The organism is Shewanella piezotolerans WP3 (assembly GCF_000014885.1).
GTDB lineage: Bacteria > Pseudomonadota > Gammaproteobacteria > Enterobacterales > Shewanellaceae > Shewanella > Shewanella piezotolerans.
This window is the reverse complement of the sequence record NC_011566.1, coordinates 2,337,501-2,452,843: the sequence shown is the minus strand read 5'-3', so window position 1 is coordinate 2,452,843 and position 115,343 is coordinate 2,337,501. Positions and strand designations below refer to the sequence as shown.

At 42.7% G+C, this 115,343-nt stretch carries 95 protein-coding genes, 3 tRNA genes, 2 rRNA genes, 1 pseudogene and 1 riboswitch (2 of these 102 cut by a window edge); of the genes and pseudogenes, 41 read left to right on the top strand and 60 right to left on the bottom strand.

Annotated elements, in window-relative coordinates; all coding sequences use genetic code 11:
- Positions 1 to 279 carry the 5' end (the start) of a diguanylate cyclase domain-containing protein gene (locus SWP_RS10510; protein WP_020912455.1) on the bottom strand. The gene continues 2,544 nt to the left of window position 1, outside the view, so 279 of the gene's 2,823 nt are visible here — the first part of the coding sequence; its start codon is at positions 277 to 279; the stop codon falls past the left edge of the window.
- 151 nt (positions 280 to 430) lie between these two features.
- Between SWP_RS10510 and cmoA the strand changes: the two genes are divergently transcribed.
- From cmoA to SWP_RS10470, 8 genes are read left to right on the top strand one after another with little or no spacing between them, the layout of a single operon-like run.
- Positions 431 to 1,162: a carboxy-S-adenosyl-L-methionine synthase CmoA gene (cmoA, locus tag SWP_RS10505; RefSeq protein WP_020912454.1), complete on the top strand. Its 732-nt coding sequence runs from the start codon at positions 431 to 433 to the stop codon at positions 1,160 to 1,162.
- Positions 1,159 to 2,151, top strand: a complete 993-nt coding sequence (gene cmoB, locus SWP_RS10500; RefSeq protein ID WP_020912453.1) for a tRNA 5-methoxyuridine(34)/uridine 5-oxyacetic acid(34) synthase CmoB — start codon at positions 1,159 to 1,161, stop codon at positions 2,149 to 2,151. Before cmoA ends, cmoB begins: the two co-directional genes overlap by 4 nt.
- Before the next feature lie 34 nt (positions 2,152 to 2,185).
- On the top strand, positions 2,186 to 2,938 hold the full coding sequence (locus SWP_RS10495) for an ATP-dependent zinc protease family protein (protein WP_020912452.1): 753 nt from the start codon (positions 2,186 to 2,188) through the stop codon (positions 2,936 to 2,938).
- A gap of 14 nt (positions 2,939 to 2,952) precedes the next feature.
- The gene (locus SWP_RS10490) at positions 2,953 to 4,458 is read left to right on the top strand and encodes a UUP1 family membrane protein (RefSeq protein WP_020912451.1); all 1,506 of its coding nucleotides are present in this window, start codon (positions 2,953 to 2,955) and stop codon (positions 4,456 to 4,458) included.
- Position 4,459: 1 nt separating this feature from the next.
- Entirely contained in the window at positions 4,460 to 5,410 is a 951-nt protein-coding gene (locus SWP_RS10485; protein ID WP_020912450.1) for an alpha-L-glutamate ligase-like protein, read from the top strand.
- Entirely contained in the window at positions 5,370 to 7,121 is a 1,752-nt protein-coding gene (locus tag SWP_RS10480; protein ID WP_020912449.1) for a M3 family metallopeptidase, read from the top strand. Before SWP_RS10485 ends, SWP_RS10480 begins: the two co-directional genes overlap by 41 nt.
- Positions 7,066 to 8,142 carry a DUF3541 domain-containing protein gene (locus tag SWP_RS10475; protein WP_020912447.1) on the top strand — a complete coding sequence of 359 codons (1,077 nt, stop codon included), beginning with the start codon at positions 7,066 to 7,068 and terminating at the stop codon, positions 8,140 to 8,142. Before SWP_RS10480 ends, SWP_RS10475 begins: the two co-directional genes overlap by 56 nt.
- On the top strand, positions 8,142 to 9,041 hold the full coding sequence (locus tag SWP_RS10470) for a LysR family transcriptional regulator (protein ID WP_020912446.1): 900 nt from the start codon (positions 8,142 to 8,144) through the stop codon (positions 9,039 to 9,041). Before SWP_RS10475 ends, SWP_RS10470 begins: the two co-directional genes overlap by 1 nt.
- A 35-nt stretch (positions 9,042 to 9,076) precedes the next feature.
- Here SWP_RS10470 and SWP_RS10465 read toward each other — a convergent pair whose 3' ends face one another.
- Positions 9,077 to 9,337 (bottom strand): hypothetical protein, encoded by a 261-nt coding sequence (locus SWP_RS10465; RefSeq protein ID WP_044555842.1) that lies wholly within the window; start codon positions 9,335 to 9,337, stop codon positions 9,077 to 9,079.
- Positions 9,338 to 9,718: 381 nt separating this feature from the next.
- Between SWP_RS10465 and SWP_RS10460 the strand changes: the two genes are divergently transcribed.
- Positions 9,719 to 10,084, top strand: a complete 366-nt coding sequence (locus SWP_RS10460) for a response regulator (RefSeq protein WP_020912443.1) — start codon at positions 9,719 to 9,721, stop codon at positions 10,082 to 10,084.
- Positions 10,085 to 10,090: 6 nt separating this feature from the next.
- Here the strand turns inward: SWP_RS10460 and SWP_RS10455 are convergent, their stop codons facing one another.
- From SWP_RS10455 to SWP_RS23040, 8 genes are all read right to left on the bottom strand, one after another.
- The gene (locus tag SWP_RS10455; protein WP_020912442.1) at positions 10,091 to 10,534 is read right to left on the bottom strand and encodes a GNAT family N-acetyltransferase; all 444 of its coding nucleotides are present in this window, start codon (positions 10,532 to 10,534) and stop codon (positions 10,091 to 10,093) included.
- Positions 10,535 to 10,626: 92 nt separating this feature from the next.
- On the bottom strand, positions 10,627 to 11,736 hold the full coding sequence (gene thiH / locus SWP_RS10450) for a 2-iminoacetate synthase ThiH (protein WP_020912441.1): 1,110 nt from the start codon (positions 11,734 to 11,736) through the stop codon (positions 10,627 to 10,629).
- 36 nt (positions 11,737 to 11,772) lie between these two features.
- Positions 11,773 to 12,537, bottom strand: coding sequence for a thiazole synthase (locus SWP_RS10445; RefSeq protein WP_020912440.1), 765 nt, complete (start codon positions 12,535 to 12,537; stop codon positions 11,773 to 11,775).
- A 2-nt stretch (positions 12,538 to 12,539) separates the two neighbouring features.
- Positions 12,540 to 12,743, bottom strand: coding sequence for a sulfur carrier protein ThiS (gene thiS, locus SWP_RS10440; protein WP_020912439.1), 204 nt, complete (start codon positions 12,741 to 12,743; stop codon positions 12,540 to 12,542).
- Positions 12,744 to 12,792: 49 nt separating this feature from the next.
- Complete coding sequence (locus tag SWP_RS10435) at positions 12,793 to 13,608, bottom strand: HesA/MoeB/ThiF family protein (RefSeq protein WP_020912437.1); 816 nt, start codon at positions 13,606 to 13,608, stop codon at positions 12,793 to 12,795.
- Complete coding sequence (gene thiE, locus SWP_RS10430) at positions 13,608 to 15,191, bottom strand: thiamine phosphate synthase (protein WP_020912436.1); 1,584 nt, start codon at positions 15,189 to 15,191, stop codon at positions 13,608 to 13,610. The genes SWP_RS10435 and thiE overlap by 1 nt, the downstream gene beginning before the upstream one ends.
- A gap of 2 nt (positions 15,192 to 15,193) precedes the next feature.
- A complete protein-coding gene (gene thiC / locus SWP_RS10425; protein ID WP_044555841.1) occupies positions 15,194 to 17,206 on the bottom strand; it encodes a phosphomethylpyrimidine synthase ThiC in 2,013 nt (670 codons plus the stop codon).
- A gap of 156 nt (positions 17,207 to 17,362) precedes the next feature.
- Positions 17,363 to 17,461: riboswitch (TPP riboswitch) on the bottom strand.
- 165 nt (positions 17,462 to 17,626) lie between these two features.
- Positions 17,627 to 18,622: a hypothetical protein gene (locus tag SWP_RS23040; protein ID WP_020912434.1), complete on the bottom strand. Its 996-nt coding sequence runs from the start codon at positions 18,620 to 18,622 to the stop codon at positions 17,627 to 17,629.
- A 358-nt stretch (positions 18,623 to 18,980) separates the two neighbouring features.
- On the opposite strand from SWP_RS23040, the gene trhA reads away from it, so the two are divergent.
- Complete coding sequence (gene trhA, locus SWP_RS10415; protein ID WP_044555840.1) at positions 18,981 to 19,670, top strand: PAQR family membrane homeostasis protein TrhA; 690 nt, start codon at positions 18,981 to 18,983, stop codon at positions 19,668 to 19,670.
- 131 nt (positions 19,671 to 19,801) lie between these two features.
- Here the strand turns inward: trhA and SWP_RS10410 are convergent, their stop codons facing one another.
- From SWP_RS10410 to def, 6 genes are all read right to left on the bottom strand, one after another.
- Positions 19,802 to 20,296: a DUF2059 domain-containing protein gene (locus tag SWP_RS10410; RefSeq protein ID WP_020912432.1), complete on the bottom strand. Its 495-nt coding sequence runs from the start codon at positions 20,294 to 20,296 to the stop codon at positions 19,802 to 19,804.
- Between the two features lie 244 nt (positions 20,297 to 20,540).
- Positions 20,541 to 21,044 (bottom strand): tRNA-uridine aminocarboxypropyltransferase, encoded by a 504-nt coding sequence (locus tag SWP_RS10405; RefSeq protein ID WP_020912431.1) that lies wholly within the window; start codon positions 21,042 to 21,044, stop codon positions 20,541 to 20,543.
- A 63-nt stretch (positions 21,045 to 21,107) separates the two neighbouring features.
- Complete coding sequence (locus SWP_RS10400) at positions 21,108 to 24,281, bottom strand: error-prone DNA polymerase (protein WP_020912430.1); 3,174 nt, start codon at positions 24,279 to 24,281, stop codon at positions 21,108 to 21,110.
- Positions 24,281 to 25,864, bottom strand: a complete 1,584-nt coding sequence (locus tag SWP_RS10395; RefSeq protein ID WP_020912429.1) for a Y-family DNA polymerase — start codon at positions 25,862 to 25,864, stop codon at positions 24,281 to 24,283. Before SWP_RS10395 ends, SWP_RS10400 begins: the two co-directional genes overlap by 1 nt.
- 18 nt (positions 25,865 to 25,882) lie before the next feature.
- A complete protein-coding gene (gene imuA / locus SWP_RS23035; RefSeq protein ID WP_020912427.1) occupies positions 25,883 to 27,397 on the bottom strand; it encodes a translesion DNA synthesis-associated protein ImuA in 1,515 nt (504 codons plus the stop codon).
- A 209-nt stretch (positions 27,398 to 27,606) separates the two neighbouring features.
- A complete protein-coding gene (gene def, locus SWP_RS10385; protein ID WP_020912426.1) occupies positions 27,607 to 28,098 on the bottom strand; it encodes a peptide deformylase in 492 nt (163 codons plus the stop codon).
- 229 nt (positions 28,099 to 28,327) lie between these two features.
- Here def and SWP_RS10380 point away from each other — a divergent pair, with 229 nt between their 5' ends.
- The gene (locus tag SWP_RS10380) at positions 28,328 to 30,049 is read left to right on the top strand and encodes an MFS transporter (protein WP_044555839.1); all 1,722 of its coding nucleotides are present in this window, start codon (positions 28,328 to 28,330) and stop codon (positions 30,047 to 30,049) included.
- A 606-nt stretch (positions 30,050 to 30,655) separates the two neighbouring features.
- Here the strand turns inward: SWP_RS10380 and SWP_RS10375 are convergent.
- Positions 30,656 to 31,324 (bottom strand): hypothetical protein, encoded by a 669-nt coding sequence (locus SWP_RS10375; RefSeq protein ID WP_020912424.1) that lies wholly within the window; start codon positions 31,322 to 31,324, stop codon positions 30,656 to 30,658.
- 211 nt (positions 31,325 to 31,535) lie between these two features.
- On the opposite strand from SWP_RS10375, the gene SWP_RS10370 reads away from it, so the two are divergent.
- The 4 genes from SWP_RS10370 to SWP_RS10355 all read left to right on the top strand — a co-directional run bounded on the left by SWP_RS10370 (position 31,536) and on the right by SWP_RS10355 (position 39,600).
- Positions 31,536 to 31,889 (top strand): MGMT family protein, encoded by a 354-nt coding sequence (locus tag SWP_RS10370; protein WP_020912423.1) that lies wholly within the window; start codon positions 31,536 to 31,538, stop codon positions 31,887 to 31,889.
- Between the two features lie 35 nt (positions 31,890 to 31,924).
- Positions 31,925 to 32,713, top strand: coding sequence for a DUF3108 domain-containing protein (locus SWP_RS10365; protein WP_044556380.1), 789 nt, complete (start codon positions 31,925 to 31,927; stop codon positions 32,711 to 32,713).
- Between the two features lie 268 nt (positions 32,714 to 32,981).
- A complete protein-coding gene (locus tag SWP_RS10360) occupies positions 32,982 to 38,477 on the top strand; it encodes a response regulator (protein WP_020912420.1) in 5,496 nt (1,831 codons plus the stop codon).
- A gap of 31 nt (positions 38,478 to 38,508) precedes the next feature.
- The gene (locus SWP_RS10355) at positions 38,509 to 39,600 is read left to right on the top strand and encodes a response regulator (RefSeq protein WP_020912419.1); all 1,092 of its coding nucleotides are present in this window, start codon (positions 38,509 to 38,511) and stop codon (positions 39,598 to 39,600) included.
- A 229-nt stretch (positions 39,601 to 39,829) separates the two neighbouring features.
- Here SWP_RS10355 and SWP_RS10350 read toward each other — a convergent pair whose 3' ends face one another.
- Complete coding sequence (locus SWP_RS10350) at positions 39,830 to 40,606, bottom strand: class II glutamine amidotransferase (RefSeq protein WP_020912418.1); 777 nt, start codon at positions 40,604 to 40,606, stop codon at positions 39,830 to 39,832.
- A gap of 233 nt (positions 40,607 to 40,839) precedes the next feature.
- On the opposite strand from SWP_RS10350, the gene fadE reads away from it, so the two are divergent.
- Positions 40,840 to 43,287 (top strand): acyl-CoA dehydrogenase FadE, encoded by a 2,448-nt coding sequence (fadE, locus tag SWP_RS10345; RefSeq protein WP_044555838.1) that lies wholly within the window; start codon positions 40,840 to 40,842, stop codon positions 43,285 to 43,287.
- Positions 43,288 to 43,395: 108 nt separating this feature from the next.
- On the opposite strand, the gene SWP_RS10340 is transcribed toward fadE, so the two are convergent.
- The 4 genes from SWP_RS10340 to SWP_RS10330 form a co-directional block, all read right to left on the bottom strand.
- Entirely contained in the window at positions 43,396 to 45,204 is a 1,809-nt protein-coding gene (locus SWP_RS10340) for a cation:proton antiporter (RefSeq protein ID WP_020912416.1), read from the bottom strand.
- Positions 45,205 to 45,291: 87 nt separating this feature from the next.
- Positions 45,292 to 45,441: a hypothetical protein gene (locus SWP_RS24170; protein ID WP_187148550.1), complete on the bottom strand. Its 150-nt coding sequence runs from the start codon at positions 45,439 to 45,441 to the stop codon at positions 45,292 to 45,294.
- 507 nt (positions 45,442 to 45,948) lie between these two features.
- Positions 45,949 to 49,017 carry an efflux RND transporter permease subunit gene (locus tag SWP_RS10335; RefSeq protein ID WP_020912414.1) on the bottom strand — a complete coding sequence of 1,023 codons (3,069 nt, stop codon included), beginning with the start codon at positions 49,015 to 49,017 and terminating at the stop codon, positions 45,949 to 45,951.
- Position 49,018: 1 nt separating this feature from the next.
- Positions 49,019 to 50,143, bottom strand: a complete 1,125-nt coding sequence (locus tag SWP_RS10330; protein ID WP_020912413.1) for an efflux RND transporter periplasmic adaptor subunit — start codon at positions 50,141 to 50,143, stop codon at positions 49,019 to 49,021.
- A 342-nt stretch (positions 50,144 to 50,485) separates the two neighbouring features.
- Between SWP_RS10330 and soxR the strand changes: the two genes are divergently transcribed.
- Together soxR and SWP_RS10320 are read left to right on the top strand one after the other, a co-directional pair.
- On the top strand, positions 50,486 to 50,977 hold the full coding sequence (gene soxR / locus SWP_RS10325) for a redox-sensitive transcriptional activator SoxR (protein ID WP_020912412.1): 492 nt from the start codon (positions 50,486 to 50,488) through the stop codon (positions 50,975 to 50,977).
- 921 nt (positions 50,978 to 51,898) lie between these two features.
- On the top strand, positions 51,899 to 52,891 hold the full coding sequence (locus tag SWP_RS10320) for a DHH family phosphoesterase (RefSeq protein WP_044555837.1): 993 nt from the start codon (positions 51,899 to 51,901) through the stop codon (positions 52,889 to 52,891).
- Positions 52,892 to 53,185: 294 nt separating this feature from the next.
- Here SWP_RS10320 and SWP_RS10315 read toward each other — a convergent pair.
- The 4 genes from SWP_RS10315 to dnaQ all read right to left on the bottom strand — a co-directional run bounded on the left by SWP_RS10315 (position 53,186) and on the right by dnaQ (position 55,609).
- Positions 53,186 to 53,263, bottom strand: a tRNA-Asp gene (locus SWP_RS10315).
- 83 nt (positions 53,264 to 53,346) lie between these two features.
- Positions 53,347 to 53,423 (bottom strand) — tRNA-Asp (locus SWP_RS10310).
- Positions 53,424 to 53,550: 127 nt separating this feature from the next.
- Entirely contained in the window at positions 53,551 to 54,870 is a 1,320-nt protein-coding gene (locus SWP_RS10305) for a TIGR03503 family protein (RefSeq protein ID WP_020912409.1), read from the bottom strand.
- 10 nt (positions 54,871 to 54,880) lie between these two features.
- Entirely contained in the window at positions 54,881 to 55,609 is a 729-nt protein-coding gene (gene dnaQ / locus SWP_RS10300) for a DNA polymerase III subunit epsilon (protein ID WP_020912408.1), read from the bottom strand.
- 71 nt (positions 55,610 to 55,680) lie between these two features.
- Here dnaQ and rnhA point away from each other — a divergent pair.
- Positions 55,681 to 56,159, top strand: a pseudogene (gene rnhA / locus SWP_RS10295) (ribonuclease HI).
- Positions 56,160 to 56,175: 16 nt separating this feature from the next.
- On the opposite strand, the gene SWP_RS10290 reads toward rnhA, so the two are convergent.
- Complete coding sequence (locus tag SWP_RS10290; RefSeq protein WP_020912406.1) at positions 56,176 to 57,072, bottom strand: LysR substrate-binding domain-containing protein; 897 nt, start codon at positions 57,070 to 57,072, stop codon at positions 56,176 to 56,178.
- Between the two features lie 16 nt (positions 57,073 to 57,088).
- Positions 57,089 to 57,823 carry a class I SAM-dependent methyltransferase gene (locus tag SWP_RS10285; protein ID WP_044555836.1) on the bottom strand — a complete coding sequence of 245 codons (735 nt, stop codon included), beginning with the start codon at positions 57,821 to 57,823 and terminating at the stop codon, positions 57,089 to 57,091.
- 107 nt (positions 57,824 to 57,930) lie between these two features.
- Here SWP_RS10285 and gloB point away from each other — a divergent pair, with 107 nt between their 5' ends.
- Positions 57,931 to 58,707, top strand: a complete 777-nt coding sequence (gene gloB / locus SWP_RS10280) for a hydroxyacylglutathione hydrolase (protein ID WP_044556378.1) — start codon at positions 57,931 to 57,933, stop codon at positions 58,705 to 58,707.
- A 90-nt stretch (positions 58,708 to 58,797) separates the two neighbouring features.
- Entirely contained in the window at positions 58,798 to 60,360 is a 1,563-nt protein-coding gene (locus SWP_RS10275; RefSeq protein WP_020912403.1) for a lytic transglycosylase, read from the top strand.
- Positions 60,361 to 60,447: 87 nt separating this feature from the next.
- Here SWP_RS10275 and SWP_RS10270 read toward each other — a convergent pair whose 3' ends face one another.
- From SWP_RS10270 to SWP_RS10260, 3 genes are all read right to left on the bottom strand, one after another.
- Positions 60,448 to 60,888 (bottom strand): YcgN family cysteine cluster protein, encoded by a 441-nt coding sequence (locus tag SWP_RS10270; protein ID WP_044555834.1) that lies wholly within the window; start codon positions 60,886 to 60,888, stop codon positions 60,448 to 60,450.
- Positions 60,889 to 61,404: 516 nt separating this feature from the next.
- Positions 61,405 to 62,406 carry a lytic murein transglycosylase gene (locus tag SWP_RS10265; protein WP_020912401.1) on the bottom strand — a complete coding sequence of 334 codons (1,002 nt, stop codon included), beginning with the start codon at positions 62,404 to 62,406 and terminating at the stop codon, positions 61,405 to 61,407.
- Between the two features lie 31 nt (positions 62,407 to 62,437).
- Positions 62,438 to 62,719, bottom strand: a complete 282-nt coding sequence (locus tag SWP_RS10260) for a YcgL domain-containing protein (RefSeq protein ID WP_044555833.1) — start codon at positions 62,717 to 62,719, stop codon at positions 62,438 to 62,440.
- Between the two features lie 159 nt (positions 62,720 to 62,878).
- On the opposite strand from SWP_RS10260, the gene minC reads away from it, so the two are divergent.
- Genes minC through minE form a run of 3 tightly spaced genes read left to right on the top strand, consistent with a single transcriptional unit; the run spans position 62,879 to position 64,642 of the window.
- Complete coding sequence (minC, locus tag SWP_RS10255) at positions 62,879 to 63,544, top strand: septum site-determining protein MinC (protein ID WP_020912399.1); 666 nt, start codon at positions 62,879 to 62,881, stop codon at positions 63,542 to 63,544.
- 25 nt (positions 63,545 to 63,569) lie between these two features.
- Positions 63,570 to 64,379, top strand: coding sequence for a septum site-determining protein MinD (minD, locus tag SWP_RS10250; RefSeq protein ID WP_020912398.1), 810 nt, complete (start codon positions 63,570 to 63,572; stop codon positions 64,377 to 64,379).
- A gap of 2 nt (positions 64,380 to 64,381) precedes the next feature.
- Positions 64,382 to 64,642: a cell division topological specificity factor MinE gene (minE, locus tag SWP_RS10245; RefSeq protein WP_020912397.1), complete on the top strand. Its 261-nt coding sequence runs from the start codon at positions 64,382 to 64,384 to the stop codon at positions 64,640 to 64,642.
- A 76-nt stretch (positions 64,643 to 64,718) separates the two neighbouring features.
- On the opposite strand, the gene rnd is transcribed toward minE, so the two are convergent.
- From rnd to SWP_RS10205, 8 genes are all read right to left on the bottom strand, one after another.
- Entirely contained in the window at positions 64,719 to 65,828 is a 1,110-nt protein-coding gene (rnd, locus tag SWP_RS10240; protein ID WP_020912396.1) for a ribonuclease D, read from the bottom strand.
- A 121-nt stretch (positions 65,829 to 65,949) separates the two neighbouring features.
- Positions 65,950 to 67,623, bottom strand: coding sequence for a long-chain-fatty-acid--CoA ligase FadD (gene fadD / locus SWP_RS10235; RefSeq protein ID WP_020912395.1), 1,674 nt, complete (start codon positions 67,621 to 67,623; stop codon positions 65,950 to 65,952).
- Positions 67,624 to 67,802: 179 nt separating this feature from the next.
- Positions 67,803 to 68,684, bottom strand: a complete 882-nt coding sequence (locus SWP_RS10230; RefSeq protein WP_020912394.1) for an alpha/beta hydrolase — start codon at positions 68,682 to 68,684, stop codon at positions 67,803 to 67,805.
- 8 nt (positions 68,685 to 68,692) lie between these two features.
- Positions 68,693 to 69,526: a class I SAM-dependent methyltransferase gene (locus SWP_RS10225; protein WP_020912393.1), complete on the bottom strand. Its 834-nt coding sequence runs from the start codon at positions 69,524 to 69,526 to the stop codon at positions 68,693 to 68,695.
- An 89-nt stretch (positions 69,527 to 69,615) separates the two neighbouring features.
- The gene (locus tag SWP_RS10220; protein WP_020912392.1) at positions 69,616 to 70,344 is read right to left on the bottom strand and encodes a M50 family metallopeptidase; all 729 of its coding nucleotides are present in this window, start codon (positions 70,342 to 70,344) and stop codon (positions 69,616 to 69,618) included.
- A complete protein-coding gene (locus SWP_RS10215; RefSeq protein ID WP_020912391.1) occupies positions 70,337 to 70,645 on the bottom strand; it encodes a hypothetical protein in 309 nt (102 codons plus the stop codon). The genes SWP_RS10220 and SWP_RS10215 overlap by 8 nt, the downstream gene beginning before the upstream one ends.
- Before the next feature lie 57 nt (positions 70,646 to 70,702).
- A complete protein-coding gene (gene tsaB, locus SWP_RS10210; protein ID WP_020912390.1) occupies positions 70,703 to 71,419 on the bottom strand; it encodes a tRNA (adenosine(37)-N6)-threonylcarbamoyltransferase complex dimerization subunit type 1 TsaB in 717 nt (238 codons plus the stop codon).
- 253 nt (positions 71,420 to 71,672) lie between these two features.
- Entirely contained in the window at positions 71,673 to 73,169 is a 1,497-nt protein-coding gene (locus SWP_RS10205) for a dipeptidase (RefSeq protein WP_020912389.1), read from the bottom strand.
- A 215-nt stretch (positions 73,170 to 73,384) separates the two neighbouring features.
- On the opposite strand from SWP_RS10205, the gene SWP_RS10200 reads away from it, so the two are divergent.
- The gene (locus tag SWP_RS10200) at positions 73,385 to 75,562 is read left to right on the top strand and encodes a M3 family metallopeptidase (RefSeq protein ID WP_020912388.1); all 2,178 of its coding nucleotides are present in this window, start codon (positions 73,385 to 73,387) and stop codon (positions 75,560 to 75,562) included.
- A 592-nt stretch (positions 75,563 to 76,154) separates the two neighbouring features.
- A complete protein-coding gene (locus SWP_RS10195; protein ID WP_052634169.1) occupies positions 76,155 to 77,033 on the top strand; it encodes an MBL fold metallo-hydrolase in 879 nt (292 codons plus the stop codon).
- A gap of 74 nt (positions 77,034 to 77,107) precedes the next feature.
- Here SWP_RS10195 and SWP_RS23450 read toward each other — a convergent pair whose 3' ends face one another.
- From SWP_RS23450 to SWP_RS10180, 4 genes are read right to left on the bottom strand one after another with little or no spacing between them, the layout of a single operon-like run.
- Positions 77,108 to 77,281 carry a Trm112 family protein gene (locus SWP_RS23450; RefSeq protein ID WP_020912385.1) on the bottom strand — a complete coding sequence of 58 codons (174 nt, stop codon included), beginning with the start codon at positions 77,279 to 77,281 and terminating at the stop codon, positions 77,108 to 77,110.
- Positions 77,282 to 77,285: 4 nt separating this feature from the next.
- The gene (gene lpxK / locus SWP_RS10190) at positions 77,286 to 78,284 is read right to left on the bottom strand and encodes a tetraacyldisaccharide 4'-kinase (protein WP_020912384.1); all 999 of its coding nucleotides are present in this window, start codon (positions 78,282 to 78,284) and stop codon (positions 77,286 to 77,288) included.
- Positions 78,285 to 80,108: a lipid A export permease/ATP-binding protein MsbA gene (gene msbA, locus SWP_RS10185; protein ID WP_020912383.1), complete on the bottom strand. Its 1,824-nt coding sequence runs from the start codon at positions 80,106 to 80,108 to the stop codon at positions 78,285 to 78,287.
- Positions 80,109 to 80,141: 33 nt separating this feature from the next.
- Positions 80,142 to 82,487 (bottom strand): DNA internalization-related competence protein ComEC/Rec2, encoded by a 2,346-nt coding sequence (locus tag SWP_RS10180; protein WP_020912382.1) that lies wholly within the window; start codon positions 82,485 to 82,487, stop codon positions 80,142 to 80,144.
- Between the two features lie 44 nt (positions 82,488 to 82,531).
- On the opposite strand from SWP_RS10180, the gene SWP_RS10175 reads away from it, so the two are divergent.
- Positions 82,532 to 83,038, top strand: a complete 507-nt coding sequence (locus tag SWP_RS10175) for a DUF2062 domain-containing protein (RefSeq protein WP_020912381.1) — start codon at positions 82,532 to 82,534, stop codon at positions 83,036 to 83,038.
- 69 nt (positions 83,039 to 83,107) lie between these two features.
- Here SWP_RS10175 and SWP_RS10170 read toward each other — a convergent pair whose 3' ends face one another.
- The 3 genes from SWP_RS10170 to yejK form a co-directional block, all read right to left on the bottom strand.
- Positions 83,108 to 83,950, bottom strand: a complete 843-nt coding sequence (locus SWP_RS10170) for a M23 family metallopeptidase (RefSeq protein ID WP_020912380.1) — start codon at positions 83,948 to 83,950, stop codon at positions 83,108 to 83,110.
- A 15-nt stretch (positions 83,951 to 83,965) separates the two neighbouring features.
- Positions 83,966 to 84,847: a 6-carboxytetrahydropterin synthase gene (locus SWP_RS10165; RefSeq protein WP_020912379.1), complete on the bottom strand. Its 882-nt coding sequence runs from the start codon at positions 84,845 to 84,847 to the stop codon at positions 83,966 to 83,968.
- A 596-nt stretch (positions 84,848 to 85,443) separates the two neighbouring features.
- Positions 85,444 to 86,472 carry a nucleoid-associated protein YejK gene (yejK, locus tag SWP_RS10160; protein ID WP_020912378.1) on the bottom strand — a complete coding sequence of 343 codons (1,029 nt, stop codon included), beginning with the start codon at positions 86,470 to 86,472 and terminating at the stop codon, positions 85,444 to 85,446.
- A 467-nt stretch (positions 86,473 to 86,939) separates the two neighbouring features.
- Between yejK and SWP_RS10155 the strand changes: the two genes are divergently transcribed.
- From SWP_RS10155 to SWP_RS10145, 3 genes are all read left to right on the top strand, one after another.
- Positions 86,940 to 87,158, top strand: coding sequence for a YejL family protein (locus SWP_RS10155; RefSeq protein ID WP_020912377.1), 219 nt, complete (start codon positions 86,940 to 86,942; stop codon positions 87,156 to 87,158).
- 84 nt (positions 87,159 to 87,242) lie between these two features.
- Positions 87,243 to 89,027 (top strand): DUF3413 domain-containing protein, encoded by a 1,785-nt coding sequence (locus SWP_RS10150; protein WP_020912376.1) that lies wholly within the window; start codon positions 87,243 to 87,245, stop codon positions 89,025 to 89,027.
- A 135-nt stretch (positions 89,028 to 89,162) separates the two neighbouring features.
- A tRNA-Pro gene (locus SWP_RS10145) sits at positions 89,163 to 89,239 on the top strand.
- Between the two features lie 65 nt (positions 89,240 to 89,304).
- Here the strand turns inward: SWP_RS10145 and SWP_RS10140 are convergent.
- On the bottom strand, positions 89,305 to 89,529 hold the full coding sequence (locus SWP_RS10140) for a cytochrome c3 family protein (RefSeq protein WP_020912375.1): 225 nt from the start codon (positions 89,527 to 89,529) through the stop codon (positions 89,305 to 89,307).
- Positions 89,530 to 89,981: 452 nt separating this feature from the next.
- On the opposite strand from SWP_RS10140, the gene SWP_RS10135 reads away from it, so the two are divergent.
- Positions 89,982 to 92,144: a diguanylate cyclase gene (locus tag SWP_RS10135; protein WP_020912374.1), complete on the top strand. Its 2,163-nt coding sequence runs from the start codon at positions 89,982 to 89,984 to the stop codon at positions 92,142 to 92,144.
- A gap of 13 nt (positions 92,145 to 92,157) precedes the next feature.
- Here SWP_RS10135 and SWP_RS10130 read toward each other — a convergent pair whose 3' ends face one another.
- Positions 92,158 to 93,597, bottom strand: coding sequence for an alpha/beta hydrolase (locus SWP_RS10130; protein WP_044556376.1), 1,440 nt, complete (start codon positions 93,595 to 93,597; stop codon positions 92,158 to 92,160).
- 111 nt (positions 93,598 to 93,708) lie between these two features.
- Between SWP_RS10130 and SWP_RS10125 the strand changes: the two genes are divergently transcribed.
- Complete coding sequence (locus SWP_RS10125; RefSeq protein ID WP_020912372.1) at positions 93,709 to 94,170, top strand: DUF6942 family protein; 462 nt, start codon at positions 93,709 to 93,711, stop codon at positions 94,168 to 94,170.
- A gap of 12 nt (positions 94,171 to 94,182) precedes the next feature.
- Here SWP_RS10125 and nadE read toward each other — a convergent pair whose 3' ends face one another.
- A complete protein-coding gene (gene nadE / locus SWP_RS10120; RefSeq protein ID WP_020912371.1) occupies positions 94,183 to 95,013 on the bottom strand; it encodes an ammonia-dependent NAD(+) synthetase in 831 nt (276 codons plus the stop codon).
- Positions 95,014 to 95,200: 187 nt separating this feature from the next.
- Here nadE and SWP_RS10115 point away from each other — a divergent pair, with 187 nt between their 5' ends.
- Positions 95,201 to 96,016 carry a helix-turn-helix transcriptional regulator gene (locus SWP_RS10115; RefSeq protein ID WP_044555829.1) on the top strand — a complete coding sequence of 272 codons (816 nt, stop codon included), beginning with the start codon at positions 95,201 to 95,203 and terminating at the stop codon, positions 96,014 to 96,016.
- Positions 96,017 to 96,242: 226 nt separating this feature from the next.
- Here the strand turns inward: SWP_RS10115 and SWP_RS24165 are convergent, their stop codons facing one another.
- A complete protein-coding gene (locus tag SWP_RS24165) occupies positions 96,243 to 96,392 on the bottom strand; it encodes a hypothetical protein (protein ID WP_187148514.1) in 150 nt (49 codons plus the stop codon).
- 91 nt (positions 96,393 to 96,483) lie between these two features.
- On the opposite strand from SWP_RS24165, the gene SWP_RS10110 reads away from it, so the two are divergent.
- On the top strand, positions 96,484 to 97,122 hold the full coding sequence (locus tag SWP_RS10110) for a LysE family translocator (RefSeq protein ID WP_020912368.1): 639 nt from the start codon (positions 96,484 to 96,486) through the stop codon (positions 97,120 to 97,122).
- Positions 97,123 to 97,197: 75 nt separating this feature from the next.
- Here SWP_RS10110 and SWP_RS10105 read toward each other — a convergent pair whose 3' ends face one another.
- Together SWP_RS10105 and SWP_RS10100 are read right to left on the bottom strand one after the other, a co-directional pair.
- A complete protein-coding gene (locus SWP_RS10105) occupies positions 97,198 to 98,553 on the bottom strand; it encodes a sigma-54-dependent transcriptional regulator (RefSeq protein WP_020912367.1) in 1,356 nt (451 codons plus the stop codon).
- Complete coding sequence (locus SWP_RS10100) at positions 98,550 to 100,124, bottom strand: sensor histidine kinase (protein WP_020912366.1); 1,575 nt, start codon at positions 100,122 to 100,124, stop codon at positions 98,550 to 98,552. Before SWP_RS10100 ends, SWP_RS10105 begins: the two co-directional genes overlap by 4 nt.
- 369 nt (positions 100,125 to 100,493) lie before the next feature.
- On the opposite strand from SWP_RS10100, the gene SWP_RS10095 reads away from it, so the two are divergent.
- Positions 100,494 to 101,225 carry a hypothetical protein gene (locus SWP_RS10095; protein ID WP_020912365.1) on the top strand — a complete coding sequence of 244 codons (732 nt, stop codon included), beginning with the start codon at positions 100,494 to 100,496 and terminating at the stop codon, positions 101,223 to 101,225.
- A 299-nt stretch (positions 101,226 to 101,524) separates the two neighbouring features.
- Complete coding sequence (locus SWP_RS10090; protein WP_020912364.1) at positions 101,525 to 101,869, top strand: hypothetical protein; 345 nt, start codon at positions 101,525 to 101,527, stop codon at positions 101,867 to 101,869.
- 62 nt (positions 101,870 to 101,931) lie between these two features.
- On the opposite strand, the gene SWP_RS10085 is transcribed toward SWP_RS10090, so the two are convergent.
- From SWP_RS10085 to SWP_RS10075, 3 genes are read right to left on the bottom strand one after another with little or no spacing between them, the layout of a single operon-like run.
- Complete coding sequence (locus SWP_RS10085) at positions 101,932 to 103,440, bottom strand: PhnE/PtxC family ABC transporter permease (RefSeq protein ID WP_020912362.1); 1,509 nt, start codon at positions 103,438 to 103,440, stop codon at positions 101,932 to 101,934.
- The gene (locus SWP_RS10080) at positions 103,433 to 104,143 is read right to left on the bottom strand and encodes an ATP-binding cassette domain-containing protein (RefSeq protein WP_020912361.1); all 711 of its coding nucleotides are present in this window, start codon (positions 104,141 to 104,143) and stop codon (positions 103,433 to 103,435) included. The genes SWP_RS10085 and SWP_RS10080 overlap by 8 nt, the downstream gene beginning before the upstream one ends.
- A gap of 3 nt (positions 104,144 to 104,146) precedes the next feature.
- The gene (locus SWP_RS10075) at positions 104,147 to 105,001 is read right to left on the bottom strand and encodes a putative selenate ABC transporter substrate-binding protein (protein WP_020912360.1); all 855 of its coding nucleotides are present in this window, start codon (positions 104,999 to 105,001) and stop codon (positions 104,147 to 104,149) included.
- A gap of 273 nt (positions 105,002 to 105,274) precedes the next feature.
- Between SWP_RS10075 and SWP_RS10070 the strand changes: the two genes are divergently transcribed.
- Entirely contained in the window at positions 105,275 to 105,949 is a 675-nt protein-coding gene (locus SWP_RS10070) for a response regulator (protein WP_020912358.1), read from the top strand.
- On the top strand, positions 105,940 to 107,292 hold the full coding sequence (locus SWP_RS10065) for an ATP-binding protein (protein ID WP_020912357.1): 1,353 nt from the start codon (positions 105,940 to 105,942) through the stop codon (positions 107,290 to 107,292). Before SWP_RS10070 ends, SWP_RS10065 begins: the two co-directional genes overlap by 10 nt.
- Here SWP_RS10065 and SWP_RS10060 read toward each other — a convergent pair.
- A complete protein-coding gene (locus SWP_RS10060; protein ID WP_020912356.1) occupies positions 107,285 to 107,977 on the bottom strand; it encodes a 2OG-Fe(II) oxygenase in 693 nt (230 codons plus the stop codon). The genes SWP_RS10065 and SWP_RS10060 overlap by 8 nt on opposite strands.
- A gap of 121 nt (positions 107,978 to 108,098) precedes the next feature.
- Here SWP_RS10060 and SWP_RS10055 point away from each other — a divergent pair, with 121 nt between their 5' ends.
- Complete coding sequence (locus SWP_RS10055; RefSeq protein WP_020912355.1) at positions 108,099 to 109,358, top strand: HD-GYP domain-containing protein; 1,260 nt, start codon at positions 108,099 to 108,101, stop codon at positions 109,356 to 109,358.
- Positions 109,359 to 109,460: 102 nt separating this feature from the next.
- Positions 109,461 to 109,799 carry a DUF3135 domain-containing protein gene (locus SWP_RS10050; protein ID WP_020912354.1) on the top strand — a complete coding sequence of 113 codons (339 nt, stop codon included), beginning with the start codon at positions 109,461 to 109,463 and terminating at the stop codon, positions 109,797 to 109,799.
- A 16-nt stretch (positions 109,800 to 109,815) separates the two neighbouring features.
- On the opposite strand, the gene corA is transcribed toward SWP_RS10050, so the two are convergent.
- Both corA and SWP_RS10040 read right to left on the bottom strand, forming a co-directional pair.
- Positions 109,816 to 110,763 (bottom strand): magnesium/cobalt transporter CorA, encoded by a 948-nt coding sequence (gene corA / locus SWP_RS10045; protein WP_020912353.1) that lies wholly within the window; start codon positions 110,761 to 110,763, stop codon positions 109,816 to 109,818.
- Positions 110,764 to 110,868: 105 nt separating this feature from the next.
- Positions 110,869 to 111,234 carry a hypothetical protein gene (locus tag SWP_RS10040; protein ID WP_020912352.1) on the bottom strand — a complete coding sequence of 122 codons (366 nt, stop codon included), beginning with the start codon at positions 111,232 to 111,234 and terminating at the stop codon, positions 110,869 to 110,871.
- Between the two features lie 168 nt (positions 111,235 to 111,402).
- Between SWP_RS10040 and SWP_RS10035 the strand changes: the two genes are divergently transcribed.
- Positions 111,403 to 112,059 carry a YccT family protein gene (locus SWP_RS10035; protein WP_020912351.1) on the top strand — a complete coding sequence of 219 codons (657 nt, stop codon included), beginning with the start codon at positions 111,403 to 111,405 and terminating at the stop codon, positions 112,057 to 112,059.
- A 650-nt stretch (positions 112,060 to 112,709) separates the two neighbouring features.
- On the opposite strand, the gene rrf is transcribed toward SWP_RS10035, so the two are convergent.
- Together rrf and SWP_RS10025 are read right to left on the bottom strand one after the other, a co-directional pair.
- A 5S ribosomal RNA gene (gene rrf, locus SWP_RS10030) occupies positions 112,710 to 112,825 on the bottom strand.
- Between the two features lie 154 nt (positions 112,826 to 112,979).
- Positions 112,980 to 115,343, bottom strand: a 23S ribosomal RNA gene (locus SWP_RS10025); it runs 531 nt beyond the window's last position.

The window sequence follows — 115,343 nt, the reverse complement described above, 5'->3', positions numbered from 1 at the left end:
CATGTGGATATCAGTTAAACCACTTTCGACATCTTTCAAGGACTGCTGCCAATTTGTAGGCCGAAACTCAATCTGACGTTGGTTTGTCTTCGCCCACAACAACCAATAATCAACCAGTAAACCACTTTCAACACCATTTTCATCAACATACTGAAAGGGGTAAGAGTCATCACTCATTGAGATCAGCAGTGGCTTGATATTATCATTTTGCGCCGAAAACACTGGATAGGTATAAAAGAGCGATAAAACAATGATCAACACGTAAACGTTATATTTCAATTACAATCCCTATAAAAGGTCAAACATCTGTAAATAATTTGTATCAATATGGCTATTAGACAAAATTTTATGAGGAATTTCCAGTACTAGTCTTGCTGGTTGCGGATATGTTTAGCTAGAATAAAGAGTTGAACTCCCACTATTTGATCACATGAAATCTTCACAAGACGACTTATACGCGAAACCTTACCAACAAGTCAGCGACTTTCAGTTCGACAATAAAGTTGCTGGTGTGTTTAATGACATGATCCGTCGGTCGGTACCTGGTTATGGGCAAATCATTAATACTATTGGAGATTTAGCGCAAAAATATGCCACTCCAAACAGTAAAATATATGATCTTGGCTGTTCATTAGGTGCTGCAACATTGAGTGTTCGCCGCCGAGTAGAGGGACGAAATTGTCAAATTATCGCCGTTGATAATAGTGAATCTATGATCGAACGCTGTAAAGAGAACTTGTCAGCCTACGTCAGTGAAACGCCAGTAAAATTAGTTTGTGGTGATATCCGTGATATTGAGATTGAGAATGCATCACTAGTGATCCTCAATTTTACCATGCAATTTTTAGCGCCTGAACATAGACAAAGCTTGCTTAAAAAAATCTACGATGGTCTCCAACCTGGCGGCTTGCTCGTGCTGTCAGAGAAACTTTACTTCGAACAAGACAAAATACAATCGACATTAGATGATTTACATCTCGATTTCAAAAGAGCAAATGGTTACAGTGAGTTAGAGATCAGCCAAAAAAGAAGTTCGCTCGAGCATGTGATGAAGCCTGACACGCTTGAACAACATAAAATACGGATAAAACAACAAGGGTTTAGCCAATTCAGTGTTTGGTTCCAATGTTTTAACTTTGCATCAATGGTGGCAATTAAGTGATAAGTTTTAGCTCTTTTTATAAACAAATTTCAGATTCTAGCCTACAGCATTGGCTAGAAACGCTACCAGCTATTTTAGGCGAGTGGCAACGCGAGCATAAGCATGGCTCACTTCCTAAGTGGGAAAAAGTGCTTAATAAATTACACTACCCACAGCCCGATACTATCGATTTCACAACGAGTGTCACCATAGGTTCTGGCGAGCAATTGTCAGCTGGTGAACGAGAAAAACTCGAAAACTTACTCGCAATATTCAAACCTTGGCGTAAAGGTCCTTACTCTATTCACGGTGTCGAAATCGATACAGAATGGCGCTCAGATTGGAAATGGGAGCGTATTGCACCGCATATTTCTCCTTTAGCAAACCGTACAGTACTTGATGTAGGCTGTGGCAGTGGTTATCACATGTGGCGCATGCTTGGAGAAGGCGCAAAACATGTGGTTGGGATCGACCCGTCACCAATGTTCATGTGCCAGTTTGAAGCTGTAAAAAGAATCGCAGGTAATGAGCATCCAGTTCACTTCCTACCATTAGGTATTGAAGAGCTACCACCACTGGATGCATTTGACACTGTTTTTTCGATGGGAGTACTTTACCATCGTCGTTCTCCGATTGACCATCTCATTCAGTTAAGAGATCAGTTAAGAACAGGTGGGGAACTCGTTTTAGAAACCTTGGTCATAGACGGTGACGAGAACACTGTTTTAGTCCCAGAAGACCGCTACGGAAAAATGAACAATGTGTGGTTTTTACCTTCAGTAAAAGCACTCATGTTGTGGCTAAAAAAGAGTGATTTTATCGACATCCGCTGTGTAGATGTTGATGTGACTTCTCTAGCAGAACAAAGAAGTACACATTGGATGCCTAATGAATCATTAGTTGATTATTTAGATCCTAATGATGTTAGCCTTACCGTTGAAGGTTACCCCGCTCCAAAGAGAGCAACTATAATCGCAACAAAGAACCAACCAAACAAAGAAACCAAATAAAGATTTAATCTAGCCGATAGTAATGGGAAGCACTATGTTTAAGCAGATAATTTGTATCGCCGCCATCGCAACAGCCATCACTGGTTGCGCAACAACTAAAGACGCAAATGCGCCAGTTCCTGTCGATGCAACAGCGTTAGAAGCCAGTTTGAATCAACAGCAAGTCAATATTGTAAATGCTATCGATGCTTGTAAATCACAACAAGCGGCAAGCATGACCACACTCTCTGAACAACTAGCACAGCTCGACGCTAAAGTTTCAACACTAAAACAACAAGAAAAACCAGCGGTGGTCCCGGTTGTGGCTCCGGCTCAATGCCCTCCTTCTCCGCTGCAAGGTAAGTTTATTCTAGGCGCAGTTGAGGATGTTTTTGTTGATGAATTAAAAGCAAGCTTTAATACTCGTATCGATACCGGCGCAGAGTCGTCGTCACTCGATGCCCACAATATTATCTTGTTCGAACGTGATGGCAACCAATGGGTACGCTTCGACGTATTTACCAGCGGTGCAAAGCAGCCAGCCCAAACATTTGAGTCGAAAGTCGAACGCTTTGTAAGAATCAAAGAAGCGGATGATAAGACTGATAGACGTCCAGTGATCCATGCTCATCTAGAGATAGGTAAATATAAAGCGGAAACAGACCTTAACCTAACAGATCGTAGCCATTTGGAATTCCCGTTATTACTGGGACGAAAATTTATGCAAGATATAGCCGTGGTAGATGTAGGCCAGACCTTTATTCACGGAAAGAAGAAAGGCGGTAGTACATCGTCTGCTTCTAAATAATAGGAATAATAATAATGCATTCAAGAAAGCCTTTTTATATTTTGGTTGCCCTGCTCTTTATTGCTGGGATTTCCGCAAGCATTTATCGTGGCATTGAACATAGCGTGCCATTTTTACCGGGTAAACAAGTTCAGAGCTGGGCTGTAGACGCTAAAGTCAGCTTCCAAGGAACTATGGAACCTGCTGAAGTTTCCTTCTCTTTACCAGAAGATCCAGCTTATGAAATCTTAGTGGAAAACGCCACTTCTCCGGGTTATGGCTTGACGATCACTAACAATAAGGTTGATCGTCGTGCAATATGGTCTATTCGAAGTGCTACAGGCCGCCAAGACTTATATTATAAAGTTACGTTGATCCCAACAGGGCAAACACAGCTACTCACCGATGTTGAACCAGAAGCGCCAACGCCATATATGTGGCCTGCAACAGAAAGTGCCGCGGCTGCACAGGCAGCGGAGGAAGTTTGGGCCAAAAGTGCAACCAACCTATCATTCGCACAACAACTCAATAAAGATCTCAATGCAGAAGAACGTAGCCAAAATATTGAGCTTCTTTTAGCAGGCAACTCGCCGAGTAAATTGTTTATTAGAATGCTGCACAGCAAGGGGATTCCAGCTCAAGAAGTCAGTGGTTTGTTCCTTGAAGATCAACGTCGTAGACAACAGCTATCAACGTTTGTTGAAGTCTACAATGACGGCGAATGGCATCTCTTTAACCCTGCAAATGGCACCCAAGGTCGCCCGGATGACCTATTGCTGTGGGATCGTTCAGGTAAGTCAGTACTCGATGTCATTGGTGGCGTGAACTCTCAAGTTAACTTCTCCATGTTGCAAGATACTCGCTCGGCGCTTGCGACTGCGATCGATGTGATGAAAAATGATAATGCATTAGACTTTTCATTGTACCAATTGCCGCTTGAAGAGCAGAGTTTGTTTAAAGGAATTCTACTTATCCCTATCGGTGTTTTGATGGTGGTATTCTTGCGAGTCTTAATCGGTATTAAAACCTCAGGTACCTTTATGCCCGTGCTAATTGCGCTGGCGTTTATACAAACGACTCTTTTTACGGGTCTGATAGGCTTCTTGTTAATTGTAGCCTTTGGTCTGATGATCCGCTCATATCTGTCTGAGCTCAACCTATTGCTCATATCCCGGATCTCGGCGGTCATTATCGTGGTTATCGGCATTATTGGTTTATTTACCCTGCTCTCTTACAAATTTGGCTTAAGCGAAGGGCTAACAATTACCTTCTTCCCAATGATCATCTTAGCTTGGACTATTGAAAGAATGTCTATTCTGTGGGAAGAGGAAGGCGCCAAAGAAGTTGTTATTCAAGGTGGCGGCAGTTTATTCGTTGCGACATTGGCATACCTAGCGATGAGTGCGACTTGGGTGCAGCATTGGGTGTTTAACTTCTTAGGGATCCACTTAGTCATTTTAGCTCTCGTACTATTGATGGGCCAATATACTGGTTACCGTTTGCTTGAGCTGAAACGCTTTAAGCCTCTGGCTGGAGAATAATATGTTTCTCGCAAACCCTTCGGCTCTCGCCCGCGGCGGTATTTTGGGCATGAACAAACGTAATATCGACTATATTGGACGATATAATCCACGTAAGTTCTATAAACGAGTCGATGACAAGCTAACGACAAAACAGTTGGCGCTTGCCAATGACATTGCTGTGCCCGACCTTATTGGTACGGTTACAGAGCAACACGAAATTGGCGAAATACCGGCAATGGTTAATGATAAAGACGGTTTTGTCATTAAGCCTTCAAAAGGTTCTGGTGGTAAAGGGATCTTAGTTGTTACAAAAGTAGAGAATGGTCGTTATTACAAGCCAAATGGCCAGGAGGTAACCCCTTCAGAAGTCTATCGCCATGTGTCTAACGTGCTCAGTGGACTTTTTTCGCTAGGTGGTAATCCTGATGTCGCCATTGTCGAGGGTCTTATACAATTTGACCCTGTATTTGATGGCTATTCTTATGAAGGAGTGCCAGATATTCGACTAATTGTCTTTAAAGGCTTCCCAATTATGGGAATGATCCGTCTATCCACGGCAGCATCTGACGGTAAGGCAAATTTGCATCAAGGTGCAGTTGGTGTTGGAGTTGATATTGCTACCGGTAAGGGCCTGCATGCGGTGCAGTTTGATACACCTATAGACTTGCACCCGGATACACAGAAAGAGCTGACAGCAATTCAAGTTCCACAATGGGATACGCTGTTACATACAGCATCTAAAGCTTATGAGATGTCAGAGCTTGGGTATTTAGGTACCGATATGGTACTCGATAAATACAAGGGACCGTTATTACTGGAGCTAAATGCCCGTCCAGGCCTTGCGATTCAAATCGCCAACGGTCGTGGGATCTTAGGTAATTTACGCCATGTTGAGCAGATGAAACACCACAATATGTCAGTTGAAGAACGTGTGGCATATTCAAAAATCCATTTTAGTGCTAACAGCTAAATTCAAAGCACACCTTGTAGGACTCTTTATCGTCCTCACAGGCTTGGTAAATACGGCAGCTTACGCTGCCGTATCTCCAATCCCACTCTTAGTGGAGCAATGTCTTCGCTTCGACTTTCCAACGCTAGCCATTGATCCAAGCTTAGATAGTAAAACCAATGCGATAACCCTTGAAAGGCAACTTATTGGTTTTTTCAACATCAATGACCGCATTAAGTATTACCGCCATTTCCCACTCTCCTATGCCGATAGGGAACAGCTATTGCAGTGTCAACTCTACCTAGCAGATGAATTGGCACTTTACCTAAATTCAGTCCCTTTCCAATCATTACAGTTTAGCTTTGCTGAAAATCAACAACCACAAATTAGCGCATTACTGAGTAGGATAAATTACTTATCAAACAACAGCATGTCACCCACGCACAAAGCACAATTACATACAGCTCAAGCCGCTTTTAAACAGGAGGTAAGCTCGCAAGCACTTAGCTTAAATATTACCGACTCAAACTGCCGAATCTCTGAGGCTGGAACAGTCTCTGTATCGAGAGGCTTCAATGGAACATTAGCCAGTTACCTGATTAAGCAGGACAACGAGCAATGTAGAAAGCGAGTCTGGCAAGCTTATCAATCACGAGCCTCCGGTAAAAATAAGCTCGCGTTAACAACAATTAAGCAGCTTAGGCAGCAACAAGCTATTCAGGCAGGTTTTGCTAATTACAGTGAGTACCGATTACAACGACAAGTGCTGCACTCTCCAGAGTTAGTAGAACAGTTTTTACTGACTCAAACTGATAATATAGCCATCGCGCCTTGGAATATCGGCAGCGAACTTGCAAACTCCCCGTCGACAAAAGTTAGCAACATTGCTCCTAAACAATGGTTAGTTTTGGTTGAAAAAGAGTTGTTGGCCTTTGAAGTTCGTTTTGATTGGATAGACAACAAGATAATACGGGTATGGCATAGAAATCGCCTTCTTGGTGATATCTATCTATCTGAGAGTAACAAAGTCGCAGTAAAGCCAATCAGACAGCTCGTGGTTGGACAACAGTTTGGACAAATTGAGTTGTCATTCCCTACCAGACTCGCTAACTACCAGCAGCAAAAACAAGCGATAAAAGCTGTCTCAACCGCAATCAAAAAGTTAGCTAAAGGGCAGCAATTCTACTTACTCAATACCATAAGCCAAACAGACGATACGAGTAATTTGGATGCGTTGTGGTTAGAATATTGGCTAGCCGACAGACTGCTTCCGCAGATAATGGAAGGTTCTCGTGAAGAACTTTTACAAATCTACTCAAAGCAACTTTATGTTTTTAGATCTAAAATCGCAGTAAATCTATACAAAGCTCCTCAGCAAAAAAAGCTGCTTGATCCACATCAGCAATTTTATCTTAGCTTCGGTAAATTCTGGGATAAGACAGAAGATGCACCATACACCTTTAGCGCCATTGTTTATCAAGGACCACTTTATTACCAAAAGCTATGGCAACAGAAAGTAGCTGAATATATTTATCACTCCACCAAAAACTGCCAAGATCAAGCAGCCGTTTTTGATATGTTAGTTGTTAACGAGGCATCAAATAGCATTGAAACAGTTCTTAAAATGCTTTTAGGCTCGCCCGTTACCGCCGATTCACTTATAAAAAGGATTAAACATGCCTTCGATGCTCAGAATAAGCACGCTAGCAGCTGCACTTTTTTGCGCCAGTAGTTTTGCAGCGCCAACAGCCACTGAAGCAGAAAACGCTGAAGTCTATCACGCTATAAAAGCAAACCTTGAAAAGCACCTTTTTGAGCTACCGCCGCGCATTCAAGGACATTATGGTATTAGACAATACCGTATGACAGGTGAAGTAAAATACGCTAATGCAGCTTTAGTTGATCTTTATGCTGTCACTGAGGCCCAAGCGTTTTACGCTTGTAATCTGGATAAAAAGGATTTCATCATCAATGAAGCCAATAAGGCTATCTCTGTTTTAGGAAAAGGCCCTCGTGCCAAAGCACGTAAAAAAGCATTGAAACCATTTCCTGAGTTTATTTTCTATACCGACGTACTTCTGCGTTACTCCAGTCGCATTAATGAATTTGATTTAACGGGTCCTTGTCATGAGCAATTAGTCGAAACGCTCAAAAAGGCCGATCTAAAGACTGGCCTTACAGATGAAGCTATGATTAAGACTTGGGCTGCTCAGTTAATTAACTATGTTTATTGGGCAAAGCAGATTGGCGTAGGAGATTATTTAGCTGACTACAAAACAGCCTTCATTGGCGTTTATCCTGATAACAAAGACAATCAGCTAGATAAAAAGCAGTACCGAAACAAGCTCTACGGTATGACTCATTTTATATTCGCAGCCAGTGAGTATTACCAACATAATGTTGATGCTAAAGAGTTCGCCTGGATATTAGATCATTTTGAGCAAAACATTGATCGCATTTTAAAAGATGCCACTGATGACATCATTGCCGAGGTCGGTATTAGCTTTCTTTTAGCAGGACAACCAGATAACCCTGTAGTGGCTAAAACCCAACAGCATATCGTCAACGCTTTTGACAAAAAAGAGCAGATAATTCCCTCACCTCGTGGCAACCCAGATCTAGTCATGGGTGAACACCGAAATGTATTGGCAATGATGTTGCTTGATTGGCCAGAGAAACTTCACAAAGGCCCTCACCTTGCGACACTGAAAGCAACCAAGAAGTATCTGCCAAAACAGGTGAAAGCTAAATAATGGACAGAGCAAAATCAACATTAGAGCAATGGCGAATTATCCAAGCTGTTGTCGATTATGGCGGTTACGCCCAAGCTGCTGAGAAGCTAAATAAGAGTCAATCGTCACTTAATCATGCAGTTGCTAAACTCCAGTTTCAGTTAGGTGTTCAGTTACTGGAGGTCAAGGGGCGTAAAGCCTACCTCACTGAATGCGGCGAAGTATTGCTTCGTCGTTCTCGACATATTACCCAATCAGTAACTGAACTAGAGTTATTGGCCAATAACCTGGAAACAGGCTGGGAGCCGTCACTCACAATCGGCCGCGAGATCATCTATCCAATGGATGATCTTGTTGATGTACTTAGTCAGTTCTACCCCGTTAGCCGAGGCACAAGGGTCACGGTGCTGGATACCGTCCTAACAGGCACTGCTGAACTTATCAATAATGAAACGGTAGATATTGCTATTTGTGGCGGGCCACCGCCAAAGGGATATTTAGCTGAGCCCTTAGTGGATATCAATTTTAATCTTGTATGTCACTCTAACCACCCTTTAGCTCAGTACGACGTCATCGAAGAAGATCAAACACTTGCCCAGCACCTTCAGCTTGTGATCAAAGATACGTCCCTAGGTCCTAATACAGACCTAGGCTGGCTTAAGGCTGAACAGCGCTGGACCGTGGCAAATTTTCATGAAGCTATTGTGATTTTACAAAAAGGACTCGGCTTTTGCTGGGTTCCAGAACCACTAGTAAAAGCTGCAATTGAAAATGGTGAACTGAAAAAGCTTAACTTGAAAGGGTCAACAAAACGCAAAGCCACACTTAGTTTAGTGATCCCCAACCGAGATAAGCAAGGCCCTGCGAGTGAAATGATTGAGCAATTATTTAAAAAACACCATCAAATTGAGTCAATCTAACCAATAAAAAACGCTCGCTAGAGCGTTTTTTATTTTCAGACTTTGATATTAATGATAGTGCCAATCATCTCAGAGGAAGCTTCAATGACTTCAGCCGATGCTTCGGCATGATTAACGGCCTGAACCGCGTTGATTAATGCGCTATTTATATCTCCACTACTACCGCCAACACTTGCACTTGTTGTCGCCACAGCGGACTGACTTGAACTTGCGACATCAACAGTTGCTTGAGTCAAATCAGACTGCGCACTTTGAAAGCCATTGTGTCCTGAAATAATACTAGGAGGAATTTGCATAACAGCGCTCAATTGTAATTAGAAATTGGATTATCAAGTAACGCATGAAAAATGTACAGACATTCTTAACATAATTAACCGTTCCAATAAGTTAACCAGCTATACTCGTATATACATTCATCGATGTTGACAGCATTTTACGGCTTGGGCTCAAATTAAAATAACCTCCATATAGTCAGCTGTTCAGCATGAGTACAAGTTAATTGGTGTAGTATTTTGCATCATTCGTTAAGCGCAGTAATAAAGAGTTTTCACACTGATGAGTTCGCTCTAAAAGCGAGTCGTTGGATCGGTTAAGCCCTTTTAAAATTAGCTACTAACAGATTAAAATGATACGGTAAAAACTAAATCATTCGATATGAAATAAAGGTCAGCCTGAATATGGAAAAACCCAAAATATTAGTGATTGATGACGACCCAATCTGCTCAAGCCTTTTACTTTCAATATTAGGTGATGATTATCATGTCACCACTGCCAATTCAGGCATTCAAACGACAGAACTTGCCACCAGTTTGCAGCCAAACTGTATTTTTCTCGACATCATGATGCCAGATAAAAATGGCTATCAAGTGCTAAAAGATATCAAGGAAAATGACTTAACTCGCGCTATCCCTGTCATTATCATTAGTAGTTTAAATGAAAATTCAGATGAAAACTTAGCGCTAAGGTTAGGGGCTCAAGATTACATATTTAAGCCCATCACCCCCGCTGAAATTTACAGAAAATTAAAAAAACATCTTGGTTAAAGTCACTCAAGCAACTGATAAGCTATAAGAAAAAAACTCAGTATCTTTGACAAAACCAATCTTTTCATACAATGCCTGCGCAGTGTAATTATCGATAGCGGTACCTAGGTCAATTCGTACCGAGTGAGACACTTTGGCTAGCTCTATAACGTTTTCAATCAACTTATTTGCTATACCATGCTTTCTATGTGATGCACTGATAAATAAATCATTTAGAACGATAACTCTTGCCAATGCAACTGAAGAAAAAGTGTGGTAGTTAAGCACAAATCCGACCGGCTGATTATCGATATAGGCAATAAAGACTGTCGCTTCTCCATGACTCAAACGCTCTTTTAAATAGTCACGATACTTTGTTGGTGCAGAATCTTGCTTATAAAATACCATGTATTGATCGAACAAAGGCACTAAGTCATCGAGCTGCTCAACTGAAATTTTTTCTATATTCACTCTGCTTCCCCTTTAACGTCATGATTAAATAGCAGCGCCTTAGTCTCAGAGTATCACCCTCACCTAATAGGCTGTGTTTTATCCCCTAGAAATTACCTCCAACCTCGCTCCCAGTCTTTCCATACAGGATTCAAACCTCGAGCACTGATTGCTGCCGCAACTTCATAAGGCGTGCGTTCATCACTTATCTCAAACTGATCCAACTGCGAATTAGGTTCATCATAACCACCGGGCTGTGTTGAACTACCGGCACTGACATTGGTTACACCAAGCGCAAACAGGTTATCACGGAATTCAGGGCTTTCTCGGGTAGACAAACTTATTTCAAGTTGTTGGTTAAATAGCCTAAAAGCACAGATCATCTGCACTAAACCTTTATCGGTCAACTCAACCTTGGGTGGGACTCCGCCAGTACAGGGTCTTAAACGTGGTAATGAGATGCTATAGCGACTGCGCCAATAGTGCTTTTCTAAATAAGCTAAATGATGCCCCATAAGCAACGCATCTAAACGCCAATCATCAAGGCCAAGTAATACCCCTAAGCCTACTTTATCAACTCCAGCTTGAGCTACTCTCTCAGGGGACTCTAGTCGAAAACTGAAATCTTTCTTCTTACCACGAGTATGGTGGTTAGCATATGTCACGGGGTTGTAGGTTTCTTGATAAAGCATTACCGCATCAAGACCATCTTCCATCAAAGATTGGTAATCTGTTTGCTCAAGCGGCTGAACTTCCAACGCAACATGGCTAAATTGCTGCTTAACCAATGGCAGCATCTGCTTAAAATAGTCTAAACCAACTTTTGTTTCATGCTCTCCTGAAACCAATAGTACCGAGTCATAGCCCATCTTTTTGACTAATGACAGCTCTCTAACCAACTCTTTTTCAGACAAGGTTTTGCGCTTAATTTTATTGCTCATAGTAAAGCCGCAATAGTCACACTCATTGGCACACAAGTTAGACAGGTAGAGCGGAATATACATACCAAGGCTCGCGCCAAAACGTTGCCGAGTGAGTGCTACTGATCGCTGCGCCATCTGCTCAAGATAAGGTTCAGCAGCTGGCGACAGTAATGCAAGTAAACTCGATAAATTGCCCTCTGGATTGATAAGTGCTCGCTCAACATCTTGCTTAGTTGTTGAATACAAAGACATCTGTAATTCACTGCGTGACAGTTTTTTAAACTCGTCGACAAAACTCATGAGGCCGCCTTTGTGTTAACTCGCAGACTTACATTGTTAGACATTTAAAAATCCCGTTAAAGGGCTGGTACTATTAGCCTGTTCGCTGACATTCCCTAATCCCGCAATAAATGCTGCTCGCCCGGTATCTACCGCCTGAGCGAAGCAACGCCCCATCGCAACGGGATCGGCACTGCTTGCAATAGCCGTATTGACCAGGACTGCATCTGCGCCAAGTTCCATTGCCCTCGTCGCTTGTGAAGGAGCCCCAATGCCAGCATCAATCACCACAGGTACTTGTGACTGTTCGATGATGATTTTTAAAAATGGCTCTGTAGCTAAACCTTGATTTGAACCTATAGGGCTGCCCAGAGGCATCACAGCAGCGCAACCAACCTCTTCTAAACGCCGACACAAGACAGGATCGGCATGCACATAAGGTAAAACAACATATCCTTGTTCGCATAAAATACGTGCAGCTGCCAATGTTTCGATAGGATCTGGCATCAGATATTTAGGATCTGGGTGGATTTCCAGCTTGATCCAATTAGTCCCCAACATCTCTCGTGATAGATGCGCCGCAAAGATGGCTTCTTTAACATTACGCGCACCGGCGGTGTTTGGTAGCAATTTGACTCTACGCTGCTGCAGCGGTTTTAAAATATTATCGCTACCGGTTTTCAGATCAAGCCGCTTAACCGCCAGCGTGACCAGTTCAGAATTTGATGCGCCAATAGCGGCAAGCATATTTTTATCATTTGCAAACTTGCCTGTACCAGTAAACAGCCGAGAGGTAAACTCTGTATCACCAATTTTCAGCATGACTAACCTCCTGCTACAACGGAAAAAACTTCTAACATATCGTCTTGCTGACACATGATATGTGGCCAGCGACTTCTCGGTACCACTTCAGCATTGAGTACTAAAGCAACACCATTTTCTGCGATAGTTCGCCCCTTTAATACATCTGTTAACGACGAACCATCAGCGATACTCATCACTTCGTCATTCAAAAAAATGCTAATCATTTATCATTCTCCTCATTCTGTTTCGCTATCAACTTCAGGGTGAAATACATCAAGCGCTACAGACGCTGCAGTTTGGGTCGCGTAAAAGAGATGCTTGTCGCCAAGTAAATTTGCCACCATCAAAGCGAAATAACTTCCCCAGTAATTGATTGCCGTTAATCTTTGTTTTTGCTGTAGTTTCGTCTAAAGATGGTTTCAGAACATCAACATCCAACAACAGATTTAAACTCATCAATGCCTGCATTGACGCTAATGTCCCCACCATGGGCCCTAACACGCCGATAGTTTGGCAGGTTTGACTCACACTCATATCACTAGGGTATAAGCAGTGGTAACAGCCTGACTCAGGCGAGATTTGTTGGTTAATACTCAATAGCTGACCTTGAAAGTGAGCAGCGGATGCTGAAACTAAAGTGATCCCCTGCTCTATAGCTTGTTGATTAACCAGTTGCCTCACTTCAAAGTTGTCGCTGCAGTCGAGTAGCAAATCAAACTTAGAAATCTGGGAGCAAAACAGCTCTTGCGTATTAGCTGCGTTTAGATAGTTCTGATAGCAATAAATTTCGGAGCCTTCATAAGCACGCATCAGTTTTATAGCTGCAACTTGCGCTTTATTGGCGCCTAAGTCCTCTTTAGAGAACAGTAATTGCCTAGGAAGATTCGATAGCTCAACAACATCGCCATCTACCAGCGTTATTTTGCCAATGCCAGCAGCAGCTAGATACTGCGCCGTCAATGTGCCTAACCCCCCAACACCTATGATCAATATATGGGATTGCTTAAAGCGATTTTGCCCCTGCTCACCGACTTCAGGTAAAAGAATTTGCCGGGAATAGTGCAAAAACTCCTTATCAGTAACGGCCATTATTCCCCCTCAGTCCACTGTTTAACTAAAGCTTGATAGGCAGCTGCCGGATTAACTGCTTCAGTGACGGCACGCACTACTGCAATATCATCCACACCGGTTTTTTTCACCTTAGCGAGTGTACTTGAGTCGATACCGCCAATCGCCACCAAAGGCAGTTCGCCCTGCATCAAGTCTACGTAGCGAGCTAACTTATCAAGCCCTTGGGGCGCGGATGGCATCTGTTTCGTCGTTGTCGGGAAAATATGCCCAAAAGCGATATAGGAGGGTTTATGCTGCATCGCTAACAAGATCTCAAAGTAACTATGACTCGACAATCCCAATGCGATATTAGCTTCACTCAGCTGCTTTAAATTACTAGCAACTAAATCTTCTTGGCCTAAATGAACCCCGAACGCGTGATGTTTTATGGCTAACTGCCAATGATCATTGATAAAGACCTGAGCCCTATAATCTCGCCCGAACGCAATTGCTTGTACAATTTTTTGCTCAAGTAGCTGATCTGCGGGATCTTTTACTCGTAGTTGAATCGTCTTCACTCCCGCTTTAAGCAGTTGCTGCAACATATCAAGCTCAGCAACCACAGGGTAGACGCCTAACTGCGTAGTGAGTTTCATAAAACCACAAGCATTCAGATTGTTAGAACTTGTTTTCGCTGTAGCTTCACAAAGCGGTTGGATAAATGGATAAACAGACAGCGTATTTGGCCAACCGCAACGCGCTAAACAGCCCGGACCGCTGCCAGGCTGATAGCTTTGAACTAACCCTTGAGAAACATAAGCTTTAGCCACCACCACCGCGTCATTTAACACAAAGCCATGTGCCATCACCGCCGCGATCGCCGAAGACAACGTACAACCAGTTCCATGGTTGTTGTTGGTATTTATTCTGTTTGAGGTGAGCCAAAAGGCATGCTCACTATGTAAACTCGAAATTCCTGTAACCTGATGGCAAACCAGTAGATCTCGAGCTAGCCCCTCATCCCAATTAGGTCCAATATCGCCACCTTTGGCAATGACTGACACTTGTAGCTGTGCCGCTAGCGTTTGAGCGGCTTGAACACTCTGCTCCGGTGTTATCAACTGACGTCCGGCTAACGTGGCAAGCTCTGTAACATTGGGAGTTATCAATGTCAGCAGCCCTTTAAATGGTGTAAAGTCGAGTGCTTCTGAGCCTGTAAGCGCATCTCCACAAGTCGCTACCATCACGGGATCAAGAATAACTGCGACCGTTAAGCCACGCTCTCGCCACTGCAATAAAATTTTATGTAACCAGTTTGCCACCAAATTTATCTGCTGTTGGTTGGCTAACAGGCCAATTTTAATTGCTTGTGGAGCAAGGTCTGCCGTCAACACATCAAGCTGCGCGATTAATATCTGTGGTGATACCGCTTCAACTGATGCGACAGTGACAGAGCTTTGCGCTGTCACTGCTGTAATAACACTGCAGCCATGAGCGTCTAAATCATTGATTGTCGCCAAATCAGCTTGAATGCCCGCCCCGCCGCCACTATCAGATCCCGCAATCGTCCATACAATAGGACGATTGCGCGTTGGCATCGGGTTAGAATTAACCTTTGCCATGCTTACTCCTCTAGTGCAGCTTCTTTACTGTTTTGTTCAACGCTCGCTTCATGGTAAAGCTCTGCGCCTTTGGCTTTAAATTCGGCTGACATTTGCGCCATACCACTATTGATATCAGTATCAGATAACCCAGTAGGCGTGACCTGTTTACTGTATGCTTGATATTCAGCAGCAGACTTTACTTCCAAGGCGCTCGTTTCCAGAGCCTGTTTCTCTTGGGCAGCCGCATAATCTCGCACTTCTTGGGTGATTTTCATTGAACAAAACTTAGGACCACACATAGAGCAGAAATGCGCCACTTTAGCTGACTCTTGTGGCAGTGACTCATCATGATAAGCACGAGCAGTATCAGGATCTAAACCTAAGTTATATTGATCTTCCCATCTAAATTCAAAACGCGCTTTTGACAATGCATTATCACGAATTTGTGCGCTCGGATGGCCTTTAGCCACATCACCAGCATGGGCAGCTATCTTGTATGCAATTAATCCCTGTTTAACATCCTCTTTATTCGGCAACCCTAAATGCTCTTTTGGTGTGACATAACAAAGCATTGCACAGCCATACCAAGCAATCATCGCCGCACCTATGCCAGAGGTAAAGTGATCATAACCAGGCGCTATATCTGTCGTTTGAGGGCCTAAGGTGTAGAACGGCGCTTCATCACAAAGATCTAGCTGTTTATCCATATTCTCTTTGATCAAATTCATTGGAATATGGCCTGGGCCTTCTATGATAGTTTGCACATCATATTGCCAAGCTATTTTAACCAGTTCGCCTAAGGTTTCTAATTCTGCAAACTGCGCTTCATCATTGGCATCTGCTATCGAGCCTGGGCGCATTCCGTCACCCAGTGACAGTGAAACATCATAGGCAGCACAAATCTCACAGATCTCTTTAAAGTGCTCATATAGAAAGTTTTCTTGATGATGCGACAAGCACCATTTTGCCATGATGGAACCACCACGAGATACGATACCAGTCAGACGTTTTGCCGTCATTGGTACGTAACGTAATAATACGCCAGCATGGATAGTAAAGTAATCTACGCCCTGCTCTGCTTGCTCTATCAATGTATCACGGAACGTTTCCCAATTAAGATCTTCAGCGACGCCGTTCACCTTCTCTAATGCTTGATAGATAGGGACGGTACCAATAGGCACAGGAGAGTTACGAATAATCCACTCCCGGGTTTCATGGATGTAGCGACCAGTAGATAGATCCATCACAGTGTCTGCGCCCCAACGTGTCGACCAAACTAGTTTTTCAACCTCCTCTTCAATTGATGAAGTCACTGCAGAATTACCAATGTTGGCATTAACTTTAACTAAAAAGTTACGTCCAATAATCATAGGTTCAGCTTCAGGGTGATTAATGTTTAATGGGATAATCGCGCGGCCACGGGCAATCTCACTACGTACAAACTCAGCAGTAATTGGCTCACTGATTGAGGCACCAAAGCTTTCACCTACATTTTTTTGAGTCAAAGTTGGATCGGTCACTTCTGCCATCGCCATATTTTCACGGATCGCAATATATTCCATTTCAGGAGTGATAATACCTTGACGTGCGTAGTGCAGTTGGGTGACGCGCTTACCCGTTTTGGCGCGGCGAGGAGGCAATAAAGATTCGAAGCGTAGATGGTCTAAACCATCATCAGCTAAACGTTGTTGAGTAAAACCAGAGCTAACAGCGCTCAATTGCTCAGTGTCATCTCTTTCAATGATCCAGTTATTACGAAATTTATCTAAGCCTTTACGCACATCAATATCGGCATCTGGATCCGAATAAGCACCAGCGCAATCATATACTTTAAGCGGCGGGTTAGCTTCAAATTGAGGGTTACTCTCATCTCCTCCAAGCAGCGTGTCAGCTTGGTGAATTTGGCGCATACCCACTTTCAGATCTGGGCGGCTGCCTTGCAGATATACTTTCTCTGAATTGGGATGCTGTAGCGGTTTTAAGTTATCGATGAATTGTTGAGCCTGAGCTCGGGTTTCGCGGCGTTTAGACATTAGCAAACTCACTATTATAAAAATGAAGTTGCTTGTCAGGAGAGTTGAGAATATAAAAGTTGAAAGCTCAAAATTAAACAGCATTTACACGCAGTTTACAGATGCACTTAACCACCGAAATATTGCAGATAACTATTTTAATATAGCTTTTAACATGCAAAAATTTCGCTTGTTTCCTTCGCAGGTTCTAGCCTGATCAGGTTCAACGGATCCCGAATAAACGGTCTCAGCCATATGGCACTCCGACAAGATGAGGCTGCAGTATAAGCCTATCTCAGGCCTAGACACAAGTTAACCATCACAATAAAAAACTAAACTACAATCAATTAAAAGCATACATTAATACATTGTAAATAAAGGACTATATTCCAAATCATTTCATATTTTAACTTTAGAGTGAAAAATTATCATATAAATAGATCACTTTTTTCGGCTAATCATCCGCTTTTCTAACCGAGCAGAGATAGCTGCATTGATAGCTTCCTTAACTTTATCGCCACCACAATTGAAGGGGAAACCAATATTCTCAGCATAAGGGTTAATCTGAGTTGGGGTCTTTACAATCCGATAGCAAGTATCACCTTGGCGCACCACTCGGTTAGGGTCGAGTCGATGATCGTTGGTTGGAACCTTGCTATACTTATCCACTTCAGGAAACACCAACTCTTCCATGTCACCATCCATAACACTCAAGGAATGAGGGCCAGTGTACTCATTCGCTTTGTCGATGATTAGGGCATCTAGCGCTGCATCGTTCTGACGTTGTAAATATGATTGTGCGGCTGCTATGGCGTTATAACGATTGCTTTTACTTGCTATTTTAGCACTAGTCTCTATAACACTCTCTTTAGTCACTTCAGCACTGCCGTTTACCGCTGTTTGGCGATCTAATACTACAGGTAAACTCTCTACTGGTGTGTCAGGCTCAAGTTTTTCATTTATTTCTGCTGCTTTCTCAACAAGCACTTTGTCTACAGTCATCTTTTTTGAGATAGCTTCATCATCAATAGGCTCTAACTGTACTTTTTTAGGTGCAACATAAAGATAAGAGCTAATTTTCACAGGCGCTAAATCTGGCAGTTGCAAATCTTGTTTAGTCCAAGACTGATTAATTATTGCGATGACTAAAGCGTGCATAGCAATAACCAGCAAAAATAGAAAAATCGAAGGGTAATAGCTCTTTGATGATGCAGGATTTAAAGGCTGTTTGCTTTCGTTGATTCTTTTTATCGGCGTGGGTATCTTTGCGACTCCATCTGTAGCGTTACTTCCATATATCGGTGCTAATAACCGATGACAATCAGCTTCAGCAAGATCTCGGCTGGCACTGATCTGTCCTATTCCGCTGTAGCGTTGCTTAGATTTTGAATCATTTTGCGCTTGTCCATTAGCGCTAATCGCCGTAAAAGATGGCATAACAGATCTCTTCAAATTTTCAGTCCGGTGATTTATTTGTTGTCCATAAAAAGCTCTGAGATAAGTAACTTAACGGCTTATATTCGAGTGTTCTCTAGATGCCTGATTTAGTATCCCTCTAATCCAAAGTCAAACTTCAAGCACTACTTTTATTGCAGTTTAAACCATTAGAGACAGCTTTATTACAAAAGTTCAACATCTGTATGAAACAACAATGTTTTTAGTAAAATGACTAAATATCAATACGATGCATTGAGCAACACTTTAAGCTAACACGTGTACGCTAAAACTGTGGCTTTTATGATTAAAGCTGATACACTGCAATCAATCGTGGTCTAACCAGAAGTCGTTTCCCCCTATGTCGAGTCAAGAGTCAACCCTTTCTTCAAAACCTAATATGGTCACTAGCGCGAGTTATAGCGTTAAAGAGGAGCTTGCGAACAGCTTAAGCCACGGACTAGGCGTAGTAGCAGGTGTCATAGGCTTGATCATGTGCGTCATCAAGGGTTATGAGCATTTATCTTTTATACAGATGACTGGGGTTGTTGTTTATTGCGCCAGTATTATTTTGCTATTTCTTTGCTCAACGCTGTACCACAGCGCAACAGATGTTTCTTTAAAACATAAACTTAAAGTTGCGGACCATTGCGCTATCTACTTGTTAATAGCGGGAACCTACAGCCCTTTAATGTTAATTAGTTTGAACAATGAAAGTGGGAATGGAAATGCCAACCTTGTACTAATAGCCATTTGGTCACTTGCCGTTGGCGGCATTCTTTTTAAGACATTATTTATCAACCGCTTCAAAGTCTTCAGCCTCACCTTATACCTTGCGATGGGATGGCTTTGCGTGACCGTAATGAAAGAGTTGATTGCAGGCATGTCGCCTTTGGGCTTTAACCTGTTAATTATTGGCGGATTATTTTATAGCTTAGGGGTTATATTCTATGTTGCTAAACGCATTCCTTACAATCATGCCATATGGCACCTTTTTGTATTAGGCGGTGCGATCAGTCACTTTTTGTGTATCTATTTGACCGTGATTTAAATAATAATACCGCTACTCTCTTCAATCGCATTTGATTGCTAAACTCAAGCTATCAATGGTGCAACTTAGCTGTACTAAGTCGCACCGACTCATTCAATATTAGCGAATGTATTAATTTTCGCTTGCTCCCATTAGATCTCTTCTTGTTCTCGCAATTCTCTTTGGAACTCTTCTTGCAGTGCTTGCATCTGAGGGATTAAACTCATCGATGTTTCTTGCATAACTTGCATTGAGACTTGCATCAATTCAGGCATTTTCTTAATCATTTTCTGACCTAATGGAGACTCATAGAAAACGATTAACTCATCAATCTCCGCTTTAGTATAAACTTGAGAATAGGCTTCAATGATTGGCTCTTTAATCTTATCCCAACTCAATGATTCGACTAACATGCGCTGCAGCTTTTTTCTATGTTTTTCAAAGATAACCTTTTGTTCATCTGAGATATTCTGCTCTTTTGCCATTTGAGAGAACATCTGATTAATTTGAGCATGAGAGCTATCTATCATTGCTTGCATATCAGTTAGCTCAAACATTCTTTCTAACGAATCTCTTACTCCTGAATCAGCATAACTATTGGCGGGAAAAGATAAAATAAACACCAAAGATAATAATAACTTTTTCATAAATATTCCTTTATTTATTAACTTTTTATAATCATAGTCTGTAGCAGTGTACATACAGCTACTACAAAAGAGCATCTCACTATCGAACAGCCTTTGTAAATCAATTACTATTCATATTTGTAATGCCAGCATGGTATCCCCCCAATTGAGAAGCTAGCAACTTACAAACTACTTATCACTGAGGGCTGTGCATGCTTTGTTTGGTGTGAAAGCATTAGCGCAGAGATATAAACACCTTGTGCACTTATTTTTGCAAAATTGAAAAGGCTTTAGATAAGCAGATAGCCTCTTCAGCCATACCAACCTCTTTGAATATCGCAATAATACACTCTACTGTACACAAGCCGCCTTCGACTTGATTGCGCCTTAAGTTAAATAAAGAATCTTGGTTGCTAGTTAACGCATACTTTCTCGCATCTTTTAAGTACTGGCTGCGACGGATCATCTTACGAGCCTCCTGCCACGTTGCATCAATAATCACTAAGGTCGATGGCATCGATTCAGTCGCGTCGTATTTACGCTTTTCAGTACCATGTAGCTTTTCTGAGTCAGTCTCTCTATGTCTAGCTTCGTCAGGGAAAAGTAAAGCGGTGTCATTTGCTTGAAGTAGCTTTAGCAAAGTTTCATCAGGTGCCGTTCTTGCCCAGATTATTCGCTTACAATGTTCAGGAAAGGCTTTGATGGCAAGCTGTCCAGTATTAGTTGGACGCGAGACTTCTCGTTCATGGGTTAATAAAATAATTTGCAATGGTTCTACCTCATACAATTCTCATTGAATTATATACCTATTACAAAAGATTAGGGGCGGTTGCTAATGGAAATCTCGTGAAGGGACAACGAGTTCATTGAGTTCCGTAGAAATATCAGTCAACCTGCCCGCGACCACATGAGTCACGCCCGATTTACGCTCTAGAACCCCTGTCACCTTCATGATTTTTGCAACTAAATAAGCTTGTCTTTGTGCTCTTGCCGTCGCGCTCCATACAACTAAGTTGACGTTGCCAGTTTCATCTTCTAGCGTAATAAAAGTCACGCCAGAAGCCGTACCTGGGCGCTGTCGTCCAACCACAAGTCCAGCCACTGTGACCACTTGCCCACTACGACATTCATCCAATTGCTCAGCAGTCAAACAATGATGTAAGCAAGATTGCTCCCGTAATAGGCTCATGGGATGTTGGCCTAGTGTCACTCCTGTATAGGCGTAGTCAGCCTGCATAGACTCTGCAATACTAGGGCTTGGGAGAGTAACGTCTGCAACCGAATTCAATCCGCCGGAAGCTGGTAATACTCGTTCTCCTTCCTGTTTACAGTTCATGCCAGCTTCTAACACATCATCAAATAACGGCAAACTTGGCTGGCATGCAGAGAGTTGCCAGCGCACTTGATGACGATGGCCCGCAATTTGGCTAAACGCATCGGCACTAGCAAGTGTTTCCAGTTCATGACGTGCAATACCTAAGTAATAAATTTGATCGATGTGTGTAAAGCCTTGCTCAGGTCGCTGCTTAATCAGCTTCTCGATCTCTTGTCTATTTAGGCCTTTTACCAAGCGAAAACCTAGGCGGATCGCGATACGGTTATCTGCTATTGTCACTAATGTATGCTGCCACTGGCTACGATTCGCACACACAGCGAGTACCACTACCCCATGGCGCTGCACGTCTTGGATCAGTTGCGAAGGACTATAAAATCCCATAGGTTGGCTATTAAGTAACGAACAGCAAAATGCTGCCGGATGATGAAACTTCAGATAAGCAGAGACATACGCCAACAATGCAAAACTTGCTGAGTGAGACTCTGGAAATCCATACTCTCCAAACCCCCTTATTTGTCGATAGATCTGTTTAGAAAACTCAGCCGAATAACCACGGCTCAGCATCCCTTTAAGCAGCTTATCCTCAAACTGTTGCAGTTCTCCAGTCTTTTTCCAGCTCGCCATTGCTCGTCTTAATTTGTCAGCTTCACCGCCAGAAAAGCCAGCTGCAACCATCGCTAGTTGAATCACCTGCTCTTGGAAAATAGGCACCCCCATGGTGCGCGATAATACCGACTCAACCTCTTTACTTGGGTAGGTCACTTTTTCTAAGCCATCTCTACGCTTTAGATAGGGGTGTACCATATCGCCCTGAATAGGTCCTGGCCGAACGATGGCAATTTGGACCACTAAGTCATAATAACAACGGGGTTTAAGCCTTGGTAACATTGAGGTTTGCGCTCTGGACTCGACCTGAAACACTCCAATGCTATCGCCACGCTGCAGCATCTGATACACAGCTGCTTGCTCCCACTTAACCTGCTCCATAGTAAAGCGCTGCTCGGGCGTACTGATAAGCTCAAAACACTTTCTGATAGCCGTTAGCATTCCTAGTGCTAGCACATCAACTTTTAACAGCCCTAAGCTCTCTAAATCATCTTTATCCCATTGAATAACCGTTCTGTCCGCCATTGATGCATTTTCAACAGGTACCAACTCACTTAACGGGCCAGAGGAGATAATAAAACCGCCAACGTGCTGTGACAGGTGCCTTGGAAAGCCCAAAATGCTCTGCACTAATGGAAACAGGTATTTTCCCATTCCTTCGCGAGGTAACAGTGATTTTTCCTGTAGCTGCGTCAACCAGTCAACTTCAGTGTCGCGCCTATCGATACTGTGTTGCATATGATCTAAATATTGCTTATCGATCCCCAACGCCTTGCCCACATCTGCGAGTGCACTCTTAAAGCGATAACTTATCACTGTCGCCGCTAATGCTGCCCGCTCCCGACCATACTTACCATAGATATATTGAATGATCTCTTCACGGCGTTCATGCTCAAAATCAACGTCAATATCGGGTGGTTCATTGCGCTCTTTTGAGACAAAGCGCTCAAACAACATATTAACTTTAGTTGGGTCGACCTCTGTGATCCCAAGACAGTAACAGACGACTGAGTTTGCCGCAGAGCCGCGGCCTTGATGCAAAATCTGTTGTGACTTTGCGTATTGAACAATGTCGTAGATAGTTAAAAAAAAGTACTCATATTGCATCGCTTTAATCAAAACCAGCTCTTTTTCATATTGCGCTGTGACACTTGCTGGTACTTGATGGTTAAACCGACGCAATGCACCTTTATAAACCTCTTGGGCTAAATATTCACTTGCGGATAATTCACTGGGCACCACCTCACTTGGGTACTCATACTTAAGCTCCTCCAAACTAAAGTTGCATCTTTCGGCAATCAATAAACTATTCTCAATCCATTCCTTTGGATAGCGCTTATAAAGGGTAGCTGTCGGCTTTAGCGCGGTTTCAGCATTAGCCAGCAGCAACTCCCCAGCTTGTGCCAGCTCAGTGCCGTATCGAATACAAGTAAGCACATCTAGTAACTTTTGCCTCTGCTGACAATGCATGCGCACGCTACCGGCTGCCACGCAAGGCATATCCAGCTGCTTGGCAATCTGTGTCCAAAGTTGGATTTTTAAAGCTTCACCGGCCACTAAGCTTCGTTCCATCAACAGATAGCAACGCTGAGGAAACTGCCGATAAAGAGATTGTCCAACCGTTAATACATCAGCCTGGTAAGTAGCAATTTGTGTCGGAAGCTCGCCAAGGGTACTGTTGATCGATTTTAGCGAAGCGGGTTGCCATAATAAGATTGTGTTGTCTAAGCCCTGCTGCAATTCACTGAGTTGCAGCTGATACTCGCCTTTTTCAGCTCGACGGCGACTAGTGGTGATCAACTGGCTGATCTGACCATAGCCTTTACGATTCATGGCAAGTAATACGAATATGCCTTCAGCTAACTGAAACTCAGTGCCCACCAGCAGCTGTATTTGACATTTTTTAGCAGCCTCGTGCGCTTTGACTATCCCGGCAAATGAACACTCATCTGTAATGGCAATCGCTTGGTAACCAAGCTCAGCGGCTTGTTCAACCAGCTCATGGGGGTGAGAGGCACCTTTAAAAAAAGTATAATTGGAGATAGCATGTAACTCGGCATACATTAGCCAAACCAGCCTTGTAAGAAGAAGCGATTACCTTCTTTGAAGACCCAACACAGTCCACCTTGATAATGGCTGGCAACATAGTAGTCTCGAGATATTTGCGGCTCTTGCCACCATAGGGTTTGCAGCCTTTCAGGTCCTTTTAAAAGCTCAATATTTTCAATTGCGATCAACTCTGGTGTGGTTAACAACCAGCTTGGGCGACATGCTCCGGCGCACAGAGCACCTGAGCCAGATGCAGCTTCAGACAACCTTTGCTGCCGTATAGACTGCTCTTTAGCTGTGACCGACAGTTCGGTAGCCATCCAACTATCCTCTGGCAGGTGCGCTGAACTAGCCTGTAACCCTTTTACTTTTCCTTTACCAAGCCTTGCTTCCAGCAGGGCCATTAGCCGCTGTGTTTTTTCTGACCTCTGCCCCTGTGCAGCTTTTTGCTGTCCAAACCAACAGTCATGATTAACTGCAATGGGTACGAACTTGTCGACATGAATAACCATTTCAACCACAGGTTGATACAGAGTGACACGTTCAAGCTGCATACGGCATAAATTCAGTAAACTATCACTACGATGCTCTGCAAAAGGATAATGAATAACAATATCGAGCTGACTTCGATCGCTGTCACGATAGATAAGACTCAATTTAAGTTTTTGAATAGCAAGCTGACGCAGCTGTAAATAGCTTGCCATCTCTTTTAGCATTCTGCCCAAGGGGAAAACGATCCCCTGCATTAATTCAACCTCATGCAATAAGGTGAGCTTTTGTTGATAGCTTTCTTCTGGCTCAACATAGCTTAACGGTTGAGGTAAACGACCTGATATTTTAGCCAATAACTGCAACAGCTTTGATCCAAAACGTCGTCCAAGCTCTTTATCAGGTAAAGCAGACAGTGATGCAAAAGACTTAATGCCAATATCGTGCAAACTCTGTTTTAAAAAATCTGATAAGGGCAATAAAGCAATTGGTAGTTGATTAAGTAACAGCAAAGTTTTATCGGTATTAAGATAGTCATTTGAACTAAAAACTTCAGTAGCGAGCTTAGCTTGTTGATTTTCCATTGAAGCATGACACGCAAGTAGCTGCGCGGCTAAAGGGGTCTTGGCGAGCGCAAGTGAAACCTCTAACCCTAAGGCTTTAGCACGTTGGCGATACTGCTCAATAAGCTTATCGATGCCATTAAAAATAAGTGCCATTGAACTGACTTCTAGTAGCAGTGTATTCGACACAAATTCATCAACATCAAGCTTAATTTTCGACGTTTTCTTTTGATCCTCATTGCTTAATGAACAGCGTAGCGGTACGACTCGAGCACTAAACTCGTAGCTCCATTGACACAACCAGTCTGAAGCCTGTTGACTAATAGTGGCGTCAAACTCCACCAACATCGCCGATGGCATTAAACTTTGTGCAGTAGACAGGCTCATTCCCAATTTTACGCCAGCTTGTTCACTCAGACTATCAAGCGCAAGCACTTGCAGTGACTTCGGCTCATACAGTAATACTGCTGTGCTTTGCTCCAGCTCATTACGATAATAAAAATATTGCAATGCCCATTGTGGGTAATGGGCTGCTAGCCATAACATATCAATCAACGACCTTTATTAATGGATCTTGTGAGAAAGATTACCTACTGCAGCTAGCGGGCTATAATAGGGTTCAGCCCACAAATCAGCAGTGGAGCTAACCGCAGCGTCTTCAAGTGTATCTTGAAGCCAATCTCCAACATTAGAAAATGAAGTAGCGGCTAGTTCATCACCTTGCTTAATGGATCCCTGCACAAACTCACTAAAGGAACTTTTAAGAGAGCTTCTAAGAGAACCTGTAGCTTGTAGGCTTAACCTGCGTATAGGTTCAAGGGATAAAGCAGACTCTTTATCCTGTGCCGAGTCTTGATAAACAGGTTGAAGATTAAAGCCCTTCTGCTCTTTAATGCGATTAACAGTGCGATGCCTGGTAACTCTTGTCGTGGTCATGACAGTCGTAGTCAGCGTTATCATGGCGATCCTCGCATTCGTCACATTGATAAGTGCATGCTGATAACTAACAGTAATCGGTAACTGTGGCCGACTAAACACCACACTATAATCGGCAAGCCCTTCCTCAATGCTCATCGGTAACGTTTCAAAAGGTGCTTTATTGTGCGCTTGAGTAAACAGCTCACAACTGTGCGGCTCAACATCATTGCTCACTTCCTGTAAGGTATTTTGCATCGGGTAAGCATCGACTCCAAGTAGGCTTTCCTTAATATGTGGCGGTAGCAAGGGTAAACTAAACATAGGGCTAGGCCAGCCTCCTCTGCGTTTAATAATGTTGACCTCGGTCATACCTAAGTGACTACTAAAAAATGGGCTTGATGCGGCTTGCTTAGGCACCAATTTCAACATAGAAGCTGCTGCGCTTGAGTCTGCATGGTCATGGTGGTTAACGTTATTTCGAGCCGAAAAAAACTGTCGTTGCAGCGCTAAGCGTAAGTTCACTGGGTGTGACAGCTGTGCACAACGGGTTGGCAAATAGAGCATGCATAGCGACTCCCCCTTCTCAGCTGCCAGTTGTAAACGTCTTGCTTCAGTGGTCGACAAGTTATCTAACCAAGCCAATACTAGCGGTACAGAACCATTCGAAAGTGCCTGCTCAATAGCCCACAAACGCTCTTTCCTTTCTTCTGTATCAATCCAGATTAAACGTGCGAGTTCAAGCCCTTGCTGCAATAAAGCCTGCGCTGAAGGTATGTGAGGTGGCGCCACCAACATAACCATCGAATCTTGCTCTTGCGCGGCGTCTTTTATTGAAGATTGCCCCTGCCCTATCAATTGGCTGAGCATAGGTAATACCATACTCAGTTCGCCTTGACCGACACCGTCACACAACACTTCACATACACCAATTTGTGGCCAACCATTATCTGCGAGATGTACATCAAGTAATGAGAAACCCGTTGGATATGCCAATTGTTGCTGCTGCCATTGCTGCCCACGCCAAATATCTTGCCGCGCCAATAATTGACCCAATGAGCTAGCATTATCTTCAGCTGGGATTATGAGTGGCACACTATCAACCCGCTCTGATGCCATCGTATCTTGAAATACCGAGTATGCCTTCGCACTTGAACGCCCCATATCTACACCTTTCTTCATGATAAAAGCGTATTTATTTGAAGGGGGTCACCTGTATATAAACCAGGAAGATTCCAACACAACAAATACTGTACATACATACAGTATAATTATCTTTATTAAGATCGCAAGTACTCGATTGAGATCTTTAAGCCAAAAAAAACGCCCCTCTAAAAAGAGGGGCGTTAGCAAAGCGGGTTACAGTGAATGAACTATTTATACTTCTTCACTTTTTTAAGCGCTATTTGTTGTTTCAGCATTGATAGGTGATCGGTAAACACTATACCTTTAAGATGATCCATCTCATGTTGTAGCACAATTGCAAGAAACTCATCAGTATCGATTTCAAATGCTTGACCAGTGCGATCTAATGCAGTGACCTTAACACCTTCATGACGATTCACTTTAGCGCGGTAACCAGGGATAGACAAACAACCCTCCTCACCTTGAAACTCTCCACGAGTTTCAACAATTTCAGGGTTAATTAATACCATAGGCTGATCGCGTTCTTCAGACAAATCGATAACCAAAATAGCATGTAAGCTACCCACTTGTGTGGCCGCAAGCCCAATACCGTCATCGGTGTCGTACATGGTTTCAATTAAGTCATCAATAAAACCCTGTACTGCATCGATGTCTTTAACAGGCTCCGCTTTACGCTTAAGCCGAACATCAGGAATGGTTAAAATGTCTAACACTGCCATATCATTATCACACTAGTATTAACTAAAAAGTTCGCGCTATTATGACCGAATCAACAACAAAGGCAACTCCCTCTAGATTTAGAGGGATAAATTTACGAGTTACTCTCATCTCATAATGACAAACCCACTATTAGCTTTTCGCTAAAAATTCAAAAATCCACTAATAGATCCATTTCATTAACAAGTTATGATATATTCGAATAAATGTATAAAATATACGGATAATAATATGTCACAAGCTGTGCGATCTCCTTTACCCCCTACATTCTTCGTCGCAAATACGATGGAGATCTTCGAACGACTTGCTTGGTATGGCTTCTTTGCCTTGTCTTCGCTTTACATGACCTCACCACAAAACCAGGGCGGACTTGGGTTTTCAGACCAAGAGCGTGGCCTACTACAAGGTATGATCCCTTTTTTCTTATACCTATTTCCGGTATTGACTGGCGCACTTGCCGATCGATACGGTTATCGAAAAATGTTCTTGGTCGCCTACGCGATCATGTGCCCCAGCTATTACTTACTTGGCCAGGTCGATAGCTTTACAGGTTTCTTTGTCGCCTTTATGGGTGTGGCTGTAGGCGCTGCATGTTTTAAGCCTGTAGTAACCGGGACTGTGGCTCGCACAACCGATGACACTAACCGTGGCCTTGGCTTTGGGATCTTTTACATGATGGTCAATATCGGTGGATTCTTAGGTCCATTCATTGCAGGTTATGTGCGTGCCATCAGCTGGGACTGGGTGTTTATTATGTCCGCATTCTGGATCGGGCTTAACTTCATTCCTGCACTATTTTTCTATAAAGAACCAACGGATCAGAATAGCCAAAAAGGAAAGCCACTCAAAGCAGTGTTTGCCGATATTCAAGAAGTACTCGGCAATGCCCGTTTTGCTATTTTGTTTTTTGGCACATTAATCATTCTGATGTCTTATGGCGCTAAATGGATCACTGGTGAAACCACTCTGATTATCTACGCAGCTTGGTTCAGCACTCATCTTGTTTGGGATAAGCTTGCTTCTTCTAAAAAATCAGCGCCGTGGTATGGTCAGAAAATAAGCTTAGGTAATAAACCCTTTGTGATCTACCTGCTTATTCTATCGGGCATGTGGATGGTCTATCAGCAGATCTTTATTACTTTACCTATTTTTATTCGCGACTTTGTCGACACTACAGATCTCGTTTTGATGCTAGCCAATTATCCTGACTTACAGCAATTCTTTGCTCCTGTTGATACCACTTTATTACAATCGGAGTTAACTCGTTTAGCACAAGAGTTCAGTGCTGGAACACTGAGTGCCAAACAAGCCTATTTTGAATTAGTTCATGCCAAGGTAATGGTGCCTACCGCAGAGATAAGCCAAGCATTTACCGCAATAGGTCAAGCTCCCGCCTTAGCTGCGCAATATGCTCAAAGCTGGGCCAATGACTATCGCCAAGTGAATCCTGAGTACCTAATCGGACTTAACTTTTTGTCTATTGTGTTAATGCAGTTGTTGATCAGTCGTTTCGTTGAACGCTTCCAAGCACTGCCGGTATTGGTCGGAGGCACCATTATTCTTGCTCTCGGGACAGCTATTGGTGGGTTTGCACATGGCGCAGTAATGGGCGGCGCAATGGTACTCACTTCCATTTTGGTATTCTCAATTGGTGAAATGGTTGCGTCACCAAAGAGCCAAGAATATGTTGCGAGTTTTGCACCAAATGATAAGAAAGCCATGTTTATGGGCTACTACTTTGTATCATCGGCTATTGGATTTCTGCTTGCAGGCCCGCTGTCAGGCTACCTATACAGTGAAGTTGCTAAAGGTGCTGAACGCCCAGATCTGATGTGGTTCATTATTGGCGGGCTTGGTCTACTCACAGCCTTTGGTCTGGTCATTTTTCATAAGTTTGGTGTGACACCACAAGCCCAAGATGAAGTTAATGGCGAGCTTGCTCAAGCAAATTAAATCGATATAAGCTCTAAATCGTCATTATAAAGCCCGCGCAAATACTATTTGCGCGGGCTTTATCTATACCCGAACTGCCTGAAAATGCAAGATTCAGTGGAATTTAATAGATGTTAATCAATAACACTGAGTAAAGCCCATCGCAGAAGGCTTTGTGCCAGCCCACTTCGTTGTTGCACTCACTTAAAAGGGAATAAACATTTCTACGTTAATACGCCTAGAATTGAACTGGTACATAGCCTCTTAAACCAATTGCATTAAAAGTTTGACCATTCAGCGGGAATTCAAAACGCTGTAGGCAAGTAGTGGAATTTGAGCTAATAGTTATTCTCGGCTCTGGCATCCTGCTTCGCTCTACCTCCTAAATCCATTTAGTCGTATATCCAAATCCCATAGCGAAGCATACAGCGTTTGCCAATTTGTTTAACCTCAGCCGCACTACGTGAGCCCTTCAGTCTTTCCACTTCTGCTTTGCATTGGCTTAAAAGGGAATAACCATTTCTTTACCAATGCGCTTTGAATTGAAAAGGCTGAGGGGCTCTGAATTGGTCAAATACTTAATGCAATTGGTATTAAACGAGCATATTTAAGTAGAACGGGTATAAATTAGAACTGCGAACGTACTGCAAACACCCACTGAGTATCATCGCTTTCAATATTCTCAAGTTTTTCCCAATCATACTGATAGCGTATGACCCATGACCACTGCAGGTTAACTTGATAACCCATTGCCAACCAAGCGCGAGCATCAAAACGCTCAACGCCGTCAATACCCGCATTCGCACTGGCGTACAATTCGCTATACCAATGTTCTGTGATAGGTTTAAGTACTGTCATACTGGCATTGGCTGCAGTGCTATCAGTGTAGGATTTAACCGCCAAATGGTTAACCGCTAACTCAGTAAAGACTTGGGTGTTTAGCCAACCTTTGTGCTCATGCATTAAGCCTAGTTGATATTGATAATGACTCGATCTACCGTCTGGGGTATCGGTTTTACCATGATCAATCGACGCTCGCAGGTGCCACTGATCCGTTGAGTAAAGGTAACCCAAATGCCATTTATCTCCTCCGGTATTAGTATTGCCCGAAAATTTTTGATGGCTAGTGGCCAAACTACCACCTACTTTAAGCACATCGCCATCAAATCCCACATAGAGCGAATCACTGAGATTCAGTGGGTCAGCAATATGGCGATACTGTTCAGCTAAAGCAGGCACGGAGAAAGTTGACAGCAACAATGAACAAATAAGAGGCTTGGTAACCTGCATAGACATGATATATACCGTGAAAAAGCGCTATTATTACGTCAGCCTCAACTACCTTCAAGAACTTTTACCTTATATTACAACAAGCCAAAAAGAATGCAGCATCCACAAAAAACCTTAACAGACGTTACACCTCTATAAGCTATCTACGTGCCCAAAAGCGCTGGAGAGTGAAACAAATTAACGCTAGAATTTAGCTATAGAAAAGGGATAGTGATTAATGCAAGACAATGTAAAGCCTTCACCTATGACGCAAATATGGCAAATTGTGTCTATGATCCCAGAAGGGAAAGTCAGTTCATACGGAAAGATTGCGGATTTAGCAGGCTTACCAGGTAGAGCTCGTTATGTTTCAAAAGCCCTCAAGGCAGCACCGAATTCACTGGCACTCCCATGGCATAGAGTCATCAATAGCCAAGGTAGGATTTCATTTGCAGAGTACAGCCAATTTTACATTGAACAGATGGAGTTACTTCGCAGTGAGGGAGTAATCGTCAATCGTGGTAAGGTGAAGCTATCTGAGTACGAATGGCAACCTGACATGGCAACATTAGTACTTTCTATTCCGTTCTAAAGCACTCTTAGCACAGTTTTAAGGAGAGGTTCTTGATTAAAAGGTCACGTATTTTACTTACTGTTTGTTTGCTCATTGCAAGCCAAATAGCTCATGCGGGCACGACACCATTGACACCTCACACCGCCGAATATCAAGTCAATTATGGCAGCATTGAACTCGGTCGAGCACGCTATATTCTATCTGTTGGTGACAGTAATCAATTCCACTATCGATTTGATAGTGACGTCAGTTTATTGATGCTCTCTGATCAACGCCATATTCGCAGCGAATTTACTCTGGAAGGTAATCAGCTCGTCCCGATGCGTTACTCAGTAGAAAGGACTGGAACCGGACCAAATTTTAGAGAACAAATAGCCTTTGCTAAAGGGCAAAACGTGGTTCATAGTCGCTATAAGGATGAACGGGCAAAATTTCCTTACGACGGACAACTTTTTGATCCTCTCATGGTACAGCTGCAGTTTAGAATCGACATGGAAGCTAATAAAAAGGAACTGCATTACACCATGGTAAAAGAGGGGGAAATCGATGATTATGGCTTTAACATCGTCGGTAAAGAGCGTGTTAATATAGATAGCGGGAGCTACCAGACTCTAAAATTTGAAGTTAAACGAGACAGTACTAAACGACAAACTTTCTTTTGGATGGCACCAGAAATGAGCTACCTTCCGATCCGCTTAACTCACTTTGAAAAAGGCAGTAAACAATTAGATATAACGCTGCTCAACTATAAGTATCAACCAAAAACCACAACAGCGATAAGAGAGTCGAATCAAGCAACTCATATCACTGACAAAGCTGCTAATTCAAACGCTGACAACTAAGCCCACGCCTTTCTAATTGAGCGCAACTAGCAATTATTTCGCACTTAGCAGATGACTCTGACTCATGGTGGGCATGAAAGCCTCCGCCGAGATTCAGCATTAACGTCGACCAAAAACAAAACCAATCAATCAATCATTGCTAAGCTTTATGACGCTAAGTTAAAACTATTAGCAGCCCAAAGATAAACGTGATCTTTTTCTTGTTCGTAATGTTATTTTTGTGTAACTTTAATTGAGCTGCCAACCATATATTACTCGGAAGTAAAATATGCGCTCTGCAAACCGAAAAAATAGAAAACCGACCACCGGACTGTTCTGGAGCACTTTATTGTTAGTGCTGCTAACAAACATTACATGTTCTCGAGTCTATGCGGCAGAGCCCCCCCTACCACATCAACAGTTAACCACCGCTGATATTAAAAACATAGCGATTGAACTAAAATACTATGATGAAATCCTCACCTCCTCAGTACTCAGCTACGGATTTTCTGGCGATGAAAAGTGGCTCAACCGCTATCATCAATACGAGCCCAAACTAACAAAACTAATTAACCAGCTTTTATCAGAGCAAACCCCAGAAGATCTGCAGCTCATAAAAGCATTAGAAAGCACCAACCTCAAGCTAGTAGCTCTAGAAAGCCAGATGATTGATGCCATTCAACAAGGTAATCGTAAGCTGGCGATGACGCTCATCAACAGCGATGAATACCTGAAATTAAAAAAAGATTACCTGCACAATCTTGGCTTATATACACAAACGCTAAGTACTAGGGTCAATACTTCAGCCAATGACACGCCCGAAAAAGTAAGTCTAACCGCTGCAGAAACAAAATGGATCGCTGAAAATAAAGTCGTCATCGGTATCGACCATTGGCCGCCGATGTTATTTATGCTGGAAGATGGCAGTATTGGCGGCTTCGCCGGCGCTATCGTGAATAAAATAGTTAACGAAACTGGCTTACAGTTTGAGATAAAGCAAGGCGACTGGAACAGTAATCTAGAAGCCTTCAAACGGGGTGAGATAGACCTATTACCTGACGCATATTATGCCGAGGATAGAAAAGCATTTGGCAATTACACTACCCCTTTCTTTTTAGTGCGTGAATTATTCCATGTCCAAAACAAAAACACCCACTTAATCACCAATGATGATCTGGCGAATGCCAGCATCGCTTTACCACAAGGGTACACCAGTCGCAAGAAACTACTACGTCTCTACCCCAATATAACCATCATAGACACAACCGACATCAATGAATCCATTAATAAAGTAATATCAGGGGAAGCTGATGCGCTACTCGACTCTGAGTTAGTCATTCAACATGTACTGCGTCAGCAAGGCAAAACAGAAGAAATAAGAGCGATAGATGAAGATGTGTTCCCCCCCACATCAGTGCACCTCTTTAGTACGAATCGGCAGCCTATTTTGCATTCAATATTACAAAAAGGGTTAGACTCACTGAAATTAAGAGATCTGATGTTAACTAAAGATGATTGGTTAACATCAGATGTAAAAACGGTTAGCGAGGAGCAACCCGAGTACCTTTACTCTTTATTCGCTATAATCATCATAGTCGTCGCACTGTTTGTCTTTGCGATCATTATCAGCTCTCGAATTTTAAAAGCCAATGACAAAGAGTTAGCCACTAGATTTAGCTCAAAAAGCTTTAAACGCTCAATTTATATTGGCCTGACAATTTTATCCATTGTGCTTATTGCAGTTATTGCCATGGTCACTCGCTTTGCCGAGCAAAAGACCTTGAGCGAATTAGAATATAATTTACAAACTTTACTCGACTCCACTCATCAACGGTTATTTTTCTGGGTGGACTATGAATTAAATAGTTTACAACATGTAGGTAAAAACAAGGAGTTAGTCGATTTAGTAGAGCAGTTACTCATTCTACCAAGAGACAAGAAGTCCCTTGTTGAAGCAAGTATTCAAGCACAAGTTCGCAAGTTTTTTAGTGATCGAGAACGTGAGTCGAACTCCTTTGGTTTCTTTATTATCTCCCCAGATAAAATTAGTTTATCTTCTCGTCGAGACGCTAACGTCGGCGGTATCAATATTATTCAACGGCAACGTCCAGCCTTATTAGAAAAAGTACTACAAGGCGAGAGCGTATTTGTGCCCCCCATCAGATCAGATGTTTTCTTCGATGGGAAGTTGAACACCAGCATCGTCGATAAGCCCCCCACCATGTTTTTTGCAGCACCGGTGATAAATAAAAACAATCAAGTCATTGCCATTATTACAAAACGGGTGAATTTTGGTGGTGAATTTTCTACTATCCTCTCGGCAGGCTTTATAGGTCACAGTGGTGAGACTTATGCGGTAGATAAGACAGGATTGCTATTATCAAAAGTTCGCTTTGAAAGCCAACTTCGAGATATCGGACTTATTAATCAAAAGCAAGATGCTTCACTAAATGTGCGCATCGCCAACCCTGGTACTAATCTCCTTAACGCAAATGAGGCGGTTAGCCCCAATCCGAATTGGCCATTAACCCTGATGTCAGCTGGGATCGCCAATAAACAGTCTGGTATGAATTTAGAGGGCTACAATGACTACCGGGGGGTCAAAGTGGTGGGGAGCTGGCTATGGGATGAAAACCTCGACATGGGTATCACAGCAGAGGTCGATGTTGAAGAGTCGTTTGCTCTTATTCGCATATTTAAATACACCACTTGGTCGATAGTCTTTATTTCTCTCGCACTTCTGCTTGGAAGTACTCTGTTTACCTTAAGGGTCGGCACCCGTGCCACGCGCGCCCTAACCCGCTCTCGCATAGAGCTAGAGCAGCTGGTAAAAGAGAGAACTGAAGCACTAAAAGCGGCAATGCAAAAAGCCGAAGCCGCGACCCTTTCTTTAGCTGAGCAGATGAAGTTTCAACAGTTACTGATAGATACCGTGCCAATTCCACTTTTCTATAAAGATGCAAACGGGAAATTCTTAGGCTTCAACAAAGCTTATGAAGAAACATTTCAAGTCGAATCTAAAGATTTAGTCGGATTAACAGTTAGTGATCTCACCTACTTAAGTAAAAAAGACCGTCAACTTTATCAAGCTGAAGATACCGAAGTTATCGCCAATCAAACCACCATAAAAAAGGAGATGCCGATCCCCTTTGGCGATAACAAGATCCACCACACGCTATATTGGGTTACCGGTTTTAAAGACAGTAATGGCAACCCTGGCGGTCTCGTTGGTAACATCATTGACATTACCACCGAGAAAGAGAACGCCAGACAGCTAGAAATTGCAGTGAAGACTGCGGATGAAGCAACTCGCGCTAAAAGTGACTTCCTAGCCAATATGAGTCATGAGATACGTACACCGATGAATGCCATCATAGGCATGAGCTATTTAATTCAACAGACGGACTTGAATAGAAAGCAATCCGATTACGTAACTAAAATCCAAAACTCAGCAGAGTCATTGCTGGGGATCATTAATGACATTCTCGACTTTTCAAAAATAGAAGCAAGTAAATTAGAACTCGAAATGACGCCGTTTAACTTAAACGATAGTTTCGACAACTTAGTCCAGATAATCGCCCATAAAACTCAACAGAAAGGGCTAGAGCTACTGATCGATATCGAGCCAAATCTACCAGTAGATCTAATCGGCGACCCGTTGAGGCTTGGGCAAATATTAATCAACCTTGCCAACAATGCCATGAAGTTTACAGATGAAGGTGAAATCATCATTAAGGCACGTGCAGTTGAGCAACACGAACAACAGGTAACCATAGAGTTTGCAGTTAAAGACACTGGCATAGGCATGACGCCTGAACAACTGAACAAACTGTTTAAGTCATTTAGCCAGGCAGATGCGTCCACCACTCGAAAATATGGTGGTACAGGGTTGGGGTTAACCATTAGTAAAACACTTACGGAATTAATGGCTGGTAAGATCTGGGTAGAGAGTAGCTATGGCGAAGGCAGTACCTTTCTATTCACAGCGAAATTTGCTATTGCAGCTGTGAATAGTGCCATAGAAAAGGCCTCATCGAAGAGCTTATTAGGTCTGCCGTTGCTCATTGTCGACGATAGTGTCGCTGCAAGAGAGATCTTGTTTACCCTATCAAAAAGCTTAGGGTTCCGCCCTGATTTAGCCGCCTCAGGCAGCGAAGCCATTGAAAAAGTAAAACTTGCTCACAGTCAAGGCAACCCCTACAAACTGCTGTTAGCTGACTGGAAGATGCCACAAATGGATGGCCTCGCACTTTGCGGGGCAATTCAGGGTGATCTCAGCTTAGTCAATCAACCTAAATTGGTTATAGTCACCGCCTATGATCGTGATGAAATGCTCAAACAAGCAGGCACAGCGGAGCTTGACAGCGCGATAACCAAACCCGTCAGCGCCTCTACCTTACTTGACACCGTAATGGCCGTTATGGGTAAAAAATCCTCCCAACCAAAGGTGACTGAGAGTGGCAAACTGAATATAAGCGCAGCAAAAGACATTGTCGGTGCCCATGTATTGCTGGTGGAAGACAATGACATTAACCAAGAGATAGCCACTGAATTACTTAATATGGCGGGCATTGAGGTGTCTACAGCATGTAATGGTCAAGAAGCCGTCGATATGGCGATAGCTAATTCATATGACGCGATCTTAATGGATATTCAGATGCCGATTATGGATGGTTATGAAGCAACTAGAAATATTAGACTCAATCCAGATAAACAGTTAATCCCAATTATCGCCATGACAGCCAACGCCATGAGTGGTGATCGAGAAAAATGCATAGAAGCGGGAATGAATGAACATATACCTAAACCAATTAATCCCCAAGAGGTATATCAAACATTAGCGAAATGGATAGAGCCAACAGGTAAAACGTTATCGCAAGCTAAAGAGCAATCCTTTGTGACTGATGAAGTTGAGGTTATTGAATTAGCAGATTTTGAGGTTGACAGAGCGCTGGCACGTCTATCTGGTAATCGTCAGGCTTACCATAAAATGCTCGCTAAAGTGGCCCAATCGCAAGCTGGTACACTTGATAGCGTTATCCAAGCGATTGCCAGCAAAGATATCAGCGCAGCGATTATTGCCATACATACATTAAAAGGTGTGGCTGGCAATGTCGGCGCGATGTTTGTGGTGCCAGCAGCACAACAGATTGAAACCATGCTTAGCCAGCAAAAGCTTAACGATAACTGTAGCGTTACACCCGAGCTAACACTGCTTATTAACGAATGCCAGCTACAATTGGAGAAAATGGTCAACACCATAGAGTGTGCATTACCTCAAACGAACACTACCACAGTCGACTGCAATTTATCTCACGGCGAGATATTGAAGCAACTTGAAACCCTAGCTGAACAAATTGGGCTCCTAGACTGCACCGCAATCGATAACCTAGATAGCCTATTTGAGCAACTTAAAACAGCGGCTGATTCTCAAATAGCCCAGTCACTGCACAAAGCGCTTGTGCAATATGATTTCGACGAAGCAGAAACGCTTATCGCTGCTTTTAGCAATGAAATTTTGTCGCTGTATGAACAAACTGACAGTCCACAACAAATTGATTATCTCCCCAGCAGCGAGATAATCAGCCAGCTTAATGTCATTGCCACTCAAATTGAAGATTTTGATTCTGCTGCCGTTGATGGTATCGAAGCCTTACTCGAATCCCCACTCCCCCCTAACATACAGCAAGCAGCGGAGTCACTGCTCAATACCTTAAGTCGCTACGATTTTGAATCCGCCGACTCACAACTTGAGCAGTTACTCATTGAGGTTGATAAAAACTGATGCCATATTCAAACAATAAAGGATTAAACAAATGGTCGATGTAAAAAAGGCAACCATTCTAGCCGTAGATGATACCGCTACCAACATTGAAGTGGTAAAAGGAATATTATCTCAAGATTACCTTATTCAGGCTGCTTTAAGCGGTAAGATGGCATTAAAAATAATCGCGAAGCGTCTGCCAGATCTCATCTTACTCGATGTCATGATGCCTGAAATGGATGGTTATCAAGTATGTCAGCACTTAAAATCCCAACCGTCGACTAAAGATATTCCTATTATATTTTTAACCGCAAAAGTACAAGAAGATGATGAAACCAAAGGCTTAGCACTTGGCGCTGTAGACTATATAACGAAGCCTATCAGCCCGGCAATTCTCAAGGAACGCGTCAAGAACCACTTGCTGTTAAAGGCTTCAAGAGATTTAATGGAAAGGCAAAACGATATACTCGAAGAGCGCGTTAGAGAACGCACAAAACAACTGGCTGAAATACAAGACGTAGCAATGGTAGCAATGGGAGCCCTAGCAGAATCTCGTGATCCAGAGACTGGAAACCACATTCGACGCACCCAACATTACGTGCGAGTCTTAGCTCAAGCGCTAGCGAAAAACCCGCAATATCAACAACAGCTCACCCCAGAAGTTATCACTGCCATGTATAAATCAGCGCCACTGCATGATATTGGCAAAGTAGGCATTCCTGATCACATTTTACTTAAGCCGGGCAAACTCACCGACGAAGAATTTGAGATAATGAAGAAACACACTACCTATGGTCGTGATGCCATTTCCGCAGCAGAGAAATCTATGGATGTGGCAGACAACTTTCTTATTTTTGCCAAAGAAATAGCCTATTCGCATCAAGAGAAATGGGATGGCTCAGGTTACCCCGAAGGCTTGGCAGGTGAAGATATTCCATTATCAGCAAGATTAATGGCCGTCGCTGATGTTTATGATGCACTGATTAGCAAACGGGTTTATAAGCCTGCTTTTAGCCATGAAAAAGCCATAAATATTATTGCAGAGGGGCGTGGCAGCCACTTTGAACCAAGCATGGTTGATTGTTTTTTAACAATAACCGATCAGTTTGACGAAATCGCAAAACGCTTCCTCGATCAAGAGTAGCCACTCAGTATAACATTGTGACAGTAGATAAAAGCTGAGCTGATGCAATTTACTCGTTGGCGTTTTCACTTTTGCAAAAAATATAACCACTGATTTTTGGCCATTCATACAACGAGTTTCACTACAGATGAGAGTCGACGATACAAAGCTAACACCGATTAATTAAGCTTAAGCAAAACAAGCTGTAACCCATTTAAATATCGACGACTTACTGTAGTGGAAACCAACACTAGCCTATCAGCAACTCACCCTTTTTAAACAGTTTCCACTCTCCAGCAGCGAGCACATTCCACTGCTCATCTTTTGTCAGCGGACGAGTGGCGATAACGGTAACCACATCATTAGGAGTTGTCTCTTTGTCAAAATCAATAACCACATCGGTATCGATAAGCTTCGCCTTGCCAAAAGGCGCACATCGAGTGATATAACACAAGTTATTACTGCAATAGCTCATTAAATGTTCGCCGTCACTTAAGATCATATTAAAAACCCCAAGCGCTCTGATCTCATCCGCTAAGGTTGCAATAAAGCGATACACTAAGAGCATATCTGCAGGCGCGTTATCACCAAACTGCTCAACCACTTTATCCATTATCCAGCAAAATGCCATTTCACTGTCAGTATCGCCAACAGCATTAAAGCGCGTTGAAATAAACTTATCTTGATAATCACTCAGCTGACCATTATGAGCATAAGTCCAATACTGTCCCCAAAGTTCACGAGTAAAAGGATGAGTATTTTCAAGCGATACACCACCGCGATTCGCTTGCCTTATGTGACTTACGACAACTTCGCTTTTTATTGGGTACGATTTAATAAGCTTTGCAACATGGGACTCGCTACTTGGACGTGCATCTTTAAATGTTCGATTGCCTTTACCTTCATAAAAAGTGATCCCCCAACCATCAATATGTGGTCCTGTTACACCACCTCTTTCAGCAAGGCCTGTAAAACTAAACACTATATCAGTCGGTACATTGGCACTCATGGCCAGCAACTCGCACATTAATCTTATTCCCGTTCAATAATATAAGCCCATTCTAACCAGTTGCTGCGCATAGTGGAATGCTCCCTTCGCACAAAAAATTTAAACATTTGTTTGAAAAAGGCTTGTATTAAAACTGACTTGGGTTTAGATTTTATGAGACACAGGTCTGACCACAGTCTATAATTGTGACGTAGACCCGCAAATAAGTGACTCGCTGCAAGTGATAAGTCACAACTAAAAGGAGAATTACAGTGACTACCCTACTTTGGATCTTGGCGATGATTTTTACCATAGGCGCTTTTGCCTATTTAAGAGTCTCCCTACTCACTGCGACCATAGGCGCAGCCATCGTGATGGCTATCGGCACAGGTACTGCCGTTGTCAGCCCGCTATTATGGGTTGCGTTTCTTGTTATCGCCCTACCGCTTAACCTTAGCTCTTTCAGACAAAATGTTATTACCCGCCCGCTACTAAAAATGTACCGCGGGATCATGCCTGAAATGTCGACCACAGAAAAAGAAGCGATTGAAGCGGGTACAACATGGTGGGAAGCAGACCTATTTGCTGGAAAACCTGATTGGAGCAAACTCCATAACTACCCAAAAGCAACGCTAAGTGCTGAAGAACAAGCCTTTTTAGACGGTCCAGTTGAAGAAGTCTGTAAGATGCTTAATCAGCATCAAGTATCCCATGAGATAGCCGATCTACCTGAAGAGATCTGGCAGTATTTAAAAGATCATGGTTTCTTTGCCATGATTATCAAAAAGAAGTATGGCGGTTTAGAGTATTCAGCTTATGCTCAATCACGAGTCCTACAAAAGCTTGCAGGTCTAAGCAGCGAACTTGCATCAACCGTAGGGGTGCCTAATTCACTCGGCCCAGGCGAATTACTGCAGCATTATGGTACGACCGCTCAGCAAGATCACTACCTACCGCGCCTTGCAAAAGGCTTAGAAGTTCCCTGTTTTGCACTGACTAGCCCAGAGGCAGGCAGTGATGCAGGCGCAATCCCTGATTTCGGCATCGTTTGTAAAGGCCAGTGGGAAGGTGAAGAAGTGCTAGGTATGAAACTAACTTGGAACAAACGCTATATTACCCTAGCGCCAGTCGCGACTGTGCTCGGTCTAGCCTTTAAACTGCGCGATCCAGACCAGTTACTCGGTAAACAAGAAGAGCTAGGCATTACCTGTGCACTTATCCCAACCGATATTGAAGGGGTTGAAACAGGCCGTCGTCATTTCCCGCTTAATTGTATGTTCCAAAATGGTCCAACCCGCGGTAACGAAGTATTCGTACCCTTAAGCTTTATCATCGGTGGTCCAGAAATGGCCGGCCAAGGTTGGAGAATGTTGGTTGAATGTCTATCAGTTGGCCGTGGCATTACCCTGCCTTCTAACTCTGCGGGGGGAATTAAAACCGCAGCATTAGCCACAGGAGCATACGCTCGCATTCGTCGTCAATTCAAGCTGCCTATTGGTAAGCTTGAAGGGATTGAAGAGCCAATGGCACGCATCGGTGGTAATGCTTACCTCATGGATGCGGTAACAAGCTTAACCACTACTGGTATCGATTTAGGTGAAAAACCTTCTGTTATCTCAGCGATTGTGAAATACCACTTAACCGACAGAATGCAAGGTTGTGTTATTGATGCAATGGATATTCACGGAGGTAAAGGTGTCTGTTTAGGCCCTGGAAATTATCTAGGTCGTGGCTATCAAGCAGCGCCTATCGCCATTACGGTTGAAGGTGCAAACATTCTTACCCGTTCAATGATTATTTATGGTCAAGGCGCAATCCGCTGTCATCCTTACGTATTAGCAGAAATGGAATCAGCGTTTGATCCTGATGCAAACAAAGGTCTGCGTGACTTTGATGCCGCTATTTTTGGTCATATTGGCTTTACCACTAGTAACTTAGTCCGTAGCTTCTGGTTAGGTCTTACCTCAAGCCGCTTCTCTAATGCGCCTTATTCAGATAAAACTAAGCGTTACTACCAGCAAATGAACCGCTTCAGCGCAAACTTGGCACTACTGTCAGATCTTGCTATGGCGACACTCGGTGGCAACCTTAAACGTAAGGAGCGCATCTCGGCTCGTTTAGGTGACCTGCTCAGCCAGTTGTATCTTGCCTCTGCCACATTAAAACGCTATGAAGATGAAGGTCGTCAATCTGAAGATCTACCTTTAGTACAGTGGGCTGTTGAAGATTCACTGCACAAACTTCAAACATCACTGGATGATCTATTAGACAACTTCCCTATGGGTCTTGGTCTACCACTGCGTGCCATTATTTTCCCATTTGGTCGCCCATTAAAACGCCCTACTGACGTGCTAGACCATAAGGTTGCAAAGATCATGCAAACACCTTGTGCTAGCCGTGAGCGCATGGGTAAAGGCCAATTCTGGACACCAAGTGAGCACAACCCAGTTGGTATTCAAGAACAAACCTTTAAGGATATCTTAGCGTCAGAGCCTATCTACGACAAAGTCTGTAAAGCTGCTGGTAAGCGTCTACCGTTTATGTGGTTAGATAAGATAGCCGCTGAAGGTAAAGCTTTAGGTGTTCTGAGTGAAGATGAAGTGGCGCTATTAGAGCGTGCTGAAATCGGTCGAATGAAGTCTATCAATGTCGATGACTTTGACCCTGAAGAGCTAAAAGCCCGAGTGCTTGAGTTTGCTAAGCAGGAACAAGCTGCATAGCAAAACCTTGTAAAACTAAGCTCACGCTAAAAAGCCAGTCGATAATCTCGACTGGCTTTTTTAATGGTTTTGAAAGAACGAACCTTGATTGGCACTATAACAATGGTATTAAGCCTCTTTCCCATTCAACTCAATACCAGCTGGTATTAAACTTATCAACTCCACACCGTGGCTCAATACTGTATCTGCAGCACTAAACACTTTAACTTTACCCTCTTGCAGATAAATCAAAGGAATTGCAGTTTGACCGTACTGCTGCATGAACATCGAATAATCAAAGTTCTCTGTGAGGTTAGTACTTTTTATTGTGGCCCCTTTGGCCATCAAACTGGCTAACTTTGAGTATGACACTGCATCTCCAAATAAGCATAAACGCTTCAGGTATGACTCCGATAATTGATGCCTAGCACTGCCATTACTGCTATCACCGTTATTGAGTCCGTAGACTTTTTCACCACCAAATACGTCTTGAAAGTAAAAACTCACCAAGGGGTTAAGTTGACGATAAGGCGACATGACTAATACTCGTCCTATTCCGCTCAAATCCATATGGTTTTCTGCATGCTCAGAAGCTGGATTACCAAAATACACAGGAATATTATCCATTCTTGCCAAACGGATATTGTCCCAGTTATTGTCAGCAAGCAACACTGTAACGCCTTTCGACATCAAAGCTTTAGCAACGGCCCGTGAAAACTGCGACGCACCAAAAATAAGTAAGCCTTGAGAAGATCCAGCCGTCACTCCTAATATTTTAGCCCAGCGACCAGCCGTTAAGCTCTGGATCACTACAGTGCCAATAATAATTAGAAACACCAAAGGCACAATCAACTCAGCACCAGCAACGCCAGCCTTTTCAAGTTTAATCGCAAATAACGAAGAGATAGCTGCCGCAACAATACCGCGAGGAGCAACCCAACTTAAAAACCATTTATCGCCACTAGAAAGAGACGTACCAACACCACAGCACCAAATACTAAGCGGCCTTGCGACTAGCATCACTACAGCTAACAGCGCTAAACCTTGCCACCCTAAACTTAATAACGCGTCAGCGTTTAGCCTAGCCGCTAGCAGAATAAACAGTGCGGAGATCAACAGTACTGTGAGCGTTTCTTTAAATTCAAGAATATCGCTGATCTCAACCCCTTTCATATTTGCCAGCCAAATCCCCATCACAGTCACTGACAACAAGCCCGCTTCTTCCTGCAATAAGTTAGAGCCGACAAACACCGCTAACATTAAGGTCAGTACCGCGGTATTGCGCAAGTAATGGGGTAACAAATTTTTTCGCAAAATAAGCCCGACTAGATAACCACTTAATGCGCCAAAACCTAAACCAACAATGAGCATAGCCCCTAGTGCATGCAGTACGTGAGTCGTTGGATCAGCAGCGACAACTATGTATTCAAACACCAGCACCGCGAGTATGGCGCCGATAGGGTCAATAACAATACCTTCCCAGCGCAGAATACTCGCAAGCTCGGTTTTAGGGCGAACACTGCGCAGCATGGGCACGATAACCGTCGGTCCAGTCACCACCACTAATGCGCCAAACAGAATAGCCATCAGCCAGTCAAACCCCAATAAGTAATGTGTCGCCACGCTGATACACGCCCATGTAATTGCCGTACCTAAAGTGACTAAACGCGTAACCATGCCTCCGTGTTCACTGATCTCTTTGAAGTTTAACGTGAGCGCGCCTTCAAACAGGATCACCGCAACACCTAGAGAGATAATCGGGAAAAGCAGGTTGCCAAAAATTGCGTCTGGGTTTAAAAAATCCAGCACAGGCCCTAATAGCAGCCCACACAGTAATAGCGGTAAAATGGCAGGAAGCCTAAGTCGCCAGCCAAGCCACTGACAAAATAGCGATAACACTCCCAATAAAGCCAGCATTGCGGTGATATGCTCCAGCATATAATTTCCTTATTCAATAATAGGCATCACTAATTTACTAGGGGCTGTTGATCTTTCGAGCTTAGTTTTTGTTCGAATTCAATGCTTCTAGTACAAGGCTTGAGCGATAAAGCTTAGCTGGCTAAGTGAAAAGCTCATAACACCGTAATAGAAGCATTGAAGCGAACCCAAAGGGCCGCGTTTCTTGGCTATTTTTACTATGTTGTAGACTATTTGTTGAGAATAACTAAACGGCATAGCCTCCGCCTTGTCAAAATAGCCAATAAACTGCGGCAAAAACAACCGTGAAAGATCAACAGCCCCTAATCTAACGACATTAAAGAGAGTAGATGAAGCGCTTAAAAATCAAGCGTCTTAACCTAAATACCGCTACTCCCAGCACACTACGGTACCAAATTAGATAAATCAGTAGATGTGTCTAGTGTGGGAAAAACAGCCAATCCATCAATTTACGAATAGTGAGTCAAGCTCTCATCGAACAATTAGTTTTTATAGCGATGTAATTAACATAGGAGCATTAAGCGCTAAAGTAAAAATATTAGGGATAAGATTTAAGCTAGAAGAGATTGAGTAGACTGACGCAGGGAAAACATCGTCTCTCACTGCGCAAGCTTTGTAGCGAATCAACAGGACGGCTGCTGGCGCTCGGCGCAACTTCTTATCCCGATAAGAAGTTGCGCGTATCAAATTGTTTGGTTTAACTCACCAACGTAAAAATTGCCAGTCCAATTTACAGCTGTATTTTCAAATGACCTTCGCTAACGAGAGATCAGCCATATTGTCAGTTAATTTATTTGTTTTTTTCGCATAATCTTCGCCGATAAGCAGATACACAGTAGGCAGTACGAACAAAGTAAATACAGTGCCAATAACCATTCCTGCCACCAAAATAATGCCGATACTGTTTCTTGACTCAGCCCCCGCTCCAGTCACCAATACTAATGGGAAGTGGCCCAAAACCGTTGCTGCTGTTGTCATTAAAATAGGTCGTAACCTGACTTTCGCAGCTTCAATAATCGCATCGAGTTTACTTTTTCCCTCTTGCTGCAGCTCATTAGCAAACTCAGTGATCAGTATGCCATTTTTAGCAATCAAACCAACTAAGGTAATAAAACCTATCTGCGCATAGATATTCATACTGGTTAGGCCTAAAAATGTGAACGACAGCGCACCAGATAAGGCTAATGGCACTGAGCCTAGCAGCACCACGAAAGGCGATCTAAAGCTATTAAACTGTACCGATAGCACTAAATACACCACAAAAATGGCAATGCCAAGCACAGATATCATACTGTTCCCTTCAGCGCGAAGCTGCCGACTATTACCCGCATAGTCAATCACATAGTTTTGCGGTAACACCTCAAGGGCAGCGGACTCTAGCGCAGCAAGTGCTTGATCACTGGTCCCCCCTGGTGCAATGCCTCCATAAATTCTAAATGCATTTTTTTGATTAAACTTACCCATCTTCCGTGGACCAATAGTATGCTCTAGACTGGCTATATTGTGTAAAGGAACCAATTCACCATCTGCGGTTTTGATTTGTAAGTCCATCACAGCCTGAACATGATTTCGATTACTGTTTTCAACCAGTGGTATAACGCGATAAGCACGTCCATTAGCGTCATAACGATTAACCTCTTCCTCTGCAACCATAGTAGAAACTTGACTGACGACTTCTGATACATTCATTCCTAGATCGGTGATCCGTGCATGATTAAAAACAAGCTTTGCCTGTGGCTTATCAATCTTAAGATCAGTGTCAACAAACATGAATTGATTACTCGCATAAGCCGCTGCCACTAACTGATAAGCATAGTTAAGCATCTGCTGATAACTATCTTGAGCCTGCACTACCATTTCGACTTCAAACTGACCGGCTGTAGGTAAAGGTAATGGCAAAACAGGTAATATTCGTACTCCGCTGACTTGCGATAATTGACCATAAACCTCTGGCAATAATTCCTGCACCGATTGTTCACGCTCCGAGAAGTCGACAAAGTTTATTCCGCCAAATGAACTGCCGCTGTTAACGATATGCCAAATTGAATCAGCATCTTTACCCGCTAATATCATGGCAACGGCTTCATTTAGATAGGGTGTGCTGTACTTCAAAGTTGAGCCTGCAGGCGACTCACCAATCAAATAAATAGAGCTTTGATCTTCTATTGGCGCAAGCTCTTTAGCTGAGAAGAGATAAAACGGAATAACAAGCAGTGCAATAATGACCGCTGCCATAGCTATTTGTGGCTTATATGAAAAACTCCTAAGTAGCGCTTTTGAATAACGTCGGCCTAACCTATCAAAGAAACGATTCACTCTTTGGGTAAACGCCCCTTCAGCGCCTTTTTCAGCTAATACGTAAGCGCTCATTATCGGTGATAGCGTAAGCGCGACAACCCCTGAAATTAAAACCGCAGTGGCTAATGTAAAAGCAAACTCCTTAAACAGCGCTCCTGTAATACCGTCAACGAAACCAATTGGCGCATATACCAGCGCCAACGTAATCGTCATTGCGACGATTGGAGCCAGTAGTTCACGCGAGCTAATGAGCGCAGCTTGAATCCGACTACGTCCCAGTCTCATGTGACGTGCTACGTTTTCAACCACCACAATAGCATCATCGACCACTAAGCCCACAGACAGGACAATTGCAAGAATAGTTAAAAGGTTCATGGTAAACCCCATCACTTGCATCATGGCAATACTGCCCAAAATAGAGATAGGGATAGTGATTAATGGTACCAAAGCAGAGCGCAGAGAGCCCATTAAGAGCAGCACCACTATGCCAACGAGGATCACGGTCTCAAGTAGCGTTGTAAAAATCTCCTTAAGCGCATCTCGCATGTAGAGTGTGCCATCATAGGCAATCGATATATTCGCGCCATGGGGTAAATTGGCGTTAATTTTTTCAAGACGCTGATATAGCTCGTCACCTATCTCAATCTCATTGGCGCCAGGTAAAGGCGACACAGCAATATATATCGTTTGCGAGAGATCCACTCTTCCATCAGTAATGCCTCTATCTTCCCCCTCTTCAACCCGAGCAACATCGCCTAAATGGATAGATCCGCCATCAAAACTCTTAATACTTAAGTTTTCGAAATCTTTAGCCGTTTTTAAAGTGGTATTGCTGAGAAGATCAATCTCGTAGGCGCTATTCTCGGTTTTTCCTAACGGTGCAATCACGTTATTTTGCTGTAGTGCAGTAAACACTTCATTACTACCGATGTTCATTGCTGCCAGTTTTACCGGATCAAGCCAGACTCGCATCGCGGGATTTCTTGCGCCTTCGAGGTTGATTTTTTGCACACCTTCAATAGATGCCAATTGAGGATTCACTTCTCGGCTCAAAAAATCAGTCAATTCTGCACGGGTCATAGCATCGGCGCGAACATCAAGATAGAAAGTCGCTCCAGCACGATCGACCCGGGCAACATTAACCGAAGGGTCTTGTGCACCTTGTGGCAGCTCATAACTTATCTGGCTTAACCTTGAAGTCAATTCTGACAGAGCAGCAGTACTGTCTTCATTTAACCTCAGCCATGCAGTAACTGTTGAACTTCCTGCGGTAGTTGATGAGTCAACATAGTCAACACCGGGTATTGTCATCGCAACGCGCTCTATAGGCACGGTGACAAAGCCTTGAACCGTTTCGGCTGACACTCCAGTATATTCGGTGGTAATCACCAAAGAGGAGCTCTCTATCTGCGGAAACTGCAAAACAGCGATATTCTTAGCCGCTAAAAGCCCAGCAGCTACAATCACCAAAGAGAGTACAATGGCTAGTATTGGTTTTTTTACAAAAATATCCATATTAGTGCACACCCATTGAGGTTTTATTGGCTGAGATTAGTTTGCCTGCTTGCTGCACATTAACTAATACCCCTTCAAACAACTTAAAAGCCCCGGCCGAGGCGATAACATCATCCGAGTCTAGCCCTTGACTCACCATGGTTGTTATTGCATCAGAAGCTAGCACTTCAATAGGCTGGTATTTTGCTCGATAGCCCTTTCCATCTGCCTCTGCGACAACCAAGTAAACATATTGCCCATTTTGATCGCTAAGAACAGCTTGATTTGGCACTGTAAACACTTCGGCCACTTTATTAACAGGGACCGAAACCGTGACTGCAGTATTAGTATCAAGTACCATTGAACTGATAGGCAATTTTGCTCGATATAAACGACTTCTAACGCTAGCGTTTACCGCATCATTAGCCGCTAAAATCACAGCCTGCATAACATCATTGCCACGACTGTTCATTGCAGATATCGTCACTTGGCTACTGACAGCTAATTTGGAATAAGGTTGCGGCACATAAAAATCAACCCAGACAAAGCCTGTATCGCCGGAGACTGACACCACTTTACTATTACTATCTAAGAAGGCGCCTATTTTAGCTGTATGAATACCTAGTCGACCATCAAAGGGAGCTTTGATGGTTTTCTTACGGATCTTATCCTTTAAGACTTCAATTTCCGCCTTAATCACCGCTAGTTCAGCAACGGCTTTATCAAGCTGCTCTTGGCTAATAGCTTCACTATGACGTAATTTTTGGCTGCGATTGTAAATCGATTGCGCTAAAGTCTCTCTTGCTGTTGCTGAGCGAATATTAGCTAACTCAGCATCAACATCTAGTTGAATAATAATGTCACCTTGCTTAACGCTATCACCTGAGTCAAAATTAACGCTGGCGACCACGCCAGAAGACTCATTGCGTAAAACGACATGATGAGGCACGACAATATTACCTATCACCTCAACTGTTTTTGTATATTCAGCGCTATCAGCTTTCACCGTTTCAACTGTTTCTGAATACTCTGGCATTGCACTTGCGTACGCCATCCCAGCAGAAATCTCTAAGTACTTTACCGTAGCTAAAATGATAACTAATGTGCTCAAAGCCAAACCCGTAAACAGCCATGCTTTTATCTTCATCTATCCTCCAAACAAACCTTAATTAAGCTGATCTGTCGCGTAGGGTAAAACATCAAGTTAACTTGAGGTCAATAGCATTTTTCAGGTTTTTACCTTTAAAAAATTCACCAATAATAGCGAGTAAGCGATGTCATCTTGTTTGGTGCTCACTAGCAATCCTAATTAGTCGCGAATTTACTATTGCGTTATTTGTATAGGCTATGCCGTTTTAAGCTACGGATAGCACGACGAAAACATTGCAAGCCAGAACATCCCTTCACTGATTTTTGCAATCGAAGAGTATTCAGCCTAATATCTCAAGTTAACTTTAGATATGATATCTTGGTATGAAGAGGAACGATTATGCCTAACAGTGATATGTCTGTCGGTGAAGTGTCAAAAAGAACTGGTGTTGCAATATCTGCATTGCATTTTTATGAAACCAGAGGCCTAATAAAATCCACTCGCAATACCGGCAATCATCGCCGTTATAGCCGTACGGTATTAAGGAAAATATCAGTCATTAAAGCGGCACAACAGGCTGGGATCTCTTTAACTGAAATTGCCGAGCAACTAGCAGCCATTCCTAACAATGATAAGGTGACAAGTACTGCATGGGAGACACTGTCTTCTAGTTGGAAGGTAAGTTTAGATGAAAAAATTGAGCGGCTAACTTTACTGAGAGACACGCTATCCTACTGCATTGGTTGTGGTTGCCTCTCCGAGAAGTACTGCAGCCTTATTAACCCAGACGATCAATTAGCCAGCAAAGGGACTGGAGCCCGTTTATTAGATCCTAAAGAAGCTGACACGATTCGCGAAATAAAAGCGCGTTATGCAGCGGAGCAAGACTAACCACAGCAATTATTTCAGCGCACTTAGTTAACAAACATTAAGTTATCCCCATAGGTATAAGAAGTTGATCTACCCAGAGTGTTTTTTCAAGAACTAATTAAAAATAAGCCAATCCAAAGTGATGAATGACACAGTGATGATTCCTTATGGGTTTATTCAGCGCAGAAGTAGCAAACTCAAAACACTCCAACAGGCGAGTTTTAGTGGTTATGATGTTGCGTTAACGAACTTGAACCTTTAAACATTCTTAGCCAACCACATGGCCAAGCATGTTCCTGACATGCTTAAGGCATTCCCGCCATCCTTGGAGGTCAGATGTAATGAATGTCATTAATGCAGGAGTATTTAATGACATTACCTCAAAGTCGCTAATCTCTCGCTGAGCGAGCAATTCTTTATACCGATTGGTATTAGGAGGCGTGAACGTGGATTTTTGCTCGGCTTTCAAGCTAGGCTATTCAATTTTTAACAATTGCCTCTAGATCTGCACAGATGATACGACGGCTCTTTTAATTCGTAGCTTTCAACAGATAAACCAGCCATGTCGCTAAGCACAGTCTAAGAATTTAAAGGCTTTAAGAGTGCCATAATCGCTGCTAAGCACATGTCCATATCATGTAGAAGTGTTCAATCACTTAACTACTACAACTTGCACAAAAAAGACTTAAGCTATCGAAAAATAAACATAAATGAGGTATGGTGGCGAAGGAAAATCAATCGTTATTAGTCATAAAGTCGCGTAGCATCCAGGATAAGCTACTAGCTCATATTGAATTTTCATTTTCTTCATAAATTCAATTTTCAGCAACCATTCGCAACGAGAGCTCAGCTAAACATTAAAAACTAAAACAATGCTGCTAGGTAACTTGTTAAAGCTTGAAATTTGGCACTAAACATTCCTTAACAATAAAAGTAACTCATATGATACAAACCTCGGACCTTGTTAATTTTGTTCAAAAGTTATCTCCACTACAGCGTGTGGTAATTCAAGCGCATGATTACCCAGATCACGACGCTATCGCTTCAGCCTATGCCATGTCAGTGCTACTCAAAGAGCTAGGGATTGATTCTATTATTGTTTATAACGGCGAAATTGACCGTATATCATTATCTAATATGATTGAGTGGCTAAATATTCCAGTGAGTCATTGCAGCAAAGCTCAACTCACTACAATGGACAAAATTATTACCATTGATGGCTGTATTGGGGAAAGAAATGTCACCGACATGCCCGGTGAAGAAATAGCAGTCATTGACCACCATGTGGTTACCCCACCAAAGAATTTATGGTTTTGTGATGTCAGAGAAGAGTATGGGGCAACGGCAACAATAATGTTCGAGTACTTTCAGGCTTTCAACATTAGTATGCCCAAAGACGTTGCTACCGCCTTATTAGTCGGTCTTAAGATTGACACCGCACATATGACCCGAGGTGTGTGCTCAGCCGATCTAAAAGCCTTTGTGATGTTCAATCAACAAGCAGATTTGGCATTAGTTAATAAAATCTGCCGCAATGAAATCACCTATTCTGAGCTTAAATTATTTGAGCACGTATGTCAGTCGGTAGAACAAACCGAAGGCGTCGGCTTAGCTACAGTGTCTATAGATTGCCCTAAAAACATGTTAGGGATTTTAGGAGACTTTCTGCTAACAGTTAACGAACTGGACGTTGTAGTCGTCGCGCAGTCCAGCCAACGCGGCATTCAGCTCTCTCTGCGCTCAGAATGCCAATATGTTGATGTTGCCAAAGTGATGAGAGAACAATTGAACATCAAAAACTTTGGTTTTGGTGGGGGCCATTCGCACATGGCTGGTGGCGTCGTGTTTAAAGAATTTCTTGATGAATTCATCGATGAAGAAGAGCTTCACCTATCTCCGATCATAGATTCGATTTTAGCTCTGAGAAGCTTCTAGTAAAGCCAGAGAGTGAAAACAGCAATGTTGCACTCATGCTTATCACAAAATGTGCTACAACGAAAAAAGCCCCATCTTTGATGAGGCTTTCGTCTTTGTATTACCGGAGCGGACGAGACTCGAACTCATGTGCTTTCTGCACAGGAAACAGACCGCTTTCTATTACAAGGTAACTAACCGACTGAACTACTGGACTACTGCTTAGTAGTTCAGTAGTAAATGGTTAGTCGCTTTAAAAGAGACAAAATGTAAACGAAAAAAGCCTCATCTTTCGATGAGGCTTTCGTCTTTTATTGGCGGAACGGTACGAGACTCGAACTCGCGACCCCCGGCGTGACAGGCCGGTATTCTAACCAACTGAACTACCGCTCCAAAACTCTTTATAAAAACTAACAATCTTAGTTTTTATTCTATTTGCTATGTCACTAACAAATAGCTTAAATTTGGTACTTGATTGGCGGAACGGACGAGACTCGAACTCGCGACCCCCGGCGTGACAGGCCGGTATTCTAACCAACTGAACTACCGCTCCACATCAAGTGCGATGAATAATACGTAGACTGTTAAACTCCGTCAATAAGTTTTTGCAGCAAATATTATCAACCAGGTAAAAAATACACAATTTTGATGTTTAACGTACAACAATCGCGATTTATGGTTTAGTTTCCAGCTTTAGGGTCATCAAAATCTTCCGGCATCATCAGATCAATCTCATCAAGCTCCATGGTTATCTCCTGCTGACGGGACTCTTTATCTATTCTTGCTTGGGTTGCAGCGAGTGCTTTTTTCAAGTTACTGCGTTTACGAACAAACAGTAAAATCAAAATACCCAGAATAAGTAAAACCGTATTGATAGTAATCAACCAAAATATTGCATCTTGTTTTGCCGAGTCTTCTGCCTGCTTGGCTTGCAACTCTGCCTTGGCTGCGAGTTCCTCTTTTGAGGGGGGGGGCTCTGGTGGTTTAACAAAATTAAAAAACAGCTCAGGCAAAGTTAAATAGATCTCCCGCCCTGCTTTAGTGGTGCTCACTGCCGTTAACTTGATTCGGTAACTACCAAAATCATTCACAGGTTTTAACTGAAACCGACTATCAGCTTCAGTTATATCTGAAATTGATTCTAATAATCGCATTCCAGCAGGCCCCATAATTTCTGCTTCAATGTGCGTCTGTGATAACAGCAATTCATTATCATCGACAGTTAGGTGCAGATCCCATCGCCCTGCTTGTGCATTTTCAGGCGCGACAATCTCCACATTAATAGGTCGAGTAGACAAGGTAAATGCTTCAGAATATTGACGCTCAAGCACGGCGTTCTTAGCATCTACCTGTAAGGTATAACCGCCCCAAGCTTGGGTTAGGTTTATTTTACTGGTAAACACACCGTCATCAGGCGTTTCATCAAGCTTTTCACCATTATCTCGATAGTTACCTACCATAAAACTGCCTGCCGCAAAGTTTTCATCACTAGGATTGTTGTCGCTGATAAATTTCGCCGTCCAGCTCATCAGATAATCTAAGCCTGGTAGGCGGACCTTTTCGTCATCACCTATCAAACGAGTCGTTAACTTTAGTCGTTCACCTTGGTAGAGCGGTTGCGGGATAGGATCGACATCGATTGAAAGTTTGGAGATTTTATCAATAACAGATCCTTCTACCACCCTCCCAATAAGCTGCCAAGGACCTGGCATGGGATTTTCAATGGTGATCATATCGCCGGTCAATCCATCCATCCACTTTACAGATTCAGGATGGCGACTGGCGTACCATTTGCTGCCATCAGGCTGAACCACAATAACAGGTGCGCTGCCGTACTCGCGTTGAATAAGCAATGTGACACTATCGACCATATGATCAATTCTAAAGCGATTTTTCAATTCAGAAGCTTGAGATGACAGGATCACGTCAGCAATGGCGATACGGCTTAGCAAGAGCCCAATAAGTATCGCCGTCACACATGTTGTTACGCGTTTAATCATAGATAAAAATCTATCCTCGCCAGATACACTGCCCAGATTTAGCGACTAAGTCGAGTCGCTCTTCATGTCTAGTTAGTTCATCGGCCGATGCGCTGATCACTTTAAGTTTTGCTCGATCTTTCGGGAGCCGATTTATCCCCCCTCCCTCTTGACCCGCTTTTTCACTTGATAGATTAAACTTAGTTTGCCCACCCGTCATGATGAGGTAAACGTCAGCTAAGATCTCGGCATCGAGTAATGCGCCGTGAAGATCGCGGCGAGAGTTATCAATGCCGTAACGTTTACACAAGGCATCGAGGTTATTTTTCTGTCCTGGATGAAGATACTTAGCGATGGCCAGAGAATCGAGTATTTGACATATCTCAGCAGTCTTCGGCCCTATAGGCTGCAACATCGAAAATTCATGATCCATAAAGCTAACGTCAAAGTTTGCGTTATGTGCCACAATTTCTGCGCCATCAATAAACTCAATAAAACTTTGCGCGATTTGATGAAACTTAGGTTTGTCAGCGACAAATTCATTGGTGATCCCATGAACTTCAATCGCTTCTTCATCAATCGGCTGCAACGGATTGATATATTCGTGGTAATGACGCCCAGTTAGCTTGCGATTTACCACTTCAACACAACCAATCTCAATAATTCGATGGCCAAGATAGATAGGGCCACTAGATTGGTTCATACCAGTGGTTTCGGTATCGAGAATAATTTGGCGTTTAGCGCTTGAAATAATGTTCATGTGAATTAATGCATTTCTCAGTTAAATTTTTGGGTATACTCGCCCAGCACTTTAGCTATGGTACCAACTTGATGACTGGACTGAAACAGATCTCTATCTTTACCGACGGTTCTTGCTTAGGAAACCCTGGACCTGGGGGCTACGGCATTGTAATGAAGTACAAAAAACATACTCATGAACTCGCTGGTGGTTTTGCATTGACCACCAATAACCGCATGGAGATGCTCGCTCCCATTGTGGCATTAGAGGCATTAAAAGTCCCTTGCCAAGTGATATTAACTAGCGATAGTCAATATATGCGCCAGGGGATCACGCAATGGATCCATGGCTGGAAACGCAATGGCTGGGTGACATCCACCAAGCAAGCGGTAAAAAATGTCGATTTATGGCACGTCTTGATGCCGTTTCGCAGTTGCACCAAATTGATTGGCGCTGGGTTAAAGGCCATGCAGGGCATATTGAGAACGAACGTTGTGATGACTTGGCACGCCAAGCTGCAGAGAAAAAGCCGACTCAAGAAGACAGCGGCTATCTCGCACAACAAGCTTAATTTGGTATAAGTTTAACTAGCTATCGGTGTTTAAAAAATCTTGGCAAAAAGCAATGAACGCCGCACCGATAGCGGTAAAGTTTCGACTCTTATGGTGAATTCGGTAGAACTTTCGTTCAAGCAGTAAACCTTCTACATTAATGACAGCCAGTTCTTTACGACTGAGCTCTTTCTCTAGCGTTAACTCTGACAACACCCCTAAACCGGCTCCCTGTTTAACGGCTTGTTTAATGGCGTCAGGGGTTGAGAAGCGAAACTTCTCTTGCGGCTGCATATCGAGCATGTTGGCGGCATTAACAAAATAATCTCTCGTGCCAGAGCCCTCTTCTCTCATGACCCAAGGTTGACCCGTCAATGCTTTAGGGCTTACTGTTTTGCCCGCTAGTGGATGTGCTGGATGACAGAAAATAAGTAAACGGTCTTTGTGCCACGCTTCAACAGCAATGCGGCTATCGAGGCATTGCCCTTCAATAAAACCCATTTCACTTCTAAAGTCGAGCACAGCATTAATGACCGCTTGGCTGTTATCAATGTCAACATTGACCAGTGTATTGGTATGCTGCTGACAAAATGCCACTGCGCTTTTCGCCAATAGGTAGTTGCCTATGGTGGAGCTGGCGCTCACATTTAGATCCCCACCGAGCTCACTGCCTGCTGGCGAAAACGCATGTTCTATTTGAGCTATTTTTTGCAATGCATCAGTCGCAAGTGGTAACAACATACTGCCTTGGGAATTCAACCGCAGGCGATTGCCAATTCGCTCAAATAAGCGAGCATCAAGCTGCTTCTCGAGTTCTGAAAGCGCCATCGAAGCAGCTGGAGATGACAGGTTAACCATTTCAGCAGCTTTTGCCACTTGCCCGCTGCGAGCGACGGCTTCAAAGATGGCAAGTTGTTTTAAGGTAATACGCATTAATAGTTTAAACCCATTATTTTGAAGATTGAGAAGTATGTCCGGTGCGCCCTGCTGTTGGCGCCGTTGACCAATTCGGCTGTTTAACTTTGCGCTTGGCTCGAACTGGGGTCAGCGGAGTTTCAAGCTTTCTTGCCACCAACACATAAACACTACCACTACTGGGCAACCACGACTTTAACGCGTGAGACCAAATACTGTCTGTTTTTAAATCCTTTAGCAGATGATGATGTAACAAGCGCTCATCCGCTACCACTTGGTAACCCAAAAGCCCTAACCAATCTTTAACTCGCGACGGCATAAAGAAGCGACCATTCCAAGGGATCTCTTGCTGGTATTTTGGCAGCATTTTTCCGATAAACATCGGGCTCAACGGATTAAAGCCAGCAATAATAAGGTGGCCACCGGAGATCAACACTCGGTCAACCTCTCGCAGCAAACGATAGGGATCTGTTTCAAACTCCAGTAAAAAGTTCATGACTACGGCATCGACACTGGCGTTTTGGATCGGCAGCTGACTGTAATCGGCCAGTATATCAGCCTCAGGTTCATCGAATAAAGAGTAGTGACAACTGACTCCTACGCCCGTTTTATCAACCTTTGCGCTCAATGGTCCAAGGCTTAACATGTAATAACCAAATACTCGCGGCCACCACGAAAACATCACTTCTTCAATACTTTCGCGGATCACCGGGCCATTTGGTAATTCTGACCAATGATAAGGTTTTAGTGGAACCCCTGAATGAGTCAATGCTTTCTCCTAAGTTGCTGATGCTCTACTTTAATAACGAAAGCCATGTACAAACAATAGCTATTCTAAGTAAACTTGTTTTAGCGCTCAAATTATTAGGACTGATTATGTTAACTGTCACACCATTACCTGCCTTTGATGATAACTATATATGGGCAATTCAAACTTCAAACATTAATGGTGCATATGTTGTCGATCCTGGTGATGCCGATGTGGTGATTCAGTTCTTGAGCGATAAACAGATCCCACTTCTAGGGGTATTGATCACTCATCACCACCATGATCACACGGGTGGTATCGCCAAGCTCCTAAGCTATTATGGCAGCAATATCCCAGTTTATGGACCCGCTGCGGAAAATATTGAAGGGGTTAATAACCCGCTACAAGCTTGTGCAAGCTTAACACTACAAAGCATTGACCTAAAAGCAGAAGTGATTGAAGTACCAGGACACACTTTAGGCCATATTGCCTATGTTATAGAAGATGCGCTTTTTTGCGGCGATACGCTTTTCAGCGCTGGCTGTGGTCGTTTATTTGAGGGAACACCGCAGCAAATGCTCACATCGTTAACACGACTAGCGCAGGTTGGAGATGATAAAAAAGTCTATTGTACCCATGAATACACGTTAGCAAATCTTCGCTTTGCTAATCGCGCAGACCCTAGCAACGTACAACTTCAACTATACATTCGCCATGCCGAGCAACTAAGAGCAAGTAATACACCGACTTTGCCGTCGTCAATAGCTCTCGAGAAAGCGATAAACCCTTTCTTACGTAGCAGTAGCAAAGAAATCAAACAATCTTTAACTGAGCAATACCAACAACCTATAAACGATGCTGTGAAATGCTTTGCACTTCTGCGTCAATGGAAAGACAATTTCTAAAAAATACTCTACAATGTCTCGCTAATCCAGTGCCACTAAGCCAGATAAAATCTGGTTTTTTTGGGCCTAAATAAAGGACACACATTTTAGATGCGCGTACCCATTTTACTTGTCGCAGGGGGGATTGCCCTGCTGACTGGTTGCCAAAACTTAAGCAGCCAAACGACTTCAGAAGGACCTAAGGCAACACCTGTTGTCGCAGAAAAAGTCACCAAAGACCCCGTTAAGCCCGAAGTCGCCGAAGTTGTCGAGGTGACTGATATTTGGGAGCGCATTCGTCTAGAACTTAAGATGGATGTTCCAGACGAAAAGTTGGTTAGACAGTACCGAGATTGGTATATCAAGCATCCGCAACATCTAATACGTGTTTCAGAGCGTGCTACGCCTTTCATGTACTTAATTGTCGAAGAAATAGAGAAACGTAACTTGCCAATAGAACTGGCATTATTACCAATTGTAGAAAGCGCATTTGACCCATTTGCTTACTCACATGGTGCTGCATCAGGTTTATGGCAATTTACCTCACCGATGGCACGTCACTTTGGCCTGCAGATGAACTGGTGGTATGACGGCCGCAGAGACGTACCTGCAGCAACCGTTGCAGCACTCGATATGCTTGAATATTTATACGACAAAACCGGCGACAACTGGTTATATGCGATTGCAGCTTATAATACCGGCGAAGGTCGTGTCATTAATGCTGCTAAGCGAAATAAACGTAAAGGCATACCGACTGATTTTTGGCACCTAAACCTGCCGCGTGAAACCGAACGCTATGTACCACAGCTTTTGGCGCTCGCTGATGTGATCAAAAATGCCGATAAATACGGTATTACGCTAACGCCAATCAGCAACGAGCCTCAAATTGAAGTGATAGACATCGGTAGCCAAATTGATCTTGCCTTAGCCGCTGATATTGCCGGTATGACTACATCAGAATTGCATAAACTTAACCCTGGCTTTAACCGCTGGGCGACAGCACCTGATGGGCCTCACAACTTAGTGCTACCAGTTGAGAAGGCATCTGCGTTCAAAATAGCGCTTAACGACACTCAAAAGAGTGAAAGACTTAACTGGGAACGTTATAAAATTAAGTCTGGCGACAGTTTAGGCCTAATTGCTAAACGCTATCGTACAACCGTATCTGCGTTAAAGTCGGTCAATGATATTAATGGCAATACCATTGTTGCGGGTAAATTCCTGCTTATTCCCGTTGCAGCGAAGAATTTAGATGAATACCTACTTTCAGCCGACCAACGTAAAAACCGTAAGCAGAATAAGACTCGCGGTCAGCAGAAGCTTACCTACACGGTTAAGTCTGGTGATTCATTCTGGAAAATTGCTAAGCAGCACAAAGTCAAAACCTCTCAGCTTGCAAGCTGGAATAGCATGGCACCTAAAGATCCATTGCAGATCGGACAAAAGTTAGTCATTTGGACTGGTAACAGTACTGCTAGCAATCAAGGATTAAAGGAAGTGATGCGTACCGTTAATTACAAAGTACGTAGCGGTGACTCTCTCGCCAGAATAGCCAGCAAATTCAATGTTAAGGTCAGCGATCTTGTTCGTTGGAATAAACTGGAGAAAAGTAAATATATTCAGCCAGGGCAAACACTTAAACTTTATGTTGATATGACTAAGGTAAGGGCTTAAATTTCTCTTTCAGTGTTTATCGTTACTGAAGTAAAATAATAATGCCGACAAGTTAATCTTGTCGGCATTATTATTTATCGCCAGCAATCACTCAACATCTTTCATTGGCCAGATAACGATGTGATCTTCAATGTCACGGATTTTGGTTTCACAAGTGACTTTACCCGCCACCGACATCCCAGCTTCAATCATCGCCTCTTTAGAGCCAGTCTTAAGAGGATGCCAACTTGGTAAGCCTCGCCCTTCATTTAACCTTCTGTATGAACAGCTATCCGGTAACCAAGTTAGCATCGCTAAGTTATCCATAGTCACCTTTGTGCAGGTAGGCACAAAACTAAAGCGCTGCTCATAGCTCTTACAATGACCCTGTTTAGCATCTAGTAACAAACAGGCTGCGTTGGTGTAGTAAAGCTCTTCAGTTTCATCATCAATCAACTTGTTGAGGCAACACTTACCACATCCATCACACAAAGACTCCCACTCAGTAGTGTTCATCTCTGCTAATATTTTTTCATTCCAAAATGCCATGCTAAAACTTACAACTCGGTTCGACTTAAAGAAACGCTATTGTACACCAGCCACCGCTCTCGTTGCACCTGTGTTCAGTTGGAATGGCTGTGAGAATCACAGTTATTGCAGGCTTGAAGGAAAAATATGACTAATACCAATTGCATTAAGTATTTGACCATTTCAGAGCCCCTCAGCCTTTTCAATTCAAAGCGCATTGGTAAAGAAATGGTTATTCCCTTTTAAGCCAATGCAAAGCAGAAGTGGAAAGACTGAAGGGCTCACGTAGTGCGGCTGAGGTTAAACAACTTGGCAAACGTTGTATGCTTCGCTATGGGATTTGGAGGTAGAGCGAAGCAGGATGCCAGAGCCGAGAATAACTATTCGCTCAAATCCCACTACTTGCCTACAACGTTTTGACTTCCCGCTGAATGGTCAAACTTTTAATGCAATTGGTATAAACAGCACTGATGGCTAAACATAAAAATAGCGGCTAATTAGCCGCTATTAATGACAGTTAACGCTGGAGTATTGAGGTTAGCTGATCGGTGGATATTTGATTCTTTCTGATAGATAAGCAACTGAAATAGCAAAGTAATTCGACTTATTCCAGCGCAGTAACCCACGGTAGTTATCGTATACTAAGTACTTACGACCTTGTTCGCCATCCGGCATCACCATAGAGATCATCATATCATCTCGATTAGGTAGATCGTTGCCATTAAAGCGTCTAACCCCCAGTGCTTGCCATTGTGAAAAGGTCTTTTTAACTGCTAAATTGGCGAGTTTTGCGTCAAAGTCAGTAGGCGTTTTAACCTGTCGGCCCCAAGTTTCAGACTCTTTCCAACCTGCTTGCTGTAGATAGTAAGCCGCAGACGCGAACGCATCGCTGCTATTATTCCAAATATCTTTTTTACCATCGCCATCGCCATCCTGAGCATAGGCTAGAAATGAGGTTGGCATAAACTGAGTTTGCCCCATCGCACCAGCCCATGAACCTTTCATCTCTTCAAAGGTAAATTGTTGCTCTTCAGCTATTTTCAACGCTGCGAAAAACTCCTTTTTAAAGAAATCTTCACGACGTCCTTCATAAGCTAATGAAGCTGTTACTGATAATACTGGATAACTGCCGGTAAGTTTGCCAAAGTTTGACTCTACGCCCCATAAAGCAACAATAAAACGCGGCTGCACCCCGTATAACTCACCAATCCTCTCAAGTTCTACCTGATGAGTTTTGAATAGGTTACGCGCTTTTTCAACTTTCCAGTCAGGCACGACTCTCGGTAGGTAAGTTTCAAGAGTCAATTTCGTTTCAGGCTGTGCTTTGTCTGAAGCAACAGCCTTTTTGAACATTTTAATTTTGGGAAAAACATCATTGATGGTCTGCTCTTTCACGCCTTGCTCTACAGCTTCAAGCTTCAGTTGAGTGACATACTCGCTAAAACTGCCTTTGCTTGCACTCGTTGCATCACTTGCTATCGCATTAAAAGAGAGCACTAACCCGCAGGTTAATGTCAAAGCTTGCTTACTCAGTAGCATAAATATTCCCTTACCCCAAAATTAAATGCTGTTATTCGGGGTTAAAACCAATGTCTTTCTTATGTTGTTCTAACAAATTAACCACAGGTGGCGGTAACTGTAAATAAAATCCTTTATCCTTCAGTTCAGCTTTAACCTTTTTGATATCAGCAAAACCAAGGTGATCACGCTTATCAATTGGTAGCATCATCACCAATTGCGGCTCACCGAACATTGCCATCAATGCCTCAGGAACTCGTTCAAATTCATTACGTTTTTCAACAAAAAGATAGCTATCCGCTTTTCTTAAACTTTTATACACAGCACAGATCATATACGACTCAATTTCCAGACTATTCAACTTGCCAGCTTATGCGGCACACTATAACATGGACTGTTAGGAATATACCCGTTCTGCCCGAAAATGCTGGGTTTGGCGGTAATTTAATGGATATCAGCGTAGCGCTGAATTTTTCTAGAGAGTCATACAGGAATGCAAACACCCAGCCTCGAATTAAAAGGCTCCTCTTTTACTCTTTCTGTTCTGCATATTAATAGCCAGGATATGGCGGTTATAGCAGCGGAATTAGACAGTAAACTTGCGATTGCACCTCAGTTTTTTCTTGGTGCGCCTTTAGTGGTTAATTTAAGTGCGATTAAAGCCAGTGACTTCGATCTTTTAGGTTTAAAAGAGATTTTAACCAGTCGCCAACTTATTATTGTTGGTATCACCAGCGCATTGCCTGTAATTAATGATATGGCCAAGTCAATTGGTTTAGCCATTGTTAAATCGGGAAAAGCGGCGACTAACCAACCTCAAATGCCAAAAACCACTAAAATCGTCAAACAAAACGTACGTTCTGGTCAGCAAATTTATGCGAAAAACGGCGATCTGATCGTCATAGGCGCAGTAGGCAATGGCGCCGAAGTTATCGCCGATGGCAGTATCCATGTCTATGGCGCATTGCGCGGCAAAGCGATGGCTGGCGCAGCTGGTGATAGGAATGCTGTGATAGTGGCACAAAAAATTGAAGCTGAACTGGTATCGATTGCTGGTCAATACTGGTTAACTGAACATCTTCAGCAAAACGAAGCCGCACAGAGTGGTTGTATTCGCCTAGAGGGCGATTCGCTTACGGTTGAATCATTGCCTCTGTAAGAGCGCAAATAAAAAGGAATAATAAATGGCGCAAATTATTGTTGTCACGTCTGGAAAAGGCGGTGTGGGGAAAACAACCTCAAGTGCAGCTATTGCAACTGGTCTCGCATTAAAAGGCCATAAAACCGTAGTGATTGATTTTGATATCGGCCTACGTAATCTCGATTTAATTATGGGTTGTGAGCGACGTGTCGTTTATGATTTTGTCAATGTCATTAATGGTGAGGCAAACTTAAACCAAGCACTGATTAAAGACAAACGATGCCCTAAGTTATTTGTATTACCTGCTTCGCAAACTCGCGATAAAGATGCCTTAACCAAAGAAGGGGTCGGAACGGTACTCGATAACTTGGCAAAGGATTTCGAATACATTATTTGTGATTCACCTGCTGGTATTGAAACGGGCGCAATGATGGCACTCTACTTTGCCGATGTCGCCATTGTGACGACTAACCCTGAGGTCAGTTCTGTCCGCGATTCAGACCGTATTTTAGGTATGCTACAAAGCAAGTCTAAGCGTGCGGAAGAAGGTCTTGAGCCAGTGAAAGAGTTTCTTTTGCTTACCCGTTACTCACCTGCCCGCGTAACAACCGGTGAAATGCTTAGCGTAGGTGATGTGGAAGAGATCCTGGCTATTCCGCTGTTGGGCGTTATTCCTGAGTCACAAGCAGTACTTAAAGCATCAAACTCTGGTGTACCTGTTATTATTGATAATGAGAGCGACGCGGGGATGGCTTATAGCGATGCCGTCGAACGTTTACTGGGTGCAGAACTGCCTTTCCGGTTCCTTACGGAAGAGAAGAAAGGTTTCTTAAAACGAATTTTTGGTAGCTAATTATGTCATTACTTGATTATTTTAAAACGAAGAAGAAACCGAGTACTGCTGCAACAGCCAAAGAACGTTTGCAGATCATTGTCGCTCATCAACGTGGCGAGAGAGATGCCCCCGATTATTTTCCGCAGATGAAGCAAGAGATCATTGAGGTCATTCGTAAATATGTCAAAGTGGGCGCAGACCAAGTATCTGTGCAACTTGATCAGAATGACGATAACCTATCAGTACTTGAGCTTAATGTGACTTTGCCTGAGCAGAGCTAACTTTAAATGACTGTTTAAGTCAAAACACCCGCATTTCGCGGGTGTTTCTATTTCAACGACTAATGATTCTTAGCTCTTAAAGCTTAAGCTCATTAAGCGCCTCACTGACAATACCTTTACGCCAACCATTGAGTATTAAAGGTATCTCTCCGGTTTTACCGTCCCATACCCATTGTAGATATTCATGGATTAGTTTTTTTGAACCTAACAGTTCAATCGGTACATTCTGCGCTTCAGCTTGCTCTGCAATACACTGTTTAATGCTTTTGAAAGCCGCCTTATAGCCTGTTTTAAGCGCCAGCACATCCAATGGTTTTGGTAGCTCTTCAAAACTGACATTAGCGATTATTTTAACAAGCTCTTTGCCGTGAATACGCTTCTCTTGCTCGGTAAGCTCCGTAAGTTTATACAGATCATTACTGTTTTTCGGCATCTTCTTCGCAAGTGCAATCAAAGCATGATCTTTGACGACAAATCCAAGAGCTAAATCTTTTATTAGCGCACGTTTAAGGCGCCATTTAGCTAACGCTTTTAACACCGCTAACTGTCGCGGCAATAACTGGAAAGCATTTTTGACCTTTAGATAAGCAACTTCTGGATCCGGCGCATCTAGACGACCTTGTGTCATCCTCTCACCGTCTTCATAAACCCAATCTAACCTTCCCTGTGACTCAAGCTTGTCAACCAGTTGAGGGTATAGCTCGTACAGATAGTAAACATCGTTTGCGGCGTAATTTAACTGCGCTTCGCTCAGTGGTCGTTTCAGCCAGTCGGTGCGAGACTCGCCCTTATCCAGCGTTATATCCAGAGTTTGTTCAACTAACTTTGCATAACCTAGCCCGTAGCCCATGCCACAAAGGCCTGCGGCAATTTGGCTATCAAACAGTTTATTGGGCTGACAAGCTCCATTCTTTGCAAAAACTTCTAAGTCTTCACTGCATGAATGGAGTAGCTTAATGATGCTGCTATCGGTTAATAAAGCCCAAAATAAGCTTAGATTGGTCACTGCGAGTGGATCGATCAGCGCGAGGGTTTTACCGTCGTAAGCTTGAATAAGCCCTAGGCGAGCGTAATAAGTACGAGTTCTGACAAATTCAGTGTCAATCACCAGTAATTTGGCTTCACGGTATTGCGCTACTAGCGCCGCTAAACTGGTATCATCGTCAATATATTGAAACGCTAACAAAGTCTTCTCCAAAATCCTGAAATAAGCTTAACTCGACCAAATAATGCAAAAACCGGCATACGCCGGCTTTAGTCTATAAAAAGTGGCAACTACCACTCTTCTATGAAAGAACTAATCGCAGTTAATCGCTCTTAGCTTCATCTCTCAATTCACGGCGTAGAATTTTACCTACGTTCGTTTTTGGCAGTTCATCTCTAAATTCTACCAGCTTAGGGATTTTATATCCCGTCAAATGTTCACGGCAGTGCTTGATAATATCCTCTTTGGTTAAAGATTTATCATTTGCTACCACAAATACTTTGACCAGCTCACCCGAAACCTCATGAGGCACACCAACGGCCGCCACTTCGATAACTTTTGGATGCAATGCTACAACCTCTTCAACTTCGTTCGGGAAAACGTTGAAGCCGGAAACCAAAATCATGTCTTTCTTACGATCAACAATAAAGAAATAACCCTTATCATCCATGTAACCAATATCGCCTGTCGCTAAGTAACCGTTTTTATCGATAACATTTGCGGTTTCTTCCGGTCGATTCCAGTAACCCACCATCACCTGTGGACCTTTAGCAAATAGCTCTCCAGTCTCACCTTGAGCAAGCACCTTACCCTCTTCATCTCTGACTTGAATATCCGTATTGGCAACAGGGAATCCGATCGATCCATTATAACCCTCTAAATTATAAGGGCAGCATGTTACTAGTGGTGATGCTTCGGTAAGACCATAGCCCTCTAATAAACGCGTTTTAGTGATCCCTTGCCATTTATCAGCTACTGCACGTTGCACGGCCATTCCGCCACCAATAGACAGTTTAAGATCAGTGAAATCTAGCTTAGTAAACTCTTCAGAGTTAACTAATGCATTAAATAAGGTGTTGACACCAGTTAATGCAGTAAATGGATGCTTTTCTAGCTCACTAATAAATGCAGGTAGATCTCTTGGGTTCGTTATAAGCAGGTTGTTGGCGCCTTTATGCAAGAACAACAAACAGTTAACCGTCAAGGCAAAAATATGATATAGCGGCAGTGCGGTCACAACAAACTCTTTACCGTTGATCAGCAGCGAGCCATAGGCGGCATCAGCTTGCAGTAAATTACTCACCACGTTGCCGTGACTAAGCATAGCCCCTTTCGATACACCTGTTGTACCACCTGTGTACTGTAAGAAAGCTAAATCATCTTTTTTGACGACGGGTTTAACATATTGCATACGTCGCCCTTTCGATAACGCCTTCCGCATCGAAATAGCTTGTGGAAGATGGTATTTAGGCACCATCTTTTTGATATATTTAACGACAAAGTTAACTACTGTGCGTTTAGGGGCGCTTAATAAGTCACCCAAGCCGGTTAAAATAACGCTTTCAACAGGGGTCTCTGCCACGACTTTATCTAATGTGTGGGCAAAATTAGACACTACCACAATCGCTTTGGCACCAGAGTCTGTCAATTGGTGCTTAAGCTCTCTGGGTGTGTATAGCGGATTAACATTAACCACAACCATGCCTGCGCGCAATATACCAAACAGTGCAATTGGATATTGCAATAAATTTGGCATCATAATGGCAACACGGTCGCCTTTATTCAGCTTCAACTCATTTTGCAAGTATGCAGCAAATGCACGGCTTCGCTCTTCTAGTTTGCGATAGGTTAACGTTGCTCCCATATTCACAAATGCAGGTTGATCAGCATATTTAGAAACCGATGTTTCAAATAGATCCACTAACGAAGCATATTGCTCTACATTTATTTCAGAAGGCACATCGTCTGGCAGGTTATTAATCCAAAGTTGATCCACAAAAATCTCCTAATATTTCCACCTAAGGGAAACAATACCTCAACGGTCGTTTGCAGCTTGCCAATAAACAAGCTAAACACTGTCAAATCTTTATATTTATAAGAAACGCCAATAAATCATACAAGCGTTTAAATTTTGATTATCATCACATATATGTAACGAAAAACCTAGCCCCTTTTTCAGCCTTTGGCTTTAAGGAATCTATCTATCGAAAATGAAACCGCTTTCGCACTACCCATGTGAAGATGATGATCTCCCTCAACTTCCTCGACTTCAAGCTGATTAAACCAACATTGTGCGATTGGAATTGCACTGCTAAGTTGAGAGAATCCTTGGCTACCCAGAATCAACAATGTGTCGACCTCATGGGCCTGCATTAACGCATCAACTTGGGAATAAGCAAGTCTCAATGGGGAATCTAATTTCAAGCGGGGATCACTGCGCCAGCTTACTCCAGAATCGAGTTTTTTCATATTGCGTTGAGTTAGAATTTCGCACCATGCCACATCTAACGCAGTAAGTTTATGACGAGCATTGACAGCGACGGAAATATCTCGATAAACATTGTTGCTTTTAGCCTCAACTTGCAGATAACGTCGGTGAGACTTAAAGCTGTTGTTAAGACGTTGCCTCACTTTGCTCTCCTTTTCATAAAGAGGCGACAAAGCCTCGATTAAAATCAAGGTCGTTACCCTTTCAGGGAATGCAGCCGTATAAGCAGATGCAATAATACCTCCTAAAGAGTGACCTAATATGGCTGTAGGCTGTTGATGTGTAGGCAGCGCTGTTAACAGCGCATCCAAGTCATAGAGGTAATCAATCCAGTGCAGTGGATATTTGCCTGGACGATGCTCAGATAAACCATGACCGGGCCAGTCAATTGCCATAATTTGATAGTCAGTTAAATACTGACTTAAAGGTAGAAAACTATTGGCGTTGTCTAACCAACCATGCAACGCCAATATTAATGGTTTGTCCTGAGAACCCCATAGTTTTGCAGCTAATTGGATATGGGGTAATTGAATCGTTATCTCTTTTGCTTGCTCACAGGACTTGTCCATATTGCCTATTATTTTTTGATAAATTTCAGCGTCATTCTATCGCTTTCACCAATTGCGAGATACTTTTCTTTGTCTTGATCATCAAGCGCTAAACGCGGTGGCAAAGTCCAAACACCTTTAGGGTAATCTTTAGTATCTTTGGCATTTGCATTAATCTCTGAGCTTTCAACAAAGGTAAAGCCCGCTTTTTCAGCCAGCTTTATCATCTGTGCTTGATCCATGTAACCAGTTTTGGGGTCCATACCAGGATTAGCTCGATGTTCCACGATACCAAATGTACCACCAGATTTAAGCACTTTATAAGCGGAATCAAATACAGGTTCTAAATAACCTTTCATTGCCCAGTTATGGAGATTTCTGAAAGTCAGTACGACGTCAGCACTGTTATCGTCGCCCATCGCGTAAAAGCTAGGTGGATCGAAAGTGACGGTAGAAGCGTTACCCAATTTAGCTTGATTATCCGCAATCCACTTTTCAAATTTTTTGCCCGCCTTGGCCCTGTAGCCATTGCGCTGCTTTTCATCATCGGGGTTAGCATTAAAGTTACCACCGATATAATGGCCCTTATTAGCAAGATACGGCGCTAATATTTCGGCATACCAACCTCCACCAGGCCATAACTCGATAACCGTATCAGTTGGCTGTACATCGAAAAATTCAATGGTCTCTTTGGGGTGTCGGTATTTATCACGGGCTGAATTTTGAGTTTGGCGAAAATCACTCGTTACAGCGTTATCTAGCGCAGCATTTTCGTGGACATGTGCATTTGCAGTAGCACTTAGTGTTGATAGGCCAAACGCGCCAGTAAGAATAAGGCTGGCGGCTAGGGTGTTCATTTTCATTCGATATCTCCATATAAAGGCTGGCATCAACCTAACAGTCAATAGGTTAAAATCCAAGCCTAAGAAACAGAGATTTACACTTTGTTATATTATTTAAGCTGGCGTTTTTCTGCTTGCCGGTCAACTCGACGCCAACATAGAAATAGCATAAATGCACTCGTTGCCAGCCAAACAAGCACCCAGAACCAAGCAGGGATCCAACTCTGCTGTGCAAGCATATTGGCATCACCCTGCCCTTGAAGGCCAAATAATACAGTAGGACTTGCCAATGCATTTAGAATAACCATTAAGCCCATAATGCGTAAACTGGTGGCTAAATATCGATTAAGATTAAGCTTTAACGGCATTAAAAATAGCAGTGCGAGCGACACAAGAATCGAAATAGTCAGTAAGTCTCTCGCCCAAAGCAAAGTCGTTAGGGTGACCCCCGCGCCTAACAGACCAAAGCTAAAACGGATCCCTTTCGGCCAGGTCGCAAATGTAAAAATTAGGTAGCCCCACAGTGCCGCGCCGAAATAACCAGCAAAGCCAATAGCTAATGGCCATCCGCCTTGACTAAAACAGAGTCCGGCCCCATTAGGAAACAGCTGAATATGACTAACCGCTCCACCGGTAAAAAGTGTCGCCAAACCATGTGATAGCTCATGAAAATAGCTCTCAAGCCATTTGAATGGTACACTCACAAACGGTAGTTTAGTGACTAAAAAAGCCACTAATAATTCGAGAAAAAATCTGCCTCTGCTAGGTGTACCAGATGAAGTTGCTGTCTTAGTCGGATTTGTGTCGCTAGCGAGCGTGCGCTCCAAATTGCTAGGCATAGGTATCAATGCCTACCATCTGTTGGATCTCTTCACGCTTTGCAGCATGTTGAGTGCTGAGATATTCAGCAACAGCGCCCCTCTGGCCTCGCGTTTCATTTTCATACTCTATATGGGCACCGAGCCTAGATTTAAGCGTTGCCGCATCTTCGTTATAGTCGTTAAATTGATAGGATTGTTGCGCTTGGATCGGCAATACTGGATCGGCGGCATCCACCAACACAGCGCTCGTCTGATTAGTTCCTATCGACTTATTGACTTCGATTTTGGAAGCGGTAAGTTGATTTGAATTAATTTGCATCCAATCGTCCTTAACTTATTAAGTCACTGTCTCATGCGTAATCGGCATAAGCTCAGATCATTCTTTTCCTGGTAACTTTTTCCAGGTCACGGTATCACGCAAATAGACAGGCTTAAGCTCGTCAACACTGGTGCTCAAGCCATTTAAATGTCCTTGTTGCGCTAATATCGCCATGTATTTAGCATCTGGAAATTTAGCAAGCTCACATACTGGAAGGCCACCAGCCATTTCCAATATCTGTGGATAGGCATCAAAACCAGTACCACAGGCGGTTATCGTTTGCGTTTCATCCAAGCTTAACACTATCGAATCTGGTGCGCTAACAACCTCTTCGTTCACTAATGTGGCAATGCCATCAACAGCAATAAATTGCCCCCAATAAACTTCTCCCATACGTGCATCAATAGCAGCTAAAACCTGTTGAGCTCCAGCTTCAATAGCAGCTTGTGCCATGGTAGCAAGGGTTGAGATGCCGATGACAGGAAGTGATTGTCCCAATGCTAAGCCTTGGGTGATACTAGTACAGATCCTGATGCCAGTGAAACTACCAGGGCCGCGACCATAAGCGATTAAGTCAACATCACTCAACTTGATATCAGCTTGAGATAACACCGACTTGACCATTGGCAATAACCTTTGGCTGTGCTCACGCGGTGCATCTGCTTGCTCGCAATACGCTTGACGATTATGGGTTAACGCAGCAGAGCAAGACTCCGTACATGTATCTAGAGCAAGTATGCTCAGCGAAGTTGCTTCTATGGACTGTTTTGTCATCTATTACTTACCAAACTCAAATTCAGGCACAACACGAAAGCTGTCATGTAAGCTCTCACGTATGTAGCTATTACTAGCTGTCGATATATTCAGTGTTAAACATATCAAATGCAGCTTAGTTAACGATAAAGAGCGGGGATTATACCTAACTCCCCCGCAGGCTTTAAGTAGAACTGCAAAATAGTTTTACTGCCAGCGACTGCAATCTAGCTTAAGCCAAAAAACAACCCTATTTTTGTCGCTAGAGTGCCTGTTACTTAGCTAACTCAATAAAAGCAGCGCTGTACATTTTCAGGTTGAGCATAAACTGCTCATAGGTGATAAATTCATTCTCGGTATGCCCAGTATACTCAACACCAGGCATAGCGGGACCAAAACTCAATGCGTTAGGAAATAGTTTGCTGTTTGTTGAACCACCAATTGCAACTGGTTGGGGATTTTTAACACCAGTAAAATGAGAGTAAACATCGAGCAGCGTATTAAGATGCGGCGCATCTTGCATCACCATAGGTTTTCCCCAGTAGGTTTCAATCTTTGCTAATCTAACTTGATGCTTTTCCTGCCAACGCTCCAGAGCTTCATAAGTTTGGCTGTCTAGTCGTTCTGGCGTCTTGCCTATCGGACGACGTAGATTAATCATGACTTGTGTGCCCTGCTTACCCGCTTTAACGATTGTAGGCGCTAAGCTCATCGGCCCCATAAAATCATCTTTATAAGCGATATCACCAAATTTCTCTGCATAAATCCCCATTCCAATCATTTCATGGATAAATTGTTGTGTGAGTGATGCGGTATTTTTCGGCCACTGATGGATAGCAAGCAGCTGCGCCAGATGAGTCACCGCATTAACACCGTCCTCAGGTGTTGAAGAATGGGCCGCTTTTCCATCAGCATAAATAACAACTGTCGAGCCATTTTGCTCAAAACGATATGTCATTCCTGACTGTGTTTTACTTGCTACCTTTAACTGCTGAATTAACCCCTTATCTGCAAAACTAATTTCTGCTTGAGCTTGTTGAGGCACTTGGCTACCAAAATAGCCACCTGAGAAGCGCTTAAGAGTAGCAGCCCCCTTATTAGCAGCTTCAACATCAACACTTGGGATCACAAATTCGATTTTGCTCCACCCCTTCTCAGCGGTCACTACTGGATATTCAGCATCGATTGTAATGTTGATATTGGCTGGAGTGTATGTCTTCAAAAAAGCTTTAAGCGGCTCCCAGTTGGACTCCTCCGCCATGTAAACCATCAGCTCTATTCGCTTATTTAACTTTATCTGCGAATCTTTAATCGATTTCATCGCATACATGGCTGTTACGATGGGACCTTTATCATCTTCGGTGCCGCGACCGATAAGCTTTCCAGGCTGGGATGTCATATCTAATTGATAAGGACTCTGTTGCCATAGTGCTGGGTTGGCTGGTTGCACATCTCCATGGGTGATGACACCCACTTTGTCATCTTGTTGCCCAAGTCCAATTAATATCACGTACCCATGGTCGACATAATCTAAGCCTAGTTTGTCGCTCAAACTTCTAAGCTCACGCTTAAATCCTATGAACTCTGGGTTGCTGTCCGGCGTTTGCCCATCAACGGCTACAGTATTGAACTGCACTAATGTCGCAAGACTAGCAACCATCTCATCAGCGTAATGCTCAACAGCATAATGTGCGACTTCGTCAGACTGGGTTCCAATAGCAATACAAGGAAGAGAAAATAGACCGATAAACAACAGGGTTAGACGTTTCATGGTTACCCATTTTATTATTATTTGTAAAAAACGAGCCCAGTTTGCCACAACTTTAACCTGTTAAGTTATAAAAAATGGCCATTCGAAACATTTGTTACAAACAATACGTTTTTTTAATAGATTTATCACTGCCAACCGTGATATTTAATGACGTTAACGTCAATGCAAAGATATTGATGATAATTAAAACAAGTAATAATTCGGGGATTTAAAATATGAAGGGATCAACCCTCAAGCCTTTAGTTGCAGCAATTGCAATTACTCTTTCTTTAGGCGCATGTAGCAGCGCAAATAACACAACCGATAGCCAAACAGCACCAAATGTCGTTGCTCAGCAAATTATTGAGAATAATGCGGGTAACCCTTTCTTTAAGCCATATGATACCTATTTTGGCATCCCAGATTTTTCTAAAATAAAGCCTGAACACTACCTGCCCGCTTTTAAAGCCGGTATTGCGCAGCATGAAGCCGAAATTCAAGCAATAATCGATAACCCTGATGCGCCAACATTTGCAAACACTATTGAAGCGATGGAGTTCTCAGGTGAGCTAACCACTAAAGTTGCTAGCGTTTTCTATAACTTAACAGGCGCAGATACTAACGAGCAGCTTCAAGCTATCTCGAAAGAAGTGTCACCAATGCTTTCTGCTGCTGGTGATGACGTATTGCTAAACGACGCACTATTTCAAAAAGTAAAAGCTGTCTACGACCAACGTGACTCACTTAACTTAAATGTTGCTCAAGCAAAACTATTGCAAGATACCTATAAATCTTTCACTCGTGGCGGTGCGAACTTAAGCGATGCAGACAAAACCAAACTGCGCGCACTCAACGAGCAAATCGGAAAACTAAGCCTAGAGTTTGGTGACAACCTACTGGCTGAAACCAATGCATTCGAATTGGTTATCGACACTAAAGCCGATTTAGCAGGCTTGCCAGAAGATGTGATCAGTGTTGCAGCGCAAACGGCGACAAAACGTGGCCATGAAGGTAAATGGGTGTTTACCACTTCACGCCCTTCAATCACGCCATTTTTAACTTATGCCGATAGCCGAGAACTGCGCGAAAAAATCTATAAAGGTTATGTTGAGCGCGGTAACAATAACAACGCACACGATAATAAAAAAATCCTTGCGAAAATGGCGGCATTACGTGCAGAACGTGCACAGCTAATGGGTTACAAAACGCACGCTCACTTTGTACTTGAAGAGCGCACAGCACAAACGCCTGAAAACGTATACGGCTTACTGAACAAGGTATGGCCTGCAGCGTTGGCACAAGCTGAAGCTGAAGTTGCCGATATGCAAGCGTTAATCGATGCCGAAGGCGGTGATTTTAAGCTGGCAGGCTGGGATTGGTGGTACTACTCAGACAAGATCCGGGTTGCTAAGTACAGCTTCAATGAGCAGCAAACACGCCCTTACTTCTCATTAGAAAACACCCTTAAAGGCGTATTCTATACAGCCAATCGCTTATTTGGCATTACAGTGAAAGAGCGTACTGACCTACCTAAGTACAACGATGAAGTGCGTACATGGGAAGTCTACGACAAAGATGGCGAGTTAATGGCAATCTTTATGGGTGACTATTACGTGCGCGATAGCAAACGTGGTGGTGCTTGGATGAACTCGTACCGTCAGCAGTACAACATGAACGGTGTTGAGTCTAAGCCAATCATTGTAAACGTTCTGAACTACCCTCGCCCAGTAGGCAACGAGCCTGCACTATTAACATTTGATGAAGCTAGCACCCTATTCCACGAATTTGGTCATGCGCTACATGGTATGTTGTCTGATGTTGAGTACCGCTCTCAAGCAGGCACTTCAGTACCACGCGACTACGTTGAGTTCCCATCACAAGTGATGGAAAACTGGATGACACAACCAGAAGTGTTGGCTCAGTTTGCTAAGCATTACAAAACAGGCGAAGTGATCCCACAAGAGCTAGTAAAGAAAATCCAAGCTGCAAGCAAGTTTAACCAAGGCTTCGCAACTGTAGAATATATGGCAGCTACTAAGCTTGATTTAGATTGGCATACAGTGACTGACTTCATGCCAAAAGATGCCGCTAAGTTTGAAGCAGAATCGCTTAACAAAATGGGATTGATCGGTGAGATTGCCCCACGTTACCGCAGCACTTACTTCTCGCACATTTTCTCTGGCGGCTATTCTGCAGGTTACTATAGCTACCTTTGGTCAGATATCTTAGGTGCTGATGCTTTTGAAGCGTTCAAAGAAAATGGTATTTTTGATAAAGCGACTGCTGATGCCTTTAGAGATAACGTCCTTTCTCAGGGCGGCAGTGAAGATCCGATGAAACTGTATAAACAGTTCCGTGGTAAAGAAGCGGGAATCGACCCATTGCTTCGCAGCCGTGGCTTGCTAGCTAAATAATTGGCGAAGTTAAATTTGGCTGGAACACCAACCAATTAGCTAAAGCTGAACAAGTCCGCAAACCGAATACTTGCAAAAGTATTCGGTTTTTTTATAGTAATACCGATCAATATAAGAATTTGATCAACTCAGAGCTGTTTTTGGCTAACTAATTCAAGGCGAATAACTGAAAGAATGGTTGTTCCCTTGTGAAGTTGTTCAACACTGAAATAGGCAGCCAAAAACGCTCCAGAATGGCGAGATTTAGAGCTTCTGATGCTGTGTTAACGAGCTTAATCGTAGCACAACTATGCCTTCACTCGTTGCAAACCAGATGGCCTAGCATATTCCTGACATGCTTAAGACATTCCCTCCATCCCTGGATGGTTAGATGTGGTGAGTGTCATTAATGCACGACTATATGGATATAGAAGGGAGAGTCACGCAGTAGCAGTTACCGAGAAGCATTTAATGACCTTGCCTCAGAGTCGCTAAACTCTCGCTGAGAGGCCAAATATTTATTCTGATTGGTATTAATGCATTCCACACAACAACTCTGTAACATTAATCTTATTTGCTTAAAAAGTTAATTCAATCATTTAAGGTCCACATTATGAACTTATCACTGAAACGCGTAGCCAAAATGCTAAGTTACAGCGCCTTACTTGCTGTTGCACTAACCACCAATAGTGCGACAGCCAATAATAGATTTAAAGATGTACAGATTAAACCAATCAAGCTAAGCGACAGTGTTTACATGTTTATTGGTGCAGGCGGCAATATTGGTGTTTCAGTCGGTAACGATGGTTTGTTGATGATTGATGACCAATTTGCTCCACTCGCCGATAAAATATCAGCGGCGTTAAATGAGATCCAAGCAGGTAGCCCAAAGTTCATTATCAATACTCATTATCATGGTGATCATACAGGTGGTAATGCCCACTTTGGCAGCGCTGGTACGATTATGGCCCACCATAATGTGCTTAAACGCCTAGCATCAGATAAACAAACCACGCCTGAAGCGTTGCCAGTTATCACCTATGATCATGGCATTACCGTGCATTTTAATGGCGATGCGTTAAAAGTGCGCCATATGGGTCCAGGTCATACTGATGGCGACAGCGTTGTTATATGGAGTAAGGCCAACATAGTGCATATGGGCGACCTGTTCTTCAAAGATAAATTTCCTTATATCGATCTAAAAGCTGGTGGGGACGTGGAAGGTTATCGAGATAACGTCGCTAACGCTTTACATGATATGACAGATAAGACAATCGTCATTCCAGGTCACGGCGATTTAGCTAATAAAAGTGATTTAGCTCGCTTTAAGCACATGTTAGATGCGTCGATTAACTGGATGAGAGATCAAAAGGAAGCGGGTATTACTTTAGAGGATATCAAGAAAAAAGGTATGCCTGAAAATTTTAAAGGCTGGAGCTGGAGCTTCATATCTGAAGATAAGTGGATAGATACGTTATATAGCGGGCTATAGCCCGCAATATGGATTTTGTAAACTAGCAATAAAAAAGCGCCGAAAGGCGCTTTTTTATTCAGAATCTACAATGATTACTCTGCTAATGGCTCTGCTTTGTTCTCAAGTAAAACTGGGATGCCATCATTGATCGGGTAAGCAATTTTATCGAACTTACAAATAAGTTGATTATCTTGTTTATTATACTCAAGCTTTCCTTTACACACTGGACACGCAACAATATCGAGTAGTTTTTTATCAAATGCCATGCTATTACCTTTGTTTCTCTTCGACCACTTGTTTAACACGGGTCAAAAGTTGTTGATCAAATGAATGAGGTAGCTTCGCATCAACTGCGAGATACCACCAGTTATCTTTTGCAAATTCGCGACATTTCACCGCATCTTTCTCTGTCATTAGCAAAGGAAGTTCACCTGCAAGTGCTGTCAATGTTGCTTCGCTATAAGCACTATGGTCATCAAATGCCTGCACCTTATCGAGCCGGTAGCCCATATCCGCTAACGTATCAAAAAACCGAGAAGGGTTACCAATTCCGGCCATAGCCACCACATCCTGTTCAGGTTCTGGTGCGGTGTCAGGGCTCTGTTTGCCATTTACCGAGTGCCATAACGTTGGCTGCAATAACATTTGTTGTTCACCACTTTGAGCTTCGCCACCATTAACAATGACATGATCGACAGCAGCGGCTCGCCAACCTCCTTCTCTCAATGGTCCAGCTGGAAGCAACATTCCATTGCCTAAACGACGCTCACCATCAAGAATGATAAGCTCTATATCGCGTGCAAGTGCATAATGTTGTAGACCATCATCACTGATAATAATATCGACATCAAAGTCATTAAGTAACTGCTGTGCGGCATCTATCCGTTTCGCACCGACGACCATTGGTATATTCGTTCTTGCCACAATCATCGCAGGCTCATCGCCGACTTGGTTCGCATTATTACTAGGGTAAACCGAACGTACCCCGTCAATTTGTACACCATAACCCCGACTAATAACACCGGGCTTATAGCCGTGCTTACGCAGTAATTCTATGAGGTATATTACAGTGGGTGTTTTACCGCTGCCACCAACAGTAATATTACCTACAATTATGACAGGTACAGGAAAAGTGGCTTGCGGCTTTAGGCCAACAGCATAGAGCTGTCTTCTGAACCAAGTTATAGCTGCAAATAGTAGTGACAATGGCCAAAGCGCAAAGCGCAGAACATGCCCGTCATACCATAGTTTGTTAACCCAAGATTGCATTTAGCTTCCAAACTGCATTTGGTATAGGTTGTAATAGATGCCTTGCTTTTCAAGTAGCGATGTATGCGTACCGCGCTCAACTATTTCCCCCTGATCAACAACAAGAATTTGGTCAGCACTTTCAATTGTTGATAGGCGATGAGCAATAACGATTGATGTACGATTATGCCTAAGGTTATCTAAACCGTCTTGAATCGCCTTTTCGGATTCAGTATCAAGCGCAGAAGTTGCTTCATCTAAAATTAATACAGGTGAATTACGTAATATCGCCCTTGCGATAGCAATACGTTGTCTTTGGCCACCAGAAAGCATAACGCCATTTTCACCAATTTGGGTGTCGAGGCCCTCAGGCATAGGCTCGATAAACTCCATCGCGTGAGCAAGAGTGGCTGCGTTGATTATCTGCTCCTTCGTTGCTTCACCTGGATAGGCATAGGCGATATTATTTGCGATTGAATCATTAAATAACGTGACCTGCTGCGATACTAGCGCAACTTGGCTGCGCAGTGATGCCAACGTGTAGTCATTAATATTACTGCCATCAAGGGTAATTTCGCCCGCCTTGAGACCGGTATAAAACCGAGTCACTAAGCTTGCGATAGTCGACTTACCTGAGCCTGAACGCCCAACTAGCGCCAATGTTTTTCCCTGCTCTACGGTAAAATCAATACCGTTTAATGCCAGTTTTTCCTGTCCAGGATAGCTGAAATCAACATTGTTAAACGCCAATTCACCTTTGACTCTTTCTACATCTAACGTACCGGTATCACTCTCAGGTTTAGTATCAAGTAATTCAAATACGGTTGTACATGCAGCAATACCACGCTGGAATTCAGCATTAACACGGGTTAAATTTTTAATCGGTTGTAACATTGCCAACATCGCCCCCAGAATCGTGGCAAATGTACCGGCGGTTAGCTCTGCTTTCATGCTATCGATACTGGCAGCGTATAAGATAAAGGCAATAGCAAATGAGCCAATAATCATCACCAAAGGTTGGCTAATCGCTTGCGCTGTGGCGAGTTTCATCGTCTGGTAGCGATTTTGGTCATTAACTTTAGCAAAGCGCTGCGCTTCTGTTTCTTGTCCGCCAAAAGACAGTACATTCTTATGGCCTTTAATCATCTGCTCTGTTGCAGCTGTCACGCCGCCCATTGCTGCTTGGATATTTTTAGACACCTTTCTGAATCGACGACTCACAACCGTAATGACTACCCCGATAATTGGACCAATAATAAATATTACCAGCGACAGTTTCCATGAGAAGTAAAACATAATGGCAATCATGCCGACAACAGTGATACTGTCGCGGACAATGGTAATTAGGGCGCTGCCCGAAGCGCGAGCAATTTGTTCTGTATCGTAGGTGACACGAGAGATTAAATTCCCCGTATTCTCACTATCAATGTAGCTAACGGGTAGTGTTAGATAATGTTCAAACACCTCTTGGCGCAGATCCATAATCACCCGTGCACTCATGTAAGAGATACAGTAGGTCGATAAGAAGTTTGCCAGTCCCCTGAGGCTAAATAACACGATCACCACAAAAGGCGCCATCATCAGTACATCACTGCCTGAATTAAAGCCACCACTGGTGCCAAGATCTAAGTTAGTAAGCCCACCAGCCCCTGTTGGGATTTGGCTAGCCTGTCCACCAAAACCTTCATCAATAAATGGTTTTATTACTGCAATAAAGGTTGCATCGACTAATGCGTACATCGTTAAGCCAACGACGGCAAAAAATAAAACAGCTTTAAGAGGTTTTAAATAGCCCAGTAGGCGCTTAAAAACTGTCCACACTTCACTTTTAGGAGATGTTGTCATTGGGAGACTTAAGATGTTGGCAAAAAAACTATTCTACTCTGGATTTTCGTTCTCACCAAACCTAAACACTTGGTTATACCAAAATGGTGCAAAATCCGAGCGATATGTATAATAATCAACACTTCCATGCTTAAATATCACACTTAACTGTCCGTCCTCCCCTGTCGTTAATGTTTCGATACCTAAACGATGATAACGCGCAACCACGTCCTCTTTGGGAAATCCATAACGATTGTTAAAGCCAGCAGGGAATAAAACAAGTTTAGGTGCGACTGCGTTAATAAAGCCTAAACTTGAGGACGTTTTGCTGCCATGATGAGGAGCACTCATCACCTGACTGACTATCGCTTTATCGGATAGCAATGCCAGCTCTGCAGCGGCTTCAATATCACCGGTCAGCAATATGCTATTCCCAGCTTTACTAAGCCTTATGACACATGAGCCATTATTCCCTGCAGTAACAAATGTCGGCGCGACAATTTCAAGCTTTATTGCTTGCCACATAAACGCTTTAGGGCGGCAATCTATCGCACCTTTAGCGCTGTCATCTGAAATGACCTGAGTATTTGGAAATGCGGCCATGACTACACCAACTCCACCAGCATGATCATTATCAGCATGGCTTATGACTAAGTAATCAACTTGACTAATCCCTTTCTCTCTTAAAAAAGGCAAGACTACCCGCTCAGCGTAACTAAAACTGGCACCGAAGCTTGCACCGGTATCGTAAACAATCGCTCTGCCATTACTTTCTATGACGACAGACATCCCCTGGCCAACATCGAGCATATGAACCTTCCACTGCTGGTTTTGTTCATTAACGTACTTTTGGAAAATCAAAATGATCATTGGCAGCAACATCACGCCAAAAGTTATCCGCCAATAAATATTTCTAAATTGACGAAAAAACCATAAGCCAGCCATAGCACTGAGTAATACGGCTATCCATTGATTGGAGAGATTCAGCCAAGCAAATGAAACCTTGCTAGCGTTATCAAGTAAAAAGATAGCTGGCTCTAACGTCTGATTCGCTAGCCAAAAGATATTTGTAAAATCAATTTCAACACCGCTTCCCAACCCAATAATAAACAGCATCAAAGAAAGCAAAGCCAAAGGGATCACCACAAAGCTAAACCAAGGTACTAGCAGTAAATTAACCGCTACGCTGATGATTGAAGTTCCGGCAAAGAAGCTCGCCTGTAAAAGCCCTAATATTAGCGCGAGCCTCCACTGAATTGCCCAAAACGGTATGAACCACTGCTGTACAGCCCGCAGTAAAAAACGATAGCTTGAGGTAAATGCTGTTTGAGCGACAATGTCCTCTAGAACCTCCTCGCTTGGATGCTTGATGAGTGGTGTTGGTAAGCAACTCGAGATAGTCACAAGAATAACGACCAGCGCCATAAAGGAGAGCCAAAAGCTTGCACTAAGCGGACTTAATGGATCGATGAGTAACACGATAAATAACGCATAGAGCAGCCTTTCCCAACTACTTGAAAACCGAGTAAATAACCATGAAGACAAATAGGCAAGCAGCATTATGAGTGCACGCTGGGTAGAAACTGAAAAGCCCGCAAGATAAGCATAAGCAATCGCAGTAAAAGCGCACACCAGCATTGCAATTACAGCATTTCGTCGACCTTGATTGGCGAATAACTGAAACAGCATGGTTTTACAGAGTATATAGCCCCAAAAACAAGCTACTGAAAGGTGTAACCCTGAGATAGCAAACAGGTGACCAGTACCTGTGTTTTTCAACTGCAACCAGCGATTATTTGTCATCAAGCTTTTATCGCCAACTAGTAGCGCCAGCATTAAATCTTGTGAAGGATATTGTTTCAGAGCGGGTTTGAGTTGCTTAATCAGTTCGGCCCTAACATCACTATTTTCAGATATTAATTGACCATTAATCACTTTTCCTTTAGCAAAAATATGTTTACTGAGCAGATACTTCTGCTGATTAAAACCGCCTTGATTCAATAAACTAGTGATTGGTTTTGGCCTGATTGTTAACAGCCACTGTTGACCGACTTCAACCTTTGGCGGTTTTGACCATGATAATCTAAGCTTTCGAGCTAACGAGTGGGGCAAAATTGAATCAATCAGCATAATATCCATACTAATCCAGTCGCCGTTTGAGTTAACTAGTGATATGATTTCGCCCTTAACAACTATAGTGTCAACGTATTCACTTGTATCCCAGCTCATTAATAACGCATTAAAAGTCGTTATCCAGCTAAGTGCAATTAGGCCACCTGCCAATACTGGGGTGTGCCGAATAACAACCATTGCCAACATAATGAACAACGGCAAGGTAGCAAGTTGAGGGAGCGATGGCCAAAGCATTGCTGATATTATCGTGGCACAAAAGCCACACATGAATCCATTCATAGTGACGTAAGTTAAGACAGCAAATTCAAGTTATGCCAAAAAAATTATTAGAAAGATTTATGCCGAAGCCTGAAACATTGCGCAATCACAAGAACCTGCGCATGTTTGGTGATCTTTTACTAAAACCCAATTTATGGGCATTAAACCGGCGCTCAGCGCCTGGTGCATTTGCTGTAGGATTGTTTGTAGCTTGGATCCCGATGCCATTTCAAATGGTATTAGCTGCAGCACTCGCAATACTTTTTAATGTAAACCTACCACTTGCTGTTGCGCTCGTTTGGGTGACAAACCCTGTAACCATGCCTTTTATGTTTTACGTTGCTTATATCCTTGGCGCGAAGCTTCTTGGCAATCCTCCCCAAGAGTTTGCATTTGAAGCAAGCTGGCAGTGGGTTGAATCTTCAATTGAAACCATTGGACCATCATTTTTACTTGGTTGCCTAGTCTTAGGGGCTCTTTTTGCCGTTACCTCATACTTCATGATTAGAACCTTATGGAAATATTCAGTATTGTTTAAGTGGAAAAGCCGCAACAAGTAATATTCTTAGGCAAAACATACAGTCATAAAAAAAGCAGCTTATCGCTGCTTTTTTTATGACTGTAAGGTTTTACTTGGTAGATTGTTTTTCTAGTACGCTTTTCATCGAAGGGACTATCGTTGTTGGATCGAGTCTCATTTGATACCAGTTAACTCGCCAATCTAAATGTGGCCCCGTTGCGCGACCTGTCGCACCGACTTCTGCAAGTTTTTCTCCCTGCTTAACAGCCTGCCCCTCTTTGACATACAATTTACTCAGATGTAGAAAACTCGAACTGACACCATAACCATGGTCAATAATCATGGTACCACCAGAATAAAACATGTCTGCGACCGATAATGAGATAACACCATCCGCTGGCGCCACCACCACAGTTCCCGTTTTAGCGGCAACATCTACACCGTAATGAGGCGTGCCAGGCTTGCCGTTATAGACCCGCTGACTGCCATAGACACCAGAAATACGCCCGGTGAGAGGCCAAATAAACGTTTGGTTAAACGCATCATTTGGGCTAAATTGTGCTCGGGCTGTTTTGACCTGTTTACTGTCCTTCGCTGCTCGACTTTGCGCTTTAGGATCAGGTTTCATTATTTTTTTGCTGATCCCGTTAACTTGCTGAATTTTATAATCACGCTTTTCAATTGATAGCGGTTTCAGCTCAGTTAAGCCGTCTGGATAAACGAGTTTAAGCATTTGCTTTAACTCTGCTTCTCTCGAAAATCCAAAAGCAAACTCTCCATTAGGGTTAACCTTAATAGGGTCATCGTTCAAATAGACTTGCGTACCAGGTTGTACTTTAGCTCGGATCAAGGCGCCTTGTTTAAACTCGCCGTTTAATTCAACTTGAGCGCTGGTTGAAGTAGATACCAAAGCAGCAATACCAGCTATTGCTAGTGAGGCAATTTTATTCAAAATATCTCCTTAGATTTAACTTCTACTCTGTCTACTTGCGATAGCACCCTTACCAATCCCTTCATAAGCGATGACTTTAAAATCGCTACTAGGCACTTTTTCAGATAAGGTTTGCGCCATATAATCTGCCAATAACTCTACCGTAGTATCGTGGGGCAGTACGTCACAACAGCCCTTAGGCATAGCCAATTGAAAGTCTCCCTGTGGCGCTTGATAATGGAAACCCAAATGCGTGTTGTCATTGACTTGTGTTTGTGGGGATAGTGTTAGCGTTTGTACCGAGACACAATCTTCGTCACTACCGAGGTAAATATCATGCCAGCGTTTAGCCCAATACTCATCCCACTTTGGTGCCGCGACCCCATTTTCAAATACGGTTACCGGACTTCTGTGTCCATGAGCAATACGTTGGCAGTTACCATCATGCTTCTTAAGCCCATGAGTATAATGATAAAAAGGTGCATCATGAATTTCATTTCTCAGCGTTAAAGATATACCTTCTACGTTAGCGGGTAACGCCTCTTTAAGCGCTTTTTGCAAGAACTTATTAACACTGTCAAAATCGATAATTTCACTTGGGATCAGCGCAAATGCTTGCGAAGGGCACGCTAAGTGCATGCTGCCCTGTTGGCTATCAAAGTCCATCCAGACTCTGTCACCTTGCTGTTGCCAGCGCACTTCACTACAGGCCGTTGGGATCAATAGGCGGTGATCAGCAACGTCATCGATGGTGTTTTTAATGGTTCGTTTTACTTTTGCAAAATCAAGCACCATGTTTTGCTCATCTAAGCCCCCATCCAACAAAACATCGACAATCCAACTTTCACCAACCATGCCACGAATTGGACATAGGTATGAAAAATCAATCACAGTTAAATCTTTAACAAATAGTTGCATTTAAGCTCCTAGGTAGAAAAACAGTCTACCTTGCACAATCCAGGCAGCAATGGCTGCAGGATGAAATGATAGCAATCAATATCTGAAACACTCACTGAGCGATCAAATCTTGATACTGATTGGTATTACAATAATTGCTGTAGCTTACAATGATAAACAGCAATATTCGACAACTTTAAACTAAGCACGCTCAATAACTAATACCAATTGCATTAAAAGTTTGACCATTCAGCGGAAATTCAAATCGCTGTAGGCAAGGAGTGGGATTTGAGCTAGTCGTTATTCTCGACTCTGGCATCCTACTTCGCGCTACCTCCTAAATCCATTTAGCCGTATATTCAAATCACATAGCGAAGCATAAAGCGTTTTGCCAAATTGTTTAACCTCTGCCGCACTACGCGAGCAGCTCAGCTTTTCCATTTCTGCTTTGCATTGGCTTAAAAGGGAATAACCATTTCTTTATCAATGCCCTTGAATTGAAAGGTCTGAGGGGTTCTGAACGGGTCAAATACTTAATGCAATTGATTTAAAGCCTAGAGACAAAAAAACCGAGCGTTAAACACTCGGCTTCCGTTCAAGCTCAAAAGAGGGGCTATTTACTCACCTTTTAAGCGTCGATCAAGTTGATCTTTAAGATTTGCCGGAACACCTTTTATGATAATAGTGTCTGACACTGGATCGTAAATCACACGTTCACCAAGATGCTGACTATCAAAACTAAGTGTTACTCCACCGCCAGTACCAGAAAATTTCTTCAACTGTCTCAGTGTTGGTTTATCGCCAGGGAATTCCTCTTCGAGGTCGTAATCTCCACCCTGAGCAAAATCATAGAATGAATCCATGCCTTGTTCTGCTAGCTCATCAGCTAGATCTTTAATCTGAATATCAGCACCTTCATCACAGCGCTCAGTACAATAGTCAAACACTCGCTCACGCGCGGTTTGACGCTCATCTTTTGTCAACTCACTGCCGCCAACAAAGTCCTCAACGGCATTCATCAATGACTTGTTCTGTGCTTTGGTATTAACACCTTCAACGCAGCCCATGAAATCGAGGAAAAAGTCAGCGACTTTACGCCCTGCTCGCCCACGAACAAAAGAGATGTACTTTTTAGACTCAGGATCTGCTTGCCATTCAGTCAGGTCAATACGAGCAGCAAGTTGAACGTTGTTGAGATCTAAGTGAGTATTTTGCGTCAGCTCCATATCATCTAACACAGTCATTGATGACTTAGCGTTAAGTAAGGATACGAACAAAAAGTCGCTGGTCATATAGGTATAGCAAGAGAGTAGCAAAAATCCGCCAGTGCTAAAGTCATACTTAGCAAGCTCTTCTTGCAGTAATTTTCCTGCGATACCTGAAAACTCAACAAAGCCTAGATCATTGCTACGGTATTGGCTCAAAGCAGCTTCGAACTTAGTGTTTGCTTCACCGTCGTCACCACTGATGCCAAAATGGCCAAAACCTTTACCCGCCTTTGTGGTGTAGGTTTGATGCAGTTCATCTAACATCGTCTCTACCGCTTGGCTGTTTAATAACGGCTGTGGGCGTAAACGACAGCTAAGCTGACCGTCTCCATCTTGAGAGATGGCATGGATGATTGCTTGTTCGACGTTAATACTCATTGAGCCTCGATAGAAAGTTGCTTAGAGCTATAGCCTGTGAATCAGCTCTATAAATGATAAATAGATTAGTTTGTTTACACTTGCAGCCTTTCAGTAAGTCTCGGCTACATGAATAACATGACGGCAGATATCATACCAGACAGAAACCAGAAATCCAGATGGTAAATAGGTCGCTACACTAAAGGTTTTAACAATGTGATGCGAGGTCATAATGGTAATTAAACAGCCACGAATCAATTTCTAGCGTCAAGCTAATTAACAGCCAAACAAGAGGCTAATCCTCATACCGTAATCACTGCTGCTCTTTGAATTGACGCTTCGCCTTCAGGCCTTAAACGAGACTTTGTCTCATTCCAATACACAATAAATGATAAAAGCCTCAACAGGATGCCAAAAAGTGCAGAGCTTATCGGAAAAATCCGTTATTATATGCCGTTAATCAAGATTTAAAGTGAACTTTTTCAATTATGGCTATCCAATCTAAATATTCAAACACGCAAGTTGAATCACTCATTACTGAGCTATTAGCGGTTTTAGAGAAACATCAATCACCAACAGACTTAAGTCTGATGGCTCTAGGGAACTGTGTAACTCATCTGTTGCAAAATAAAGTACCGGCTGAAGCTCGTGAAGTTGTTACAGAGCAGTTTGCAAAAGCTTTATCGCAGTCGGTTAAAAATAGCTAGACTAAACAAAGAGCCACATTGAGTAAGGGTTTAACCATTTAGGCTTAAACCCATTAACTGCAATTAAGAGAAAAATGAGTCAGCATGGTTGAGCGACAAAAACAGATAGGGCGAGATCGAGTTTCACGTTTAGTGAGCTGGGGACATTGGTTTGCTTTCTATAATGGTTTACTGGCCATTATTGTCGGTTATCGATATCTCGATACTGTTGGTTTTCCTGAGTCAATCGTAGGCTGGAGCTATCTAGCATTAAGTACTATTGGGCACTTTAGCTTCCTTGCTTTTATGGTCTATTTAGTACTCATTTTTCCTATCACTCTGTTGCTTCCTTATTCAAAAATACTAAGAGGCTATGCCGCTGTCGTCGCAACATTAAGTTTGTGTATGCTACTTTACGACACCATTATTTATGATGATTATGGTCTTCATCTTAGTCCCTTTGTGTTTGATTTGGCGTGGGCTGATTTGAATGGGTTATTACAAGGCACCTCATACATCATTACGCCAATCGGTATTCTCGCTATAGAGCTAACGCTTGCGAATTACTTGTGGAAACGTATTGAAAAAATCCGCAAACGTAATTATGGCAACAAGGTCGTTGGGGTTGTTGGCTTATGCTTTATTGCCAGTCACCTGATCCATATTTGGGGTGATGCCGCTGACGTCACCGAAATAACACAGTTTGATGATGCCTATCCACTTTCATACCCCGCTACAGCAAGAAGCTTTATGGAAAGCTATGGCATAGAAAACACCCACGAAGACCAAGGTCAAACAAGACCCAAAACCAGTCTCAAGTATCCATTGTCACCCATGCAGTGTATGGCTGACGATAAACCTAATATCCTATTCATAGCGATAGATAGCCTACAGGCAAAGTTAGTCGATAATAAAACAATGCCTTTTTTAACGACCTACGCTAATAATAATCAATCTTTTCAAAAGCATTTAAGTGGTGGCAATCAATTTAGTAGCGGTATGTTCAGTCTGCTTTACGGCTTACAAGGCAGTTATATGAATGCAATCGATCTGCATTATGAAAGCCCAGTGTTAACTCAAGAACTGGCGGCCAGTGGCTATCAGTTAGGGTTGTTTACTAGTGTAGATACCCTTGCTCGCCCTCAAGCTATTTTTGATGACTTCGAGCGAGTTGACTCTCACTATGATGATAGTTATGCAAGTTCCGATATCAGGTCAGTTGAAAATTGGCAAACATGGACCCAAGCTTCAACACAACCTTGGTTTACACTATTAAATTTGAAGTCCCCAGATAGCTACGACACACCTATAGGCTTTCTTGGTGTTAAGACAGTAAAAGCGGATAAGTCATTAAAGTCGGCTGAAAAAGTACTTTTCAATCAATACCGCCAGTCATTGAACTTTATTGATAGTCAGTTGAAAAAAATACTGACTGATTTACCTGACAACACATTAGTTGTTATCACTGGTGTTAGCGGAAAAGTGTTTACCAGTAATCCGACAGAAGCTAGGGTAAACCTCTCCCCTGATAACGTTCAAGTTCCAATGGTTATCCATTGGCCCAAACAGAGTGCACATAAACGTATCAACTACAGAACTACTCACAATGCACTTGTGCCAACACTGATGACACAAGTGCTTGGCTGTACGAATCCAACGGCTGATTTTAGTGCTGGCAGCAGCCTTATGCAGCCAAGTGACAGAACTTGGGTTTATACCGGCGACAACCGTATTTTCGCAATTTATCAACAGTCTGAAATTACTACTATCGATCGACACGGTAAGTATAGAATTTATGATCGTGAATATAAAAAGCGCCTTAGAAAGAAGATGAGTGCACCAGAGTTAATTGAAGTCATGCGTGAGGGAAGAAGGTTTTATATCCATTAGGATAGTTGAAAAAGTTTATAAACTAGCCAAACAAAACAATGATGTTAATGAAGCGCTTGCAGCGATTGCGATGACTTGTTAAAGTGCTGGCTCTTCAGAATTACGCCAAGTTTATCGTTATTCTGTAGAAAATTTCGGGATATGGCCTAGTCCGGTAAGGCGCTTGTCTGGGGGACAAGAGATCACAGGTTCAAATCCTGTTATCCCGACCAATTAAATATAAAAAAGCCAGCTATCAGCTGGCTTTTTTATTGGCTAAACACCACTAACCTAATGGTTAGTCGTGGCAGTCTGCACACTCTTTAATCGTTAGATCTACTGTGTGTAGCTCCAAATCTAACTCATGAGCACTTTCCATGTCGTGACAATCGTTACATGTTGCAATTGTCGCTTCCATTTCAGTATGTGCTGCTACATCAATTTTTTCATGGCAATCAGTACAATCAACAGCCATTGCTGAAGCAGAGAAGGCTAGTACAGCAAACATAGATAAGTATTTCATAACAGTTCCTTAATCACGGAGTTGTTGCACTTAAACTCTGAAATGTTACAGACTATCTAAGTACATTTTTTTAAATTACATCGATAAAAGCTTTTTGAAAATGAGAGACTTATACGATGGAAATCTATGTCTTATATGATAGCAACTAACATTAATTGAATCTTAAAACGCACCGCTTTCATGAACAAAAGCTGAATAGGCAACCGATTAGATATCAATGCTGTGAACTAGATCTTATCTATAGGAGCATCAAAAGGGTTTTGAATATTGACCTGGCAAATGTGTCGATGGCCCCACTCGTTAGTTTAATCTGAGCAAAAATAAAGAAGCGGAGTATTATTTAGGAAAGCAGTGCGCTATCTGTTGCTATCCTTATCGAAAGTTAATAAATTGTAGTTAAATAAAAAAATGACTTAAATACGCATAATAAAAGTCTGCATAAAGGTTAGTATTTGGAAAAGATAAAACAACAAAAACTGCTATTAGCGAGTGTACTAGGTTTAATCGGCTTTACCATTAACCTCTTTCCGCTGCCTTTATTTGCTAATATACAGCTTGTCTTAGGCAATGCCAGCTACGTCATCAGTGCCATTCTATTTGGGCCGTGGTACGCGCTCTATACTGCTTCCATCGCTATTACTGGGTTGTTTATCAGTTGGGGCAGTCCTCATGTTTACCTGATATTTTCAATTGAAGCCCTATGCTTAGGTCTTGCTAGACGAAAAGAGTTTTACTCCTTGTATTCTAGTATTGCTTTTTGGATAGCCATTGGAATGCCTTTGTTTTATCTATATGCAACCTTCTACAGTAATTTACCCGATAGTCATCTCCCCTTCATAATCCTCAAACAGGCAATAAATGGTGTTTTATATACTGCAATAGGCTCATTTTTGGTAATCTTAACTCCCTCATATTGGCTGTTTCAACCAAAGGGAAAAGGCCTACGACGCCAAACCTTTAGTGCTCAGTTAACCTACGTGTTCACGCTCGTTATCACGCTAGCTCTATTGCTTGCAGCTTTATTATTTAATAACCAATTTATCAAACGCCAACAAGACCTCTTAAGCCAAAACATCAATGAATCAGCTCTTCATATTAGTAACTTGGCACAAGCCTATATTGATACCCACTCACTAGCATTAAACAGTGCTGCAAGCTGGTTAAGCTTAAATAAAAGAGATGCAGAGCAGCAACAGATCGCACTTTCAAACTTACACCAGCACTACCCCGGGTTTATCACGATGTTGATAGCCAATGAAACGGGCAAAATTCAAGAAGCCAGCCCCGTTTCACTATTCATTGAAACAGACAACCTCAAAAATCTAGATGTGTCAGATAGAGACTATTTTATTGAAGCATTCATTAATCAAAACCCTTATATCTCACCGGTATTTCTAGGTAGAGGCTTTGGTAAAGACCCGATAGTCGCTATCAGTGTCCCCTTGTATGCCCCTGGTAATACTTACCAGCCAATCGGTATTATTGAGGGCTCTCTGGACTTAAATCGCTTTAAAGAAATTGATAGAACCAACAAGTTATTTAGAGACCAATATATTGTAATTGCTGACCAACAAAACCGAATTATTTTTTCTTCACCGGAGCTCGCTATTCAGCCGTTAAGTGATTTTAACTATTCTGAAGATAATGCTCTAGATAGTACCTTGCTACCCACTATGAATATCCACGACAAAGCTAATACGGCACCAGAATATGTCTATGCCGCTAATGAACTCGATACCGGTTGGACACTCTATGTTCTCAACCCGTTTAGGCCTTTGGTGGTATTGGTCGAAAAAATGTATCTTGCAACGTTTGCGATACTCGCACTCTCTCTTATCGTCACTTTTATAATCACTCGAATAATAAGTGCCAGACTGACGCGCCCTCTTGAGAGAATCGCTAATAAATTCAGTACATCTATTGCAAACGACAATAATGACTACGGCATTGACGATGATTCGCCAAAAGAGATCTACTCTCTCTATACACGACTAAAGCAAAGCAAGAGCCAGCTTATTGGCTACCAGTTAGCACTGGAGGAGAAGGTAGCATTGAGGACATTTGAGCTAGAACAAGCCAATCAGCAGTTAAAATCATTAGCGGAAAAAGACCCTCTCACCGGACTTTTTAATCGCCGTTACGCTGAAGAACAGTTTCCATTGGTACAGGAAAACTGCCAAAGAAGTGATGACGTTATTGCCATTGCCATCTTAGATTTAGACAAGTTCAAACGCGTTAATGATACGTACGGTCATTTAAGTGGCGATCTAACACTCAAGGCTGTAGCCAGGTTACTCGAAGATGATTTTCAACGAGACGGCGATATTATCGTACGATTTGGTGGTGAGGAGTTTCTGGTGATAATGCCACATTGCAATACATTAAAAATTGAATCACACCTTGAAAACTTTAAACAAAGGCTAGCCAAGATTGTGATTGAAAATCCTGATAATAATGCAAGCTTTACTGTCACAACCAGCATTGGCGCCGTCATTGGCAATGGTACTTATAATGATGCCCTCGAGGATTGGATAAAACAAGCCGATTTCAATTTGTATCAAGCAAAAAACAACGGCAGGAATAAACTGGTATTCACTACGTTGCAAGAAACTTGAACTTAATACCCGCTTACTCAGTAATCCGTTGGTCCATTTTTTCAATCATGTAGTAAAAAAATGGATTCCATTTCTGCCTTAACATCTCACTTGAGGGAACACTCAACACTCCTCGTTCGCCTTTTGAAGCTCCTGCACCGATTTGGATCCTATTATGAATTTGTTTACGATGTGGGCCATAGAGCTCATCAACTTCAGGAAAAGGTAAAGCAATGTGAGACAGAGAATAGGTTTGTTTCGGCCATTGCTCTGTAATGGATTGACTCACACTGTCAGTGATTAAATTCCTAGCCTGTACCGCCCCTCTTTCTTCGCCTGTATTCTCAACAATGGTAAAGTCGAAATCAAGCTTGGCTGATTTAATTAAATCCGTATAAGGCGCTAGAGGATCTGTTGCGATTAAGCTTAGGTTAACTTGAGTTCGGTTAATATCAAACATTACCAGCTCATGTCGATTATTAGGCAATTGCAGGTACAAATCATTGACCACTGCCATGCTATCAACAGTGTCATCAGTTAAGGACTGAAACGTTAACACTGGGGCAAGACGCTCTCGCGCATGACTATCTAATTGCTTGAATAGTTCAACATTACGGCTAGCGAGCTGATACACCACATCCCCAGCGTTTACCGCAAACGAACTGTATTTGAATGGATCATACTCGGTTTGAATACTATTCCAACTTAGCTTATCTAGTCCTAATAGATGACCAAGCCTCGATTGCCATTTTGCACCAACAGCCACAGGTGGAAGCCCTATAGCTGGTGATAGGAACATTAGCCCCGAGAAATCTCCACTTTCACCTATAGCAATTTTTTCAAGCTCATGATTAAGCGCAAGCGCCGCACCAGTTGAAAAACCAACCACATAAAGCGGTTTATCTTGCATCACTCGTTTCAAGTGCTCAGTCGCTATAGTTACAGCCGCCGCCAAATCTTGCCAAGTCACATCGACGAGTCCAGACGGCAGCGTTCCATGCCCTGGTAGCCTTAATCCTATTACATGCGCAGATCCTTTGTAGTGCTTAGCGAAGTATTGCATCGCGTAGGGAGAGTCAGACATTCCGTGCAATAACAAAATGCCGTAATCAGCTTTATCATTTTTCCATTCAAAACTTCTATTCCAATTTTGAGCCCATTTTTCGGGGTCTGAATAACTCCCGGCAACATAACGATTAAGCACCAATAAGGATTCTGACTTAGTTTTAGCAATAACCTTATTTTCAACTTCCGCAAACAGTTTGTCTTCTAAGCGCAAGTAATCACTGAAGCTAGCAATGCTCGGCTGTTGACGATATTGCGCCTTAAGCTCAGTGGTATGCCATAAGTCCAATTCTGGACGGGAATTAAGATACCAAACAGCGGCCGCTATTAGCGCAATACAGGTTCCAACAAAGGAGTAAAAGAGTGCAAATGCTAAATGCTTAGCCGATCCAAATATAATGGACTTCATCATTATTAAAGCTCAATATTAAGTTGTCGTTATAACAGGTTTAGGGAATAATATATAAGGTCACTAGCTTTAACTTACACTGTTTTCAATAGTAAACAAATAGACAATAATATGATTGGAACTCAACAAGCTAGCACTTGCTTTTACCTCCCGACCCCACCTGAACTCACAGAGAAATGGAGTCATCTTGATGTAGATGCCACTCAAGCATTAATCGAGTTGAACGGTAACCACTGGCGCAAAGTTTTAACTATCATGGCTAAAATTGTAGTCAAAGAACAAGATTGGCGACAATATCGCGATAGGCATCTTTTAAAGCAAGGTGAGTCTATTGCTATCGGTGCTAACAACCTGTGCCGCGAGGCGCAGCTACACATTATTTGTGGTAAAAAAAGTGCAGATGACTTAAATCTGGATAGCGCAGAGTTTGTGCCGTTAGACATGCAGGGAACCAGCTTGTTAAAGCATCCAAATAAGGACATTTATTTGTGCCCCTATTTAGATTACCGCCAGTTTCCCAATATACAAATCAATTTATTAAGACAGGCTCTAGGTCTTGCGCCACTTAACTAATAGAGCTGAATATTAATCGTAGATGGTAGGGATTGCGTCACGTTTATGTTGCGTCGCACGATAGATACTCACTAAGCGATCATTGACAGCCTCACTCACTTCCTTTCCTTCAAGAAAGTCATCAATCTGATCATAGGTTAAGCCTAATGCAATTTCATCTTCAAGCTGAGGCTGTCCCTCTTCAAGATCTGCTGTCGGAGCTTTATTGACCAAAATATCTGGTGCACCTAAAAAATGTGCCAGAGTGCGTACTTGGCGCTTATTCAAGCCAAATAACGGTGCTAAGTCGCATGCACCATCACCCCATTTAGTATAAAAACCAGTAATATTTTCTGCACTATGGTCTGTACCTACAACTAACCCAGCAACAAGCCCAGCGATTTCATATTGCGCAACCATCCGCATTCTGGCTTTAACATTGCCTTTTACAAAATCAATGTTAGTGTTATCTGGTAACACTATCCCAGCCATCTCAATTGCACTCAAGGTTTCTGAATGAATACCGTTGACGCCGTCTTTTACATTAACAGTTACTTGTTTAGAAGGTTTGATAAATTGACAAGCCAATTGTGCTTCATCTTCATCTTTTTGGATATCATAAGGTAAACGCACGGCAATAAATTGGTAACCAGAGCCATCGGTATCAGCATTAATTTCATCGACAGCCAATTGGCATAAACGCCCGGCTAGAGAGGAGTCGACACCGCCACTAATCCCCAATACCAATGACTGAGTATTAGATTGTTTAAGCTTGGTTTTAATAAATGCGACTCGTCTTTGTACTTCAAAAGCAGGGTCAATTGCATTAAGTACTTTCATTTCCCTTAAAATCTGTCCTTTCACGTAATAAACTCCAATGCATCTGTTGTTAACTAAGAAACTCAACCATTATGATCGAAATAACATAACAATACACGGCTATATTGACTTGGATCTGGCTGTTCTCCCCTTTGGTTTGCAATTATTTACTATTCCTAAGGTTCACAGCTAAGATAGACTGAATATACTGGCCCTATCAGCAAACATAAGCATGCAAGACACGATTCAATACTGGCACCCACAAATAGTTAAAGAGATGGAGCTAAGCAAAGCTTGCTTCAACAATTTTGTTTTCGATCAGCACGTACACCTAGATTACCACCTTGGTGTCGTAGATTACGGTTGCCAAGAATATCGCCATAAGGGAGCAAGTTATCGTTTAAGTCCGCAGCAAATATCGACCTTAAACCCGGATGAAAGCCACAATGGCTTTAGCTTTCTAGACAGTGGCTATAGAGCACATGTCATGTCTTTGCCACTTCACTATGTGGCCAGCCTTGAAACAGAATTTAAGCAACCGTTATTCTTCAATCAACCACTCTATCCTGATAGCCAATTGTACCGCTACTTCCTCATGGTTCATAACCAGTTAACCCTTGCTAATGACCACGTCAGCCCCTTACAAACTGAAACCCTATTAATGGCTTTTATGACGGAGTTATTCAGCAGAAATAACGAAGTATCTTTATCGCAGCCTAAGCTTCACCGTTTATCGACAGCGCAATTAGAGACCGTAAAGTCACTGTTTCACAATGACATAGGTGCTAATTTTGATCTAGCGTCTCTCGCTAATACTGTCGCGCTAAGTAAGTTTCAGTTTTTAAGACAATTTAAAAGTGCTACCGGTATGACGCCCCATGCATACTTAAAACGGATGCGGTTAGAATATGCCAAGAAGGCACTATTAAGTGGAAGGAGTGTCAGTGATACTGCTCATCAAGTTGGATTTTTTGACCAAAGTCATTTCAATAAAGCCTTTAAACATGCCTATTTAACGACTCCGGCGCTATTTCAACGCCAGGCATAACACTATTCTAGAACGCCTCAACCTATCACCCTTTATCTAAGCTAAAGCCACCACGATGTCATCAGGACTTTTCGGTTAATTAGCTGCTATTACAGCCCCTGCAATTATTTACAATCAATATTATCAAGACTAAGTAATAATCAAGGTTAACATTGATTATTACTAGGGGCTGTTGATCTTTCGAGCTTAGTTTTTGTTCGATTCTTTACCGTAAGGAATAATGCTTCTAGTACAAGGCTTGAGCGATAAAGCTTAGCTGGCTAAGTGAAAAGCTCATAACACCGTAATAGAAGCATTGAATCGAACCCAAAGGTCCGCGTTTCTTGGCTATTTTTACTGTGTTGTAGACTATTTGTGGAGAATAACTAAACGGCATAGCCTCCGCCTTGTCAAAATAGCCAATAAACTGCGGCAAAAACAACCGTGAAAGATCAACAGCCCCTAACAATTGAGATTTTAACTCGCTTATGGATGTTCAATTACTCATTTCCCTCGCAATGATCCACACTATCGCTTTAGCTAGCCCAGGCCCAGACTTTGCATTGGTTGTTAAACTATCAACTCAAGAAAACAGAACCGTTGCGCTTGCATCAGCCGCAGGGATCTCTGTCGCTATCCTAGCTCACACCCTTTTGAGTTTAACGGGATTAAGTTTGATTATTCATAGCTCAGAGCAGTTATTTATACTGGTACAGCTTATTGGCGCCAGTTACCTCGCTTGGATGGGACTTGGCGCCGCACGCGCAGCATTATCACATTGGCGCGATCCTGTTGCCTTAGAAAAGGCGCAGCAAAGCGAAGGATTAAGCGTTAAAAAAGGTTTTTTACAAGGTCTCTATACCAATCTTTTAAACCCTAAAGCATTAGTGTTTTTTATCACTCTGTTTTCAACACTCATCACACCGAAAATATCATTCATGACTAAAAGTGTTGCAGCGATATTACTGTTCACGCTCTCTATGATGTGGTTTAGTTTTATTGCTATGGTGCTGACCAAACCCAAAATACAGATTAAGCTGAAGCAAGCAACACCAGTAATAAATTTGCTGACAGGCTTTGTGTTTATTAGCGTCGCTTTGGTGATTATTTCTGGCTTGATTTTATAAAAAATGGCTATCGTTACTGAGTGACAAACATCTATTTGTGCACTCAATAATTAGCGCGGCCATTATTTTATATTGTCAGTCCGTTAGCTGGTATTTTTCCAAACGATATAGAAATGCTTTATAAGACAGGCCTAACTGCTTTGCAGCACGAGTACGATTACCGTCATGACGTTGCATCGCTTGTTGTAAACAATCTTTTTCAAATTCTTCCCATTCGAAGCCCGTTTCAGGCAGGGTAAACGCTTTAGCATCAATCACACTCGGGCTCTGAGTCAGCTCTGCGACAAGTTCGTCTTCATCTCCGAGCAATACAAACCGCTCAATACGATTAGATAGCTCTCGTACATTACCCGGCCAAGGATAATCCAGCAGTGCTTTCATGGTGGTTGTGCTTAAGTTCACCGCTTCCAGTCCGTATTGACCACCATGAATTTTGAGGAAATGCTCGATCAACCTGCCAATATCCTCCTGTCTTTCACGTAACGGTGGCATTTCAATTGGCACCACATTTAAGCGGTAGAATAGATCTTCACGAAAACGCCCTTCTTCGACTTCAACTTTGAGATCTCGATGAGTTGCAGCAATAACTCTAACATTTAATTTAATTTCACTATTTTGGCCTAACCGGGAGATCACTCCCTCTTGTAAAAATCGCAGTAATTTAGTCTGCTGTAGTAGTGGTAACTCAGCCACTTCATCTAAAAATATAGTGCCTTCGTTTGCCGCTTCCAATTTACCGATCTTTTGACTTGTAGCGCCAGTGAATGCCCCTTTTTCCGCACCAAATAACTCAGACTCAGCCAGACTTTCAGGAATAGCGCCGCAATTTATGGCAATGAAAGGTTTATTTCGTCTTGGTGATAATTGATACAAAGCTCTGGCAGCAAGTTCTTTACCTGTGCCACTTTCACCACCAATGAGGACAGTGGCATCGGTCGCACTGACACGCTGCACTCTTGTATAAACCTTTTGCATGCAGGGAGCTTTACCGACTAATCCCACCAGCTCCTGCTGCTGTGATAATTCTGACGCTAAACGCTTATTATGCTGTTTAAGCTTTAGTGATTTAGCGACCTTTTCAATTGCCATAAACAGTGATTGGCGCTGATAGGGCTTAGACAGATAGTCATCGGCACCCGCTTGCATAGCATCAACCGCATGAGTGATGGTGCCGTATGCCGTCGCAATAATAAAACCGAGATCAGCATGTTCTCGCCTAACGTAAGTCAGCAAATCCATCCCCGATAACTGTCCCAGCTTCCAATCGGAAAAAACCAAATCGGGCACTGATTCCTTTAACAATAAAATAGCTTGCTCCACGCTATCGGCTTCACTAACAAGATAGTTATTTGCAGTTAGCATTTGGCTGATTAATGAGCGTTGATCTGGCTCATCTTCTACCACAAGGATATGCAAAGGTTGTTGACTCATCTATTGCTCTCCGAAGTATGGTGTGGGGAATCGATCAATAAAATAGTCGCGATGGTTCCGCCCTCAGGGTTATCTTGATAATAAATATCGCCACCATAGTGGCTTTCGATCAAACGCTTGGCGATATAGATCCCCATCCCAGAGCCTTCAGCTTTGGTGGATATATGAGGTTTAAACATCTGCTCTTTAATTGACGGTTCGATACCCTTGCCCCAATCTGTTATCACAATGGTTCGATTATTCTCAATTTGACTCAATTCAATTTTAATCTGCCTGCCATTAATGTCTGCTTCAACTGCATTGATCAACACCGCATGCACAATACTTCTAAGTTCTGATTCGGCGCCATGAACGGTCACTACATTGTCAGCATCATAAATCACTTTGGGTTTTAGTCCCGAAATTGACAGTTCAAGCAGAATATCCTGCACGATAGCGTTCAGTGGTACTAAGTTGTCGCGTTGTACCTCATGGCTGGAGAGCGTCAATAATGACTGAATGCTTTTATCCATTAAGCTGATTTTCTTCTGCATTTTTTTATTTACTGCTTCACGATCGACTTGAGATTCGGTATAGATACTTTGCTCTGACAACAAGCCTAGGGTGTGTAATGGGTTTCTCAAGCTATGAGCTATTCCCCTAGTAATTTGTCCAAGATCTGCCAGATGCTGCTGCTGTGACATCTGCTGCTCTTTTTTCTTCCAACTATCCAATGCAAGACTCATTCGGTTAAAGCCATCGATTATCATCTTAAGCTCTTTTACACCCTGCTCTTGCAACTGAATACCAAAACGACCTTCTCCAAGTTTCTTATGCCCCTGAGCCAACTCGCTTAACGGCTCTGTCACGTGATGACTTAACCAGTAGGTAAGTATGAGCGCCATGACACTCGTGAGTAGGATCACCGCCAGCACTGATTCACTAAAACGCTCTAACAGATGATTGGCACCATGACTAGGCAATTCAATACTACGTTGTTCACGGACTACGACACCGTCATCAGCATCTCCCTCTACAATCATGACTCTACCAGCTTGGAGCCAATCATCGGTATCAACCTCGAAACTATTAAGGCTTTCTTCGACTCGCTGCTGATACTCTTTCGCTGCCTCTATTTTTAGTTGCTGCAGATTTTCACGTTCTCCTTCAATATCACGGCGCTCTTTCTCTAGCAAAGCTTGCACTTTCTCTTGCAGTGCCAATTGATGTTTTTGGTAATCATCTCCCTTAATAGAATTGGTAGCATTAGCAGTGATCTCCACCAGCGACTGTGCAAGCTGAGCGATCTCTTCGTCTAAATCAGCTATATCTTCATCAAGTTCGATTACAAATTGTTCGCTATCTTCTGCCTCTATAAACTCACTATGATCAGACTCGGAGAATTCCCAGCTATCGATATCGGATGCCTTTTGAATCACTACACTGACCAAACTCTTCGATAATGATCTTGAGCTTTGTTCCAACTCTTGTTGAAGCTGTGTTTTAAAATACTGAGCTACAAAAAGCTGACTAACCGCCAACATCAAAATGAGTGCTCCAAACAACAGAAAAACATAACGTTTAATAGACATAATTAACTATTTACCTCGTCTCAATATATTTTATATTGAGAAGTTCTCTTATAAAGCTTTATAGCTATACAAGTTTGATACCAGCTTGAAAACCACAAAAGGCTCAGCGGAACCCAGCATTACAAACGGTTATTTTCTACCAACCTTATCACGTTTAATAACAAAGTCCCCATATGGGGAAGTCATCAGCCCTTTTGGGGAAATCGCGATACTCTTTAGAGAGTTACTCTTCAATTTAATAATAAAAAACCCATAAATAGTGGACTTCAAGAGTTGGCACGATCCTAGCTATGTCTACCTTGATATTAACAAAATACTTTATGGCGATTTTAGAGCCACAATATTAAAATGGAATAAGGGAAAATAAGCATGAAAAAGAACTTACTAGTATGTGCACTAATAACCTGCGGTTTAGCCTTTCAAAGTAGCGTTTATGCAGCGCCAACAGATATCGATGTGACTGAGACTGAAAAGAAAGTGTTTAGTACTCAAATTGAAACTGATGAAAATGACATCACCCATGTCACGGTTAAATCCAATGGCAAACGCCATGAACTCGCTTTTACTGCCCAAGAACTAAAAGATAAAGCTGTGCTCAAAGAAAAATTGAGTGTCTTACCAAAAGAAGACCAAGCGCTATTAACACGTACTTTGTCTCGTATGCAGCAACCCACGAGAGATAATGTTTTTATCATCGATGGCAAGCAAGATAAGGCGATAAAAATAAAACTAAAACTAGAAAAGTTGTATCAAGAACTCGACGGAAAAACAGCAGAAATTGAAGCTCACGTGGTCAAAATTGAAGCGAAGTCCGGTGAACTAGAGGCTAAGGCGCTCGAGTTAGAGAGGTTGTTTGAGCAAAACGAAGGCGACTTTGAAATTCATATTGAATCTTTGTCGGACGATATTGAGCTTATCACAGAACAAATAACAGAGTTAGAAATCATGCGGTTTGGCGACAGTGATAGCCATGGCAAGTTTATTGTCATTAATGATGAAGATGAGCAAAATGCCGAACATATTCTTAGCTTAATTAATCACAGCAAACTCAGTGAAGAGGACAAAGAAAAGCTCATCGCAGCACTCAAAGATGCTAAGTAAGCTTTACTTCAATCAATCAATATTCTCCCCAGTATGTTTTTGACGAACGAAACTTAAGGTCATGACCTTATCTCAAGCGGCCAATCTCTCGGGGAGCAATCAAATTTTATACTGACCGCAGTGATTGGCTACGTGCGGACGGATTACCTTGAGCTAAATAAGGTGTATGTTCACTATTTCTGCACATAGCACGTAGCCTTAACGAATATTAATTTGTTAATTGTGAAGCTGTCGATAGAATACTTGTTTAACTTTACCGTATCCTCTTCGGGTATTAGAGTTCAACAAGGGTTAGTACTATGTGGTGGCGTATTCTTTTTATCAGTCTTGCATACTTATTGCTCGGCGCACATTTTCTTCGATTTGGGCAAACCGAGGCTTGCATAGCTTACGCTATCGCACCAGCTCTACTGTTCATTAGAGCAACATGGGTGACTCGTTTATTACAATTAGCGCTTGTGGTTTCAGCCTTCCTAGTTTGGGGAACCAGTGCATTTGAATATGTTCAAATGCGCATGCTTGCAGAAGCGCCTTGGTATCGGCTAAGTATTATCATGACCAGTGTTGTTGTATTTACCTTATTTGCAGCTTGGTGCGGCAACGGTATTATCAATAAACGCAGCCAGCGCCGAATTTTCAATTAGTTTTACCCAATCAAAAGGTACTGAACTCTTGGGGATGACGGTAATTTGTTTGATAAAGTAGTTCAACAAGACTTATGAGATATTGAGTGAGTCGCGAGCAATTTTCTGCTCGCGATATCAATAAAAATATTCAACAGTGCTGTTACGAAAATCAATATTAATGCGCCATTAAAACGAATTTCAGAAAAATTGCTATCGATATAAAAGCCCAATGTCGCCACGCCCAACATCCCTAGAATCGCGGTTTCCCGCAAAATAACTTCAAATCGATAGAAAAGTAATGCCATCATATTAGGGTATATTCTAGGCAATATATCATAGGCATAACCATCAAACTTACCGTTAAAATGCTGACTATAAACAGTCGCCGCACTTTGTCTCGCGACTAGAAAAGCGATTAAAGCACCATTATGAATAGCCAAAGCCAAAATAGCCGGTAGCATGGATGGACCCAGTAACAGCATGAAAATATATGCAAATATGTACTCAGGAATTGACCTTAAAATAAGTAAGCTAACGTTATTTATAGCCGTTATAAATGAACCTGTTAATGGTTTAAAACTAACCGCTGTGAAGATAATAGTTAGCAAGTAACTACCACCTAGCGCAGCGACAGCAAGTAACAAGGTCGCCAACACGCCAGGCAAGGCTTGCTCGGTGATAATCCGATTAAGCCATTCCCCAAATAAAACCCATTTATCACTAGATAACAGCTCTACACTATGACTTTGGAACATCGGCGGTAAAATATCATCACTTAAAAAACGCCAAACAAGCGAACTATCTATGGTCGTTATTTCAGGCAATAGGAGGATGGCAGCAACAAAATATACAGGTATTAACTTAGCGCGGCACCAATAAGGAATAGTCCCTATTATCACGATGAACAGAATAAGGAGCGCAGCTCCTTGATGATAGTGCCCCTGCCTAAACGCAGACTCGAGATAAAACCCTAATGTCGGCATCCCAACAAAACCAAGTATCGCACTGCTTCTTAGGGCGCACTCAAAGCGATAACGTACATACGCTTTAATTTCATTAAAGACATGAGCAAAACGGCCATATACGTAGCGGCTGATTGTATCGCTATTGGCGGGTAAGTTTTGCAATGTCGAAGCAGGGGCTTGCTGCAAAATATCACTGAAAACTCGAGCAAATGTTGCAGCGTAAGGTAAAGCAATTGCCAACACTCCCGTTAAAGGAGATAACCCAAACACTTGTAAAAATAGTAATGCCCAAAACAACTCATGAATAGAGCGGATAAAAGCACAAATTGCCGCTACAATCGGCTTGTTATAAATCAGTGCTATTGGGCCACCTAACAATAAACCTGCCGCGGCACCAAGTAAGGCGAAGCTGATTGTCTGCCAGATTGCTTCGAATAAATACTCAGTTGCTAAAAAATCTGGAGAGAGAAACCCTAACCCAATACGTTTTAGCTCACTCCATGGATCTAACGCAATGATCTCAGTATCTGCCCAATAAAAGCATGTGAGCGTAATAACGAGTAAAACTAACGAAACTCGCTGCCAATAGCCAAAAAAAGCCCATCGTGGTTCATGCCTAATCACAAAAGGCTGACCCTACGATTGCCGAGTCGTTGACAACAAACTCTTGATTCATCGAATCTTGGTAAAAATCCTGCAACATTTCAATCGACAAAGATGAAGCTTTAGTATCGATATGCTTTTTACCATTACGTAAGCCAATCACCCGGTCAAAATACTGCAACGCCATACTCATATCATGCAGCACCATAATAACTGACTCATGTTGCTGTAATACGTATTTAATCAAACGCTTACTCATTAAAGGGTCGAGAGCAGAAAAAGGCTCATCACCAATAAAAACTGGCATTTTTTGGTAAATGGCACGACCGACTGCGGTTCGCTGTCGCTGCCCACCTGAGAGCTTCGAAACCGGTTGGGATAATGGGCAATCTAACTCTAAGTCTTGAGCAATAATGGCTATTTCTTCAAGTGGCTTTTTAAATGGGAATGGTAAATTCAACAAGTTATAAAGTGCAGAGTTTCTGCCAAGAGCGCCCATATAGATGTTATGAAATATGCTCAAGCTTTCTACTAAGCCCTGTTGCTGGGAGCAGTATGCTGCGCTCCCATGCAATTGAGTATTAATATGACTAATGAGAGTTGATTTCCCAGAGCCCGAGCTACCAATAACAGCCACTTTTTCACCTGCGGTTATTGAAAGGTCGATAGAGTTGAGTGCTTTTTTATCACCGAAGCTAAGGGAAAAATCACTAATATTTAACATAAATCAGTCAATAAGACCGATGGTTTTAGCCACATTCTCAATAGGCTCATAATCTGAGTTTTCTGCAGCCACAAAGGACTTACGAGGGAAACTTTTTAGCAGTGCAGGATCGTTCATCTGCAATAATACTGTAGACAGTTTAGCTTTAAAGCCTTCGCCAAAAGTATCATCAACGCCCGCTCTAACTGTCCATTGGTAATCAGGGTATGTAGGGCTTTCCCAAATGACATCGACCTTTTTTAAATCAACCTTTCCGGCTGCAACAGCAGATTCCCACACTTTATAATTTACAGCCCCTACTTGATAAACCCCTGCTTGGACTTGAGCAATGGTGCGACTATGATCACCGGAGAATCCAATACGCTTAAAAATATCTTCAGGCCGTTTACCCAAATTTCGTTCAATAAAGAACTGCGGCATCAACCGGCCAGATGTCGAGTCTTTCGATCCAAAGGTAAAGGTGAAGCCATTAAGGTTTGGAAAACTATCGTTAACAAGCATCTCGGTCGAGTGATGTGCGATAAAGTAGCTCTTAAAAAATTGGTCTTCGTAGCCTTGAGCTATCGCGTCAGAACCAGGAACAAGTCGTCTAGCTTGAACACCAGAAAGGCCACCAAACCAAGCTAGCTGTACTTGATTGTTCCTAAATGCTGTTACAGCTGCAGAGTAAGACTTTACTGGGATATATTTAACTTCAACTCCTAGTTTCTCTTCCAAATATACGGCAACTTTATCAAAACGAGTTCGCAGTTGGCTCTCATCCTCGTCAGGAATTGCGGTAAACGTAAAGGTAGCCGCTAATACACTTGGCGCACCAAGCAAGAGAAACATACTTATAAGGGGTTTAATCGCGAACATAATCGACCTGATTTGACAAAATTTTAACGGATCTTAACCAAATTGGCCAAACAAACCCAGATTTATGTCGATAAAGTGTTAGATAATTACGGATTAAGACATAACCGTGCTTTTATTTTCGACTATCAAGTTCTTTCTCAAACCTAATGACAGCATAATTCAGCAAAGGTTAAGTAATTGACGCGTAAACTCCTACGTAAATTGAAACACTTAGTTGGCAGTTAGCATAATTCTGCGTAAACTAATCTTTATCGCATTCAAGGATATTTGACTATGAGAATATTGGTTGTTGAAGATGATCCGATTCTATCTCACCACCTAAAAGTGCAATTGAGTGAACTAGGAAATCAAGTTCAAGTTGCATTAACAGCAAAAGAGGGATTTTATCAAGCAACAAACTATCCAATCGATGTTGCGATTGTTGATCTTGGTCTCCCAGATCAAGATGGCATTAGTTTGATTCAGAGCTTACGCGATAACGGCCTTAAAGCACCGGTACTGATTTTGACTGCACGAGTCAACTGGCAAGACAAAGTCGAGGGGCTTAATGCTGGTGCTGACGACTACCTTGTCAAACCATTCCAAAAAGAGGAACTCGTTGCTCGGCTTGACGCGCTCGTTAGACGTAGCGCTGGTTTTGTAAAGCCCAAAATAACCAGTGGTGCACTTGAAATAGATTTAGCTGCAAAGCAAGTATCAATGAATGAAGAGCCGATGGAAGTCACAGCATTTGAGTATCTCATTCTTGAATACTTAATGCGCCATTGCCATGAGGTTGTCGCAAAACAGCGCTTACTTGATGTGATCTACGGCGACAAAGAAGGCGATCCAAACACCATTGAAGTCATGGTAAGCCGATTACGCAAAAAGCTGACTAAAGATGGATTGGAAAATCCTATCGCGACCATTCGTGGTCAAGGTTATAAATTTAATCTGCCATGCAGCTAAACTTTAAGCCTAAGAAACGTCTGCTAACGCGGATGTTTCTCACCTCTTTATCAATCATCGCTCTCGTGGGTTTTGGTTTAGCGTGGATGGTCAATATCCTTCATGCACAAAATAGTTACAACGAAGAAACTTCTCAACTCATTGCAGAGATCCCCAAAGTTGCAGCTGAACTTAGAGAGCATGATCTACTTCCTGATAATAGCGATGAGTGGTTAGCGGAAAACAATACCTCTCAGCGCTATATTATAGCCAGTTGTGATAGCACTTTTAACCAAGTATGGACATCTTCAATGGCTGTCGACCGTGGCCTATTTGATACTTGTGAGCGGTTCAACGAGATCCGCAATAGTAATCCCCCCTATTATCTTTCACTCGCGGATACCCGTGGCTATTTTGTTTATTTACTTTCATTAGATATCGCAGGCAGTGAATATAATTTACTGGTTTTGAAAGACGCAGAAAAGTTACAAGACGAGTACAACAAGTTTAGCCGTCGAACCTATATACGTCTCGGTTTTGTACTTGCACTAGCGCTAGTATTATTGATAAGTGCAGCCTATTGGGGAATGCGTCCTCTAGTGCAACTTAGAAATGAACTACAGTCGGTAAATAGTGGAAAATCGAAGACTCTTTCTGAAGGCTATCCCGTTGAACTAGAAGGTGTTACTCAAGCACTGAATCAGCTATTAGTACAGTCGGGGGCGCAACAACAACGCTACCAAAACGCGATGAATGATTTGGCCCATAGTCTTAAAACGCGTTTGGCAGCCGTGCATGCCATTACTGACGACGCCACATTAGACAAAGAGGCGACCAGCGAGAAAATAATGGAACAAGTCAGCCAGATGGATCAATTGGTGAAATACCAGTTAAAACGGGCAATGCTTGGTCGTAAGGGGTTAAAGCAAGAACAAACCTTAATCGCTCCGCTTGTTGACCAGCTCTCGCAAATGCTGTTTAAAGTATATCGTGATAAACAGGTGCAGTTTGAGTCGCGTATTGAGCAGGAACACGTATTCCCTGGTGACAAAGGTGATTTAATGGAGCTCTGTGGAAACTTGATGGAGAATGCATTCAAATTATGCATCACCACGGTTAGAGTATCATCTTATTACAACGATGCCGGCGAGTTTGAGTTATTAGTTGAAGATGACGGCCCTGGCGTTGATGAAAGTATCAGACAGAATATCATTCAGCGCGGAGTAAGAGCCGATACCCAAAAAGCAGGGCAAGGTATTGGCCTTGCTGTCTGCAATGAGATCGTTATCAGTTATGGTGGACGCCTCAGTATTGAGACGTCGGAATTGGAAGGAGCTTGTTTTAGGATCTCTATCCCTATTTAACACCATACAGCTGCTCAGCACGATTAAACATTATCCATGAAGTTGCGATATATTTATCGCAACTTTTTGGCATATTGCCACGATGTGAGTGGGTAAATCCTGCAGGAGCAATCACCATAGTGCCCTTTTTGGGTTTCACTTTTTTATCTTGATAATAAAACTCTGTTTCGCCGCCCTGCTCCACATCATTTAAATAAAACATATACAATACAACTCGATGCAATGCTTCGTTATGATTTAATTGGGGAAACTGTTCAGAATGCCAATGTGGATATCCTCCTTTGCCTTTATCATACTTTTGCACATTTATCGTTCCACTTCGATAAAGATACTTAACAATAGCTTCCGCTCTTGGCTCTCCATATGCCCCATAGTTATCTGGCGTAAGTGTGACAGTATTGCCTTTATCATCTGCCACCCCAACCGATACCGCGCCCATCAGTGCCATTGAATACTTATTAAAATACTGAGCAGCATAAGAAAGCGTATAACCTAGCAAGCTATTTTTAAGTGTCGCGAGATCTTCATGTGAATCAAGCATCAGATCGCGGCTCAGCTTTTTCTCAATATCCACGCCACCACCAGTGCTGCCAGCTAAGACTCCTGGGTGGCTTTCGAAGGCACTAATAAGTTGATCGCAAAGTTCATCGGGAAGCGCATTAGGGTATATTTCAATAAAATCCATTTGATACTCTTAAAACCGTTATTGTTTGAGTTCCCATATTTGTAAACATATGAGTTAAGCAATTGTAAATTATATAGGTTGCGTTAAAATAGCAAATTAAGGAAGACTCACACAAACGCATATGCCAAATAGTTGTAAAGTTGCAGTTGAGCAGCTACAGGTAGGTAACTTCATCAGACTACCTATCTCATGGAAAGATCACCCATTCTTATTCAGTAGTTTCAAAATTCGGCAACAAGCTCAAATTGAACTCATTAAGAACCTTGGGATTGAGCATGTATTCGTTATCGTTGAGCGCAGCGATACGCCAATCTTAAGCATTAAAGATGCTCAAGCCCCAAAACAGAAGGCTGTTGAAAGTGACTTAGATAAACTTTCAGAGGAACTTAACAAGCAAAAAGCTGAAAGTATTGAAGCTCACAAGAGCTTGAGGCGCCATTTACAGAAAACAGAACAACAATTTGAACGTTCAGTGGCGATGATCCGCAGCTTAATGGGCAAATTACGTAATCGACCACTAAATGCGGTCAACGATGCAAAAGAGCTTGTCCATAATATTAGTGAACAATTATTAACATCGGATAAATTAGTCTTACATTTAATGTCCGACTCAAAAAAAGATGACGGGATTTACTTCCACTCTTTGAATGTCTCCGTCTTATCTATGTTAATCGCTAAGGAATTAGGTTGGACTCGCAATGAAATAGAGCTAGTTGGACTAGGAGCCTTATTTCATGACACAGGTAAATTAAAAGTACCAACTCAACTGATGAGAAAAACATCGCCATTAACTCAGGCTGAGCAAAATTTTATCAACCAACACCCCACTATGGGCGCTGAATTACTTAAGCTTGCAGATAACTTTCCAACAGAAGCATTGCCAATAATATTAAACCATCATGAGTTTCTAGATGGTTCAGGCACACCTAAAGGCCTAAAAAAAACTGAAATAGATAAACTAAGTCAGCTTGTTACTGCTGTAAACACTTATGATAACCTCTGCCATTCAGATAGAAGTAGAAAGGCACGCACGCCCTTTTCAGCTCTTGGTTATTTGTATAAACATTATCAGGCACAACTCAATCCTGACATTGTCAGTAGAATGGTTAAAATGCTTGGGATTTACCCACCAGGAAGTATTGTTGAGCTTTCTTCAGGCCAATACGGCATGGTTATGTCTGTAAATGTAAGCCAAATACTGCTGCCAAGGATCTTAGTTTACGATGCATTAGTGCCAAAAGAACAAGCACCTATAGTGGAGTTAGCGCAAGAAGGCCTAACAATTGTTAGATGTCTACCACCCGCTGCTCTTCCTGAAAAGGTATTCAAATACCTAAATCCTAGAGAAAGAGTTAGCTATTTTTTTGGTAGCGACGACTAGGGAAAACGCTACTTTATAACGAATCAAGCTGTCTATTTCTTGCTCTATTACGTGGCTGTTACTAGATTTAATCTAAGAACAAATGCATTGGAGTGAGTTTTAATGACTGAATTACCTAGTTTTGACAGGTTACTTTGGCTTGCGGAAAACGATCCCAAGAAGTTAGATGCTTTGCAAAAAAAGTTAAACCAACAAGTCATAGAAGAAAGTGCAGCAAGCAGTAGGCCCAAATTAATATCTTTACTGGATCACCTAGAAAAAAAGTTATCTCTTTGCAAGACCCCCTATCAACGCTACCACCTAGTTAGCAATATGATGTATCAAAAGCTATCTAGTCTTAATGAAGTGCTTAATCGGCCAGACGAGTTTTATCAGCATAAAGCTAAGGTACTTTCATTTAATAGCGCAGAGCAAAATGCTGCTACTAAAACAGCTCGCTAGATGCGAGCTGTATTTACTATAACCAACCTTTACGCTTAAAGAAAAGATAGGTCCCGGCGGCACTGCCAAACATCATTAAAATAGCCATCGGGTAACCAAATTGCCAATCTAGCTCCGGCATATTAGCGAAGTTCATACCATAGCTACTTGCGATAACTGTAGGTGGTAAGAAAACGACTGCTGCGACCGAAAATATCTTAATAATCTTATTTTGTTGTAATCCACTGAAACCCATTGCAGCATCGAGCAAGAAATTCAACTTATCAAAAATAAACTGGCTATGTGGCATCAAAGACTCTATATCTGATAGCATTTCCCGAAGATCTTTCAGTTCACCATCGGATAGTTGATCACGATAATACTTTTGCATAAACCGCAATGAGCGCTGCGTATCAAGCAAACTCAACCTTATCTTACCATTGGAGTCTTCTTGTCGAGTGATCAGCTTAAAAACATCATCAAGCTCTTCATTTTTAAAAACTTCTTCACTGACACTATCGAGCACTGTGTATACATCTTCGATCAAATCTGACAGGTAATCAACCTTCAGATTAAAAAGCTCAAGTAATAATGCTTGCGGGGTTGAAGCCTCTATACGACCTAATCGTAAATAGTTTCTAAGTAACCTAATTAAACCGACATCTTCCTCCCTTATCGTTAAAAGGAAATTCTGTCGGATATTAAAAGAAACGTTAACCCCTTTTACGTCTTGGCCTGCTCTTTGAGGAAACAGTGAGTTAATGTGTAAACCATCTTTATTTTGATAAAATCGAGCAGATGCCTCGATTTCATTGATGTCTTCCTCTTCAGGTACATCTTCTACTGAAAACTGGCTCAACCATTCTCTTTCGTTATCGTCAGGTTTATAAAGATCCAACCACATAGTACCGGGAGGGATATTATCCTTTATGCTCAATTCGCTAATCGTTAGGTTACGATTTTCGTAGGCATAGGCTGTTATCATAGCTCCTCCTTTATACAGTTAATCAACTAATGGGGTAAAAAACGAGGCTATTCTAACCCAAAAAGATATATCTCAAAGCGCTAACTAAAAGAAAAACCACAAATATTACTCTTGAACCGAGTTTGCGACAATAATTCGCTCTTGATTAGACAACCTGACTCTTATTCCATCAACTGTTGTTATTTCGTTGTTGGCAATATTTTTTTTCCTGACTTGATACACAACACTATCATCACTCATAGGCGACACTATAGTTACACTCACAACCTTATTACCATCTTGCCAATCCCAGTACCAATAGCCTGCGCTTGCTAATAATGAAAGGCTTACAATTGCATATAAAGCAAAACGAATTATAATCCCTCGTCCCATATCTTGAGTTCGCTCTTTAGCGGGACTAACTTTAGACTGGCGAATATAAAACATAGCACCTGCAATGACTAATATCGTCACTAGAATTTTTGTTAGCACTCGCAATCTCCAAACCCATGATGAAAAACCATTATAACCAAATTCACAGTTTGAAACTGTTAATAATATCTAACCATTTAAACACAGTAGCTCATTAATTGGAGTTGAACCTGCAAAAGGAAAACCGTTCTGCTATAAAGTAGTTATCAACCCCAATAGAGACCATTTATGAGATTATCCCAATCTGTTCTTACTGCTTTGTTAATTTGCGTCAACTCCGCTGCTTTTGCCAACGTGGAAGTTACACTCCCCTCTAATTCTGAACTTGTATTGGTCAATGGCAAAGAGAGCGACAGCACAGATAAGTTGACCCTAGAGAACGGAGAAAACCAGTTAGCACTGAGATATATCGGTCGTTATCAACAGCAAGGCTCTCAGACTCAATTTAGCTCTGACGTTATTATCATGACATTTTTAGCAGAAAATACATCACTAACTATAGCGTTGCCTAGAATACGCTCTAATAGCGCTGCTGATGCTTTTAATCGGGATCCAAAGATAAGCCTTAAAAATTCATCTGAAGTAGACATCGCATTCCGCCAAGACAAACTCCTGAAAGAAGGGATGCAACTTGGTCGCGATTATGAAAAAGAGGTTGCTGAGTACAATAGCAACAATCAAGTAGCCTCAGTCGCTGCTTTAGCTCCCTCAATAACTGCACTAGTACAGGCAAAGCCTGTGGTGATCGAAAACCATGGGCAACCGAAAAATACTATAAATCAATCTGATCAGGTGAATGTCGGTCAGATGCTCGATTTTTGGTACCAACAAGCCGATGAAGAAACCCGAAAGGCATTCAAATTGAAGATTAACAGCAAAGAATAAAATTAGCCTAATAATGGCGCGGCTAACCTCTGATGCACATTGCAATTCACCGTGCCATTTCAGCTTTCACTTCCCCAAGAGCTGATGCTATAGCAATCACGCCGCCCTTACAGCGTAGAATAACCTAATACAAAAATCCCACAGCAATAGCAATGGGCGGACAGCTCCCCTTCTAGACTCAGTCAGGTAAACAGTAACGGCGGTCATGACCTGCTTCAAAACGATTGATATGCATCCTGCATATCATTGCATCTGCAGCTTCCTGTAGTCTGACCGCATCAAGCTTCGCTTGCTAAGCACTATCTCTTTTCCCTGAGCAGCATGGGCATATCAACCACACCACTATCAGCGTCACGCTTTGCGCTAACTCAAAAATCATTAGCTGCATCAAATCACAGACGTAAAAAGCCCGTTGCGTTAACAACGGGCTTAATACTCTCTTATCGAGACTGATTCTGATAGTCGTAGGCGTCTGGAAATAACTTACTCTCTATTATTCCCACTGGCATACGTTAGCATATCAGCCACACTGCTATTTGTTCAGCGTATGCCTGAGCACTGAGCTCGCTTATTGATTAATTCAAATCGCAGACGTAAAAAAGCCCGTTGCGTTAGCAACGGGCTTAATACTCTCTGACGAGAAATTAGGCGCCTGGAAATGACCTACTCTCACATGGGGAAACCCCACACTACCATCGGCGATACTGTGTTTCACTTCTGAGTTCGGAATGGGATCAGGTGGGACCACAGCTCTATGGTTTCCAGACAAATTTGGCAAATTTAGAAAGCTGTTACTCGCTACGGCAAGTAAATATTAAATTATTGAGTTCGACACCACATTAAGTGTCACTCTTTTCAGAGTAGTTCTAACTTCGATGAGGTAAAAACATCAGTCTCATACAAAAACCCATCAGGGTTGTATGGTTAAGCCTCACGAGTCATTAGTATCAGTTAGCTCAACGCCTCACAACGCTTACACACCTGACCTATCAACGTCCTAGTCTCGAACGGCTCTTTAGAGGAATTAAATTCCTAGGGATGACTCATCTTAGGACTCGCTTCCCGCTTAGATGCTTTCAGCGGTTATCGATTCCGAACGTAGCTACCGGGCAATGCTATTGGCATAACAACCCGAACACCAGCGGTTCGTCCACTCCGGTCCTCTCGTACTAGGAGCAGCTTCCTTCAATCATCCAACGCCCACGGCAGATAGGGACCGAACTGTCTCACGACGTTCTGAACCCAGCTCGCGTACCACTTTAAATGGCGAACAGCCATACCCTTGGGACCGACTTCAGCCCCAGGATGTGATGAGCCGACATCGAGGTGCCAAACACCGCCGTCGATATGAACTCTTGGGCGGTATCAGCCTGTTATCCCCGGCGTACCTTTTATCCGTTGAGCGATGGCCCTTCCATACAGAACCACCGGATCACTATGACCTACTTTCGTACCTGCTCGACGTGTATGTCTCGCAGTTAAGCTGGCTTATGCCATTGCACTAACCGTACGATGTCCGACCGTACTTAGCCAACCTTCGTGCTCCTCCGTTACTCTTTGGGAGGAGACCGCCCCAGTCAAACTACCCACCAGGCACTGTCCCGAACCCCGATTCAGGGGCCGCGGTTAGAACATCAAAACTACAAGGGTGGTATTTCAAGGTTGACTCCACTCCATCTAGCGACGAAGCTTCAAAGTCTCCCACCTATCCTACACATGTAGGTTCAATGTTCAGTGCCAAGCTATAGTAAAGGTGCACGGGGTCTTTCCGTCTAGCCGCGGGTATACGGCATCTTCACCGCAATTTCAACTTCACTGAGTCTCGGCTGGAGACAGCGTGGCCATCATTACGCCATTCGTGCAGGTCGGAACTTACCCGACAAGGAATTTCGCTACCTTAGGACCGTTATAGTTACGGCCGCCGTTTACCGGGGCTTCGATCATGAGCTTCTCCGAAGATAACCCAATCAATTAACCTTCCGGCACCGGGCAGGCGTCATACCGTATACTTCCTCTTGCGAGTTTGCACAGTACTGTGTTTTTGATAAACAGTTGCAGCCACCTGGTATCTGCGACTGCCAGCAGCTTAGAGAGCAAGTCTCATCACCGCCGGCAGCGTACCTTCTCCCGAAGTTACGGTACCATTTTGCCTAGTTCCTTCAGCCGAGTTCTCTCAAGCGCCTTGGTATTCTCTACCCAACCACCTGTGTCGGTTTGGGGTACGATTCCTACTAACCTGAAGCTTAGAAGATTTTCCTGGAAGCATGGCATCAACTACTTCAGTCCCTTAGGACCTCGTCATCAACTCTCAGCCTAGTGTGTACCCGGATTTGCCTAAGTACACAGCCTACAGCCTTAAACGCGGACAACCAACGCCGCGCTAGCCTAGCCTTCTCCGTCTCTCCATCGCAGTTAGCAGAAGTACAGGAATATTAACCTGTTTCCCATCGACTACGCCTTTCGGCCTCGCCTTAGGGGTCGACTCACCCTGCCCTGATTAACATTGGACAGGAACCCTTGGTCTTTCGGCGAGGGAGTTTTTCACTCCCTTTATCGTTACTCATGTCAGCATTCGCACTTCTGATACCTCCAGTGTGGGTTACCCCTTCACCTTCAACGGCTTACAGAACGCTCCTCTACCGCACTAGTGTAAACACTAGTACCCATAGCTTCGGTGTATTGCTTAGCCCCGTTAAATCTTCCGCGCAGGCCGACTCGACTAGTGAGCTATTACGCTTTCTTTAAATGATGGCTGCTTCTAAGCCAACATCCTAGCTGTCTAAGCCTTCCCACATCGTTTCCCACTTAGCAATAACTTTGGGACCTTAGCTGATGGTCTGGGTTGTTTCCCTTTTCACGACGGACGTTAGCACCCGCCGTGTGTCTCCCGTATAGTACTCATTGGTATTCGGAGTTTGCAAAGGGTTGGTAAGTCGGGATGACCCCCTAGCCTTAACAGTGCTCTACCCCCAATGGTATTCGTACGAGGCGCTACCTAAATAGCTTTCGAGGAGAACCAGATATCTCCCGGTTTGATTGGCCTTTCACCCCCAGCCACAAGTCATCCGCTCATTTTTCAACATAAGTCGGTTCGGTCCTCCAGTTGATGTTACTCAACCTTCAACCTGCCCATGGCTAGATCACCGGGTTTCGGGTCTACACCTTGCAACTAAACGCGCAGTTAACACTCGGTTTCCCTACGGCTCCGCTATTCGCTTAACCTCGCTACAAAATGTAAGTCGCTGACCCATTATACAAAAGGTACGCAGTCACGGTCTCAAGAA

Coding starts and splice junctions, on each gene's coding strand:
- cmoA (WP_020912454.1), top strand. CDS start 431: ATGAAATCTTCACAAGACGACTTATACGCGAAACCTTACCAACAAGTC.
- SWP_RS10495 (WP_020912452.1), top strand. CDS start 2,186: ATGTTTAAGCAGATAATTTGTATCGCCGCCATCGCAACAGCCATCACT.
- SWP_RS10490 (WP_020912451.1), top strand. CDS start 2,953: ATGCATTCAAGAAAGCCTTTTTATATTTTGGTTGCCCTGCTCTTTATT.
- SWP_RS10485 (WP_020912450.1), top strand. CDS start 4,460: ATGTTTCTCGCAAACCCTTCGGCTCTCGCCCGCGGCGGTATTTTGGGC.
- SWP_RS10475 (WP_020912447.1), top strand. CDS start 7,066: ATGCCTTCGATGCTCAGAATAAGCACGCTAGCAGCTGCACTTTTTTGC.
- SWP_RS10470 (WP_020912446.1), top strand. CDS start 8,142: ATGGACAGAGCAAAATCAACATTAGAGCAATGGCGAATTATCCAAGCT.
- SWP_RS10465 (WP_044555842.1), bottom strand. CDS start 9,337: ATGCAAATTCCTCCTAGTATTATTTCAGGACACAATGGCTTTCAAAGT.
- SWP_RS10460 (WP_020912443.1), top strand. CDS start 9,719: ATGGAAAAACCCAAAATATTAGTGATTGATGACGACCCAATCTGCTCA.
- thiH (WP_020912441.1), bottom strand. CDS start 11,736: ATGAGTTTTGTCGACGAGTTTAAAAAACTGTCACGCAGTGAATTACAG.
- SWP_RS10445 (WP_020912440.1), bottom strand. CDS start 12,537: ATGCTGAAAATTGGTGATACAGAGTTTACCTCTCGGCTGTTTACTGGT.
- thiS (WP_020912439.1), bottom strand. CDS start 12,743: ATGATTAGCATTTTTTTGAATGACGAAGTGATGAGTATCGCTGATGGT.
- SWP_RS10435 (WP_020912437.1), bottom strand. CDS start 13,608: ATGGCCGTTACTGATAAGGAGTTTTTGCACTATTCCCGGCAAATTCTT.
- thiE (WP_020912436.1), bottom strand. CDS start 15,191: ATGGCAAAGGTTAATTCTAACCCGATGCCAACGCGCAATCGTCCTATT.
- thiC (WP_044555841.1), bottom strand. CDS start 17,206: ATGTCTAAACGCCGCGAAACCCGAGCTCAGGCTCAACAATTCATCGAT.
- SWP_RS23040 (WP_020912434.1), bottom strand. CDS start 18,622: ATGCCATCTTTTACGGCGATTAGCGCTAATGGACAAGCGCAAAATGAT.
- trhA (WP_044555840.1), top strand. CDS start 18,981: ATGTCGAGTCAAGAGTCAACCCTTTCTTCAAAACCTAATATGGTCACT.
- SWP_RS10410 (WP_020912432.1), bottom strand. CDS start 20,296: ATGAAAAAGTTATTATTATCTTTGGTGTTTATTTTATCTTTTCCCGCC.
- SWP_RS10400 (WP_020912430.1), bottom strand. CDS start 24,281: ATGTATGCCGAGTTACATGCTATCTCCAATTATACTTTTTTTAAAGGT.
- SWP_RS10395 (WP_020912429.1), bottom strand. CDS start 25,864: ATGTTATGGCTAGCAGCCCATTACCCACAATGGGCATTGCAATATTTT.
- imuA (WP_020912427.1), bottom strand. CDS start 27,397: ATGGGGCGTTCAAGTGCGAAGGCATACTCGGTATTTCAAGATACGATG.
- def (WP_020912426.1), bottom strand. CDS start 28,098: ATGGCAGTGTTAGACATTTTAACCATTCCTGATGTTCGGCTTAAGCGT.
- SWP_RS10380 (WP_044555839.1), top strand. CDS start 28,328: ATGTCACAAGCTGTGCGATCTCCTTTACCCCCTACATTCTTCGTCGCA.
- SWP_RS10375 (WP_020912424.1), bottom strand. CDS start 31,324: ATGTCTATGCAGGTTACCAAGCCTCTTATTTGTTCATTGTTGCTGTCA.
- SWP_RS10370 (WP_020912423.1), top strand. CDS start 31,536: ATGCAAGACAATGTAAAGCCTTCACCTATGACGCAAATATGGCAAATT.
- SWP_RS10360 (WP_020912420.1), top strand. CDS start 32,982: ATGCGCTCTGCAAACCGAAAAAATAGAAAACCGACCACCGGACTGTTC.
- SWP_RS10355 (WP_020912419.1), top strand. CDS start 38,509: ATGGTCGATGTAAAAAAGGCAACCATTCTAGCCGTAGATGATACCGCT.
- SWP_RS10350 (WP_020912418.1), bottom strand. CDS start 40,606: ATGTGCGAGTTGCTGGCCATGAGTGCCAATGTACCGACTGATATAGTG.
- SWP_RS10340 (WP_020912416.1), bottom strand. CDS start 45,204: ATGCTGGAGCATATCACCGCAATGCTGGCTTTATTGGGAGTGTTATCG.
- SWP_RS24170 (WP_187148550.1), bottom strand. CDS start 45,441: ATGCCGTTTAGTTATTCTCAACAAATAGTCTACAACATAGTAAAAATA.
- SWP_RS10335 (WP_020912414.1), bottom strand. CDS start 49,017: ATGGATATTTTTGTAAAAAAACCAATACTAGCCATTGTACTCTCTTTG.
- SWP_RS10330 (WP_020912413.1), bottom strand. CDS start 50,143: ATGAAGATAAAAGCATGGCTGTTTACGGGTTTGGCTTTGAGCACATTA.
- soxR (WP_020912412.1), top strand. CDS start 50,486: ATGCCTAACAGTGATATGTCTGTCGGTGAAGTGTCAAAAAGAACTGGT.
- SWP_RS10320 (WP_044555837.1), top strand. CDS start 51,899: ATGATACAAACCTCGGACCTTGTTAATTTTGTTCAAAAGTTATCTCCA.
- SWP_RS10305 (WP_020912409.1), bottom strand. CDS start 54,870: ATGATTAAACGCGTAACAACATGTGTGACGGCGATACTTATTGGGCTC.
- dnaQ (WP_020912408.1), bottom strand. CDS start 55,609: ATGAACATTATTTCAAGCGCTAAACGCCAAATTATTCTCGATACCGAA.
- SWP_RS10290 (WP_020912406.1), bottom strand. CDS start 57,072: ATGCGTATTACCTTAAAACAACTTGCCATCTTTGAAGCCGTCGCTCGC.
- gloB (WP_044556378.1), top strand. CDS start 57,931: ATGTTAACTGTCACACCATTACCTGCCTTTGATGATAACTATATATGG.
- SWP_RS10275 (WP_020912403.1), top strand. CDS start 58,798: ATGCGCGTACCCATTTTACTTGTCGCAGGGGGGATTGCCCTGCTGACT.
- SWP_RS10270 (WP_044555834.1), bottom strand. CDS start 60,888: ATGGCATTTTGGAATGAAAAAATATTAGCAGAGATGAACACTACTGAG.
- SWP_RS10265 (WP_020912401.1), bottom strand. CDS start 62,406: ATGCTACTGAGTAAGCAAGCTTTGACATTAACCTGCGGGTTAGTGCTC.
- SWP_RS10260 (WP_044555833.1), bottom strand. CDS start 62,719: ATGATCTGTGCTGTGTATAAAAGTTTAAGAAAAGCGGATAGCTATCTT.
- minC (WP_020912399.1), top strand. CDS start 62,879: ATGCAAACACCCAGCCTCGAATTAAAAGGCTCCTCTTTTACTCTTTCT.
- minD (WP_020912398.1), top strand. CDS start 63,570: ATGGCGCAAATTATTGTTGTCACGTCTGGAAAAGGCGGTGTGGGGAAA.
- minE (WP_020912397.1), top strand. CDS start 64,382: ATGTCATTACTTGATTATTTTAAAACGAAGAAGAAACCGAGTACTGCT.
- SWP_RS10230 (WP_020912394.1), bottom strand. CDS start 68,684: ATGGACAAGTCCTGTGAGCAAGCAAAAGAGATAACGATTCAATTACCC.
- SWP_RS10225 (WP_020912393.1), bottom strand. CDS start 69,526: ATGAAAATGAACACCCTAGCCGCCAGCCTTATTCTTACTGGCGCGTTT.
- SWP_RS10220 (WP_020912392.1), bottom strand. CDS start 70,344: ATGCCTAGCAATTTGGAGCGCACGCTCGCTAGCGACACAAATCCGACT.
- SWP_RS10215 (WP_020912391.1), bottom strand. CDS start 70,645: ATGCAAATTAATTCAAATCAACTTACCGCTTCCAAAATCGAAGTCAAT.
- tsaB (WP_020912390.1), bottom strand. CDS start 71,419: ATGACAAAACAGTCCATAGAAGCAACTTCGCTGAGCATACTTGCTCTA.
- SWP_RS10205 (WP_020912389.1), bottom strand. CDS start 73,169: ATGAAACGTCTAACCCTGTTGTTTATCGGTCTATTTTCTCTTCCTTGT.
- SWP_RS10200 (WP_020912388.1), top strand. CDS start 73,385: ATGAAGGGATCAACCCTCAAGCCTTTAGTTGCAGCAATTGCAATTACT.
- SWP_RS10195 (WP_052634169.1), top strand. CDS start 76,155: ATGAACTTATCACTGAAACGCGTAGCCAAAATGCTAAGTTACAGCGCC.
- SWP_RS23450 (WP_020912385.1), bottom strand. CDS start 77,281: ATGGCATTTGATAAAAAACTACTCGATATTGTTGCGTGTCCAGTGTGT.
- lpxK (WP_020912384.1), bottom strand. CDS start 78,284: ATGCAATCTTGGGTTAACAAACTATGGTATGACGGGCATGTTCTGCGC.
- msbA (WP_020912383.1), bottom strand. CDS start 80,108: ATGACAACATCTCCTAAAAGTGAAGTGTGGACAGTTTTTAAGCGCCTA.
- SWP_RS10180 (WP_020912382.1), bottom strand. CDS start 82,487: ATGTGTGGCTTTTGTGCCACGATAATATCAGCAATGCTTTGGCCATCG.
- SWP_RS10175 (WP_020912381.1), top strand. CDS start 82,532: ATGCCAAAAAAATTATTAGAAAGATTTATGCCGAAGCCTGAAACATTG.
- SWP_RS10165 (WP_020912379.1), bottom strand. CDS start 84,847: ATGCAACTATTTGTTAAAGATTTAACTGTGATTGATTTTTCATACCTA.
- yejK (WP_020912378.1), bottom strand. CDS start 86,472: ATGAGTATTAACGTCGAACAAGCAATCATCCATGCCATCTCTCAAGAT.
- SWP_RS10155 (WP_020912377.1), top strand. CDS start 86,940: ATGGCTATCCAATCTAAATATTCAAACACGCAAGTTGAATCACTCATT.
- SWP_RS10150 (WP_020912376.1), top strand. CDS start 87,243: ATGGTTGAGCGACAAAAACAGATAGGGCGAGATCGAGTTTCACGTTTA.
- SWP_RS10140 (WP_020912375.1), bottom strand. CDS start 89,529: ATGAAATACTTATCTATGTTTGCTGTACTAGCCTTCTCTGCTTCAGCA.
- SWP_RS10130 (WP_044556376.1), bottom strand. CDS start 93,597: ATGAAGTCCATTATATTTGGATCGGCTAAGCATTTAGCATTTGCACTC.
- SWP_RS10125 (WP_020912372.1), top strand. CDS start 93,709: ATGATTGGAACTCAACAAGCTAGCACTTGCTTTTACCTCCCGACCCCA.
- SWP_RS10115 (WP_044555829.1), top strand. CDS start 95,201: ATGCAAGACACGATTCAATACTGGCACCCACAAATAGTTAAAGAGATG.
- SWP_RS24165 (WP_187148514.1), bottom strand. CDS start 96,392: ATGCCGTTTAGTTATTCTCCACAAATAGTCTACAACACAGTAAAAATA.
- SWP_RS10110 (WP_020912368.1), top strand. CDS start 96,484: ATGGATGTTCAATTACTCATTTCCCTCGCAATGATCCACACTATCGCT.
- SWP_RS10105 (WP_020912367.1), bottom strand. CDS start 98,553: ATGAGTCAACAACCTTTGCATATCCTTGTGGTAGAAGATGAGCCAGAT.
- SWP_RS10100 (WP_020912366.1), bottom strand. CDS start 100,124: ATGTCTATTAAACGTTATGTTTTTCTGTTGTTTGGAGCACTCATTTTG.
- SWP_RS10095 (WP_020912365.1), top strand. CDS start 100,494: ATGAAAAAGAACTTACTAGTATGTGCACTAATAACCTGCGGTTTAGCC.
- SWP_RS10090 (WP_020912364.1), top strand. CDS start 101,525: ATGTGGTGGCGTATTCTTTTTATCAGTCTTGCATACTTATTGCTCGGC.
- SWP_RS10080 (WP_020912361.1), bottom strand. CDS start 104,143: ATGTTAAATATTAGTGATTTTTCCCTTAGCTTCGGTGATAAAAAAGCA.
- SWP_RS10075 (WP_020912360.1), bottom strand. CDS start 105,001: ATGTTCGCGATTAAACCCCTTATAAGTATGTTTCTCTTGCTTGGTGCG.
- SWP_RS10070 (WP_020912358.1), top strand. CDS start 105,275: ATGAGAATATTGGTTGTTGAAGATGATCCGATTCTATCTCACCACCTA.
- SWP_RS10065 (WP_020912357.1), top strand. CDS start 105,940: ATGCAGCTAAACTTTAAGCCTAAGAAACGTCTGCTAACGCGGATGTTT.
- SWP_RS10060 (WP_020912356.1), bottom strand. CDS start 107,977: ATGGATTTTATTGAAATATACCCTAATGCGCTTCCCGATGAACTTTGC.
- SWP_RS10055 (WP_020912355.1), top strand. CDS start 108,099: ATGCCAAATAGTTGTAAAGTTGCAGTTGAGCAGCTACAGGTAGGTAAC.
- SWP_RS10050 (WP_020912354.1), top strand. CDS start 109,461: ATGACTGAATTACCTAGTTTTGACAGGTTACTTTGGCTTGCGGAAAAC.
- corA (WP_020912353.1), bottom strand. CDS start 110,763: ATGATAACAGCCTATGCCTACGAAAATCGTAACCTAACGATTAGCGAA.
- SWP_RS10035 (WP_020912351.1), top strand. CDS start 111,403: ATGAGATTATCCCAATCTGTTCTTACTGCTTTGTTAATTTGCGTCAAC.